We start from the raw sequence: 115,343 nt of genomic DNA, 5'->3' as shown, positions 1-115,343 counted from the left end.
GACCGCTCGCCCTTCTTTCCCTGACGCAAGTCGCGGGTGAGCAGTGCGACCAGGGTCGGCCGTTGAACATCGACGGCCGGCCCTGCCTGATGCTTTCGAGCCGCGTGTCTAGCTTTGAGCCACCCGATATCCATGGGAGTGGCCAGATGCAAGACAAGGGTTTCGTCCTGAGCCGGTGGTCCCGGAGCTGTGTGGTGGCAACGCTGTGCGCGGGCCTGTTCGCGGGCTGCGTCGGTGACGGTGGCGGTGAGTCCCCGGTGCCGGGGGACGGCGCACGGCCCGCCTCCACCTCGAAGGCCCTGACCACGCTTCCGCCGCGCGTCGGGCTGACGTTGCAGGACATCCAGGATGCGGGCTCGAACCTTCCCTACTGCCGGCTGCTCAGGACCTATCTGACGCCGCAGGTTCTCCAGGCGTACTACTCGGACCAGGGCTTCGACGGCTGCGTCGTCGCGTGGATTGGCGACACCGGAGAGAGCGTGGAGGTGAACTCGAACTACGCGGAGGATGTCTACCGCGTGTATGTGAAGCGCGCGGGGCCCGAGCTCCAGACCACGGTGTTCCACATGCTGGGAGATGGAGTGGGCCCGGTGGATGTGCGATTGGGAGGGCCTCCGTTGAGCGCCGTCAGCACGTTCACCCTCGCCCTGGATGCACGGGGCTACCCCATCGTCGCGTGGCTCAAGCGGACCACGGTGCACCTCCCCAACGTCGTGCTGCGCGCGGCCCGCTGGGATGGACAGCGGTGGTTGCCCATGGGCGACGAGCTGAACGAGGTCGACTCACCCGACTCGGTGGCGTTCAACCCCCAGCTGAGCTGGAGCGCGGAGGACCGCCCCGTGCTGACCTGGGATGAGAGCGTGAACGGCGGCACCCTGCACGTCCAGCGGACGTGGGATGGGAGCATCTGGAAGTAGTTACGCCGGCGGCCCCTGGCATACTCCGGAGCTGGCCAGTTGTCCCCCCTGGCTCGCCAGCTCGAAAGGACGCAGCCCTGCGACTCCATGCCTGCGCGGCACTTCTGCTCTTCCTCTCGGCGTGCGCTACGTCTGCACCGAGTCCCACGAAGCGCATGTCCCGGAACCCACGGCTCGCCAACCTCCAGCGAGCGGCCACTCTGCCCTGGCGAGACGGGGGACGGTGCGCCGTCCGGGAGGCTTCCCAGCCATGGCCCGTGTTGGCGGAGCGGTGCTTTCAAGCCATCAACCATGACCGGATCCGGTTCAATGACCCGACCGGAAGGTGCTCCGTCGCCTCCGCGGGCGCGGCTGTCCTGGGAGTCGGCCTCTGTATCCTGGCCGCTCCCGAATTCGCCGTGGGAGCGGTGATCATCGTTGGCGCGGTGGTGGTGGGAGTCGTCATCAAGGAAGCGCTGGCTGCATACGAGCTGAGCGGAGGCAGTCAGGAAGAGGTAGAGCCTGTGGCCCAAACGAAGGCCACTTCGAGTGGCCTCTCCGCGAATCGGAATCCCAAGCTGGAACCATCAGGGCAGGACTGGTTCCCCCCGGTGCCAACCGAGCCCATGGAGCGCGAGCGTCACCCCAGGTGCAAGGCCATTCCGGTCAAGCATCGAGGTGGAGACGACGCACATGACCAGTGCGCCGACAGGTTTCCACCCAACCGCTACCCTGGGATGGACGTGCTCGTTGACACCAAGTACTTCGACGCCCTGCAAGTCGGCGCGCGCGTGTTGTGGGAGATCAAGACCGACCGATTCGACACCTACAGTGACTTCCTCAAGGAGCAGGTGGTCGAGAATCAAGTGGCGGAACTGCGGCAAGAGCACGCGATCGCGGCGTCCTGTGAGTATGATTTCGTCGTAGGAGTGAGCACCGAAGAGCACAAGGATGCGCTGGAGCTTGAGGCGCGCGAACTCAAGATCGTCGTCACGGGGTGCAAGCGATGACTCAGCGCAACCCCCTCGCCATCATCGTCTACGCACCCGCGCTGGTGGACAACGATGCTCGCTCGCTCACCATCGTCCAGGGGATGGAACGGGCGTTTCCCGGTTTACGTCTGGAGTGGAGGCTCTCCAAGGAAGGGCAGCCTCTCCCCTTGCCTCAGCGCGATGCCTGGATCACGGAAGAGACGAGGAAGGGGAGATTCCCGCTGGTATGCAATGGCGACGAAAGCTTCCCCGTGACGATCTCGGGGTTGCAGATCCTCGCGAGCCAGGCGCCTGGGGGCCAACCACTTCTGGATGTCCATGCCAAATTGCCACTCGACAAGACCGTGATTGGGGTCTCGGTGGATGTGCTTGAGAGTGTGGCGGAGGGGGCGCAGGCGTTCTGGGGGCATGCGACGCCCTTCCGTGCGGGAGTAGAGATCTCACGGCAGACGATCGACCCCGTGCACAAGCCGGGGATTCCGCCCCGGGGCCTCCCGGCGCTCAAGTTCGCGGTGAAAATCGGCTCACCTGCGATTCCGTACTACCTGGGATGGATCAACTACTGGTCGCCAGCCTCCGCTCACGCCATCGGGTTTCCAGACCCCACTCGCGACGCAGAGCTGCTCTCACGAGCGCGGCGCACTGCGACGGGGGGCTGGCTCGTGCAGCTCACAGAGGCACCGCTCGATCTCGACAACCCCGCCCACCTCGATGCGCTCCTCCGCGCCTATGAGCGCTTCCCAGCGATAGGCGGGCGCGCGGTGCCTTGAGCATCCACGGCGTCACGCCTCGCATGCTTGCGAGGGTGGGGCCGCGCTACTTCGCCGTGGGGCGGAGCTTCACCAGTCGCGACTTGTCCAGCTTCGCGACGACACCGACGCTTCGCCCCGCGAGGTTGGCGACGACGTACTGCACGCTCGTCCCCATGACCTGCGCGCTCTCCGAGAGCGTCAGCCCATAGTCCTGCTCCAGCCACTGCGTCAGGCCACTGGTCGCCAGGCGCAGCGCATCATCCAGGGAGCCCGCCTGCCCGAGCACCATGAGGTGCGTGGGCGACTCCACCCGGGGCATCGACGGCGCCTTGCCGCGCACGACGTCCACCGTCAGCTCCACCTCCATCGAGGTCTCCAGCGCGAACTGCGACGTCTCTCCGTCGCCCTGCGCGGCATGGGCATCGCCCAGATAGAGCAGCGCCCCCGGCTGGGAGACGGGCAGGTAGACGGTGTTGCCCTCCACCACCTCGTTGAAGTCCATGTTCCCGCCGAAGCGCCCCGTGTCCCCCGTGGAGATGGCGGGCATCCCGAAGCCCGGCGCCACCGCCAGTCCTCCCAACATGGGCCGCAGCGGCACCGTGAAGTCCTTCAGGCTCTCCGTCGGCGTCTCCGGGTGCGCGACGCCCTTCTCCCAGTCCAGCGTCCAGCGCACGGGCTTGCCCAGCCCCGTCGCCTTCGCCGCCAGCACGGGCGTCATCGCCCTGCCGACGATGCTGTCGAGACTGTCCGCCGAGCGCCGGTTCAAGCGCAGACGCTTCAGGTGGATGACCAGCATGTCCCCGGGCCGCGCGTCCCCGATGAAGAACGGCCCGGTCTGCGGATTTCCGTAGAGCGCCCGGGTGACACCCTGCTCATCCACGCCCCCCGAGTCGAGCGTCGTTGTCTTGAGCGTGTCGCCGGACCAGAGCGTCAGCACCGGCTCGCGCGTCGCGGAGAACTCGTTGGACCAGGTGGTGGGCTTGAACTCGTGGCGGCGCGGAGGGCCGGAGGGTCGCTCGGCAATCCTCCGGGCGGTGAAGGCGTGCTTCACCCGCGCCTGCGCGTTGTTGGTGTCGGGCATGTCCGCGGTGCCCCGCATCGTGTCCCCGCTCACCTTGCCCGTGAAGGTGGAGAGCGCCTTGCGGGAGTCCGTGACGGTGAAGCGGACGTCCTGCCCCGTCCGCTCGCCCTCCAGCACGTCGCCGTCGAACTCTCCGCCCAGACGCTTGCTTGTCCGCTCCAGCGTCATGGCCTGGTAGAGCGGGTTGCCCCAGAGGTCCGTCGTGACGACCCACTGCTCCTTCACGGGAGCCTGAGCGAACACCAGCGAAGGGACACAGCAGAGGAGCAACGTCACGGCGAGTCGGGTCATGGCGGAGGGCACCATGCCATCCAGGTCCACCCCACGCACCCTCCAAGCGAACCAGACGTCGCTGGACATGGAGGGGCTTCACGCTAGCGTCTCCCCAGCCCCAACGAGGTGACGACGTGACGGCCCTGAGCCACACCTACCAGTACAGCGGCCCGTCGGAGCTCGTGGCCGTGGAGCGCGGACAGGCGCTGCGCCTCATGACCTCCGGAGGCGGCGCGCCCCGGCCGTATTTCTTCGAGGGGCGCCTGCTCCAACCCCGGCTGACGGCCCAGGCGCTGCGCGCCCTCTCCCGCGTGGTGGGGACGCGCTTCTACATTCCTCCCGCCATGCTGAACCGCATCCTGCTCGAAGCCGACCCGGTGGTGACGTGCGGACGGGGCATGCTCCGCTTCGAGGGCTTCTCCAGCTGCGCCAGCACATATGCGCGCGTGGACCTCACGCCAGAGGCCTACGAAGGGGACGTCGCGGCGTTCGGCACCACCAACGTGGACTTCAACGCGCCGATGCGCGCGGCGCTGGCCACCGTGCGCGCGGAGGAGCCGCTCGCGCTGTCCGTGGGCCACGCGGAGGTGGCGCTCCAGCGCGGCGAGGCCCGGGTGGTGGAGCGCAAGGTGCCGCTGCCCTTGCGCTGGCTCAAGGGCTTCGCCGAGGTGCAGGCCTACCTGTCCCGCCTCACGCCCTTCGCGGAGCTGCCCGCCACGGAGGCCCTGCGTTTCCTGCGAGGCCTTCCTCGGACGCGCACCGACAAGCGTCCCCACTACCTGGTGCCCCAGGGGCGCTCGGTGCGACTGAGCTCGACGGCGGCGACGGGCGCGATGCGCCTCACCGGCCTGGAGCGCCTGCGTGTGCTGGAGGACCTGGTCCCCTTCGCGAAGCGACTCGTCCTGCACGCGGACCCTCGGGGTCAGGCCAGCGCCTTCGTGCTCGACCTGGGGGCCCTGCGCTTCACGCTCGCGCTCTCCGGCGAGGTGTGGCGCGGCTTCTCCGGAGAGGGGCAGACGCTGTCGGCCCTGGCGCAGCGCCCCGCCGTGGAGCAGGTGCTGTCCACGCTGCGCGCGGAGCTGCGCTGGGAGGCCGTGCTGGAGCCTCGCGCGCTCGCGAGCAAGCTGTCCGCGCCCGAGGACCTCGTGTGGCACGGACTCCAGGTCCTCGGCGTCAGGGGGCTGGTGGGCTTCGACTCGCAGACGGCCGCCTTCTTCCACCGGGAGCTGCCCTTCGACCTGGAGCAGGTGGAGGCCCTCGCGCCCCGCCTCTCCGATGCCCGCGCGCTGCTGGAGTCCGGTGCGCTGGAGCCCGACGCGTCCACTCCGGGCGTCTGGTGGGTCCGCGGCGCTGACGTCACCTACCACGCCGTGCTCGACGCGGACGGCGAGCCGCTGCGCTGTGGCTGTCCCTGGTTCTCCCGCCACGCCCTGGAGCGCGGCCCCTGCAAACACCTTCTCGCGGCGCAACTGCACGTCCAGCGCGCCGAGGACCCCGACGCCTCATGACGACCTCGTCCCTCGATGCACTGCTCGCCGCGCCGAGCCTCGCCGCCTGCGCCACGCTGCTGGAAGGACTGACTCCGGCGCAGCGAAGGCAGCTCGGCCCCGAAGTACTCGAGCGGCACAAGGTGCTCTGGCATGAGCCCTGGCCGGAGGCGCGCGAAGCTCAGGAACTCCGGCGTGAGTGCTTTCGGGTGCTGGCCATCCTGGTCTTCTTCACCGTTCCACTTTCGAAGTGGAAGCCCGGCATCCTCTACCATCTCCCCGAGGAGACGGCCGCCCTGGCCGCGAAGCTGCGACCGGACTGGCTCGACGGCGCGGCCGAGCAGCTCGTCGCGGACGACCCGGCCTACTTCCGGGTGGCACACATGCTCGTGCGCGAGGGGCTGTCCCATCGCCCCACGCATGACAACTACATCACGGGCCTGCTCTTCGTGGACACGCGCTTCCAGCCACATCCCTTCGACACGGACCCACGACTGTTGGAGTACGAGGCGTGGCGCCTGTTCGAAGTCGAAGGCAGCGGAGAGCTGAGCCTCGCGGCGAAGGACAAGTACACCCACCCGGAGGACAAGACCTGGGCCTCCGCCTTCTTGCGACACATGCGTCAGGGCTCGCTGGAGCGAGGGCGCCTGCTGGACGCCACGCTGGGCGCGCTGGAGCGAGACTTCGCGGCGTTTCGCGCGGGCTGGTTCTCCCGCTTCCACGAGCGACTGGAGCCCACTCCCGAGGAACTGACGCGCCACACCGACCGCTATCTGCGCCTGCTGGGCAGCTCCATCCCCGCGACGGTCAGCCTCGCGCTCGACGTCATCACCGCGCTGGAAGCTCGCGCGCCCTTGCCCGTGGACGCCGTCCTGCCCGCCCTGGAGCCCGTGCTGCTGGCCCGGCACAAGGGGACCGCGCAGCAGGCGGTGAAGCTCCTCAAGACACTCGGTGAGCGTGAGTCCGGCGTGTCCCACGAGCGAATCACGGTGGCCCTGGCATCAGGCTTCGTCCACGAAGCCGTGGACGTGCAGAAGGCCGTGCTGAAAGCGCTGGAGTCCCTGGCGAAGACGCCTGACGCGGCCCTTCGCGCGGCAGTCGAAGAGCGGGTGGAGGGAGTGGCGGCGTCGCTGAAGAAGCAGGTCCAGGCCTGGCTCGGTGAGCGCACCGCTCCCACCGCCGCGAAGCCGCCCAAGGCCCCCGCCGGGAAGAAGCCCTCCGTGGAGCCTCGCGCCCCAGCATCTCCCACGGACGCGCGCTTCGCGGTGACGCCCATCGCGAATCTCGATGAACTGCTCTCCGTGCTCTCAGCGTGCATCGAGGACGCGGGCAACCCGATGGACGTCGAGCGCGTGCTGGATGGCGTGGCGCGACTGGGACGGCAACGCCCCGACGACTTCGCGCGGCGGACCTCCGCCCTGGCGAAGCGCGCCCGGAAGCTGAGCGCGAAGCCCTACGGAGAGTCGCTGACGGTTCGCCTCGCGGGCCTCGCGCTCGCATGGCTCGCGCCCCCAGGCGAAGCCCTCTCCACGCTGCGCGGACTTCCCGAGCCGGTCTTCACGCCCGGGCACGAGGTGCTCCTGCCGCTGCTGAGCGAGCGCATCTCCGACCTCGCCCGGGCCCTGGACGCGGGACGCGATGAGGGCCTGCTGTCCACGCCCACCCACGAGGGCGGATGGCTGGCCCCCGAGACGCTGGTGACACGGCTGCTGGCGCGCGCATCCGATGCGGACGAGCCCCCGCTCTCGGACCTGTGTCTCGCCCTGTGTCGGCTCGCCCCCGTTCGAGACGCGAAGGCCCTGGAGCCACTGAAGCAGTCGAGCCGCTCGCGAAGCAGCGCGCTCAAGCTCGTCGCCTGGGCCCTGGGGCTGAGCAAGAGCGCACCCGCCGCGGCGGACGTGAGTGTCTCGTTGGCGCGAAGGCATCGGGGTGACGCGCCCCCGGCGGAGCACACGTTCACCATCAAGGCGCGACGCTCCGGCGAGTACACGTTCCACGACCTGGCCATCTCGACGACGCCCAAGCCTGGCTCGCCCAAGAAGCTTTCGCCTCAAGACATTCCGGGCCTGATGCTCATCAAGGAGCGCGGCGGTGGAGGCAAGCCCTACCCGCGCTGGGCGGCGACGCTCTGGCCCTCGGGGCTGGAGGCCTTCTTCGCCAGCCGCGCGGAGGAGCTGGCCATGAACCTCGACTGGAGCGAGGCCAACTGGAGCAACGTCGTCGCCTACGAGCAGTTGCTTCACCCGTGGCTGCGCCTGGGCCCCATGGCCCGGTTGGTGCTCGGAATGGGTCTGGCGACGAAGGAGCCCGGTGAGCACGGCGTGAGCGTCGACGCCGCCATCTCCGCGCTCGCCACGGGGAGACTCACCGCCGAGGAGCTCGGGCAGCTGATGCGCGAGCTGCGCCCCACGGGGCTCATCAACCTCAAGCGCTGGTCCACGACGCTCGCGCGGGTGGCCAGCGCCTCGGAGGAACATGCCGCGCAGGTGGCCCTCGCCATCCAGCACGCCCTGAGGAAGACGCCGAAGGACACCGCCCCTCGCGACGAGGGCACGCTGGTGAAGCTGCTCTTGGAGCTGCTCGCCCAGACGGAAGGCCGGCTCACGGACACCGAGGCGTGGGACTACCTCCAGGGCACGCCCCACCGGAAGACCTTCGAGGCGCTGGCGCCTGCTACTTCTTCAGTTGCTCCCCCACCGCCCCCAGCAGCGCGTCGAACGACTCCTCGAAGAGCTTCACGCCGTCCACCGCCAGCCGCTCGGTGACGGACTTCATCGACACCCCATTCGCCTCCAGCTGGCGCATCGTCTCCTTGGCGCCAGCGAGGTCCTCCACCAGGCTGGTGCGCACCTTGCCGTGCTCACGGAAGGCGTCGATGGTCGCCGGGGGCATGGTGTTGACGGTGTCGGGCCCGATGAGCTCCTCCACGTAGAGCACGTCCCGCAGCTTCGGGTTCTTCGTGCTGGTGCTCGCCCACAGCACGCGCTGCACGCGAGCGCCCTTCGCGGCGAGCGCCTTCCAGCGCGCGCTGCTGAAGACCTCCTGGTAGATGCGGTAGGCGAGCTTCGCATTGGCGATGGCCACCTTGCCGCTCAGGGACTCCAGCGCCTTGCGCTGCTCGGCGGAGACGCCCGCCTTGAGCCGCTGCTCGATTTCCTTGTCCGCCGCCACGTCGATGCGGCTGACGAAGAACGAGGCCACGCTGGCCACCGTGCTCAAGTCTCCCCCCGCCTTGGCGAACTTCTCCAGCCCGCTCAGATACGCGTCGGCGATCTGCCGGTAGCGCTCCTGGCTGAAGAGCAACGTCACGTTGATGTTGATGCCCTCCGAGATGAGCTGCTGGAAGGCGGGCACCCCGGCCTCCGTGCCGGGGACCTTGATCATCACGTTCGGCCGCGCGAGCGTCTTCCACAGCCGCCGGGCCTCCTCGAGCGTGGCCTGCGTCTGGTTCGCGAGCCGGGGGGAGACCTCCAGCGACGCGAAGCCATCCTTCCCCTTCAGCGAGTCATAGACGGGCCGGAGGATGTCGGCGGCGCCCTGGACGTCGCGCACGGCGAGGTGCTCGTAGACGTCATTGGCGGCGAGCCCCTTGGCGCGCGCCTCCGCGAACAGGTCCGCGTAGTCCTCGCTGCCCGACACCGCCTTCTGGAAGATGGTCGGGTTGGAGGTGAGGCCCTTGAGCCCATCCTCGTCGATGAGTTTCTTGAGCGTGCCCTTTGTGATGTAGCTCCGCTGGAGGTTGTCCACCCAGACGGCCTGGCCGAACTCCGCGAGCTGACGCAGTGGATTGTCCATGGGACGTTCTCCCCCTGGTCTTCAATGTGCCCACGCCCTCCAGGGTGTGAGCAGGCCCACGGCCCGGGGCTTCCCCGCCGGGCTGCTCCTCGAAGAGAGGGCCTTCGCTTCACCGGGGACTCCACCATCAACACTCTACGGAAGTCCCCTACAGCCTGGAGAGAGACGATGGCAGACACACTGGCAGAGCTCGCGGCACAGCTTCGAATCGACAGCATTCGAGCGACGACAGCGGCGGGCTCGGGACACCCCAGCTCCTCCATGTCCGCGGCGGACATCGTCGCCGTCCTGTTCCAGAAGTATCTGCGCTTCGACTTCCAGCAGCCCAAGTCGCCCGACAATGACCGCTTCGTGCTCTCCAAGGGCCACGCCTGCCCGGTCCTCTATGCGGCGTTCAAGGCGGCGGGCGCCATCGCCGACGCGGAGCTGCTGTCACTGCGCAAGCTCGGCAGCCGCCTGGAAGGACACCCCAACCCGCACGTGCTACCGCTCGTGGACGTGGCCACCGGCTCGCTCGGCCAGGGACTCGCCATTGGCGTGGGCATGGCGCTGATGGCGCGGTTGGACCAGCGGCGCTTCCGCACCTACGTGATGATGGGTGACAGCGAGACGGCCGAAGGCTCGGTCTGGGAGGCGTTCGACAAGGCATCGCATTACCAGCTCGACAACCTCTGCGCCCTCATCGACATGAACCGCCTGGGCCAGAGCGGACCGACGGAGCTGGGCTGGAACGACGAGGCCTATGTCGCCCGCGCCCGCGCCTTCGGCTGGCACGCGCTGGCCGTGGACGGCCATGACCTGGGCGCCATCGACCGCGCGCTGGCGGAGGCCCTGGCGACGACGGGCAAGCCCACCTGCCTCGTCTTCAAGACGGAGAAGGGCCGCGGCTACCCGGCCATCGCGAACAAGGAAGGCTGGCACGGCAAGCCCCTGTCCCAAGAGCAGGCGCGCGAGGCCATCCAGGGGCTGGGCGGCGAGCGCCACCTGCGCATCGAGGTGAAGAAGCCGGAGGTCACCCACCCCGCCGCCCGGGAATCGGCCGCGCCCCTGAAGCTGCCCCACTACCCCACCGACGAGAAGGTGGCCACCCGCAAGGTCTACGGCGATGCCCTGAAGGCGCTGGGTGACGCGCACCCGGACCTCGTCGCGCTGGACGCGGAGGTGTCCAACTCCACGTACTCGGAGGAGCTGAAGAAGGCCCATCCCCAGCGCTACTTCGAGATGTACATCGCCGAGCAGAACATGGTGTCCAGCGGCGTGGGCATGGCGGTGCTGGGCAAGCGCGTCTTCATCAGCACCTTCGCGGCCTTCCTGTCGCGCGCGTATGACCAGATTCGCATGGCGGCCGTCTCCAACGCGACGCTGCACGTGTGCGGCAGCCACGCGGGCTGCTCCATCGGCGAGGACGGCCCCTCGCAGATGGGCCTCGAGGACCTGGCGATGATGCGCGCCGTCGCGGGCAGCACCGTGCTGTACCCCAGCGACGCCAACCAGACGGCCGCGCTGATGGCCGAGCTCGTGGACCTGCCCGGCATCAGCTACCTGCGCACCACGCGCGCCAAGACGCCCATCCTCTACTCCGCCACGGAGAAGTTCCCCGTCGGCGGGTGCAAGGTGCTCCGGCGCTCCGACCAGGACGTGGCGACGATTGTCGCCGCGGGCATCACCCTGCATGAAGCGCTGGAGGCCCATGCTCGGCTCCAGGAGGCAGGGGTCGCCGTGCGCGTCATCGACCTGTACTCCGTGAAGCCCGTGGACGCGAAAACGCTGCGGCAGGCCGCGAAGGAGACGCAGGGACGGCTCATCGTCGTCGAGGACCACTGGGCCGAAGGCGGACTCGCGGACGCGGTGCTCGAGGCCCTCTCCGACGACGCCTCGCCGCTGCCTCGCGTGAAGCGCCTGGCGGTGCGAAAGCTGCCCGGCTCCGGCAAGCCCGAGGAGCTCTTGAGCGCGGCCGGCATCGACGCCGAGCACATCGTCCAGGCCGTCCTGGACATGAAGGACGCACCGGGCCCCACCGGCGGCGAGGCCGAGGCGAAGGCGCCGCGCGCTCGCGGACGGAAGAACGCCTGAACCGGCTCCAATCGGGACGGGAGGTCGTGCGAGAGTCTCTCCCGCGATGACCTACGACCTCCAGTCCCTCACCGAGCTGTCCACCCTCGAAGACCTCGTGAGCACCCAGGGCGTGACGGCGCTACTCGCCACCCTGGACGAGGTGCTCTCACGCACCCCTCCGGACGCACTCGTCCTCAAGGAGGTCGGCCCGGCCGTGGGCCCGCGCACGCTGCGCGTCCTGCGCAAGGCCGTCGAGCTCGACGCCACCTTCCTCCAGGCGCACCCCGAGGCCCTCTTCCAGTGCCTCTACAACCGCCTGCGCTGGCACGACGCGCCCGACGCCGCCGCGCACTTCGAGACCGAGGGCCCCGGCCCCTGGAGCGCGCCGGACGCGCACCTGTTCAAGCTCGCCGAGCACTGGCGGCGCCAGCGCGACGTGGACGGCGCGGCTCCCTGGGTGGAGTCCCTGCTGCCCCTGCGCGGTGCCCTGGAGAGCGCTGACTCCTTCTACTGGCACGACGCCCAGGTGCTGTGCGCGGCCTACAACCCGGCGGGGACGCGGCTGGCCACCGGCTCCTGGTCCGACGGGAACAACGTGCGCGTCTGGGACGTGGCCACGGGCGAGTGCGTCCAGGTGATGGAGGGCCACGAAGGGGAGGTGCGCGGAATCGCCTGGAGCGCGGACGGCACCCAGCTGGCCTCGGGCTCCAGGGGCCACGACGCGCGCATCTGGGACGTGGCGACCGGGGCGCTCCTCAAGGACTTTCCGGGACAGGAGGGACAGGTGACCTCGGTCGCCTTCAGTCCGGATGGACGCCTGCTCGCCAGCGGCAACCTGGGGTGGCTGGTACACGTATTCGAGGTGGACTCGGGCCGCCTGGTGAAGACGCTGAAGGGACATGAGCAGTCGGTGCTGGCCCTGTCCTTCCACCCGTCGGGGCGCTGGCTCGCGAGCGGCGCGTCCGACTCCACGCTGCGCATCTGGGACACCGCGACGTGGACCCAGGTGACGCGCATCGACTCCGATGGGTACGTCGACACGGTGGAGTTCAGCCCGGATGGCGAATGGATTTCCTGGGCGGTGTTCGAGGGCATCGCCGTGGCGGACACCCGGACATGGACCCGGCTTCCGGGCACGCGCGGCGCGGGGCGCTATTCGCAGGTGGGCTGGCTCGGCACCCACCGGCTGGGCCTGCTGGCGTACAACAGGGTGGAGGTCCTGGAGGTGCGCGATGGCACCGTCTTGTGGAGCCGGCCCTATCCCTCCGACGGCCATCAGCGCGGCGCGGCCTTCTCACCCGACGGCAAGCGCTTCGCGCTGACAGCGGCGGATGGCGGCCTGCTGGTGAGCGACCTCTACGCCCCCGCGCCCCCGACGCTGCGAGTCGAACCCAAGCGCGTCCATGAGCTGTGGGGAGAGCCGGAGGGAGCGGCGGCCTTCGCCCAGCGCTACGACGGGGGATGCGCCATTGACGCACAGGGCGGCGTTCGTGAGTACCGCCTGGACCCGGATGCGGTGCCCATGGAGCCGTGGAGCATCAGTTCCGATGGCGCCCTGGCCGCGTATCCCATCCAGCTCTTCATGGAGACGCCTTCCACGCGAGGCGTCCGGTTGCTCGACCTGAAGAGCCTGACGCCGGTGAAGACGCTGTTCGCCAAGCCGCTGAATCCGGAGGACACGAAGAAGCGCTACACCCAGCCCCAGCCCGTGGCCCTCTCTCCGGACGGACAGCTCGTGGCGGCGGCGCTCGAGGCCGGGTGCGTGCGAGTCTGGCGCGTCGTGGACGGAGCCCTGCTGCACACGCTGAGGGGAGCCAAGGGCCTCGTCTCCCTCGTCGCCTTCACCCCCGACGGCGAACACGTCGTGTGTGGCTATACCGACGACGCCCGCCTGTGGGTGTACGAGGTGAAGGGCGGAAGGAATGTCCTGACCACCCGCGCCCTGCTGGAGCCCCAGCCTTCTTACGCGACGGCGACGCAGCCCTCCCGCCTCGCCGTGGGTCGCGCCTCCGGAGAGCTGGAGGTCTACGACCTGACGACGGGCTCCTCCCTGCGGCTCATCCAGGTCTGCAACGAAGAAGTCATCGCAGTAGCGCTCTCCGAGGATGGCTCGCTCGTGGCGGCGTGTGGCAGCGACAGGCGCGTGCGCCTCTTCGACGTCGCGACGGGCGCGCTCCGGTACGAGCTGCCCCATGCCTCCCTCGCCTTCGCGGTGTCCGTGGGCCAGCACTTCCTGGTCACCCAGGCCAATGACATGCGCACCCGACAGTTCGACCTCTCCTCGGGAACGCTTCGCACGGAGCTTCCGGGCGGCTCCGAGCCGGACGACGTCACCCGTCGACGCTTCTGGGAGGTCCTCGGAGAGGACCCGGTCTGCTTCCATCGGCAGGAGGACCCCACGCCGCTGGCGCACTTCCACGACCCGCTGGAGGCGACCCTCATCCTGCGAGACGGGCTCGTCGTCGGCCGGGGCCGCGCCATCAAGGACTTCCTGTATGTGTTGAGGATTCACGCCGACCGACGCGGCGCCTGAGTCCCGTCACGGGGAGGAGCACCCCACCCGCTGCCCACCGACGGCCAGGTCGTCCAGCCACCAGTCGGTGGGCACGGAGAGCCCCTGGTAGAGGAAGACCCCCGCCTCCACCACGGTGAAGTGCCGGGCCTTCTCCCGCTTCGGCGGTGTGTCGGTGGGCGGGTCCGAGAAGACGAACTTCCGGGGCCACGCCAGCTCCACGCCGTCGAGCCAGACCCGAGGCTCGGCGGCCTCCGGGGCCTCGCCGTTGGCCGCGTCGAAGAGCCATTCCAGACACACCCACTTGTCCAACACGAGCGGCGTGTCGGAGACCTGCACCCACTCCGGAAAGCCGGGCGGCTCCGGCGGGTGCCAGATGGCCATGTACTTCTCCTGGTACGTCGCCACCTCGTACCAGTCGAGCGACTCGAACGCGCCGTCCTCGCTCCCGGGCCTGGGATATCGCGCGTTGAAGAGCCCCGCGTGCGAGGCCGGGCGCACGGGCGTCGTGTAGACGAAGACCCGCCCCCACAGCACGGGACCGAAGTCGGCGGGCAGCGAATAGCGCACCGTCTTCTTCGGTCCCCCCTGCCCGCCCTCGCGGCCGCCCACCAGCTGGCGGGCATGCAGCGCATACCTGCCGCCATGGGCCCGGGTGTCGTCCACGACGAGCTGCCCTTCGAACTCGTCCCGGTGAGGCGTCCAGCCGGAGGGCAGCCGCCCCTCCTCGAAGTCCCAGCGCAGTGAAGCGGGCGGGCGATGGCCGCACGCGGAGGACAAGACGGCCAGGGACAGCACGGCACTCCAGGCAGAGATTCGAGCGCGCAAGTCGGAGACCTCGTCAAAGGCTCCAATCTCGCACGCCCCGCCGTGGCTGTCCCTGGCAGACCTCAGACCCAGACCTGGCTGCTTCCAATCTCCGCCTTCTTGAGCGCCTCGAAGGTGAGGTAGGCCTGCGGCGCGTCATGGTTGTAGCTGTCGTAGCTGAACCAGGTGCCGTTCTCCCGGCGGACGGTGAAGAAGTGGCCGCGGGTGGTGTCCGCAATCACGCCCACGCCCTGCGTCTCGAGCTCGGCCACGTTGCTCTGCCTCAGCCCATAGAGGCTCAGGACGGAGGGGTCATTGCCATCCATGACCATCTCCTCCGCCTCCTTGTGCTGCAGCCCGAGCGCGGTCTCGTAGTGCTCCGTCGCCTTCTGGATGAACTGGTCCCGCGTCAGCCCGCCGTCGGTGAAGTGGTACAGGGCATAGAACCCACAGAGCTTGGAGTCAGGAGGCGTCTTCGGCTGCTTCAGGAACTTGAAAGTCACGGTACACCCGGCTGGTTGGAGAACGTGCGGCGGGAAGCCCCAACCGCACACCTCCGAGACGACACGCGTCCCAGGCTTGTGACACGGCGCCACGGGCAGGGTGTAGCGGGAAACTCCACAAAAGTCGCCTCACGCGTAACCCATCCGGTCACGCGCCTTCCCGCAACCACCTGAATGACTTGCATGCCTGCAATGGCTTGCTTCCTGCTCACGTCGGCTCGCCACGTCGACGCCCCGCCAATCGCTCTCCGACATGACGTGGAAACCCCGTAGGAGATAACCACTACATGTCAAAGCCAAACACGCTCCGCCCCCGAGCCATGACCTGGCTCGGCGCGGCACTCCTCTGCCTCTTCATGTCTTCTCACGTCGCGCTGGCCGCCAAGGTCCCCGCGCCGGTGCCCGCCCCCAAGCCCCCGGAGGTGGACCCCTGCGAGTGCGGTCCCCTGGATGTCGTCTTCGCCATCGACGACACCGGCAGCATGGGAGGCTCGCTGGTGGCCTTCCAGTCGAACTTCTCCACGCTGCTGTCACAAGTCCAGACATCGTCCAATGGCGACTATCGGCTGGGCCTGGTCACCTTCAAGGATGACGTCACGGTGCAGGTGGACCTGGGCGCGGGCAATGACGCGCAGATGACGGCGGCGGTGTCCGGCCTGAGCGCCTGGGGCGGAGCGAACCTGCCGGAGGCGTCCGACGAGGCGCTCAACACCGTCATCCACAACATCGCCTTCCGTCCCAACCAGAACGGCGCCTTCACCGGCTTCTGGCGCACCGGGGCCCGCCGCGTCGTCGTCCTCATCACCGACAACCTGCCGGGCGGCTTCAATGACTTGTACACGGGCAACGCCCTGGCCAGCCTCCAGGCCCAGGAGGCCTACAACGAGGGCATCCGCATTCACGCCGTCTACGTCCCCACGGGCGGCACGCCTGACGCGACGGTGGTGGGCATCATGCAGAACTACGCCACCATCTCCCAGGGCGGCTACCGGCTGACGTTGCCCAACGGCTCGGACGCGCACCTGGCCGTGCAGGACTTCCTGAGCGACTGCCGCACCCCGTCCGACGTCTTCATCCGCGACACGCCGGCCGACAACGGCTGGGAGCCCAGCTCCGGCGCCATCTGGACCAGCCCCGACATCAAGGTGTGCAACAACGTCAACGGCTGCGCCGCCTCCACCAACCCGGTCTACGGCACGCCCAACAACTACGTCTTCGTCACGCTGCGCAACTACGGCCCGCTGCGCCCCACCGGCCCCATTGGCGGTTCGCTGCACCTGTACTACCTGGCGTCGGGCGGCAACTCCTCCTGGGGTTCGACGAGCTGGAAGCGCATCCACACCGAGCACGGCATCTTCCTGGACGCGGGCGAGACGCGTGACATCCGCATCAACTGGGCCAATGTCCCGGTGCCCGGTCATTACTGCTTGCTGGCGCGGTGGGTCTCCGAGGGTGACCCGATGACCTACCCGGAGTACATCGGCTCCGACACCGTCACCAACACCCAGCTCAACAACAACATCGCCTGGCGCAACGTGGACGTCGTCAGGATGGTGTCCGGCGGCACGGGCAGCACCACGTATGACGTGCGCCCCACCGTGGGCGCCGCGACGAAGCTCTTCATCCGTCCCGAGGCGGACCCGTTCCCGGGCACCGTGACGCTGGAGCTGACGGAGACGCTGTTCGCGCTCTGGGCGGAAGCGGGCTCGGAGGCCGAGGGACTCGAGGGCGTCGAGGGCCGGACGCTGTACTTCGGCGGCCACGGTGGCGCGCTGGCCTTCAAGGCGGACAAGCCCCTGGACGAGCGCATCCACGTGCGCTTCAAGTCCCACGGCGAAGAGGGCCTGTTCCCCATGAACATCTTCGAGATGGACGACCGGAAGGAGCCCATCGGTGGCGTGCGGTACGACATCGACGTCATCTCGCCGGACGCCGAGCCGGACCGGGTGGAGCTCGCGGTGCGCGCCCTCGACGGCAAGTACGCGGAGCTGACGTGGCCGCACAGCGTCCACCACAAGCACTACGTCGTCTACCGGAGCCTGGAGCCCAAGGCGGGCCACATGGAGGCCATCGGCGAGGTCTCCGCCAGCGAGGACCTGGACGCGACGACGGCGGTGCGCTTCCTCGACGGCAATGACGCGAGCCGGCGCTTCTTCTACGCCGTGGAGAGCCACACCAACAGCGGCAAGAAGCTCAGCGAGTGGGTGACGCTGGAAGCGCTTCCCAACCGGTAACACGCGGCGACCTCCTCCCCGGGTGAGCCTTGCCCGGGGAGGAGGGTTGCCATTCTTCAGGGCCGCGTTCCGCCATGAAGCAGGCGCGTCGCAGCCGGACGCAAACAGAAACATCCGCCTCACCCTCCCAGGGGAAGCCGACGTGGCACCTCGCTTGCTTGTGAGCGATTGAGCCATCCACCCCAGGAGTGCCCATGTCCGACGCCGCCCGCAGCGGTTCCTCCACGCCCACGCCGTGGACGGGGCCGGGAATCCCCATCCCAGACGCGGTGCGGGGCAGCCTGGAGCGCTTCTTCGGCGCGGACTTCTCCGACGTCCGCATCCACCTGGGAACGGAGGCGCTGAAGCATGGAGCGCTCGCGTTCGCCACGGGCTCGGACCTCCACTTCGTCCCCGGCTTCTACGCGCCGCGGACGCCTTGGGGTCGGCACCTGCTCGCCCATGAGCTGACGCATGTCCTCCAGCAGCGCGCCCTGAAGACAGCTCTGCTGGAAGAAGGCGTGCTCGATGACCTGGACCTGGAGGCACAAGCCGAGCGGATGGGCGCGGCCTTCGCACGCGGCGAACTCGCCCCGGAGAGACTCGCTCCGGACGAACCCGCGTCAGTCAGGGTCAGCCGCGCGGGCCCCGGGCCGCGAGTCCTTCAGTGCTACAACATCCGGAGAATCTACGCGTTGGCGGGGGGCTCACTTCCGGACGGAGATGTCTTCGATGACCTTCAGTTCATCCATGACGCGCTGAACGACCAGGCGCGGATGCATGTCTATTTCGACTTCGTCAACGAGCTGGTCATGCACCGCGTCAAGGACCTGGGCTGGACTCCCACGGAGAGCCTGGTGTTGACGTTCAAGGAGTCGGTGGAGCAGGTCAGCTCCAAGCTGCCGAAGCTGTTCGAGCCCGCGCCCTCGGAGCTCGACTTCCTCAAGAAGATGCGGACGGTCGGCAGACCCTTTCACGACGTCTCCGCGGGCCTGTTCCATGGAGAGTACGAGCATGCGCTCCAGCTCGACTTCATCCGCCGGATGTTCGAGTTCAAGCACCGCTATGACTCCACGGCGCTGAAGACGAGCTTCAGGGACGTCTGGAGGGCCCTCTTCGATGAAGCCTTCGTCCTCACCATCAAGAAGGGCGGCCGGGATGGGGAGAACCTCAATCTCTCCCTCTGGGATGTGGTCATGGACATCCAGGGCGGCTTCCTGCGCGATGGAGAGAAGGAGCCCAAGGGACTCACCGCGCTGCCGGGCGAGGAAGCTCCCCTCACCAAGAAGGGCCTGTACCAAGGCAGCTTCGGAACCTCCGCCACCTTCATGCACCATGCCTTCGGCGCCTTCGGGCGCGCCAAGCCCAACGACTATGAGCCCATCACTGGAATCATCGGGGGCACCCTCGCCAGGCGCTACCCCTACCTGGCCGCGGCCATCATCGACCGACACATGAAGCGGCAGCAGGAGGCCATCAAGGGAGGAATGGGCCTCAATGGCTATCACGTGAAGCTGCACTCCCAGAAGGCCAAGGAGGAGCGCAAGCGTGCGGTCCGCAACGTCATCATCGAGCTTGGAGGCGCCGAGGTCTTCGACTGGACGGTCAAACCCAGCAGCCGCACCCAGGACGAGACGGACAAGGGCCGCCCCAACACGGGCCTCGACTGAGCCTCATCCGACGGCGGGCTTCTCCAGCACCAGGCCGAAGTGCGTGTAGCAGGTGGGGTGCAGCTCGAGGATGTTCTCGAAGTGGATGATGCGGGACTTGAGGCCCGCCGCGTGCGCGGGCTCGAGGACGCGCTGCTTCAGCGTGTCCACGCCGTAGAAGCGCCCGTGCCGCTCTCCCCAGCCCGGGAAGAGGTGGATGACGGGCTCGGCCTCGCGGCGGATGTCATGGCCCCACGCGGGGTCGCACATCGTGAAGGCATACTCGCCCAGGTACAGCGGGACGATGCAGACCCGGCCCCCGGGCCGCAGCACCCGCGCAGCCTCCCGGATGAAGCCCGTGTCGGCGCCGCCCTCGAAGTGCTCGAAGGAGCAGTGCAGCGTCATCGCGTCCACGGAGGCATTGCCCAGCGGCAGCTCCGCGGCCGAGCCACCAATCTCGTGGCCGTTGATGCCGGGCGGAAACACCAGGTCCTGGACGAACACGTTGCGCGTCTTCGCCAGGGCGCGGATGACCTCCAGGTAGGGGCTGTTCAGCGTGGAGGCGATGTCGACGTAGACGGCGTCCTCGCGCGCCAGCAGCGGCGCCAGCTGCGTCCACGAGTAGTGGTACTGCGAGCGCTTCTCCCAGTAGGGCTGGACCGCGCAGTAGTGCCGGAGGACGGCGCTGCCCGCCTGCAGCTCGTTCCAGAAGCGCTCCAGCCCTGCCACGTCGAAGCGGAACGTCTCGTAGGGGATGCCTGCCTGCCGCAGCGGCTCCGGGCTCTTGAGCTGGGGCCCGGGCCCATAGCGGCCGAAGCCGGTGAGGCTGAGAAGCTTGGAGAGCGGCTGGGAGGCCTGGTGGGCCACCCGGTGCCGGAGGCTCTTCTTCACGCGGGTCAGCAGGCTCAAGCGGGGCTCCACGGGTCCTGGGGAGCGCGCATTCTCGGAGGCGCCCCCAGGCGAGTCAACGCGGTCCGGGTCTGCCCTCCCGCCCGCTCGACAGCTCACGGGACAGGGCTGCGGCGCGGTGCCCGATCAATAGGGCCAGAAGCGCGCCACGAACAGAACCTCATTGGACTGTCCCGGCGCGGTGTGCAGGCCCACCACCCGGAAGTAGCCCTCCGCGTCGAGCCATGCGTCCGTGGGCCGCTGCCTTCCAGGCAGGTCCACGCGGTTCCTGCGCAGCCGCTCCCCGTTCGAGGAGACGTGGATGGTGCCCACCCCCGTGTCGTTCATCATGCCCTCATACCAGGTGGCCAGTGCGATTTCGCCGCCCGGCAGCAGCCCCGAGCCCGCGATGATATCCCTATTCCTGGTGCCTGGCGTCTCGTAGTACTGGTGACCCTGGAGGCCGAAGGAAGCATCCGCCGCGCCCGTCGCGTCGACCTGGACCAGAGACACCCCATTGTCGGTGTTGTGCTCGCCGGAGTTGGAGCCCGCGACCACCAGCACTTTGCCTCCCTCCAGCGAATACAGCCTCCTGGGACCGAGCTTGGAGGCGGCCAGGGCGCGTGGGACGAAGTTGAAGGTGAGGTCCCGCTCCCCGTTCACCTGATAGCGCCGGAGCGTCAGGCCATCGGCGTGCTCCCTCGTCGTCCCTCCCAGGAGCAGCGCATCGTCCGCGAGCGCGAGAACGACGCTCCCAGAGTCTTGCTGACCGTAATCCTCGATGACCAGCCCGTCGGCGCCGAAGGAGGTGTCGAGCTGACCCGTCGGCAGCAGGCGCACCATCACCTGGTCCGAGTCCGAGCCCGTCCCTGTCACCGTTCCCGCGCCCACGACACGTCCCTGGGAATCCACGGTGAGCGAATTAAGCGTGGCGGTGCCCTTGGAGAGCTGGAAGGTCCACACCCCGGCGGTCCCGAACGTGGAGTCCAGTTCCCCCGTGGCGGTGAGCCGTACGAGCAGCAGGCTCTGCCGGTTGAGCGCCGTGCACCCATTCGTATCGGAGACAGCACTCCCGGCGAGCATGATTCGCCCATCCGAGAGCACGGTGACCGCCCGGACATCGTCCTCACCGCCACATACGTCGATGATGCGCGTTCCCTGGGTGCCGAAAGAGACGTCCGGAGTTCCATCCGGAAGCAAGCGCGCCACCAGCACGTCCCTGGAGCCCGCCGCGCCGGTGGAGCTCGCGAGAATCCACTTCCCATCAGGCTGCACCGCCATGCGCACGAAGATCCCCACGGGACGTCCCAGCGCCGGAAGCGCGAGACCGCCCGAGCCAAACGAGAGATCCAACGCGGCCTGGCCCGGCTGGACCTCCAGCGTCAGCGACAGCTCCACGCGCCCCACCCCGCCGTCCCCCACCACCCGGATGGGGAAGCGCCCATAGGCCGCCAGCTCCTCCACGTGGAGCTGGAACGTGCCCGTGCTGTCCGCTCCCGACAAGAAGACCGTCGTGGCCTCCGCCTGGACGTGGGCGGGCAACCCCTCCAGGGTGAGGGAGAGGGCTCCAGTGAACGACGACTCACGTGTCACCTCGATGATGAGGGGCGTCGCATTCTCTGGAGCGAAGCGCAGCGTCGGCTCGGACGGAGCTCGAAGCGTGAAGGAGGGGGCGGGCGGCGGCTTTTCGTCCGAGGAGCAGCCCCACATCACCACCAGGGCCACCACCGCCGGGAGCCTGAGGAGGCAAAGGCCTTGCCGACCTGGAAAGACAGGTTTGACCGAGGCAGAGGAAGCGGGGCGCGCGGGACGGTGCATCCCCGCACATTAGACATCCCGTCCCTCGAGTGAACAGACCCGGGGTGGAGGAAGCGGAGAGAGAGACTCCCTCCACCCCGGGGCCCTCACGTCGGATATGACAAGTCATTCAACCCGGGTGAGGACTGGTTGCTCTGGTAGGTATTGACCCGCACCTGCCAGGTCCCTCCCTGGTTCGTGCCGAGCCATTGGGCAATCGTCGTGATGAGCGTGGCGTCATGGACATGCTTGTCCTGCTGCCAGCTCACCCAGACCTCCTGCCCCGTGGTGGTGTTCTCGAACTTCTCCCGACAGTACTTCGGCATCACGTGCCTCCTTTGCGAATCGCCTTGTGCCTTCACCTCTCATGACGATGCGTGAGCCGGGCTCGTGACAGCCCCGCGGGGTGGGGCTGACGACCAGAAGCCGTGTCACGTCAAGCGGCCCGGGCTCGTTCTCAAGGCGCACCACCCACCGCGCTTCCGCGGTGCCTGGAGCGCCCAAGGAGGCGATGCACGCCATGAGCTCTTCCATCCCAAGCGGCACGGACCCGGCCCCCAAATCCCCCGGAGGTCCGCCCCCTGCCTCCAAGGAGGTGACGACGAAGCGCGGCTCCTCCGAGCCGCGCACGCGGATTCGCAACCGCAAGGCCGTGGTCGCGGGCATCAATGACTACCGGCCCCAAATCAATCAGCTCTCCAGCTGTATCAACGACGCCAACCTGATGGTGAGCCTCCTGGGCACCCAGTATGGGTTTTCGCCCAAGGACATCCAGGTCCGGCTGGACGCGGACGCCACGCTCGGCAACGTGAAGGAGTCGCTGGCGTGGCTGATGGACGGAGCCACGGAGGACGACGCGCTGGTCTTCTTCTTCTCCGGCCACGGCTACCGGGTGCAGATAGACGAGGTGTGGCGCGAGAGCCTGGTGCTCTACGACGACTTCTTCTTCGACCAGGACTTCTCCAAGCTGACCCAGCAGCTCCCCGAGGGGGTGATGACCACCGTCCTGGACGCGTGCCACTCCGGCGGCATGGAGAAGGACCTGTTCATCGCGTCGGACTTCGCCCGGAAGCTGCATCAGCTGGGCGCCACCCGCCGCATCGAGCTGGCCAAGGTGAAGGCCTACATCGACCCGCGCGACTTCGGCGCCACCACCGGGGAGAAGGCGTTCCAGCCCGGCGCGAAGGCGCACCAGCGCTCCTGGCTGCACCGCAGCGCCGACGAGCGCTCCGGGGAGATTCCCTTCCGGGGCTTCGGCAGGCCCGTGCAGCTCATCACCGGAGTGCCCGTCACCAAGGCGTTCGACGCGCAGGTGGCGTCCGAGCCGCCCCAGGCCAACTGCACGCTGCTGACGGCCTGCACCGCCGAGCAGACGGCCGCCGCGGGCACGCAGCTCACCAAGAACCTGTCGGTGTTCACCTTCGCCCTGGGCCAGGTGCTCGGGGCGACGCCGAACGTCTCCTATTCGGAGTGCCTCCAGCAGTCCGCCGCGCGCATCTCCGGCCTGGGCTTCCAGCAGACGCCCGAGCTGCTGGTGACGCCCGACACCTCCTGGGTTCGCACCCGCTCGGTCTTCCTCAACACCGATTTCGGCGCAGCGCCGAAAACCGTGGTCCCGGTCAGCCTGCCGTTCGGGCTGGGCTCGCCCACGGCTCCCGCAGTCCCCTTGTCGAATGAAGGAGTCAAAACAATGACGTCGTATTCACAGATGCCGAACCTGGCGGGCCTCTCCCAGCTCCTGGGCACTTCCACCGGCGCTCCGACGGCCCCCGCAGACAAGGGCTGGTCGGACGTGCTCCAGCACCTGGTCACCACCGCGCCCTCGCTCATCGGGCCCCTGGTCACCACCATCAGCGGCGCCGTCTCCGCCGCCAACAAGGGCTACCAGCCCGCCGTCATGCCCGCCGCGGACAAGGGCTGGTCGGACGTGCTCGCGTCGCTGGCCTCCTCCGCGCCCGCGCTCCTGGGGCCACTGGTGAGCACCATCGGCGGCGCCGTCTCCGCCGCCAACAAGGGCTACCAGCCCGCCGTCATGGCCGCGCCCGACAAGGGCTGGTCGGACGTGCTCCAGCACCTGGTCACCACCGCGCCCTCGCTCATCGGGCCCCTGGTCACCACCATCAGCGGCGCCGTCTCCGCCGCGCGACAGTGAGCCAGGTCTCCATCTGAAGCCGGGCCGGCCCCCATCCCCTTTCACGGAATGGGGACCGGCCCGAAGAACCTCAGTCCGCCGTCCGCTTGCGCCGCCCCGACAGCCAGCGATGGAAGCGGGCCTCATCGCGAATCACCCCCGCCCGGGCCAGCGGCTTCACGAGCCGCTTGCGGGAGCGCTCCACGATTTTGCGTACGTTCGCAGGCGTCAGGCGGAGGGCCACCGCGATGTCCGCGTAGCTTTGCTGCTCGACGAAGGCCAGCCGCGCACAGGCCCGCAGCTGTGGCGGCAGTGACTCCAGCAGCTCCAGCAGCAACGCCTGCAACCGCTGCTCCTCCTGCTCCTCACAAGGCTCCGCCGCCTCCAGGTCCGCGCCCTCTCCCAGTTGCTCGTCCAGCGACGTCCACCGCAAGGCCTGACGCCGCCGCTCCCGCTGGAGGTCGATACAGACATTGATGGCCACCCGGCGCAGCAGCGCCCAGGGCCAGTCCTCCTGGGAGGCCCTGGACCATTGAAGCCACACCCGCACCGCCGTGCGACTCAACGCATCCCTCGCCGCATCCGAATCCCCCAGCGTCCGCTCACAGACTCGCAGCAGGGCGGCCTGGTGCTGACGCCAGAGCGCCTCGAATGAGGCGGACGCGGACACCCTCGACTCCTCTCCCCCGGTATGCACTCAGACCTTCCCGAGCGTCAGGTCCACCAGGTCCGTGAAGGGCGAGGGAGACTGGCCCACCGCCTCCACGAGGGCATCCACCTTCTTCAGCTCCCGCTCGAGCGCCTTGTAGTGATTGCGATTCTTCAACAGCCGCTTGCGGCCCAGCAGCAGGAACGCCTCCTCCCGCCCCACCTGGCGCACGGCGGTGCCGAGCACGAAGCCGCGAAAGGCATCCGCCAGGTCCAAGTCCCACGGCACGGCGGCGCGCTGAGCCTCCATCACGAAGCACGCGGACGCCACGCGCAGCGCCTCGATGAGCGAGCGCGACGTGGGCGACTCCTCGTACCGCAGCGCCTGCATCACATGCGCGTCCCGCAGCAGGAGCACGTCGCCCTCCTGGGACATCACCGCCAGGGAGTACGCACGGCGGATGATGTTGTCGAGCTGCCTCAGGTTGCCCGGCCAGCTGCGGCCGAGCAGCTGCGCCTGCGCATCCGGGGACAAGAGCGCCCGGCCCTCCCGCTCCCGCTCCTGGTGTCGCCGGTCCAGCATGTATTGCGCCCAGGGGATGATTTCGTCCCGACGCGCGTCCAGCGGTGGAACCTGGATGGGGAGGACGTTGACCCGGTAGTAGAGGTCCTCGCGGAAGCGCCCCGCCGTCACCGCCTCGTGGAGGTCCACGTTCGTCCCCACGATGAAGCGCACGTCCGCGCGGTGCAGCGTCCCCTCTCCCAGCACCCGGTACGTCCGCTCCTCCAGCACATGCAGCAGCCCCGCCTGCGCGCGCAGGGAGAGCTTGTCGATTTCGTCGATGAACAACGTGCCGCCCTTGGCGAGCGCCAGGCAGCCCGGGCTGTTCTGCACCGCCCCCGTGAAGGCGCCCTTCCTCCAGCCGAAGAGCGCTCCCATCTGAAGCTCCTCCGGCACCGTCATCAAATCCAACACCTCGAAGGCCCCCTGCATCCGCCCCGAGTGCTCATGACTCCACCGCGCCAGCCTCGACTTTCCCGAGCCGGTGGGCCCGCTGATGAGGATGGTGTCCTCCTGTTGCGTGAAGACCCGCAGGACCTCAATCAGTCCGGACATGGATTCACCAATGACCGGAAGAAACGCGTCGGTTCGACTCATCGGCATTCGTCCGCTCCAAACTCAAACAAGGGTAGGGAAGCGGGGCGCACCGGCGTGCAAAACCTTCTCCAGTCAAGAAACTCAACAACTCACATCTTTCACGCACGCGTCTGGAATGAAGCCGCATGAGCCGGCGTCCCCGTTACAAGCAAATGCTTGCAGCAAGCAAGCATCGGGACGGCCTTCACGACGCCCGCCCCAGCGCATCCTCGCGTCAGGACTCACGCCCGAAAATCCACGCACCCCTGGCGCGCGTCGTGCACAACGAATCGGCGGCCCTGTCGAACGTGTCCTTCGCGTACTGGCGTCTTCATCCAGGGCCGCTCACCACTCGCAACGAGGGCAGACCATGGCGGACTTCCGCACGGCGTACTCCAAGCTCATCCAAGATGTCTGGGCGAACCCAGGCAAGAAGGACCAGATTCAGCAGGACCCCGACTTGTTGAAGGTGTACGGCTTCGACACGGTCCCCAAGTCAGTGGCCTTCACCGACGCGTACAGCGGCGCGACGGCCACGGGCTACGACGAGCAGCTGAAGAGCTGGGACCGCAACAAGGACGGAGCCATCACCCTGTTCATTCCGCCGGAGCCCACCGTGACTCCCGGCGGCACGGCGGGCGCCGCGGCCAAGGATGTCTCCGTCTGCTGCTGCTGCTGTCCGTGCTGCACCTGCACCTGAGCGCCGCGCGCATCCCGGAGCTCGGCGGCGGCGCGCGCCACCGGGCCTCCGGTTCCCCTGCCGCTCCAGCGGTGCCCACGCTTCATGTCCCGGGAGTCACGAATGCTGTCGAGACCTGTCTGGAAGAGCCATTGCCGCGTGGAGCGCGTCGACGATTCGACGGTGCTGCTGCTGCACGAGAAGGACTACCTGCTTCTGAGGGGCCGCGCCTTTCCCCTGCTGGTGCCCCTGCTGGATGGAAGACACTCGCTGCCGGAGGTCTTCGCGGCGCTCTCCTCGCGCCTGTCGTTGGTGGAGGTCTCCCACGCGCTGGAGGTGGCGGCGGAGCAGGGCTGCATCCTCGAGGGCGGCGCCGATACGCCGGCAGAGGCGCCCTTCTGGCACGAGCTCGGGGTCGACATGGCCACCGTGGCCGAGGGTCTCCAGACGCCCGTGTCCGTCCTGTGCCTGGGCGGCGCGTGGGAGGAGCGCCAGCGGGAGGCGCTGTGCGCGCAGGGACTTCGCACCGAGGGCGAGGCGGGCTTCCAGCTGGTGCTCTGTGACGACTACCTGCACCCGGCGCTCGACGCGCTCAACCGCCAGGCGCTCGCGGCGCGGCGGCCCTGGATGCTGGCGAGGCCCGTCGGCGGCACGCTCTGGCTGGGGCCCGTCTTCCGCCCCACCCTGACGGCGTGCTGGGCCTGTCTGGCGCAGCGGCTGCGCTCCAACCGGCAGCTGGAGTCCTTCCTGGAGCGGGAGCAGGGCCGGGTCCATCCCCTGGTGCTGCCCACGGCGAGCCTGGCTGCCAGCACGGGCGCGGCCTTCCAGTTGGCGGCGCTGGAGGTGGCCAAGGCGCTGGTGCTCGGCCCCGAGCATCCGCTGGGAGAGCAGCTCGTCACGCTGGACCTGACGACGCTGGAGCTGGAGCGTCACGCGCTCGTGCGCAGGCCCCAGTGTCCGGTGTGCTCCGGCGAGGAGGCGGCGTCGAGAGCGCCCCTGCCCGTCATCCCCCGCCCGTGCCCGAAGCGGTTCGACGGCGACGGAGGCCACCGCACGCAGTCTCCCGAGGAGACCCTGGCGCGCCTGGAGAAGCACGTCAGCCCCATCACCGGCGTGGTGAGAAATCTGGAAGCGCTGGGGGCGGACGGCGGCGCGGGGCTGGTGCACAGCTACGCGGCGGGCCACAACTTCGCGCTGATGCAACAGGACCTGCGCTTCGTCCTGCTGAACCTCCGCGGCCGCAGCGGGGGCAAGGGCACGACGGACACCCAGGCGAAGGTGAGCGCGCTGTGCGAGGCCATCGAGCGCTACTCCGGCGTCTACCGGGGCGAGGAGTGGAGCCGGGTGGCGAGCCTCCACGAGCTGCGGGACGAGGCCGTCCCGCCCAACGCGCTGATGAACTTCAGCCCCACGCAGTACGCGCGGCGCGCGGAGTGGAACGCCGCGCACCCCTCCGGCTTCCACCATGTCCCGGAGGACTTCGACCCGGACCGGCGCATCCACTGGACGAGCGCGTGGTCCCTCACGCACGAGCGCTTCCGCCACGTGCCGAGCGCGTACTGCTCCTTCGGCCATCCGGACCTGGGCAAGTGGTTCTTCTGCACCAGCGACTCCAATGGCTGCGCGGCGGGCAACACGCTGGAGGAGGCCATCCTCCAGGGCTTCCTGGAGCTGGTGGAGCGCGACTCGGTGGCGCTCTGGTGGTACTCGCGGACCCGGCGTCCCGCGGTGGACCTGGACAGCGTGGACCTGCCGTACGTGCACGCGCTGCGGGAGCACTACCGGCGGCTCCAGCGGGAGCTGTGGGTGCTGGACGTCACCGCGGACCTGGGCATCCCCACGCTCGCGGCGGTGTCACGGCGACATGACGCACCCGCGGAGGACATCGTCGTGGGCTTCGGCGCGCACCTGGATGCGCGCGTCGCGTTGCTGCGAGCGCTCACGGAGGTGAATCAGTTCCTCCCCGCCGTGCAGCAGCGGGACGCGCAAGGACGGACGCTCTACTGGTTTCCGGAGCGGGAGGCCGTGAACTGGTGGCGCACGGCGACGGTGGAGAACCAGCCCTACCTGCGCCCGGACCCGAACGTCGCCGCGCGGCGCCTGGGCGCGTTGCCTGACCTGTCCTCGGGGGACCTGAAGGTGGACGTGGAGCGCTGTGTCGCGCACGCGCGGCGCGCCGGCCTGGAGACGCTGGTGGTGGACCAGACGCAGCCCGACGTGGGGCTGCCCGTGGTGAAGGTGATGGTCCCCGGCCTGCGCCACTTCTGGAAGCGCTTCGGGCCGGGCCGGATCTACGACGTGCCCGCGCGCCTGGGCTGGGTCCCCCTGCCGCTTCGGGAAGAGCAGCTCAACCCCACGGGCATCTTCTTCTGAGGGACGGACGCGATGCGGCTCCATGAATCCTTCGGGCTCACGCCCGGCATCAAGGTCCACGCGCTGGAGGACGGGCGGCGCGTCGTCGCCAGTCCTCGCTTCGGCCTGGAGTTCGGAGGGCTGTCCCTCGGCGCCCTCGCCGCGCTCCAGAGCCTGGAGACAGGAGGCACGGAGCAGGCGCTGCTCGACGCCGCGGAGCCGCATGACGGGCCCGCCGCGCGCGTCCTGCTGGAGCACCTGCTCCAATCCCTCGCACGCAACGACTTCCTGTGCCGCACCCTGCTGCTGGAGGAGGCACCGCTTGCCACGCTGCAACCGAGCCTGGCCCCCGGCCACTCGCAGCCCCGGGCACCCGACACGAAGTATGTCCTCTCCCGGCTCGCGTGCGTGCGCCGCGAGGACCACCAGCTCGTGGTGGAGGCGCCCGCGTACCAGGCGCGGGTGCTGCTGCACGACACGCGCGCGGCGGCGCTGCTCCTGGAGCTGTCCTGTCCGCGCTCCCTGCCCGAGCTGACGGAGCGCGCCGCCACGCTGCCCCTGAAGGCCGTGGACCTCCTCGTGGGGATGCTCTTGGACGCGAAGGCTGTGCACGTCCCCGAGGAGGAGGACGCCAGGCTCTCGCTCTGGGAGCCGGAAGACCTGTTGTTTCATGCGCACAGCCGGCTGGGGCGGCTGCCGAGCCCCTACGGCGCCACCTATCGCTTCGAGCAGTGGATGGAGCCCCTGCCCGTGCTGAAGCCCCGGATGAGCGAGGCGGTGGTGCCGCTCCCCCGGCCCGACCTCGGGCGGCTCGCGCGGGAGGACTCGACCTTCACCGAGGTGCTGGAGCGCCGCCGCTCCCTGCGCACGTATGGCGAGCCGGCCATCAGCGTGGAGCAGATTGGCGAGCTGCTGTACCGCGCGGCGCGCACTCGGCGGGTGCTCTCCACGGACCATGGCGAGCTGGGGGAGCGAACCTACCCGGGTGGTGGTGCGCTGTATGAGCTGGAGCTGTACCTCGTCGTGGACCGGTGCACCGGGCTGAAGTCCGGCCTGTACCAGTACCGCTCCGGGCAACATGAGCTGTGCGAGCTGACGCCGCGCACGCCCCAGGTGGAGCAGTTGCTGGAGGGGGCCTGGCACACGCTCGCGAGGGAGGGCCGGCCGCAGGTGCTCTTCGTCATCACGGCCCGCTTCCCGCGCGTCTTCTGGAAGTACCAGGCCATGGGCTACGCGCTCATCCTCAAGAACGTGGGGGTGCTGTTCCAGACGCTCTATCTGGCGGCGACCGCCATGGACCTGGCGCCGTGCGCGCTGGGAGGCGGCGACTCCGAGTTGTTCGCGCGCGCCAGTGGAATCCCCTCGCTGGTCGAGGGCGCGGTGGGTGAGTTCGCGCTCGGCACCCGAGCGAAGGAGGACGTCCGATGAAGGTCCTGTTGCTCTATCCCAATGCGCGCAGGGAGCTCATCGGCTGGGGAGATTTGGGCGCCATCGCGGAGCCGCTCGCGCTCGAATACCTGGCAGCAGGGGCGCGCCTGGACGGCCACGAGGTGCGGCTGTTGGACCTGCGCCTGCATCCGCATGACCTGATGCTGACCTTGTGGAGCTTCGAGCCCGACGTGGTGGGCGTCACGGGATACTCCATGCATGTGCCCCGGATGCTGGAGCTCTGTAGACAGACCCAGGGGTTGTTGCCCCACGTCCGCACGGTGGTGGGTGGACACCATGCCACGCTGATGCCGGAGGACTTCTTCGAGCCCGAGGTCGACTGCGTCGTGAGCGGCGAGGGCGTCCGCCCCTTCCGACGCATCCTCCAGGCGCTGGAGGCGGGCGAAGGCCTCGGGGGAATCCCAGGCGCCTGGGCCCGTGACGCGGGAGGCACGTTCCGCTTCGGAGGAGAGCCGCCCAAGCTGGACATAGACGCACTGCCCTTTCCGGACCGGAGCCTGGTGCCAGCGGACCGGGGGAGCTACTTCATCGACTGGATGAAGCCCATCGCGCTCCTGCGCACCACGGTGGGCTGTCCCTTCCGGTGCAACTTCTGCTCGCTGTGGAAGATCATGGACGGCCGCTACTACAAGCGCGACGTCGAGCGCGTCGTCGCGGAGCTGGCGACCATCCCCGAGCGCTACGTCTTCCTCGTGGACGACGAGCCCTTCGTCAACCCGCGCCGCATGTGGGCCCTGGCCGAGCAGATTGAGGCCGCTCGACTGGAGAAGGAGTTCTTCGCGTACTGCCGCATCGATTCGTTCCTGCGGGACTTGGACCTGATGCGCCGGTGGCGGGACATCGGCCTGCGGCGGGTCTTCTTCGGACTGGAGGCGGTGCTCGACCACGAGCTGAAGGACTACAACAAGCGACTGGCGCGCGAGCAGATTCTCCAGGGGCTCCAGGCGGCCCGGGAGCTGGGCATCCACGTCTTCGCCAGCTTCATCGTCAAGCCGGAGTACACGCCCCGGGAGTTCGACCAGCTCGCGGCCTTCATCCGGGAGCACGGCGTCGACTACCCGTCCTTCACCCTGCTCACACCGCTGCCGGGCACGCCCGCGTGCGAGTCCTTCGAGCACCTCCTGGAGCGACAGCCGAATGGCCGGCCCCGCTGGGAGCACTTCGACCTGCAGCACGCGGTGACGCGGACGCGGATGCCTCGGGAGGAGTTCATGCGGGAGTACCGCAAGCTCCAGGGCGTGTTCTCCGCGTCCTACCGCGCGGCAAACCACCCCCTCTTCCAGGACGGGGAGCATGGGCCCCGGGTGACGCCATGAGCCTCTCGGACCTCACCCTGCCCCTGCCTCCGCTGGTGGCGGATGCTCCGGACCTGGGAGCGCTGCGCGCACAGCCCCTGCGCTTCCTCCTCGACAGCGCCCGCAAGTACGGGAGCCTCTTCCGCTACACGGCGGGGGGCTGGTCCACCGTGGTGGTGAACCATCCGCTCCACGCGCAGCACGTCCTGCAGAGCCACGCGCGCAACTACGTCAAGCAGGGCACGCCAGATTTGTTGATGCTCCTGCCCATGCTGGGCCGGGGGTTGATGACCACCGAGGGAGAACCCTGGGCCGAGCAGCGCCGCGTGGCCCGTCCCGCCTTCGAGCACAGCCGCATCGAGCCCTGGGTCCAGGTGATGGCGGAGTGCACCGAGGACATGTTGCGCCGCTGGGAGGACCCGGCGCGCACGGGAGTCCCCTTCGACGTGGAGCGCGAGCTGGGGCACCTCACGCTGCGCATCGTCACCCGCTGTCTCTTCGGCTGTGATTGGGAGGACGCGACGGCGGACTTCGCCGGGGCTGTGCAGCGCCTCAACAGCTTCATGTCCCGCTTCGACCCCGGGGACGCGGTGGGCCTGCGACAGTTCCGCGAGGCGAGCCAGCTCATCGACACGCTCGTCCAGCGCATCCTCTCGCGGCGCCGCGAGACGGGAGGTGGCTCTGACCTGCTGGCATTGCTCCTGGACGCGCATCCCCGACAGCTCGAAGGGCCCGCGGGCGAGCGAGTCCTGCGCGAGCAGATCTTCACCTTCCTGATGGCGGGCCACGAGACGACGGCCAAGGCGCTCACCTGGAGCCTGCACCTGCTCGGCCTGCATCCGGAGGCGAGGCTGCGCGTGCGCGAGGAGGCCCGGACGCTGCTGGGCGCGAGGCCCGTGCTGGCGGAGCAGGTGCGCGCGCTCGACTTCGGAGGACGGGTGCTCCAGGAGGCGATGCGCCTGTATCCCCCGGTGTGGTTGATGTCGCGCCTCTGCCGGGAGGACGACTGCGTGGGCGGGTATCACCTCCCCGCCGGCACGCTGGTCATCGTCAGCCCCTATCTGCTCCATCGCCATCCGGACTCCTGGAGCGAGCCGGAGACCTTCGACCCGGAGCGCTTCCGCGACAGCCGCGCCTCGGCTCGTCATCCGTATGCGTATCTCCCCTTCAGCGGTGGCCCGCGCGTCTGCATCGGCCGCAACTTCGCGATGATGGAGGCCCGGCTCGTCCTGGCCATGGTCGTCCAGCGCTTCCAGCTCCAGCACGTGGAGGGCCACCGCGTGGAGCCGGAGGCGCTGGTGACGCTGCGCCCCTCGGGTGGACTGCCGATGCGGGCCCGCCACTGGGACGCGGAATGAGCGGCTCCTATCGTCCGGAGGAGAACCCGGGAGGGCTCGACGAGGAGCTGGCGAGGCTGCAGTCGCAGGTGGAGCTGAGCTGGCCGGAGGAGAAGCGGCTCCTGCTCTCCCTGGGGCTGACGGAGCGCATGACGGTGGTGGAGCTGGGAGGCGGGCCCGGGTTCGTCACCGACAAGCTGCTGGAGCTGGTGCCCTCCGGCGCGGTGCATGTCGTGGAGCGGGACCCGGGAATGTGTCTGCTCGCGGAGTCGCGCCTGGGCGCACGCGCGAGGGTGCACCGGAGCTCCGTCCTGGACACGGGGCTCCCCGACGCGCGCTTCGACCTGGCGCTGGCGCGCTTCGTGTTTCAACACCTGGAGGAGCCCCTGCTCGCCGCGCGCGAGGCGCTCAGGGTGCTTCGTCCCGGAGGGCGGCTGGTGGTCAGCGAGCTGGACGCGGGGCTGTGGGGCGTGGCGGAGCCGTCACTTCCAGAGCTGGAGCCCATCCACCGCAAGGCGGAGCGGCTTCAGCTCCAGCGCGGAGGAAATCGCTTCATCGGACGCCACCTGGTGCGGCTGCTCCACTCCGCCGGGTTCACCGGGGTGCGTCTGGATGTCATCGCGTACCACAGCGACGCCCTGGGTCTGGAGGCGTTCCGACGGCAACTGGACCCGGAGCGGCTGCGCCCCGCGCTGGAAGCAGGGCTCATCTCCCCCGCGGAGCTGGAGCAGGTCCGCGCGGGATATCGCCGCTTCTACGACACCCCCTCCGCCTCCATCCTCATGCTGGGCTTCGTGGCCCACGGCCTCCGCCCGATTGATTGATTTACAAGAATAGCGGCTTTTGCTGTTTTGAAACCATGTGACTGATGCAAGATGCCCTCTTCACCATCCGAGGAGGACATCTTGCGACGGCTTCAATCCCTCATCAGTGTGCTGGTGGCGAGTGTGCTCGTGAGCTGCGGAGCACCGGAGGGCGACGAGCACGCCCTTCAGCCCGCGCGGCAGCGCGCCGGAATCGATGAGTTCATCAACGTCACGCTGAACAAGCCCGCCACGGCCAGCGCCACCCAGGGGAGCTTCCTTCCCGAGTACGCGGTGGATGGGAACATCACCGGCGATGACTCCCGTTGGTGCCCGGGCATCTACAACCAGACGCGCCTGCTCGACATCGACCTGCAGGGGACGTTCGACCTGGTCCGCATGGAGCTCTACACCGGCTTCCGCGACACCCGGCCCATCCAGAGCTACGAGCTGTTCTACGACGACGGGACGGGCTGGAAGCCGCTGCCTGGGGCCAGCCAGACGGCCAACACGAGCATCGCGGTCTCCACCACCTTTCCCCAGACGGTGACGGCGAAGAAGGTGCGCCTGTCGTGCAGGGACCCGCTGGCGGACAACTGCCGGGTGAAGGAGCTGTGGGTCTTCGGCACGCCCCACTCGACGCAGGTGAACATCCCGCCCGTCGCCGACGCGGGGCCGGACCGGGCGCTGACGCTGCCCACCACCAGCGTGACGCTGGCCGGCGGAGCCACCGACGCGGACGGCACGGTGACGTCGCTCGCCTGGACGCAGGTGAGCGGCCCCTCGGCGACGTTGAGCGGTACCACCACCGCCAACCTGAGCGTGGCCGGGCTGTCCGCCGGTGTCTTCGTCTTCCGGCTCACCGCCACCGACGACGATGGCGCCACCGCCTCCGATGACGTGAGTGTGACGGTGACGGCCGCGCCGGACGTGCTCACCAATGTCGCGCTCGGAAAGCCCGCCTCCGCGGGTTCCAGCGCCTCCGAGGCCGTCTCCCCGCCGAAAGCGGTGGACGGAAACCTCACCAACCGGTGGGAGTCCGGCTATCACTTCCAGACGCACAACTACCTCGACGTGGACCTCCAGGGCGCCTACGAGGTGCTCAGCGCGGAGCTGCACCTGGGCAACTCGGCGACCGCGACCAACGCGATGTCCGCCTTCGAGTTGCAGGCCTGGAATGGCGGCTGCTGGAAGACCATTCCCGGCACCGTGGTGGAGGGAAACCCGCTCAACAACACGCTGAAGACGCTCACCTTCACCACGCCCGTCGTCACCACCCAGGTCCGGGTGGTCTGCAAGGACCAGCCCTTCTGCCGACTGCGCGAGCTGAAGCTCATGGGCAAGCCCGCCGCGGCGCCCACCGGCCCCACCACGTGCGCCGCCGGGCAGCAGACGATGGTCCGCAACGTCCGCTACGACTACGCCCTCTTCCTGCCCGAGCAGTACAACAATGACCGCACCACCCGCTGGCCGCTCATCATCGCGCTGCACGGCGTGGGCGGCGCCACGCTCACCGTCGACCGCACCGGGGTGCTGAGCAATCCGGAGGGCCTGGCCAAACAGTTCTCCTCCGCCAGCTTCCGCGCGGCGATGAAGGCCATCGTCATCTCGCCCAATCAGCGCCTCCCGGTCAGCAACGCGGGCAACGGCTGGTTCTCCGCGACCGCGCTGCTCGCGCTGCTCGAGGACGCCAAGAAGGACTACCGCGTGGACACGGACCGCATCTACGTCACCGGCCTGAGCGGCGGCGGCAACACCAGCCTGGAGCTGGGCATGTACTTCACCAGTCAACTGGCGGCCATCGTCCCCATCGCGTTCACCTCCACGCCCCAGAACGACGCGAACGTCTGCAACCTGAAGCCGCTGCCCATCTGGGCCTTCCACGGCGGCCAGGACACGCCGGGCCGCGCGACGAACCTCAAGACGCACCTCGACACGAAGTGCGCCCCCCCGGGTGAGAGCAAGATGCGCGTCACCATCTACCCCAACGGAGGCCACAACGGGTCGACGTGGGACACCGCCTACGCCACCCTGGAGCTCTACGACTGGCTGTTGCAGCAGCGCATCAGCGACCGGCTGTAGCAACCGCCTGTCGGTCCCACCCCCGGGCGTGGTGTGCTAGGCACCAGCACGAGCACCCCGTCGCCCGGGGTGGGGAGCGCGAATGCGAGCAGTCGGTTGGATGGCGCTGGTGGCATGCATCCTGGGAGTGACGTGGGCCGAGCCTGCCCTGGCCGGCCGCCGCCCCTTCATCTGGACGTTCGACACCGACATCGTGCCCAAGGGCGACGTCGAGCTGGAGCAGTGGCTGTGGGCGCGCAGCCGAGCTCCCGCGTCCCCCAGCCGCCCTTCCGTCTATTGGATATGGTGGGCGCCCGTCATCGGCTTGAGCCAGCACCTGGAGCTGGCCATCCCCTTCCAGGTGCGCGCCACGCGGGACGTCACGGAGCTGGACTCCTTCGAGGCTGACTTCCGCTACCGCCTCTTCCCCCGAGGCGATGACCGCGCCTTCCAGCCCCTCATCCGCGCCGTCTGGCACCAGTCCATCCGCGAGGCGAGTCCCTCGCGCGTGGACGCGGACCTGGTCGGCTCCTACCAGTGGGACAGCGGGCTGCGCGTGGCGCTGGACCTGGGCGCACAGGTGGGAATCCCCGGGCTGCGTGGAGGCGACGCGCCGGTCCAAATCCTGGGGACCTACTCCGCGGGCGTCTCCTATCCCGTCATCCCGGACGAACTGCGGCTGTCGTTCGAGTCCTTCGGTGAGTTCGGACTCAAGGACGTGGACGGCGACCCGCACCTCTTCGTCGGGCCGAGCGTGGCCTGGTCGTTCGGGCGCATGTGGATTACGGCGGGCACGTTCGTCGGGCTGACGGGCATCGCCGATGAAACCCCGCGTTTCATGCCGAGGCTCATATGGGCGGTCGCGCTGTGAAGCTCCTTCTCCTGGCGTTGCTGCTGACCGCGCCCCTCGCCAGCGCCGGGCCGGGCGGCGTGCGGGGCGAAGTGCGCATCTTCGTCATCGGCTCGGACGGCAAGCCCACGCCCAAGGCGGACCGCTCCGGCGTGGTCGTCTATCTCACCGGCTACACGGAGGAGGCTCCCGCCGAGGTGGCGAAGATGAGCCAGCGGGACAAGACCTTCTTCCCCTCGGTGCTGCCCATCGTCGCGGGCCAGAAGGTCGAGTTCGCCAACCGGGACCTGGTGCTGCACAACGTCTTCTCGCGCTCGGTGGCGCGCAGGTTCGACGCGGGAAAGAGCCGGCCGGGCGAGACGTACGTGGAGACGTTCAAGAAGACGGGCATCATCGACGTGTACTGCGACATCCACGAGCAGATGGTGGCCACGGTGGTGGTGGTGCCCAACCGGGCCTTCGCGGTGACGGACAAGGACGGGCGCTTCGAGCTGCGCGGCGTGCCGCCCGGCCGCCATCCCCTCTTCGCCATGCACCGGCGGGACGAGAAGAGCGACATCGCCCGCGTGGAGGTCGTCGTGGAGTCGGGCGCCACGGCCACGGCCACGCTGGAGCTGACCGAGACGCGCACGGACGACACCCACCTGGACAAGCACGGCAAGAAGTACGGCCCCCGGCCCGATTACTCGGGCAAGGGCCCCTAGACTCGCGGGAAGCGCCCGGGCGGGGCTATCCTCGTCCGCGGTGACGCTGACCCGGAAGCTCGTCCTCGCCTTCATGGCGCTCGCAGGCGCGTCGCTCATCGCGGCGCTCGTGCTCACCACGTTCGCGGTGGAGGCCGCCGCGAAGCAGAAGATCGCCAGCGACCTGGAGCGCACGCTCGATGCCTTCCAGCGGCTCGCCCGCGCCAGCCAGGAGCGCACTCGCGACGTGGCCGAGGCGCGGACGATGGACCATTCCTTCAGGGAGATGTCCCTCTCGGTCAACTCCCAGGACGCCCAGGCCGGGCTCGGGGAGGAGACGTCGGAGGCCGACGGCATCCGCGAGGCACGCGCGGTCATCATCTCAGCGGACACGGACGCGTTCGGTGGCGAGCCGCCGTGGGCCTTCTTCAACGCGAGGGGACGGCTGGTCCACACGCGCGCGGATCCGGAGCAACTGGGGGACATGCCGCTGGAGCTGCCCCTGCTGAAGGCCGCACTGGAGAACAGGCCCACGTCGGCGCTGTGGTCTCCCGCGCAACTGCGCGCCCTGCCGTTCACGTTCATCCCTCCCAAGGAAGTGCGCGAGGGAGACCTGCTGCTCGTCCATGCCCAGCCCGCCTACGGGTCGTCGCGCAAGAAGCCGGTGGGAGTGGTGCTGTCCGGCCAATGGGTGAAGGACGTGCTCTTGCAGGACTCGATGGCGCTCGAGGCCCTGGGCCCGCAGATAGCGGACACCCAGCCCCGCTTCGCCGTGCGCGCGGAGGATGGGGCCATGGCCTCCCATCTCCTGCTGGAGACGCAACTGGACGGCCCGGACCTGGAAGCCGGACAGGCGCGCGACGTGTACCTTGGCGGCACGCACTACCTGGTTCGCGAGGAGTCGCTGAAGGGCTTGACTGATGATTCCTCGCTGGGACGGGTGTTCGTCCTGCGGAACTTCGACGCGGAAATCACGCCCATCCTCCAGCGCTTCCGGAGCTGGATGATGCTCCCAGCCGCGGGTATCACGCTGTTCGCGCTGGCGGCGGCCTTCTTCCTCGCGCGCGGGCTGGCCTCGCCGCTGGTGGAGTTGGAGGGGGCGGCGAGGCGCGTGCGACTGGGAGACCTCACCGTCGAGGTGCCCGTGCGCGGCACGGACGAGGTGGGCCGGGTGGCGCAGTCCTTCAACGAGATGGTCAGCGGCTTGAGACAGCGGGACCAGATAAAGGGCCTCTTCAAGCGCTACCTCGCGCCGCAGGTGGTGGACGAGCTGCTCAAGCATCCGGAGAAGGCGGCGCCGGGTGGCGAGCGGAAGCTGCTCACGGTCCTCTTCAGTGATTTGGTGGGCTTCACCTCGATGAGCGAGCAGCTCAGCCCGGAAGAGCTGGTCGCGCTGCTCAACACCTACTTCGAGCAGGCGACGGGCGTGCTGACGCTGCATGGGGCTACGCTCGACAAGTTCATCGGCGACGCCATCATGTGCTTCTGGAATGCGCCGCTTCCGCTGGAGGACCACGCCGCGCGTGCGTGCCTCACCGCGCTGGACCTGCTCGCGGTGGTGGACCGCCTGTCTCCGGTGTTCGAGGCGCGCGGGCTGCCGCGACTCGACTGCCGCATCGGCATCAACACGGGCCACGCGGTGGCGGGCAACCTGGGCTCCAGCGTGGCCCAGGACTACACCGTCATCGGCGACACGGTGAACCTCGCCTCACGACTGGAGGGCGCCGCCAAGGTCTACGGCACCCGGACGCTCGTCTCCGAGGACACGCTGCTCGACGCGCGCGGCGTGGTGCTGGCGCGTGAGCTGGACCTGCTGCGCGTCAAGGGCAAGCAGCAGCCCGTCCGCGTGTTCGAGCTCGTGGGCCCCGCGGATTCGGTGCCCCCGCCGCACCTCGCCCGCTTCGCCGAGGGACTCGCGCTGTACCGGTCCCAACGTTTCACCGAAGCACGCGCGGCGTTCCTCGCCTCACCCGAGGACCCTCCCTCCCAGCGCTTCGCCGCGCGGTGCGATGCCCTGCTCGTGACGCCTCCGCCCGAGAACTGGGACGGCGTCTTCACGCTCGACAGCAAGTAGCACGCTGTCAGGCGCGGCACACCGGCACCTCCCTTCCGTCTGCTTCCCGTCCGGCGCTCCGGTCCTAGATTCGACCCGGGCGGGGCGCTGGCCACGGAGTCGAGGACGCGGATGAGCCTGGGGAATTGGGTCGTGCTCATCCCGCCCCTCTGCTGGGGCCTGCAGCCGTTGCTCGTCGCGAAGGTGGGGGGGCTGCCCAAGCAGCAGGTCATGGGGAGCACCCTCGGCGCGCTGGTGCTGGCGCTGGTCGCGATGTGCTTCATCTCCCCCCACCTCTCGCGCACCGTGGTGCTGGCGGGCTTCGCGTCCGGCGCGTGCTGCGCGCTGGGACAGACGAATCAGTTTCGCTGCTTCACCCTGCTCGGCGTGTCGACAGCCATGCCGGCCATCGTCTGTCTTCAATTGATGGGGACGTCGCTGATAGGCGTCTTCGTCTTCCACGAGTGGAGGACCGCCGCGAAGATGACGCTGGGTTTCTCGGGGCTCGTCATCGTGATGCTCGGCGTGGCGATGACGTCCTTCAAGGAGCACCGGGACACCTCCCATCAGTCCACCCGGTTCGCCAGCCTGGGCCCCCTGCTGCTGTGCGGCGCGGGACTGGTGGCCTACGTCATCATTCCCAAGTGGTTCGGCATCAACGGCTGGGACGCCATCCTTCCCCAGTCCATCGGGCTGGTGACGGGCGCCTTCCTGCTGGCGCTCCGAGGCGAGGGCCGGCCCTTCGTGAAGAAGACCTGGCTGAACATCATCCCCGGCCTCATCTGGGCCACGGGCAACCTGGCGCTGCTGCTGGCGGACGAGCGCGTCGGCGTCACCACGGGGTTCACCGTCTCGCAGATGGGCGTCACCATCTCCACGCTCGGCGGCGTCTTCCTCCTGAAGGAGCACAAGACGCGCAAGGAGCTGGTGCTCGTCTTCATCTGCATCGCCCTGGTGATTTCCGGAGGCGTCATGGTGGGACAGGCACGGGCCTGACATCACACGCGACGCTCAGGCGGAGGCCTCCTCCATCGACCGCGCCAGCTCCGCCAGCGTCGCCGAGACGCCCTTGAAGCGCAGCTCCCTGCGGAAGTGGACGCAATCCCTCACGAAGCCGGGATGCTCCGCCAGCCCCCACTCCTGGAACATCGCCAGGCCCAGCGGCGCCTTCAAGTCCGTGGCGTGCGCGCGCCGCACCTCGGCCTCCGTCAGGTGGGGCTCCACGGGGAGGAACACATGGCCGCGCTCGTCGACGCCTCGCAGGTACTCGCAGAACGCGGCGAGCAGGAACGCGAGTCGCCGGGAGTCCCGGCCCTGACGCAACACCTCGCGCGCCGTGGGCTGGACGAAGCTGGGGAGCTTGGACGCGCTGTCACTGGCGATGCGCAGGAGCTGGTCGCCAATGGCCGGGTTGCTGAAGCGCTCCAGCACCGTGTCGCCGTAGTCTCGCACGGACAGGCCCGGGGGCGCGTGAAGCAGCGGCTCCGCGTCCTCGCGCAGGAAGGCTCGCAGCAGGGACACCAGCGCGGGGTCCTCCATGGCCTGGGCGACGAAGCGGTAGCCCATCAGGAGGCCGGGAAAGGCGAGCAGGCTGTGAGAAGCATTCAGCAGCCGCAGCTTGACCTGCTCATAGGGCCCGACGTCGTCGGTGAACTGGACGCCCACGCGCTCCAGCGGAGGCCGCCCCGCGCAGAACCTGTCCTCGACGACCCACTGGATGAAGGCCTCGGAGTACACCGGCAGCGCGTCATCCAAGCCGCTGGCCTCGTTGAGCCGGGCCGCCTCGTGTTCCGTCACGCCCGGGGTGATGCGGTCCACCATCCCGTTGGGAAAGGTGACGTGCTCCTCCATCCAGTTCGCGAGCGACGGCACCCGGGCCCGGGCGAATGACAGGAAGGCGTTCTGCGCCACGTCGCCATTCTGGCGGAGGTTGTCGCAGCTCAGCACCGTGAAGGGGCCCAGGCCGCGCTCGCGGCGGCGTCGCAGCGCCTCGGTGACCAATCCGAAGGCCGTCGTCGGAACCTGACTGTCCAAATCCCTGGCGACGGTGGGCGTCTCCAGCAGGAAGTGCCCGGCCTCGTCCAGGTTGTAGCCGCCCTCGGTGAGCGTCAACGTGACGATGCGGAGGTCCGGAGCCGCCAGCTGCTCCAGCACACGCTCCGCGTCCCGGGGGGCATGGAGGTAGTCCACGAGCGAGCCCACCACGCGCACCGTGGGACGTCCGCGCGCGGGGAACTCCGTCAGGCTGTAGAGGCCCTGCTGTGCATGGAGCGCGTCCGCCTTGTGGCGCTCCGTCGCGCCATCCAGCACGCCGATGCCGACGATGCCCCAGCGCTCCTGCCCCGCGAGAGCAAGGCAGCGGTCCAGGTAGAGCGCCTGATGCGCGCGATGGAACTGGCCCACACCAAGGTGGGCGATGCCTGGCGTCACCCGGGTGCGGTCATACGCGGGACGCGCCACGCCAGGAGGCAGGGACACCAGGGTACTGTTGCTCAGACGAATCACGAGCCGACCTCCAGGACGAACCGTCGCGCTTCCACGTCGGCCCAGGGCCGCGCGCCATGAACCGCCTGGCGCACCCCGCCCACGGATGGACCGTGACCTCTGGTGGACATGCGTGGCCACGCTCCGCCGGGGCCGCAACGCCAGCGCTCCGGAGCAGGGCTCGCGAACCCGGTCGCCTTGAAGCAAGGCCCGACTCAGGGACTCGCTCCGCTGACAGCCCGGTGAGGGGACCTCGGAGGGTCGACCCCGGCGTGCATCGACCTCCCAGTCCATCGACGCGACAGGCGTCCAGACACCTGGGAGCCCACCGGGCGAGCGCCCCCTGTGTCAGTCCGACTTCGCGCGACGCCCTGACTTCTCCAAGGCAACCCCTGGCGCCCGCCTTCGAGTGGCCCACACACGAGGTCCGCTCGATTCAAGGTACATTTTCCATTCAATGTCTGTTGTCTGAGAATCCCTGCTCCCCGAGAGCCCCCGTGGGGGCCCTCCATTCCGGGAGCAACCCATGCGAAAGCACACCCTGTTGGTCGCGGTGCTGGCCCTGCCGTTCCTCGCGGGCGCGGAGCAGACCCGCTCTGACGAGGCCCTGGAGCAGCTCGGCAGCGAGGAGGACACGTCGACGGAGGCCCGGCCCATCCCTCCGCTGCCGCCCTATTGCTGGGACCTGGACCTGACGGCCTGCACCAGCACGGGCGCCACGCGAATCTGCACGGACGGAATCTGGAGCGACTACGTCTGCACCTGCCGGCTCTACACGGGGCCTGGCGGCACGCAGCGCGTCTGGGACTGCCCGGAAGTGCGTTGACCCGACTCCGGGGGCGCTGCTCGACGCGCGCTCCCGGCCGTGGTTAGTGGGGCCGCATGATTGTCCGTCCGCGAATGCACTGGCTTCGCATGCTGTTCGTCTGGCGCGGCTCGGTGGCCCCGCGCATCCTTCCGAGACTGGGCTTCTTCCTGGTGCTCGCCTGCGTGGCGGTGGCCACCGGTCCCCACCCCTTCAACCTGAAGGAAGGCGCCCTGGGCCTGCTGGGCGTGGCGCTGGCCATCTTCCTCGGCTTTCGCAACAGCACCGCGTATGACCGCTTCTGGGAAGCCCGCAAGCTGTGGGGCTCGCTGCTGATTGTCTCGCGCTCCTTCATGCGACAGGCCCTCACACTCCCCTCCCCCGCGCTCTCGCTGGAGGAACGGCGCGAGGTGACGGACCTGCTCCGTGCCCTGCCCGTGACGCTGAACCACCAGCTTCGCGGCACCCCGGTGCCACTCGACACCCTGGCCGCCAGCGTGCGCGAGCGCGTGGTCGCCGCGGAGCACCGTCCCGCCCGCGTCGTCCTGGGGCTCGCCGAGTGGGTCGCCCGCCTGCGGCACCAGGGCCGCCTGGGCGAATTGCTCGTGGCCTCGTTCGACGACAACCTGGACCGGCTCTCGGAGGTCCTCGGCGGGTGCGAGCGCATCGCCGGGACGCCCATCCCCTATGTCTACAGCGTCATGCTGCACCGCACGGTGTACATCTACGCCCTGCTGCTGCCCTTCGCGCTGACGGGCACCCTGGGCTGGTCCACGCCGCTCGTGTCGGTCTTCGTCTCCTACACCTTCATCGCGCTCGACACGGTGACGGCGGAGCTGGAGGACCCCTTCGGCACCGAGCCCAATGACTTGCCGCTGGACGCCATGACGCGCGCCATCGAGCGCTCGGTCATGGACCTGGCCGGAGAGCCGCTCCCTCCTCCCCTTCTCCCGGACAAGGATTTCGTGCTCACCTGAGCCCTCGCGCGTTTTTCACTGCGAGTCCCCGCCTCACCATATTACGCTCATCATACGTCACGCGGGAGCTGAACCATGCAGTTGAAGAGCGCGGTCCCCTTGAGCACGGAAGCCAGCAGCGAGCGCGGGACGCCCCCAGCCCCCGGAGGCGCGAGCGGCATCCGGGAGGCGCTGCTGCACGCGCCCATCCTCCCGACGCTCTTGAAGCTGGCGGTGCCCACCACGGTGGTGCTGGTGGCGCAGGCGTTCGTCGGGGTGGCGGAGACCTGGTACGTGAGCTTCCTCGGCACGGACGCCCTGGCCGGGGTGTCGCTGGTGTTCCCCATCTTCATGTTGATGACGATGATGTCCAACGGCGGCATCGGCAGCGGCGTGGCGTCCGCGATTGCCCGGGCGGTGGGGGCGAACCGGCGCGAGGACGCGGACGCGCTGGTGTGGCACGCGGTGGTGATGGCGCTGGGGCTGGGGCTTGCGTCCACGCTGCTCGCATGGCTGTTCGGCCCCCTGCTCTACCGGACGCTGGGAGGCGCTGGGGGCGCGCTGGACGCGGCGGTCCGGTACTCGAACTACCTCTTCGCGGGCGCCATCCCCTTCTGGGTCGTCAACCTGCTCGCGGCCGGGCTGCGGGGAGCGGGCAACGTCAAGCTGCCGGCGACGGTGACGCTGGCCGGCGCGGGCATCCTCGTCGTCATCTCCCCCGTGCTCATCTTCGGAGCCGGGCCCTTGCCCGCGCTGGGCATCGCGGGCGCGGGGCTGGCCATGGTGTTGTTCTACGTGGGCGCCGCGCTCTTCCTGCTGCGACACCTGGCGTCGGGCCGCACCACGCTGCGACTGGCCCCGGTGCGTCTGGAGGCGCGCCTGATTCGGGACATCCTGCGCGTGGGCCTGCCCACGGCGCTGAGCGCGGTGCAGCCCAACCTGACGGTCATCATCGTCACGGGCGCGGTGGGCCTGTTCGGCGTGGAGGCGCTGGCGGGCTACGGCATGGCGTCCCGGCTCGACTACCTGCTCGTGCCGCTGCTCTTCGGCCTGGGCACGGCGGTGCTCACCATGGTCGGCACCAACGCGGGCGCGGGCAACTTCGAGCGCGTCCGGCGCACGGCGTGGGTGGGCGGCTGGCTGGGCTTCGCGGTGGCGGGCTCCATTGGACTCCTCGCCGCCGTGGCGCCGAATGTGTGGCTGCACCTCTTCAGCAAGGACGAGGCGGTGCTGGCGCCAGGCCTGCTGTACCTGCGCATCGTCGCGCCGTTCTACGGCCTGCTGGGGCTGGGCTTCGTCCTGGGCTTCGCCGCCCAGGGCGTGGCGCGCGTCTTCTGGCCCGTGCTCGCGGGCACCGCGCGCATGGTCGTCGCGGCGGGGGTGGGCTGGGTTGCCGTCGTGTACTTCGGCGCGGGGCTGCCCATGCTGTTCGCGCTCGTCTCCGCGGCGCTGGTGGCGTTCGCCGGCGTGACGGTGGCGGCCACCCTCGCGGGAGCCATCTTCCGCGAGGGGCCGAAGTAGGCCCCTCTCCCGAGGGGCCCCACCTCCGAACGACTACGCGCCCACGACCTGCTTCGCCAGCAGGCGCACCAGCGGCACGTCGGAGGTGACGAACGGCCGCGCCAGCTCTCGGCCTGGCGCCGGGTAGAGCCGCAGCGCCAGCAGCGCCCAGGCCAGGAGCGCGTACCCCTCGTAGCCCGTCCAGTACTGGGAGGCACGCTCCTCCCACCGCGTCAGCACGCCCGTCACCAGCTCGCGCAGGTTCGCCAGCGCCTCCTCGCGCCGAGCGCCCTCGGTGAGCCCGGCCAGCGCGACCTCCAGCATGACCTGGCCCGCTATCGCCACCGTCAGCCCCCCCACGTCGCGGAAGAGCCGGGCGATGGAGTTCGGGTGCTTCTGCTTGTCCAGGTCGATGAAGAAGCCCTTCGAGACGCGATTGCTCTCGAGCAGCGCGAGCGCCTTCTCGCGCGACGCGGGGTCCGCGCCTCCGGCGAGCCGACCGAGCGCGAAGCACGTCGCGGGCGAGTCGGAGAGCTTCCACTGCTTCTCCTCGTAGGAGGCCAGCAGGGGAGCCAGCGCCCGCGTCTCTCCCACGGCGCCCAGCGCGTAGCGAACGGCCTCCGAGAAGGAGATGGGTGCCTCCTTGCCCTTGTCGTCCGCCTTCCGCTCCAGGTACCGCAGAAGCGTGTCTCCCACGGCCGGGTCTCCCAGCTCGCCGAGCGCGAAGACGAGCGCGCCGAGCATCCGGTTGCGCTCCGAATCCCCATCCTTCGGTGGATGCGCGCGCATGAGCGCGAGCAGGTGTCGCGTGTTCGCCCGGTCTCCGAGGACCTGGATGAGCCGGATGAACGGGTGGCGCCTCAAGTGGAAGCGGTCCTCGGCGAACGCCGCGTCGCGGACGAGCTCGACGGCACGAGGCTCGGCCCACTCCGCGAGCACCTCCAGCGCGATGAGGTCCTCGGCCCCCTGCCCGTGCCGGACCCGTCCGATGAGCAGCGGCGTGGCGCGGCGGTCTCCTTTCGCGATGAGCTCCTGGATGACTCCTTCGTCGCGATAACCCTCCTCGTCCTTCCACGTCGACAGGAGGGTGACGGTGGGCGCCATGGACGCGTCCTCCGCATAGGCCTTCTGGACGGCGGCGCCGATGGCGGGGTCCTTCACCGCCTCCCAGGCGAGCGCGTCGAGCCTCCCCTCTCGCGCGGCGCTCGCGGCCTTCACCTCCGCCTCCGCCTCCGCCTTCACCCTCGCCCGCTCACGTGCCTCTTCGTCCCACAACGCCAGTCCCATCACCCGCTGCCGCAGGGCCTGGAGGTCGGAGATGACGCCAAGCTGCTTGCGGCCCGCGCGAAGCTCCTCCATCAGCGCGACCAGGTCCTTCACCAGGGGGGCATCACTCAGCCGACACAGCTCCAGGGCCTGCGTGAGCCGCGCCTCGTCACCGGCGAAGAAGCTCGCCATGCAGAAGTAGAAGGCCGCGGGGGGATACGCCTTGAAGCGCTCCGCGCTCTTGGCCAGCAGCTCCTCGGTGAGCGGCGGGTTCATCTCGACGTCGAAGGCCCCGCGCAGCTCCGCGTCGGACGCACCCTCCTCCGTGAGCAGCGTCACCAACCAGCCCGCCCGGAGGTCGTTCTTGTAGGCCGGCTCCTCCGTGGCCACGTAGGGTTTCACCTCCGCCAGGGCCTCCTCGAAGCCCAGGTGTCCAACGCGCTTGTCCAGCGTCTGGAGTGCCGCCTGGAACTTCTCCGCATCGACCTCACCCAGCTCCTGGGCGCGCACAAGCGCGGCGCGGAAGACGAGGGCGTCGAGGTCCACGGCCTGCGGCGTCTCGATTCCATCCGTCTCATGATTGAAGAGATAGATTTGCGCGCGAGCCTTTCCACGCTGGGGCTCGCGGGCATACAGCCAGATATCTCCCGAGGACGTGGCGCCAATCTCCACGAACCCGCCCGTGAGCTCCTTCCAGAGCGGCCGGTAGCCCTGGGCCGCGACGATGCGTTGCTCCATGAGGTTGCCGGACGTCGTCCGCGGCGCATCAGAGCCGAGCGTGAGCTCCGCGAGCCTCGGGGGCTCATGCTCCTCGAGTGGCTTCAACAGCTGGGTCAAATCCTTGGGCAAGGGCTGCCCCCAGGACGCGAGCGCATCGCTGATGGAGGCACCGCGCGACCACGGCTTCTTTCCAGCCGAGTGCTTTTCAACGAACGACGGCCACTCCGTTCCCAGGAATCTACCGACCTGGCTCCACGCGGCCGCCACAGGGGATTCACTCGATGTGGACTTCTTCTTGCTCGCCATGCGCGGCAAGTTACTAGCGCCCCGAAGCCCTCAGTCGTCCAATGTGCGGGCCCCTTCCGCGCCATGGTAGGTTGCCTCGCGGCATGGCTTCCATCCGTAACTCGGTTACCAGGAATTTCTCCGCACATCTGTTCCTCTTCGCCTGGCTCCCATGGCTCATGGGCGCGGCACCCGCGCCGGCTGACGCGGTGGCCGAGTCCCTCGTGGGCATCTGGGGGAGTGAGCAGGTCCTGGGGCCGCAGGTCCGAGGCGAGCTGACGCTGACGCGTTCGGAGAACACCTGGCGCGCGCGCATCGCGGGCTTCGACGTGCCGGTGCGCGAGGAAGGGAAGACCGTCTCCTTCGTCCTTCCCGGCGGCCAGGGCGAGCTGCGCGGGCGGCTCACGGAGGACAGGACGCGCATCGTCGGGCACTGGATTCAGCCGCGCGTGCGCACCAGCGGCATGAAGTTCGCCACGCCGGTGGAGCTGCGCGCCCTCCAGCCCCAGGTCTGGCGTGGAACGGTGGCGCCCCTGGAGGACCGCTTCTCGCTGTACCTGGTCGTCCAGAAGGAGGCCGACGGCACGCTGAGCGCCTTCATCAAGAATCCCGAGCGCAACTTCGGCAACAGGCTGCTGTTTCGCGTCAGCGTCCAGGACGGCCTCGTCAGGCTGGTCGCCACGAAGGGAACGACGCGCCTGGAGGGGCGCTTCGACGCCCAGGCCCGACAGCTGTCCTTGTTCTTCCCGCCGTTGGACGCCACGTTCGACTTCACCCCGCGCGGGCGCGACCAGGCCGTGGGCCTCTACCCGCGCACGCCGGCGTCGGGCACGTACGTATATGAGCGGCCCATCGCGGAGCGGGACGGCTGGACGACGGCTTCGCCCGGAGACGTCGGCATGGACATCGAGCCCCTGCGCGAGCTCGTGCAGGGCATCCTGGACCAGCAGCCCGGTCCAGACGCGGCGCCCGCCATCCAGGGGCTCCTCATCGCGCGTCGGGGCAAGCTGGTGCTCGAGGAGTACTTCCACGGCTTCGACAAGGAGCGGCCCCATGACCTGCGCTCCGCGGCCAAGACGTATGCGCCGCTCTTGCTGGGCATCGCCCTGGACCAGGGCGCGCCGTTCACCGTCGACACGCCCGTGGTCTCCCTGTTCCCCGAGTACAAGGGGAAGCTCGCCCACCTGGACGCGCGCAAGCGCAAGCTCACCGTCGAAAACCTGATGACCATGTCGACGGGCCTCGCGTGTGACGACGATGACGAGGCCTCTCCGGGCAACGAGGAGCGGCTCGATGACACGGTGCCCGACTGGTACAAGTACACGTTGGATTTGCCGATGGTGCGCGCGCCGGGCGAGAAGGGCGTGTACTGCTCGGCGAACATCAACCTGGTGGGCGGCGTGCTGAGCAAGGCCACGCGCACGTGGATACCGGAGTTCTTCACCCGCTACGTCGCCGAGCCACTCCAGCTGCGCGGCTACCACCTGGACCTGATGCCTTCAGGGGAGCAGTACCTGGGAGGCGGCATCTTCATGCGGCCCCGCGACGCGCTGAAGCTCGGGCAGCTCTACCTCGCAGGCGGCGTGTGGAACGAGCGGCGCATCGTCAGCCAGCGCTGGGTCGAGCGCTCCACGGCACTCCACGCGACGATGGAGCCAGGGAGGACCTATGGCTATGCGTGGTGGCGCCACGAGCTGCGCGTGGGCGACCGCGTGTATTCCGAGTACGAGGCCAGCGGCAACGGCGGACAGCTGGTGATGGTCGTCCCCGAGCTGGAGCTCGTGGTGATGTTCACCGCGGGCAACTACAACCACGTGGGCCTCTGGAGGAAGTTCCGCGAGGAGCTGCTCCCCCGGTTCATCCTCCGCGCGGTGCCCCCGCCGCCAGGCCGTAGTCCAGGCGGAACGCGTCCGTGAGCCACTCCGCGAGCTGCGCCCGGTGGGGCGCGTGGTCCAGCTGAAGCGACTTCTCGCGCACCCGCTCGCGCACGCGCGTCATCACCTCGCCGCAGTCGCGCTCCTCCACCAGCTTCCCGCCCTCGAAGAGCAGCTCCTGGATGCGCTTGCTGCTCCAGGCGGGGTGCAGTCCGTCATGGTAGGGCACCCCTCGGGTGAAGCCGTCCACCACCAGCAGCCCCCCGGTGAAGGCCACGGGGGCACGCAGGCGCGTGTAGACGACCCGCTCATGCGTCTCGCTGAGGTAGCTGGGGAGCTGACCGGACAGCAGCGTGCCACGCCCCTCCTGGACGGCCTGCTCCTCCTCCGCCGTCAGGCCGATGCGCAGCTCCTCCAGCTGGAGCCGCTTGTCCGCGACGCGGTAGAGGCAGAGGAAGCCGCGCTGGCAGGCCGTCGACATGGGCCGGGGCGTCAACCCGTGGGCGGAGGGCTCGAACAGGCCCGAGCCACGGACACCCGCGAGCTCGAAGGCGTGCTTGCGGTATTCGACGGTGTCGCGGAGCTGCGCGGTCATGGTGGCATGCCTTCGCTGAAGAGAGTCAACCTACAGTGTACCCCAGACCACCCCCGAACGCGGGCTTCATGGCTCGGATGTCGCCAAGGTCGCCTGGAAAGTCGGTGGGGAGGCAGGACGCTGTGCGAGCAGACGAGTGCGGGCCAGGGACACCAGAACATTGCGTCCATCCCTGGCGTCTTCGGTGGCGTGTGAGGAATGGGTCCAGAAGGTCCACGACGTCGCGGTAACATTTGCATCGTGGTGAGTGCACAGCGCACCGCGCGAGCAGGCGGGCGCAGGTTTCCCTCTCGACATCGGGTCGAGCCTCGCCAGGATGAGGGAACCGCCTTTCACGAGGTGGCCACACGTCTGGTTGAGAAAGGATTCGACATGAACTCCCGCTCCATTCCCGTGTTCCTGCTGGGTGCCGCGCTGCTCGGAGGCTGTGGAGGTCCCGAGACGCCCCTCTCCACCGCGGAGGAGGAAGGCGCGCTGGTGCCCGCGGTCCGCACGGAGACCGGTGCCGCCGCCGCTGGAAACGTCACGGCCAGCGCGGTGTGTGACGACGTGGCGACCTGGGACCCGGCGTGGGCGAGCTTCGAGGACCAGGTGCTCACGCTCGTCAACCAACGCCGGGCCGCGGGCGCCGTCTGTGGAACGACGTCGTACGCGCCTGCTCCCGCGCTCACGCACAACGCCAGCCTGCGGTGCGCGGCGCGCAGACATTCCAAGGACATGGGCACCAACAACTTCATGAGCCACACCGGCTCGAATGGCTCCACGCCGTGGCAGCGCATCACCGCCACCGGCTACACCTACCGGCGCGCCGCGGAGAACGTCGCGGCCGGGTATTCCACGCCGGCGGCGGTGGTCAACGGCTGGATGACCAGCAGCGGGCACTGCACCAACATCATGAACCCGCTGCTCGTGCACATCGGCATCGGCTACTTCAATGCCCCCGGCAGCACCTACCGGCACTACTGGACCCAGGACTTCGGCACGCCTTGAGGTGAGGCGCTTCGCCGTGGGCATCGACTTGCCCACGGCGGCTCGCCGTTACCGGGCATCGCGGCTTCAGCGCCCCGACGCCTGCGCGTCCACGGCGGCCAGCTCCTCCTTGCCGAGCTTCACCTCCGCGCCCGCGAGGTTCTCCTCCAGGTGCTTCACGGAGGAGGTGCCCGGAATCGGCAGCATCACCGGCGAGCGGGCCAGCAGCCACGCGAGGGCAATCTGCGCGGGCGTGGCCTGGTGCTTCTTCGCCACCGAGTCGAGCGCGCCACCGGGCTTCGCGAGCCCCCCCGTGGCCAGCGGGAACCAGGGGATGAAGCCCAGCTTCTCCTTCTCGCAGTAGTCGAGCACCTTCTCGTGCACGCGGTCCGTGAGGTTGTAGCGGTTCTGCACCGACACCACGTCCACCACCTTGCGGGCCCGCTCGATCTCCTCCACGGAGACCTCCGACAGGCCGATGTGGCGAATCTTCCCTTCCTTCTGGAGCGCCTTCAGCTCGCCCAGGGACTCCTCCACGGGGACCTTCGGGTCGATGCGGTGCAGCTGGTACAGGTCGATGCGCTCCAGCTTCAGACGGCGCAGGGACAGCTCCAGCTCCTGGCGCAGGTACTTGGGCGCGGCCACCGGGTGCCACTCATTGGGGCCGGTGCGCACGAGGCCCGCCTTGGTCGCCACGACGACGCCCTTGGCGTAGGGGTGCAGGGCCTCGGCGATGATCTCCTCGCTGACGTAGGGGCCGTAGGAGTCGGCGGTGTCGATGAAGTCCACCCCCAGCTCCACGGCGCGGCGCAGGACGCGCACGGCCTCCGCCCTGTCCTTGGGAGGGCCCCAGATGCCGGGGCCGGTGAGCTGCATGGCGCCGTAGCCCAGGCGATGGATGGGCAGGTCGCCGCCCAGCTTGAAGGTTCCGCTCTGCTCGGCGGGTCGTGACGAGGTTCCGCTCATGGACACTTCCTCCTGACCTGAAAGTAGGGCGTCTGCATAACGACCCACCAGCTCGTCCGCACGACCCGTCACCGGGCATGGGAGCGACAGCGGCGAGTCGTCCGGCACCTCACCGTGGACCGGCATGCCGGGCATGCGTTCGCTGGTCCCTCGCGATATTCTTCGGGCCGTCGAGCGTTCCAGCCCCCTTGTCGGACCTCGCGGGAAGAGAGCTCTTCGATGCGTCGAGCACTGGTCGGTCTCGCTGTGTTCCTCGTCGGTTGTGCGACAGCCGCCCGGCCCCCGGAGGACGCGGTGGCGCAAGCCCCGGCTCCACCTCCCGCGTCCCCCGCACCGGAGACTCCCCGCTACGAGCACATCTTCATGCTGCCCGTGGAGAAGGCCCTGGCCGAGGCCACCAAGCTCATGACGGAGAAGGGCTGGGTGCTCAAGCCGCTCGAGGACCCGAAATATCTGCTGACCGAGTGGAGGACGGCGCAGATTGGCAACAGCTCCTGGGGCTGGCAGAGCGACGGTGACGCCACACGCTATCTGGTGGCCGGCGAGCTGATCTCCGAGCGCGCCTCCGTCATCCGCATCTTCCGCATGAAGCGCGTGTCCTTCGCCAACGACGTCGAAATCAAGCCCGAGGCCTCGGGGGAATTGAACTCGCGCTTCATGTTGATGGAGCGCTTCGAGCAGAGCTTCGTGAGGCGAGGCGCCCCCGTGGAGCTGGCCCAGCGCGAGCGGGACAACGCGCCTTGGATGGAGATGGACGGCGCCGTCCAGGGCACTCGTGATTTGGAGCTGGAGCAGGCCCTCACCCTGCGCCTGGAGTCGCGCCCCTCGCTGGAGACGCTCACCGGCTCGCTGCGCCTCGCGCGCGACGACTCCTTCGCCAGGGACCCGGCCTTCTACCTCAAGCGCTGGAAGCAGGAGGTGCAGGAGCCCTGCGCCCAGAAGGTCCAGGGCTTCCAGGCGCTGTTGAAGCCAGGGCTGACGTTGCTCATCGGAGAGCAGCTCGGCACGCGCGAGATTCCCACCACCGTGGGAGACCTGGCGTGCGAGGCCGCCCAGACGGGGCACGGCGTCACGCTGGCGCTCGCCATTCCGGAGAAGGAGCAGGAGCGCATCAACACCTATCTCTCCAGCGCCGGGAAGCCCGCGGACCAGGATGCGCTGCTGCAGGGGAACTTCTGGCGCAAGCTGCAGCAGGACGGCCGAGGCAGCCGCGCGGTGATGGACCTCATCGACCGGGCCCGCGCGCTGCGTGCCGCTGGCCACTCCGTCTCCGTGGTGGCCATGGACACGGACATGAATCATGGGAAGGCGCGCGATGCCCACATGGCTCGCAAGGTGTTGAACCCGCGCGCCTCGCGGCCGAAGGACGTGTTCCTGGTGCTCGCCGGCAATGCGCACACGCGCCTGGGTGAAGCGGACTGGCGCGACGACTTCGTCCCCATGTCCAAGCACCTGCTCGAGAACGCCCGGGACTTGAAGGTCCTGGAGGTGGGCTACGCGCAGGGCCGGCGGTGGGGCTGCGACCTGGAGCAGGATGGGGAGATGCTCTGCGACGTCATGGGCCTCACGCCCGGCCCCCAGGTCGCGATTCCTCCCGGGACGCCGCCTGGAATCCGCATGCTTCCGTCACCGGACGACGAGGGGTTCCACGGGCTCCTGGACGTGGGCACGCTGTCCGTCTCCCTGCCCGCCATCGCCCTGCGCGGACACGAGCCGCCGGAGGCCACGGAGTCCGAGCCCGCCATCGCTCCCGCGAACCAGCTCCCCCCCACGGAGCCGTCCAGGCCCGCCCCGGTGGAGGGAGGTTGACCGGCATCGAGAACTTCCCGGCGACCCGGTACCAGGGCAGCAAGCTCAAGGTCCTGGGTTGGCTCTGGGAGCAGCTTGAGTCCCTGGAGTTCGACTCCGTGGTCGACCTCTTCGGCGGCACGGGCTCGGTCTCCTATCTCTTCAAGGTGCATGGCAAGCAGGTCCACTACAACGACTGCCTTCGCTCCAATCACCTCATCGGCAGGGCGCTCATCGAGAACCCCTCGACGCGCCTGGCGCCCGAAGACGTGGCGTCCCTGCTCGTTCGACGGAAGCAGCCCTACGAGGACTTCATCGCGAGGACCTTCGGCGGCATCTACTACCCGGACGAGGAGAACCAGCTCCTCGATGTCCTGGCGCAGAACCTGGCGGAGCTGACGGAGGACTACCGGCAAGCGCTCGCGTACCACGCGGTGTTCCAGTCCTGCATCGCGAAGCGGCCGTACAACCTCTTCCACCGGGCCAACCTCTACATGCGAGAGGCGACCGTCGAGCGCTCCTTCGGCAACAAGGCGACGTGGGACAGGCCCTTCGCGGACCACCTGGCGAAGCAAGCCGCTGTCGCGAGCGACGCCGTCTTCGACAACGGCCGGGCGAACCTCGCGACGTGCGCGGACGCGGCGCTCCTGGAAGGCAAGGCGGACCTGGCGTATCTCGACCCGCCCTATGTCTCAGCCAAGGGCGTCGGCGTGGACTATCTGGGCTTCTATCACTTCCTGGAAGGGCTGACCGAGTACAGGGATTGGCCGAAGCGGTTCGATGCCCGCTACAAACACAAACCCTACCGTCGCGTGGAGACGCCGTGGACCCAGCCTGGGCGCATCGCCTCCGCCTTCGAGGCGGTGTTCGAGCGATGGAAGGACAGCATCCTTGTCGTGTCCTATCGCTCGGATGGAGTCCCCTCCATCGAGGAGCTGAAGCGGCTGCTCCAGCGCCACAAGCGCAGAGTCACGGTGAGAGCGCGGGACTACCAGTACGCGCTCTCCACGAACCAGACGAGCCGCGAGGTGCTGCTCATCGCCGAGTAGGCGCTGCGTGCCTCACGCCACCCCGGAGGCGCGTGCGCGCTTGAGGGCCCGAGCCGCCACGTCAAGGAACTCGTTGCTTGCCTCGGCGAGGTCCACCGCGCGGGCGTCCACCCAACCCTGCAAGGAGTTGTAGCCCATCACCGCGGGGATGGCGACGAGCAGTCCGAAGGCCGTGGTGACCAGCGCCTCGGAGATGCCCGTGGAGATGGTGCCCAGACCGCTCGTCCCCGTCGCGCCCATCTGCTCGAACGAGGAGACGATGCCCATCGTCGTGCCGAGCAGTCCAATGAAGGGAGCGGTGGAGGCCACGGTGGCCAGATGGCCCAGGCCGCGCTTGAGGCTCTGGACCTCGCGCTGCGCCTGACGCTCCAGGCTGCGCGCCACCGACTCCATGACCTCGTCGCGGCTGTCGTCCGAGGAGATGCGGTAGGCCGTCAGCCCCGCGCGGATGGTCCGGCCCAGGTAGCCCACGTCCGCGCCTGGCTTTCCCTGGGAGGCGGAGTCGAAGTCACCCTTCACGAGCAGTGCTCCCATCTCCGAGGCGAACTTGCGGGAGTGCCGGCGGGACGCACGGAAGACCAGCGCGCGCTCGGCGACGATGATGAGGGACAGCATCGACATGACGCCCATCGCGATGACGATGAGCCTGGCGAAGAGGCCCATGTGGGCCCACAGACCTGGGAGGGTGAATTGCATGGCGGGTGGGAGACGCGCCTCCTCGCGCGCGGGGCCACGAAGGCCCCCAGGGGTGACAACGGGTGGGAGCACCCGACCGCCAAGGTACGCAGGCACCCGCGCGCGAAGGCGTGTCCGCCGCCATGAGAGCGTCATCGTTCAGTCATGAGCCGCACGGACTCGAGCCCCCGAAACCCTGGCGTGCGGCGAGGGCTCCGAGGGCTTCGGTTCGTGGCTCAGGAGTATTCGGGCACGCCGGCGTCACCGCCCTGGAGGACGGAGAGGAGCGCGGGCGCACTGAAGTCACCCACGTAGCTCTCCCCGTTGATGAAGAAGCCGGGGGTGCCGCTGACGCCGCTGCGCACCCCGCCCATGAAGTCCCGGCGGATGCGTTCGAGGAAGCGGTGCTCGGAGAGGTCCCTGGCGAAGCGCCCCATGTCGAGGTCCAACGTCCGCGCGTAGGCCAGCAGCGACTCGGCGTCGAGCGCCTGCTGATTCTCGTAGAGCAGCCGGTGCATCTCCCAGAACTGGCCTTGAGCGTCCGCGGCCTCGGCGGCCTCGGCGGCCTGCATCGCGAAGGGGTGTGCCTCCGTGAGGGGGAAGTGACGGAAGACGTAGCGCAGCTGGTCGCCCATCGCGGCCAGCACCTTGTTCACCTCCCAGTAGGCCTCGCCACAGTAGGGGCACTGGAAGTCGCCGTACTCCACGAGCGTCAGTCGTGCCGTCGGGGGACCGATGAGGTGGTCCTGGGAACCCACGGGAATTCGCAGCCTGCTCATGGACTCGCCTCCTGCTGGGGCTGGCCTGCGGCGGCGTCGGAGCTGAACGTGCCGGTGAGGCGCTCCAGTGCATCCAGCACTCCGTCCGCTCCGGGATTGACCTCCATGGGCGAGACGTAGCTCCAGAAAATCTTTCCTTCGGGGTCGATGACGAAGAGGGCGCGCTCGCAGACGCCGTCCTCTTCCCGGTAGGCGTGGTAGGCGCGCGACAGCGCGGCCTTGGGATGGAAGTCAGAGGCGAGCGGCATGTGGAGCCCGCGCTCACGAGCGAAGGCCTGGTGGCACCACACGCCGTCGCAGGAAACGCCGACCACCTTCGCGCCCAGGCGCTCGAACTCCGGCAGCAGTTCGTTGAAGAGCGCCAGTTCGTCGCTGCACACGGGGCTCCAGTCGGCTGGGTAGAACACCAGCACCAGCGGAGCACCGCGGAACTGCTCGAGAGAGAGCCTCTGGTCCGGAGACACCGGAACATCGATGGGTGGCGCGGGCGTGCCGGGGGGCAAGGGCGCGTCAGGCTGTTTGACGGAACGAGCCATGGGAATCCTCCTTCAACGAACCTGGGGCCCAGGCTCGCGGATGGCACCATGGGCTGGGATTCGGGCCTACGAGCGACGCACCGCCCGGCGCGATGCCAAACCCCACAGGGCTCCGTGAGCCCAGCGGCGCGCCTCCCTCCACGAGCCCGTGAGGTGTAGGGTGTGCGGGTGCTGCTCAATGATGGCTATGTGTACCGCGAGAAGCTCGGGACCCGACCTGGCAGCAGCGCGCTCGCTCACATGACGGACAAGTATCGCCACTCCTCGGAGGAGGAATGGCGGGCGCGCTTCGCGCGGGGCGAGGTGACGCTCGACGACGCTACGGCCGATGGCTCGGAACCGCTGAAGCCGGGGCAGTGGCTGTGCTGGCACCGCCCACCGTGGGAGGAGGCGGACACGCCTCAGTCCTTCGACCTCGTGTTCGAGGACGCGGAGCTGGTCGTCGTGGTGAAGCCGAGCGGACTGCCGACCCTGCCCTCGGGAGGCTTCCTCAAGAACACCCTGCTCTCCTTCGTCCAGGCCAGGTGGCCCGAGGCCGTCCCCATGCACCGGCTGGGACGCGCGACGTCGGGCCTGGTGCTCTTCACCCGCACCCGCGACGCCGCCGCGCGACTGGCGAGCGACTGGCGCGAGGGCCGTGTACACAAGCGCTACCGCGCGCTCGCCCAGGGACTCGCCGCCCAGGATGACTACGACATCCGCGCGCCCATCGGCCTGGTGCCCCATCCGCTGCTGGGTGAGGTGCATGGCGCCAGTGCGCGAGGAAAGCCCTCACACAGCACGGCCCGGGTGCTGGAGCGACGCACCGAGCACACCCTCTTCGAGGTGGACATCCACACGGGACGCTCCGAGCAGATTCGCATCCACCTCGCCTTCATCGGCCACCCGCTCGTGGGAGACCCGCTCTTCGCCGCGGGAGGACTGCCCCTGGCGGAGAACCCCGGGCTGCCCGGGGACGGCGGCTACCTGCTGCATGCGGAGTCACTCGCCTTCCAGCACCCTCGCACGGGCGAGCACCTCCAGCTTCGTGCCCCGCTCCCGCTCGCGCTCCGCCTCCAGGACTCGCGCGAGGCCTGCCCGCGTCAGGAGCCGGTGGGCTGACCCAGCTCCAAATCCGCGAGCCGCCACAGGCCCATGTGGCGCCCCTTGTGCGGGTCCTCCACCAGATGGAGGGGCTCCGGGAAGTTGAACGGCGCCAGCCGCAGATTCACGGGCCGCCACATGCCGGTGACGATGTCCTCGTTCTGGCTCAGGCCCACGTGGGTCGTCGCGAGCAGGTGCTCGGTGCCGCTGCGTCGCAGGTTGGTCAGCGCCCGGAAGATGTTCCGGTACGACAGGTGGATGAACAAATCCCGCACCATGACCACGTCCACCTTCGGCAGGTCATCCTGGATGAGGTCTCGGACCATGAACTGGCGGCGCTCGTTGCCGTGCTGTTGCTGATTGAGCGCGATGAGGTCCGGGACGATGTCCGCGCCGATGTACTGGTCCAGGTCCAGCTCCACGTGCTTCATCCAGTTGAAGTCGCCACAGGGCACGTCCAGCATCGTCCGCGCGCGCGCCTTGCGGAGCACCTCGGGCAGCTCCCGGCGGATGGACTCCGTCGCCTTCAGCGTCGAGCCCGGCCCCGAACGTGACTCCGCGTCCAACCAGAAGTTGTGGTGGTAGATGCGCGAGAACCAGAACCGCCGATACTTCTGCTCCAACGCGCCAAGCTGCGGAACGTGCTCGTTGAGCCGTGCCTTCGCTGTCGACACGGCCTCGTTCACATACGACTTCATCGCGGACCACACCACGGCGCGCTGAGGGTTCTTGGGCGAGGAAGAGGAGTCCATGGTGCGGGCGGCCTTTCGGTGACGCGGCGAGCGGCTTCGGATGTCTGGGTCGCGAGTCGGGCGACACACAGTACACCGGATTCCATACTCCGTGTCACATCGCGCCTGTTTCATGGGCCCGAAACAACCCGGGGACAGGCGGGCACAAGGCCTGCCCCCGGTGATGACGACGACTCAGTCCTGGACCCAGCGGAACGTCACGCGGTCTCCGCCAGTGAGCATCGACGAGAGGTTGGAGAGCTCGTACACGTCGGTATGGGTGCCGAAGATACCCTTCGACTTGCTGAAGACAAACTTGCTCCCCGAAGCCAGCACGATGCTCGACCACTCCGAGTTGGTGTCGCAGTTGGAGGTCGACGACGACGGCCAGTTGCACCAGCTGCTGCCAGACTCGTTCCAGACCTTCCAGGGCTGGCTGCTGCTGCTGAGCGTCACTTCCTTCCACCGGCTGATGCCCGACGCGGACTGGAGGCGGAACTCGATGACGTTCGAGGCCGCGATGCCGTGGTCGATGGTGACATCGATGAGGTCGCCATCCGGCAGCTCGATACGCTCGGTGAACGGGAAGAGCGCCTTGTCACAGGTGAAGCACGTGCCCCCTGGATTCGTGTTGCAGCCGCTGGCTGCGTACTCCGCGGAGTACAGGAACATGTCGGACGCGCAGAACGTACACGAGTGGGCATAGGCAAGAGTCGCACAGCCATAGCGATAGACGACGTGCGTCGCCGAGAAGTCCGACCAGGAGATGGCCGTCGCGGCCATGGCGGAGACATTCCCGCCGGACTCCTCCTGCGAGGGCTCCGGCCGGGTGGCCTCTGGCGCGGCTTCAGGAGCCTGTCCGTCCTCCAGGGGACCGCATCCAGCACCCCCTACGAGGCCAAGGCCCAGCACGGTCGAGACAAGCCAGTTCCGCATCTGCATGGTGAGTGTTCTCCAGGATGACGCCCAGGACGGGCGCGACGCATCGGGCTGCGCAAGCGACGAAGGTTCACGTTGAAAGACACGGCAGCCGCCAGGCTCCCGCCGACGCCGACAGCGCGTCAGTGGCGGTGAGAGCCTCGGTCCGCAAGGGATACGGACCGCCACGAAATGCTGGCTGCGGGCAGCGTCGCTTTTCCGGAATGAGCGGGGAGGTCCGCATCCCGGACATTCATCGACCTGACATGCTTTCCTGAGGGCCTCACTTCAGGAGGCAGCCATGGGCGCATTGGATGGGAAGGTCGCGATCATCACCGGAGGCAGCACTGGCATTGGACTGGCCATCGCCGAGCGTTACGCCAGCGAAGGCGCCGAGGTCGTCATCGCCGGACGCAACAAGGGCCGCATGGACGAGGCCCTCTCGCGAATCGGGCATGGCGCCCGGGGCGTGGTGACGGACGTGGGTGACGAAGCGCAGGTCCAGCGCCTGCTGGCCTCCGTGCCCCGAGTGGACCTGCTGGTGACGTGCGCCGGCGGCGCCGTGTTCGGCCCCGTGGAGACGGTGCCGATGAGCGCCTGGCAGGCCCTCTTCAATGACCGCTTCTTCGGCCAGCTCTCCGCGGTCCGCTACGCCGTCCCGAAGATGCCCGAAGGCAGCGCCATCGTGCTGTGCTCGGGAATCGCCGGCCATGCCGCGCTCGCCAACTACGCGGGCGGCGCGGGCCTGTGCGGCGCCATCAACGCCATGGGCCGCTCACTCGCCATCGAGCTGGCCCCGAAGGGCATCCGGGTGAATGTCCTGTCCCCGGGCCTCACCCGAGACACCGCCATCGACTGGGGCGTTCCCGCCACCCAGGTGGGCGCGTTCCTCGACACGCTCGCAAGCCACGTCCCCATGAAGCGCCCCGGCGTCCCCCGCGACATGGCGGACGCCGCGTACTTCCTGGCGACGTGCGCCTACGCCACCGGCATGGTGCTCGACATCGACGGCGGCTGGACGGCCGTCTGAGCGCCGCCCCCGGCTCCGGCATACCGGGGCCGGCGTCCCCCGTTCGACGAGGGCCTGCGAGGACATGACAGACAGCGGGGCACGGACGCGACGCTCACGTCCATCAGAGGGCGGGCTGCTCGCGCTGCTTCAGGACATCCACCTGCCGCTGGAGCGCCTGCAGCTCGTGGAGCTTCCCCCGCAGCTCGTCGCGCAGCTCGCGCATGTCCGTGTGGAGGACTTCGTCGTGCAGCTCCTCGATGCTCTCAGCCAGACAGGCATGGAGGAGACGAATCTGCTGCTCGGAGAGCTCCAGGACCATGGGACACCTCGCTGACAGCGGAAACAGCGGGTGCGAGCGCGCGTGCGTCTGCTGCTCCCAATGCCTGACGCACAGGCGGTCGCGGAACACCGTGAAGCCTATCACGTGCTCGCGCGCCGCTCCCGGCGCCCCATCCCACATGTCTTGGAAAGGTGTTGGCTGTCCTACATACGCACGCGGCGCCTCCGGTCAGGAGGCGCCGCGTCATCGACGCTGACTAGCGGAGCGCGATGAGGGAGGCCACGAGCAGCGAGACGACGCTCATGACCTTGATGAGGATGGCAACGCCAGGGCCCGAGGTGTCCTTGAACGGGTCGCCCACCATGTCGCCGACGACGGCGGCCTTGTGGACATGCGAGCCCTTCGCGTGGCCCGGCAACTTGCCCTTCTCGATGTACTTCTTGGCGTTGTCCCAGGCGCCGCCCGCGTTGGCCATGTAGAGGGCCATGGTGGCGCCGACGACGAGCGCACCGGCCAGGAGGCCCGCCAGGGCGCTGGGCCCCAGCACGTAGCCCACCAGCGGCGGGGCGACGACGGCGACGAGGCCCGGGAAGATCATCTCGCGCAGCGCGCTCTTGGTCGCGATGTCGACGATCTTCTTGGGGTCGGGGTCCGCCTTGAGCTCCATCAGGCCGGGAATCTCGCGGAACTGACGGCCAATCTCCTCGACGATGGCGCCCGCCGCGCGACCGACGGCGAGCATGGTGGAGGCGCCCACCATGAACGGCAGGATGGAGCCGAGCAGCATGCCCACGATGACGTTCGGGTTGGTCAGCAGCAGGCTCATCTCCGGCAGACCGGCCGCGACGCGCGTGTGGTTGACCTCCAGGTTGAACGCCGAGAAGAGCGCGATGACGGTGAGCGTCGCCGAGCCGATGGCGAAGCCCTTGCCGATGGCCGCCGTGGTGTTGCCCACCGCGTCCAGCTCGTCGGTGATGGCGCGGACCTCGGGGCCCAGGCCGGACATCTCGGAGATGCCACCCGCGTTGTCGGAGATGGGGCCGTAGGCGTCCACCGTCATCACGACGGCGGTGCCACCCAGCATGCCCACCGCGGACAGCGCGATGCCGTACAGGCCCAGCGCCTGGTCAGCGATGTAGGCCACCAGCGCGATGGTGGCCATGGAGATGCCCACGCTCTCCATGCCGACGGCGAGGCCGCGGATGAGGTTGGTGCCGGCGCCGGTGATGGACGCCTCCGCGATGCGCTGCACCGGGGTGGAGGACGTGTAGTAGTCCGTGACGAGGCCGATGATGGCGCCGCCGAAGGCGCCCGCGGCCAGGGCCACCGTGATGTTCTGGGAGAGGCCGAACACGTTCATCATCACGAACGACAGGCCCACCAGGATGACGGGAGGGAGGATGAGGGCGCTGCGCAGCACCTGCGCGGGGTTCATCTTCTTGAGGGCGCGCGCGATGAAGATGCTCAGCAGGCTGACGATGAGGCCCACCGCGGACAGCACCAGCGGGAGCACCACGCCGGCCACCTTCGCGCCGCCCGTGGCGGAGGAGTCCACCACGAGGCGGGAGAGCTCCGTGGCGTTGGCCGTCAGGGCAATCGCCATGGCGGCGACGATGGCGGCCACCATGGACTCGTAGATGTCGGCGCCCATGCCGGCCACGTCGCCCACGTTGTCGCCCACGTTGTCGGCGATGACGCCGGGGTTGCGCGGGTCATCCTCGGGGATGTTCTCGATGACCTTGCCGGCGATGTCGGAGCCGACGTCCGCGGCCTTGGTGTAGATGCCGCCGCCCACGCGCGCGAAGAGCGCGATGGAGCTGGCGCCCACGGCGAACGAGTGGAGGATGGGCGACAGCTGCGCGTGGCCCCGGAAGAAGTAGTAGACGCCGCCCATGCCAATCAGGCCCAGGCCGGCGACGGCGAGTCCCATCACCGCGCCGCCATCCAGGGCGACGAGGAGCGCGTTCGGCTTGGAGCCGGTGCGCGCGGCCTGCGCGGTGCGCACGTTCGCGAACGTCGCGGCCTTCATGCCGATGTAGCCCGCGAGCAGCGACAGGAACGCGCCCACCACGAAGCTCACGCTCGCCAGAGCGCCGAGTGCCCAGCCGATGAACACCGCGATGACCGCGCAGTACACCGCGAGCACCTTGTACTCACGCACGAGGAACGCCATCGCGCCTTCGCGGATGTAGCCCGCGATGCGGTTCATCGTCGCGTCGCCGTCGGGGAGTGCCTTGACCCGGAAGTAGAAGAACGCAGAGAAGAGCAGTCCCACGGCGCCGATGACACCCGGTGCGATTGCCCAGAAATTCGACTCGAGACTCGACAACTCCATCCAATCCTCCAGAGCAGTCCCCGGGGCTCAAATCCCCCCTCTGGGGCGCTCGCGTGCAGCGCACGTTGCGAGCAGGCCCTATACGGGATTTCCACCGAGTCTGGGAGCCTTCTGGGAGCAAGCACGAGAGAGGACGGCCCACCAAGGGAAGGGGCCGACGCGGAGGGACGGAGGGGGCCTCATGGCGCCCGCCTTCCCGCTTCCGCTCACGTTGTATTCACTCAAAGTACGACTGGCGTCGCATCCAGCGAGCCACGGGAGCTGTTGCTCACTGCTGTTTCATCCCAGGCCCCGCGTCGCCAGCCCGCACTGTGAGCAAAATCCAGGTCTATGTTTCACCGGCGGGGAGGCATGTCGACTTCGACACCCCACCGGGTCAGCGGGCTCAGGGATGGGTGGAGTGGTCGCCACCCTTCCCGCCGCGCCTCAATCCGTTTATCTCGAATTCTTATACTCCCGGGTGTATCAGTGGTCCCCCTCGGAGATTCGGGCCCACCGCCGCGAGCGGGTGGAGCCGCCCTGGGGCTCACCGGGAGGTGGCGGGCCACGCGAGCATCGCGGCGTCGATGATGGCGCTCAGCTTCTCGACGGAGGCGCCATCGCGGGCCTGGATGGAGAGGCCCTCCAGCACCGTGGTGTAGAACGCGGCGAGCTTCTCCACGGGGGCGGACCTGGGGAGCTCTCCCGTGGCGATTCCGCGCTGGAGCCGGCGCTTCAGCGCGCGCTCACCGCTCAGCCGGTTCTCCGCGAGGAACGTCCGGACCGCCGCGTTCTCCGGTGCGCCCAGGAGCGACGCCAGGACAATCATGCACCCGCGCGGCTTGTCGGCGGCGGTATAGGCCCGCGCATTGGCGCGCAGCATGTCCTCCACCGCCGCGCGCGCGGAGGTCGCCTCCTCCAGGCTGCGAGTGACGTGAAGGCCCTCGGTCCTGTCATAGAGCTCCACGGCCTCGCGGAAGAGGTCCTCCTTGCAGCCGAAGATGGAATAGAGGCTGGGCTTGTTGACGCCCATCGCCTCGACGAGGTCCTGGATGGACGTGCCCTCGTAGCCGCGGGCCCAGAAGACGCGCATGGCCTCGACGAGCGCCTCATCGCGGTCGAACCCCCGGGGCCGGCCCATCACGGAGGCGGGCTTCTTCTGCTTCGGCTTCTTCGTCGTCATCCGTCGATGGCCCTCAGGCCCGCGACGCCGATGCCAATCAACGCCAGGCAGACGATGCGCGCCACCGAGACCTGCTCACCGAGGAACACCATGCCACAGACCGCGACACCGGCCGCGCCAATGCCGACCCAGACCGCGTAGGCCGTTCCGACAGGCAGGTGTTTCAGCGCGAGCCCCAAGAGCACGAGGCTCGCCAGGGCGATGCTGATTCCCAGCACGCTCGGCCAGAACCGCGTCAGCCCCTCGGCCCGCTTGAGCGCGAGCGCCCAGACGATTTCGAGGGCCCCGGCCACCACCAACAGAAGCCACGCCATCACCACCTCCGACTGACACGTGTCACGCGGTGAAGCCCCCGTCGACCGCGATGGAAGCCCCGGTGATGAAGCGCCCGCTCGGGCCTGCCAGATGTCCCACGGTGGCGGCGATGTCCTCGGGGAGGGCGAAGTGCTTGACGGCCATGAGCGCCAGCTCGCCCGAGACGTGGGGGCCATCCGCCGGATTCATGTCCGTGTCAGTCGACCCGGGGTCGACGACATTCACCGTGATTCCGCGCCCGCCCACCTCCCGCGCCAGGCCCTTCGTCAGGCCCACGAGCGCGGACTTGCTCATCGCGTAGAGGGTGACACCGCCATAGGGCACGCGCTGCGCGAAGCAGGAGCCGATGGAGATGATGCGGCCACCGTGCGTCATGTGGGCGAGCGCGGCCTGAGCGGCGACGAACACCCCTCGGACGTGGACCGCCAGCGTCCTGTCTATCTCCTCCAGCGAGACGTCTTCGAACGGCCCGGACGGGAAGATGCCGGCGTTGTTGACCAGGATGTCCAGGCGCCCCAGCTCCGCCGCCGCGCGCTCCACGCCTCGCCGGAGGGCGTGAGCGTCACCGCTGTCCGCCTGGATGGCCACGCCCCGTCGGCCCAGCGCCGCGAGCTCCTCCACCAGCGCCGCCGCCTTCTCCCCGGAGTTGGCATAGGTGAAGGCGACGTCCGCGCCACCGCTGGCCAGATGCCGGACGATGGCCGCGCCGATTCCCCGCGTGCCGCCCGTCACCAACGCCGCCTTGCCGCTGAAGTCCGCCATGCACACCCCGACTTATGAACCGGTCGGTTAAAATATCCAGGGTCCGAGGCCGCCCCGTCAACACTTTTTAACCGACCAGTTCAAATGTCCGCGTGGGGTGTCCCCTGGGTGTGAATGACTTCCCATGGGGAGCACGCCATGAGCAGCGCCACCGCCCGGAGAGGCCTCGCGGGCGGAGCGTCTGCATGGGCTTCAGCGGTTCGAGGCCGCGGGCTTCTGGGCGGGCTCCTGGCGCAGGAGTTGGACGGCACGCTCCAGCAGTTCATCACGGCCCGCCTGGAGTCCCGCCACCGTGGGCCGCAGCTTCACGTCGGGCTCCAAGCCCTTGCGCTGCAGTTGCCGGCCGTCCCCGTGGAGCACTTGCTGACCGGTGAAGTAGAAGGTGACGTCTCCGGGCAGCACCGCCTGGGTGACGTCGCCATTGGTGCCCGCGGTGGCGCTGCCCAGGAAGACGGTGTCCGCCGCGGCCTTCAGCATCAGCCCGGTGTGCTCGGCATGGCTGATGGTTCGCGAGTCGATCAACGTCACCGTGCGGCCCCGATACTTGGGGACGTCCGACTCCCGCAGCCAGTCGACGTACTTCACCCAACCGATGTTCGACGCTGCTCCCGAGACAGGGCGCAGGTACCAGGCGAAGGGGCGTGAGCCCTTCACATCGAAGTAGGGCCCGAGCGCCCACATCGTGCCGCGTGGATAGGCGCGCAGGTCGAACACGATGCCGCGCGTGTCCTTGAGCTTCTCGAACATCGCGGGCACCTCCTGGACCTCCAGCTTCCCCAGGTCCACCAGGCCGATGTTCCCCTCCAGCAATCGGTAGGACTCCGCCTTCGAGGGGGGCAGATTCCGCCGAGGCGTGCGGATGAGCTTCGCCTCCTTGGGCCCCTGGGCACCTCGCACGCCCAGGACGGCGGTGGAGCCCGCCTCGCCGCCGAGCGCTATCAGCAGGGTCAGGTCCCTGTGGTAGCTGGCCAGGGAGGTCGCCACGTAGGGGGCGAACCGGCGCGCCCGTGCGTCGATGGGCTCCCCGTCGACCTTCTCGATGACGTCGCCCAGGGCGAGCCCCGGCGCGGAGGCCGCATCGGTGATTCCCACCACCACCGCCTTGCCGTCGAGGTCCGTCACCCAGACCGGCGGGATGGTGCCGAAGAACCGCTGGAGCTCCGGGTGGCCTCGCACCATCGCATGGGCGTCCTGGAGCCAGGTGGTCGCCTCGGCCAGCGCGAGCACATACGCCTTCGCGTCCTTCGCCGACTCCAGCTTCTCGAGCAACCCTGGCAGGCGACCCTCCCAGGGCTGGTCCATCAGCTCCTGGTAGGCGAAGAAGAAGCGCACCACCGTCCACAGCTTGGCCCCGGCCAAGAGCCGCAGCTCACGGGAGGGATAAAGCGCGTCCTGGTAGTTCGGCTCCTGGCGCCAGGGGGGCGTGGGCCGGGGGAGCGCGGCCGAGGCCTTCGGCTTGGGCGGAGGGCGGGAGGCCAGCAGGAGCGCCTGTCGCATCCCTTCATCCGGGCCCTCCAGACGGACACGCGCGGGGCGACTCACGTCTGCTTCGAGGGGCAGCACCGGTTCGTCCATGCTCATCAGGGCGCGGTATCCCTCGCCCAGCGGCACGTCGTCCTGGTTGTTCATGGCGCCGTCATCGAGCGGGCCTTCGGCGACCAGGAGCGCCTTGCCGCGAGCGCGCAGGGCCAGGACGGACAGGTCGATGGCGGAGTCCCCGTCGACCAGGAAGACGAGCAGCGCGGGCTTCTTGCCGGGAGTGCCCGTGATGACGTCGTCCGTGGGCACGCTGAACTCGCTGCGGTAGAAGCCCTGCATGCCATCCTGCTGCCGCAGGCCATTGTGGCGAAGGCTGCGCAGACCGGGAACACGCAGCTCGCCGTCGACGAGGTGGGACAACACCGGCGCCACCATCCAGGCGAGGCCGTAGCGCTTGAGACCGCGCATGCGCAGGTCCAGCACCACCGCGCGAGCCTTCGCCGCGTCCGCGTCCAGCGTCGCCTCCAACTCCTGCAGCGAGGCCTGTCCCTTCTCTCCCAGGAGGTTGCGCAGGTCGAGCACGAGGACGTCCTTCTCCCAGCTCTTGAGCGCGCGAAGCGTGGGGGCCGGGCCGGAGACGGCGGGGGGAGTCTCAGGCTCCACCCGCGTGGCCGGGTCTCCCAGGGCCGCGAGCATGCCCTGGACCGCGGCGGCATAGGACTCCGCGTCCCGCGCCGCCTCCACCTTGGGCAGCGCGGAGAGGAAGGCGGCATCCCACTCGGCGGGCATGGAGAAGGCCCGGGGATGGCGGAACCGGACGTCGCCCCACAGCTTCACCAGGCGCACCCGGCGCTCGGCGCGGAGCGCCTCCGGAGAGGAGGTCGTGGTGGAGGCGGCTTGTGCGCCGGCATCTCCGGTGAGGAGCAGCGCGCCCAGACACAGCAATGAGACCCATCGCAGCCAACGGCTCGTCATCATGTCCCCTCCAGTCACGCAAGCGCATGGGGGTATCCCAGGTCCGTGGGGTCTCCGAAAGAGCCAGGCTGGGAGAATGCGACCCGCGCTCCTCGCCCTCGTCCTGTTCGCCACGGCTTCTACATCCTGTAGCGCCACGGCCGGGCGCTCCGACCCGCCCACGCCGGAGGACTTCTTCCGCCGCCCGGACCGGGTGCAGATCTTCATCGCGGACATGGTGGGGCCGGGGAGAGGAAGTGTGGCTTCAACCCGGACATCGCCTTTCGCTTCTGGATGGGTACGACGTTCGTGGACGTGGTGACCTGCTTCGGTTGCCGGCAGCTCATGTTTCTTGACGCCAAGAACAATCTCATCGCCGACGCCGGCTTCCTGGACGGGTTCCCGGTGATGCAAGACATCGCGAAAAGCACGTTCCCCGAGGGCGGGTTCAACCAGGGCTGGTGAAGGCAGGAGCCGTGCGGGCGCCCCCGCGGGCTTCGCTTCAGCCCGCATGGGCATCCGTTCGACGATTCCTTGCGGGCGATGTATCTGTCACTTCAAAGACAGAGCCATGACCCTTGTCGACAGTATTGCCGATGAGTTGACACGTCGATGATGGCTTCGACATCCGGCCATCCAAAACCATACAGCACCCAGGGCTTCCCGGACGTCACCCGAGAGGAAGACCATGCATTCTCACCGAGACGTTTTCACCGGCACTTCTCCCGCTGTCTGGCTGCTCCTGCTGTCAATTCCACTCCTGTCGGCCTGTGGAACAGGGCCCGATGAGGCGAGCATCGAGGAGGACTCCTCGAATCAATCCCTGTCCGGTATCACCTGCGTGACGTTCCGACGCGGCGTCAACGGGACGGTGGCCGACACCACGATTGCCTCGCTGACTCCCAATGCGAACTTCGGATCCCTGCAGTTGAACGTGGACTACCTCAATCCCATCCTCCTCACCTCCCGGCAGGAAGCGCTCTTGAGGTTCGACCTCAGCTCGATTCCGGCCAACGTCACCGTCAACTCCGCCACGCTCCAGTTGTTCGCCGTGGCGCAGCTCAACGCCGTCACGGTGCATGCGGCCACCGCCGCCTGGGACGAATTCACGGTGACCTTCAACAGCTTCAATCAGCAGTTCAACCCCACGGTGCGAGCCACCATCCCTCCCGCCGCCCTGTCGGTGCGGAACGTGAATGTCACGGGATTGGTCAGCGACTGGGTCTCCGGCAGCCTCGCGAACAACGGCTTCCTGCTCGACACCGCCGCGACGGCCGTCTCCATCCCTTCCATCTTCTACAGCGGCGAGAGCACGGACGTCGGCAATCGACCCGGGCTGGAGGTCTGCTACACGCCCCCTGAGTGCGCGCAGACCAACGGACAGTGCGGCGGGACAGGCTGGTCGGGCCCCACGTGTTGCCAGGGTGGCTTCACCTGCACGTATCTCACCGACCTCTACAGCCAGTGCCTTCCCGGCTGACCGGGACTGTCGGTCCGCGCTGCCGCGGCGCCTCGGTTTGTCGAGGCGCCGCACGCAGTCCGCTGCTCGCTCAAGGCGTCAGGGCGAAGTGCCCGCGCTGCTGCTTCGCAGGAGCTCCGTCATCAACTCCGTCCAGAGCACCTGACGCGCGGCCGGGAGCTGCAGGCGCTCGAAGGGTTCGCCTTCTTGAGAGAGTGTCAGCACCCAGCCATCGCCTTCCGTGGGGTCCAGCGTCCACCGGCCAGGCCCCACGTCTTGCGCCAGGGCCGTCCGACGGGCGAACGCCTCCACCACCGCGCTGGCGAGCCGCGCCGCATCCTGGCCGGGCACGTCCACCGTGAGCGGCGCCCAGGTGTCCAGGATGCGAAAGCCCTTCACCGCGGGCACCTCGAAGAGGAAGAGGCCCTCGTGCTCGAAGCGTCTCCGCAGTGAGGGCTGCTCGGGTGCGCTCAGCACCAGCTCGCGAGCCGCCCGGGCGTAGGTGTCGCGGTGGGGCCAGTGCTCCCAGCAGCGGCGGAGCACGAAGGCACGCGACAGCTTCGCCCACTCCGGGAGCACCGTCGGCGAGACGAAGGGAAGCTGCGCGGCGTCGGCGCGCTGGGCGATGGGCTCGTCGCAGAGGGCGCAGCGGGTCCTGCCGGGGATGAAGAAGGACATGGGGGCCTGTTCAGGTGCCCGGCGTCACCCAGCCGAGGACGGGATGGAATTGGCGGACGACGTCGCCCACCGTCATGGGGACCGTCTTCATGGTGAAGCGATAGACGGTGCCGTCGATGGTCACCATGTAGCTGTATCGCTGGTTGAGAAACAACAGGGCATCGACGTCTTCCTTGCTGATGAACTTCGCCATGCCGGAGCCCCAGTCGTCCGGGTGCGAGTGCATCAGCAGCTTCTTGGTGTTGGCGGGGAGCGAGCCGCCCTTGTACGAGCCCAGGTCCACCAGGGCGCGGGTGTTGTCCTTGAGGATGACCAGGGCATGTTCGCGGCTGGTGTGCCGGGTGAGCGCGGCGAGGTCCGTCGCGGTCACCTCGCGCTTGCCTATCTTCGCGACCCCACCTCCCTCGGCGAGCCGGGTGATGAAGTTCTCCTGCCGCGCATCCAGCACCCCGCCACGCAACACGGGGCCGGGGTCCTCCGCCACGCCGGAGGCCACGCGGGGCTGCTCGGCGTGCTTCGGGGCATCCACCTTCTTCAGGCCCTGCTTCGCGGCGCGGGCCGCATCATCCGCGGGCGTCGCCGAGAGGCTGGTCGCCAGCTTCCGCCGAGACGCATCCGGCAACACCTTGCCGAGCTCCGCCGCCTTGTCGGCGAACTTCGCGACCCGGGGGAACGTGGACAGCAGCTTGGCGAACTTGCCCGCCTTGCCCGCCCACTTCAGCATCGTCGCGCCGCCGGACAGGAACGCCATGGCGATCTCCGCCAGGGCATAGCCCACCAGCCACCCACGGAAGTGCCAGCGGGTGAGGAGGCTGGGGTCGTTCCACTTCTTCACGAAGGAGTCCAACCCCGCCGCCACGAGCTGCTTGACGTCGAGCTTCTTCACCAGGTCCCAGAGCCCCTCCGCGTCGGAGAGGATGTTCCCGGTGAAGAGGCTCTTCACCACCTTCCAGATCATCTCGCCCAGGTCCACCAGGCCCGTCAGCAGGTCCCACACCGACTCGAGCGCGCCGTGCAGGAGGCCCGCGATGAAGGCGGCGCCACCGACGACGAACTCCACCGCGGCCTTCACCGCCGACTTCACGTCCTGCCACAGCTCGTAGCTGATGGAGCCCGAGCTCACCTTGCCCCGGAGGCTCTGCGCGAACTGGAGGCTGGGAATCCAGATGAGATAGCCCTCGCGCGTCTGGGTATCGGCCCAGTCGTTGCTGCCGCCCGGCTTGTAGATGCCGCGCGGCCCGTCGCCCTGGTTGGCATGGACGAGGACGTTGACGTAGAAGCGCTCGTCCTGGCCCCAGGAGATGGCGTCTCCCTTGTAGTATTGCTTCACGATGCGCAGCGCGCTCTCACCGGAGCGGATGCGGTGCAGCGTCGCGCGGGGCTCGGGCTGGTTCGTGTTGATGAAGTTCTTGAAGACGTACCCGTAGCTTCCGTCGTTGAGCGTGACGAAATACCAGTCGCCCGTCACCTCACGGCTGACGAACAGCGAGGTATTGAAGGGAAGCCGTCTCACGATGGCGCCATCGGGAGTCTGCCGCAGGTTGACGCCGTCCTCGTTGGAGACGACGCCCAGCTTCCGGATGTCTTTGCCCTCGCGAGGAGGGCCGGAGAGGCCAGGGGACTCCTGCTTGCGCAACAGGCGCGGTGTGCCGCCCTGCTGGGTGACGTGGGTCAGCTCGTGCGCCAGCAGCTGTCGTCCTGCGGGGTGATGAGGCTGGTAGCTCCCCCGCCCGAAGACGATGTGAGAGCCCAGGGTGTAGGCGCGAGCATTCCAGGCGCTGGCGGAGGAGGACGCCCGGTCGTCGGTGTGGATGCGGACGTTGGAGAAGTCGAACCCGAGGCGGGCTTCCACGGGAGCGCGAACGCCTCGGGGGACTGTCTGGCCTGGGCCCATCCCTGGCGGTGCGGAGGTGGCCGCCGCGATGGACGCGGGTCCTCTCCTCGCGGGGGCACTTGAGCCGAGCGTCGCGGCGGTCCGGTCCGCAGCGGACTCCAGGGCTTGCTCTCCCACACCTCCCGAGCGGAGGACGTGCGGGGAAGAAGGGCTGTCAGGTGAAGGGAGGCCGGAATGCACTCTCATGGCGGGAGTGGGCCGGAATACGGCGGCATCCGACATGCTGCCCGGCGCACTCGTCCGAGGACCTCGTTCGGCGCGTAGCTTCATCCGTGGCCTCCCCCTGCACGACAGGATAGCGCGGGAGCGCGTGGAGCGTCATCCCAGGCTTGGATGTCATTCTTTCGGGGTGAGCCGTAAGGACACCGTGCATAGGGCAGAGCTCCACCGCGGCCTGAGCCGGGGCCGCTTCAGGGGCAGGCGGTCCCGGTGTAACGTCGCGGTCAGCATGGACGCCCGGGTCACCTTCATCGAAGAGCACGTCGCTTGATTCGCAAGGCCTCCGCAGGTCGCTGCTTGCTCGTGGTGGGCGCCGTCCTGCTCGGTAGCCCCCGGGCCCACGCGGAGCCGCCAGCCGTGAGCGCGCCCGCGTCGCGCCCCACGTTCTCCTCGGACTCCCTCGTGGGCGTCGTGGTGGCCAGCTACGCGCTGGACCTGACCTCACAGCAAGAGGGCCGGCTGCAGGTGCTCAAGGCGCGGCTGGGTGAGCGTGTCACCGCCGGGCAGGTGGTCGCTCAACTGGAGCTGGAGCCGCTTCAACTGGAGACGGCCGCTCGACAGGCCCAGCTCCAGGCCGCCCAGGCCGAGGTGAGCCGCACCGGACTCCTCTTGCTCCAGGCACAGCAGCGGCTGAAGCGAGAGCAGAGCATCCGACAGTTCACCGCCGCCGAAGCCATGGAGACGGCGGAGACCGAGGTCGCCCTGGCGAAGGTGAACGTGGAGCTGGCCCAGGCGCGCGGCGCTGAAGCCAAGGCCCTGCTCGACGCCTCCAGCCGGAATCTGGAGACAGCCCGGATTCGCGCGCCCTTCGCGGGCCGCATCACCGAGCTGTACCAGGTGCCCGGTGGCCTCGTGGGACGCGCCACGCCCATCCTCCGGCTCGTCAGTGAAGAGCTGAAGCTGCGCTTCGCCGTCCCAGAGCACCTCGCTCCCTCGGTCCGCGCGGGCACGCTCCTCCTCGTGCGCCTGCCCGCCCTGGGGCTGACGCTGAAGGCCCAGGTGGAGAGCCTCGCGCCCGAAGTGGACCCGTCCTCGCGGCACCAGAAGGCCGAGGCCCGGCTGCTCATCGACGGAGCGGTCCGCGAGCAGCTCGCCACGGGCCTGCTGGCCGAGGTGGAGCTGACGGCCGCCCCGGTCTCCAAGCACACGCCCTGAACGCGCGCCCCTCAGCCCACGAGCTTCTGCTGCGAGGCGCGGTCCTGCTGGGCGACCATGTCGTGGTAGCGCCCGCGCAGCGCCATCAGCACGTCGTGCGTCCCCTGCTCCACCAGCCGGCCCTGCTCCATGACGAGGATGAGGTCCGCGTCGCGGATGGTGCTCAGCCGATGGGCAATCACCACCCGCGTGCAGTTCAGCTCCGCGATGGCGTCCTGGACCGCCCGCTCCGTCTTCGTGTCCAGCGCGTTGGTGGCCTCGTCCAACAGGAGAATGGCCGGGCCATGCACCAGCGAACGCGCCAGCGCGAGCCGCTGTCGCTGCCCGCCCGAGAGCGAGTGCCCCATGTCACTGAGGACCGTCTCGTACTTCATGGGCATGGCCATGACCTCGTCGTGAATCTGTGCGCGACGGGCCGCCTCGAGCACCTTCTCCAGCGGCAGCGTGGGGTCGGAGTAGGCGATGTTCTTCCGGATGTCGCCCTGGAAGAGCGCGGGGTTCTGGAGCACCGCGCCCATCTGCCGCCGCACCTCCCGCAAGTCCAGCTCCCGCAGGGAGATGCCGTCGTAGCGGATGTCCCCCTGCGTCGGCAGGTAGAGCCCGAGCAAGAGGTTCGCCAGCGTGGACTTGCCCGCGCCCGAGCGGCCCACAATCGCCACGAACTGCCCGGGCTGGATGTCCACGCTGACGTCCTGGAGCACCGGCGTGGAGCGGCTCCCATACTGGAAGGACACGTGGGATACCTGGATGCCCCCCTGGAGCTTGTGCGCGCGGCGAGGCGTGTCGTCCGACTGCTCGGGACGGGCCTGGAGGATGTCGTCCACGCGGTCCAGGTAGCTGCCCACCAACTGCAACTGGAACGCGGTGGCCACCAGGCTGGAGATGGGCGTCAGGAAGTTCCCAGCCAGGGCATTGATGGCCAGCATCTCTCCCAGCGAGAGCTGCCGCTGGTCCAGCACCAGCCACGTCCCCACGGCCAGCGTCGCCAACGGTGAGGCCATGCGCAGCATGGCGGTGAACGAGTCGGTCAGCGCCGACAGCCGGCCCCGGTCCAACGAGACGTTGAGCACGTCCACGTAGAGGTTGGACCAGTGCTGCACGGCCCGGTCCTCCAGCCCCATGGCCTTGAGCGTCTGCATCCCGTTGAACAGCTCCACCTCGTAGTTCTGCGAGCTGGCGTTCACCTCCAGGCTGCGCGACATCAGCTCGCGCTGGCGCTTGCGCGCGAAGAGGAAGACGAGCACCTGCAGCAGCGCCAGTCCCAGCACGAGCAGGGCGAGCTGCCAGCTCCCGAAGAACAACAGCACCAGGTAGACGATGACGAGCGTGCCATCCAGCACCGCGGACAGGGCCCCCGACGTGAGCAGCTCCCGCACCGTCGCGTTGCTGTTCAGCCGGCTCATCAGGTCGCCTGTCGAGCGCAGCTGCAGGAACGAGAACGGCAGTCGCACCAGGTGGTCCAGGAAGCCCACCGTCATCCGAGCATCCAGGTAGGTGCGCAGGTGCAGCAGCAGATGCGCACGCACCAGCGAGGAGACGAACTGGAAGACGACCAGCAGTCCCATGCCCCCCGCCAGGATGGCCAGGAGCGTGGTGTCTCCACTGGGGACCACCCGGTCCACCACCGCGCCGGTGAGCGAGGGCAGCGCGAGCGCGAACAACTGCAGGAGCAACGACATCACCACCACGCGCCGGAGCGTGGTGCCGCGCTCCGTGAGCAGCCGCAGGTAGCGGCGGGGGCCGGGCTCCGTGCCGCCCGTCTCGAAGGTCTCCGACGGCTCGAAGAGCAGCGCGACGCCCGTGAAGGACTTGCGGAACTGCTCCATCGGAACGACGCGGCGGCCGAAGCCGGGGTCCACCAGCTCCACGCCCTTGGAGGTCAGCCGCTCGAACACGACGAAGTGGCGGAACTCCCAGTGGAGGATGGTGGCGGGCTCCAGCAGGTGCAGCTGGTCGATGTCCACTCGCGCTGCCCGGCCCATCAACCCGAAGCGCTGACCGGCCTCCAGCAGGGCCAGCGCGCTGACGCCTCGCAGCGACAGGCCCGTGGCGACATGGACCTCGTCCAGGTCGATGCGCCGACCCCAGTAGCCCAGCACCATGGCCAGGCACGCGGCGCCGCAGTCCGTGGCCGACATCTGCGACACGACGGGGACGCGCTTGCGCCGCAGGTGCTCGCCAATGCGGCCCAGCGCGGGGAAGCGGTCGAAGAGGGAGCCTGCCTTGTCGTCGTCTTCTTCAGCCACGCGGTCTTCCGAGGAGCTCGAGCACGGGCAGCAAGGTCAGCCAGCCGTTGCGCGCACGCACGCGCACCCAGGCCACGCCGGGCATGCCCGTGTAATACGAGTAGCTGCGTCCATCGACGTCGAACGTCGCGCCCGGCAGCTGCCCCTCCACCGCCACGTGCGGGCCCTGCAGCGGCAGCGCGTCACCCAGGCCGGGGCCCAGGTAGCGCCGCACCTCGGCGGGTCCCACCAGCTCGTCGCTGACGGACGTCACCTGGAAGTACTGGTACACGTAGGGGAAGCCGGCCACCTCCATCCGAATCTGCTGACCGGGCTCCAGCATCGGCCGGTACTGCCCGGGCACGAGCGCCAACGCGAACACCTCCGAGCCGTCCTGGAGGATGGAGGCCACCGCCTGCCCCGCGCTCAGGTACTGGTTCTCCCGCACGCGGACGTCGTGGATGCGTCCGCTGACGGAGGCTCGGAGCACGCGCTCCGACAGCCGCGCCTCGCTCAGGTCCACCTGGCTGCGCAGCGAGGAGAGCGTCTGCCGCGAGCTGGCGTCGAGCGGGTTCATCAGGCCCGCGGCCAGCTGCGAGCGGAACTCCTGCGTCATGCGACTGCGCTCGGCCTCTTCCAGCGGAGAGTGCAGCTCCACCAGCGGCTGTCCCGCCTGGACGTACTGCCCGCGCTTCACGAGCACCTTGCTGACCCGCCCCGCTGTCGTGACCGTCAAGTCCTCCAGGCCCCGGACCTGGATGAGCACGGGCCCCGTCGCGTAGTCGTTGATCTCCACCACGGTGAGGACCACGCCCAGGATGAGCGCCAACACCAGGACGAGCCAGTACGTGACGCGCGCCCAGAACGGGTCGAGGAGGAGCACGGTCCCCCGAACCTCGGGGCGTGCGTAGTGGTCGAGCGCTTCCTGTCGGAAGAGGGACGACTGGTGCGGTTGCTCACTCATGGATGCGGTCTCGGTCCGACGGCTCGGGACGATAGCGAATGCGCCGCGGCCGACCAACCATGACGCCTGCTCGTCGACTCACCGTGCGGGCCGCTCGCGGAGAGAGGCGTCGGTCTCATGCGCCGCCCTCGCGGGTCCTCGCCAGCCGCGAGCGATAGAGCCGGGCCAGGAAGTCGTAGAGGATGAGTTCCTGGGCGCGCTGGTCGCTCGCCAGCAGCCGGTTGACGTGCATGTGCAGGAAGCTCTCCGCCAGCCCCGCCACGGGGAGCGTGAGCCGGCCTTCGCGCTCGGCCGCCAGGAGCTGCTCCGCGAGGGGCCGCAGCAGGGCCCCGCGCCGCGCCAGGATGTCGTGCCCCGCCTTCCAGGGCCCCGCGTCCGTGGGCGCCGCGTCGAGCATCGACTCCAGCCCCTTGCGCTCCTTGCGGAAGCGCTGGCTGAGCTGGTCCTCGAAGCGCGCGTCGACGCGGAACTCGGTGCCAAACCCCTTGCGGCAGCGACTCGCCACGGCCAGCTTCTGCTCCAGCGACAGGCCGAGCGCGTCCAGCAGCGTGTCCATGCCCAGCAGCGCCAGCCGCCACCGCAGGCTGGCCCCTTCATCTCCAGGGTGGGCCTCCAGCAGCGACAGCACGGCCTCGCTGTCCGCCGCGAAGAGCCTCTCGGACAGGGTGACTCCCACCGGGCCACCGTAGCGCTCCACCTCGCGCTCGTAGGTGTCGAGCTGGAGCTTCCAACCCTCACCCGAGGCCAGCGCGCTCGCGCACGCCGCCTGCAGCATGGGCAGCGCCTCCGCGTACAACCGCTCCGGAGCGCCATGCAGCCGCAGGCGCAGGTGCCAGTCCGGGTCGCCGTAGCGCAGGAAGAACCAGTGGGAGACAGCGCCTGTCTCGGTGAGTCGTCGGAGGACCGGCGCGAGCGTGAGGGTGAGCAGCCGGTCCACGGTGGCGGTGCCCGTGTAGAGCTTCGCGTAGAGCCACTCGGAGCCAGGCGGAAAGGTGCGCGGCACGGACGCGGTGGGGACCGAGGGAGCAGCGTGAGGCGTCCGCGCGAGCGGCTCGCGACGACGGAACGGGAGCACCACCTCGTGCATGTAGCGACCATCCGGTCCGGTGACGCAGAGCTCTTCGGGCGTGGGGTACAGCTCCTCCAGCGTCACGCCCCCGGGGCGATTGCGCGCGAGCTGGACGAATGTGTCCACGCTCAGCACGTTGTCCAGGTCGATGGGCAGCTGGTTGTCGCCCTCCTGGAGACAGACCCAGCGAGGCAGCCGGGCTTGCCTCCGGAAGTGCTGGAGCGCCACGTAGCGCGCGGAGCCCTGCGCCGCCCCCCACGTCTTGAGCGTGTCCGACTCCACGCGCCAGCGCGCCAGCGCCAGCACCACCCGGCCGTGCGTCACTCGGGGGAGGAACGGTGCCTGTGCCAGCGGCCCCCAGGAGAAGGCCAGGCTCTGGACTCCTTGCTGCTGGAGCTGCCCCAGGAAGCGATACGCCCCGAGCCCGAGGGAGAAGTAGTTGTGGGCATGGGACATCCGGGGAATGACCTCTCGCCCCAGCTTGCGGGAGCGGAGCACCAGGCGGCCCTGCTCGACGGAGAGCCACAAGTCGGACAGCTCGAGCCGATGCTCCAGGGGCACACCCGACTGTCCCAGGAAGACGATGTCGTGCTCGCGCAGCGCGGGGCGGCAGATGACGTTGCCCATGCGCCCCTGCGGCAGGTGGACCACCTCCGCGAAGACGGCCTCGGGCCTCAGGGCCTCCTCGGCGCGCAGGTAGTCACGCGTCGCCGCCTCCAGCGCAGGGTCCGCGTGGCAGAACCGCCCGACCATCACCGCGCCCGAGGGACCGGAGAGGCTCTCCAGGATGATTCGGAAGGCGCCGTTGTCCACCTGCTCGGTGCTGGCGCCCACCACCGTCGCGACGATGGAGAAGGCCTCCGGCAAGGGCGGCGCGTCCTTGGACTCCAGCGCGCGGAGGTCATCCTCCGTGAGGTTGAGCTCTCGCGACTGCTCACGCCAACAGGACTCCAGCCGGGTCAGCAGATGGCGCCAGTGCGCCCCACCAGGAAAGCGCCAGTCTCCCTCCTGGCGCGGGAAGGCGAAGCCCTGGAGGAGCGGGCCGGTGCCGCTGCTCGTGCCGCCATCCGCCGCGAAGCCGACGCCAGTCTCTTCGTCGAGCGCCTCCAAGAGCGGCACTGCGCGCGTCTCGTACCGCGCCACGAAGCGCTGCTGGAAGCGCGCGAGCGGTGACACCGCCCCGTTGTTCACGGAGATGCGGTGGAGCACGTCGACAGCGCGCTCGCACGCCTCCACCACGCAGGGGGAGAGCGAGGCCTCTTGCGCGGGGCGGAGCATGTCCACCTGGAAGAGGCGCGGCAGCTCCGCGGGCACGGGCAGTCCCTCGAGCATGCGGGCCACCTCGCGGTAGGACTCGATGGGGACGCCGGGAGGCGCGGCGTCGATGCGACTCAGCGCCTGGTGCGCGGCGGTCAGCTTCGTGCGCGTGGGCTCCAGCGCGGACAGGCCCTCGGATGACGCCAGCAGCGCGGGGATGGGCTCGGGGCCGGTGAGCGGCGGAGCCCAGGTGGGGACCAGGACCTGGGACTCGATGAGCTCCACGATGAAGGCCCGTGCGTCCTCCAGTCCGACGTCGGCGTCATCCTGGGTGAGCGCCTCCGCCAGCGACTCCAGGGACGCGCCACCCCGAGCCCGCGCCAGCGTGGCGTCCAGGTACGACGAGGGCTCCACGGCCACCAGGTGGTAGGTGCGCTCGCGTCCGGTGTGGCGCATCTCCATGTAACGCAGCCGCCCCGCGGTCAGGTACAGGCTGGAGTTGGGGACGTAGGAGAGCTGGGCGCGGACACCGGGCTCCTGCCGCACCTTCTCCACGAGCGCGCAGACGTAGTCCATGTCCAGGCGGGTGTGGCGGCGCAGCTCTTCACGCGGCGAGAGGCGCAACCGTGTCACCGCGCCTGGCCGCCCCACGGAGAGCCCCGCGAACAACCCGAAGGGCGTGCCACGCCCGGCCATCCGCGCGAAGTAGCGCACGAGGGTCCGTTCAACCTTGCGGCCCTGCTCGGAGTCGGCGTTCTCCAGCCAGTAGTGCAGGCTCTCCACCAGCGCGGGGGACGCGATGAAGAGCGCCTCCTGGATGAGCGGCATCTCCACCCACTGGCGCAGGCGAGCGCGCAGCCGCGACGTGTCTTTCTGGAGCGCCGCTTCAAGGTCGCGCGGCGCGGCCTCCGGGCCCTCCAGTCCCTCGCTCCACGACGTGAGCGCGTCGAAGGGCAGCAACGGGGTGCGGAGGACGAAGAAGTCCGCGGCGACGAAGGGAGACACGCGTCCGGGGCGCGTCCGCCCCTCTGCGTGCTCACGCATGTCAGACGAGGGGGAAGGTCGGGGAGGCATGTGACGGGCCGATGTGGTTTCGGAGAAGGAACCCTCGGTTTCCACCATACAGCAACGGCACAGTTATTCCTTGAGGCTGTTGTTTTGCGTGACTTAGGCTCGGATGTCCCGTGCGACCCGTGGGGCGTGCGGTGTGCCATCACTCATCTCGACCCGGAGCACCCAGCCATGAGCACCCGACCCTCGAAGAAGCCCGCCCTCAAGAAGGAGACCCTGCGCACGCTCGAATCCGCCGAGCTGCCCCAGTTGGATGGCGCGGTGGGCGGCGCGACGCCTGGCTTCGGTGTCATCGACATCGATATCGGCAACAGCCCTTCGAAGACGGTGCAGCCCACCGTGGGGCCGCGTACGCGGACGCTGTGATTCAAGCCACGCACGCGCGAAACCCCTTGCATCGTGTGCGGTAGAACCCTCACGGCAGGCAACCTTCACACTGCCTGCCGTGCCCGCCCATCAAGGGCTGGTCGAGTGAACAGAGAATCCCGCAGGAGAGATGCACCTTGGGAAGGCCCCAAAACACACCCCACTTCGAGAAAGGCACCAACACTCACATTGCCTTTGTCTTCGCCTGCCCCGGCTGGCTGGAGCAATTCCACAAACGGCCCGCCGCCGGAGACACGGGGCAGAACCTGCATCGATTCCTGGAGATACTACGGGAATGGGGTGTGCCCGACATCCCTGCCCGCGAGCAATTGACCATCACCAACGCCCACGACGGAGTCATGTACTCCGAGCAGGATGGCGACACCCTGCCCTCAAGACAGCAGATAAGACAGACAGCAAATCTTGACCGCTTGAGGAAGGAGCTGAGACGCATCGCGGGCTGGGTGGTCTTCTGCGGTGAGGAGGCGCACTTCGCTGCATCGCTCCTGGAAGGCCATGCACCGGCAGCACCCAGCCACGGCATCGCTCGAATCCGCCACCTCGGCATGCAGTCAATCAACCAGGAAAAAACAGACATCTTTTCCCTGCCCATCGACGAAGAGACCATCAAGCGCCCCTGGCACAGGGCTCGAGCGCGACTTGAGGTCGTAGCAAAGGACCTCCTCACCCAGATGAACCTCTCTCAATATGTGCCCAGGGCCGAAAATCTGGGACGCGATATCATGTTGGCCCAGCGTGCCTGGGACGAAACAGTCATCGTAGGGCCCCAAAACCTGTCGCAAGCACAAGCCCGTCTTGTAAAGCGCACCGTCAAGGCGATGAACCTGGAGCTTGTTCGAGAGACACCCGTTGGCGACAAGACGCTCGGAACCTATGTCGCCTCAACGTCAAACAGCGCCGCTCCGAGCCAGGTCCCGTAGAGGGGACGGCGACGCGCCCTGCCCTCTTCTTCGCCCACGAAAAAGCCCCGGGCCCCATGCGAGAGCATGGAACACCGGGGCCAGGTGCACGGAGAGCCTCAAAGGGCTCCCGGCAAGTCCTACTGACCGCGCATCAACTGGGACTGCGCGAAGGCGGCGAGCTGCTGGGCGTTGAACTTGCCCTGCGCGATGTCGCCCGCCACGGTGGCGGCATTGCGGACCGTCTCCACGGTGTCCGCCAGCTTGCCCACGTTCTGCGCCTGGCCGAGCATGCTGCTCACGCCCGCCAGCGGGCCACCTGCCACCATGGACAGTCCGTTGTCGATGAACTTGTCCGCGAAAGGCTTTGCCAGCTGGCCAATGCCGAACGGCAGGTTGTCCAGCGCCTTGCCGACGATGTCCTTCAGCGGCCCGGTGATGGCGCTGAGCCCCTTGTCCAGCAGGCCGGAGACCTTGCCGAGCGCCTCGGAGACCTTGCCGAGCGCGTCGCCAATCCCCTTGGCCAGTCCGCCCAGGCCCCCCAGCGCCTTGCCGAGCCCGCCCAGCGCGTTGCTGATGCTGCTGGCGGCCTTGCTCGCGGCGTCAGCGGCCTTGCTGGCCGCGTTGCTCGCGGAGTTGCTCGCGCTGTTCGCGCCGTTGCTACCACCCGCGCCACTGGAGCCGCCGACGGACATGGGATTTCCTCGTGAAATGTAGGTTTACCTGATTATCGAGGACCTGGCGGGAGAGTTGCGTCCGCCGGATTAGAGCTCAGGCACTGGGGGCAGGTCCTTGAGGAGGGCCTGGCCCTTGGCCTCATCGACCTCGGCCCGCGGCTGATTCCCGTCGCCCCGCAGGGAGGGCTTGTTCTGGGAGCCGGACGGGTTCGCCTCGAAGCCCGTGGAGTAGGAGGACGGCGGCCCCAGGCCCAGCTCCCCTCGGGCGGCGCTCTTGAAGAACTCCCCCACCTCCTGGATGGACGGCGGATCATACCCGGCGGCCCGCAGCGCCTCGTCCGGGACGACCTTCAGCACCGGCTCCTTCTCCGGGTGCGTCGCGTAGTCGAGCACCAGCTCCACGTAGGCCGCCAGCTCCATCCCCACCGACTTGGCGATGCGCTGGGTGTCCGGGTCCGCGAGCAGCTCGGCGCGGACATTCTCCACGGGACGCGTGAGGCGGGGCTTCTGCTCGGACATGACGGACCAGCTCCATCGGCGGTGAAGTACGACCTCCAAGGTTAGCCGGACCTGGGAGCGGGCTCCAAGCTGTCGCCCCTTCCAGGCGCTCCCCGCCGTGCGAGCCCTCCACCTGGACAACCCGTCCGGGGACTGTCCACCAGCCGACACTTCTCACGCCCTCCAGGGCACACCCCGAGTGAAGTGTAAAATATAAGGAACTCGGGGATTACTGGCGCCATCCCTGGCGTCGGTCGTCCCTCGTTCCAGACAGTCAAACACTGCCGAGGGAGCCATTACATGCACCATGTCTTGAAGTCCGCCGTCTGCCTTACCGCGCTGCTGGCGGCGCCCGCATGGGCGTTCAAGCCGGAAGCGCCATCCGCGCCGGGCTCACTGGCGAGCCAGGCCTTCTTCAAGCCCGAGCTCACCATCCCCAGCGGACAGCTGTCGCTCGAGGAGGCGCTGCCGAAGCTGAGCCGCGCGAGCGCCAGCGCGTGGGATGACTTCTTCGCGCGCAACGGCCGCGGCTTCCAGGTCTACGTCGATGCCCAGACGGGCACGGCCGCCAACGTCATGGGCTCCATTCCCCTCATCCCGGGCACCGGCGTGGGCAACAAGCTCACGCTGGAGAGCGTGCGCCAGCAGCTCGGGCGCGGCGTCGCGCGGGTGGACTCCGCCGTCGTGGGGGACCTGGTCCTGCGCTTCGTCGGCACCAACCAGGCCGCGCTCGGCGTGGACGTGCTCCAGTTGGGAGAGCCCCGCGTCGAGCAGATCTCCGAGCACCTGTGGCAGGTCTCCATCCCCCAGCAGCTCAAGGGCATCCCCGTCCGCTACGGCCGCCTGGCGGCCACCATCAGCCACGGCAACCTGGTGCTGATGGGCACCGAGTCCTGGGCCAACGTGGGCATCTCACCCCTCCCGCTGCTCGCCGCCGAGCAGGCGATGATGACGGGCTTCGAGCGCTTCGGCATCTATGAGAGCCCCCCGACGCTCTGGAAGCAGCCCACGCTCGAAATCGTCCCCGTGGCCCGCCAGGGCGCGGGCTTCGGCGAGTCCTACGGCCACCAGCTCGTGTGGAGCTACGGCTTCCAGCAGCCGGGTGAGCACCAGCGCTGGAAGGTCACCGTCGACGCCACCCGCGGCGAGGTGCTGTCGCTCGAGGACGACAACCACTACTTCGACGAGACCATCAAGGGCGGCGCCTTCCCGCTGACCAACACGGAGTCCTGCACCGCCACGGCGACGTGCGGGGTGAGCTTCGCCAACACGCCCATGCCCTGGGCCGACACCGGCTTCGCGGCGCCGGACGACTACACGGACAGCGCCGGCGTCTTCAACTACACGGCGGGCACCACCACCACCACGCTCAACGGCAAGTACATCCGCATCCAGGACAACTGCGGCCCCGTCACCGCCTCCGCCGCGGGCACCATCGACCTGGGCGGCGTGACGACGCAGCACGACTGCGCCTCGCCGGGCTTCTCGCTGGGCAACACCTCCGCGTCGCGCAGCTCCTTCTACGAGCTGAACCGGATTGCCCAGATTGCCCGAGGCTGGCTGCCCACCAACGCGTGGCTCAACGGCCAGCTCACCTCCAACATGAACATCGTCAGCACCTGCAACGCCTTCTGGACCGGGTCCACGGTCAACTTCTTCCGCAGCGGCGGCGGGTGCCGGAACACGGGCGAAATCGCCGCCGTGTTCGACCACGAGTGGGGCCATGGCATGGACGACAACGACGTCGCCGGCACGCTGTCGAACTCCAGCGAGGCCTACGCGGACATCGCGGCCATCTACCGGCTTCCCACGTCGTGCGTGGGCCACGGCTTCTTCCAGACCGTGGACCAGGGCTGCGGCATGACGCCGGACGGCACGGGCTACAACGTGAACGAGGCCCAGACGGGCGCGCCCTGGTGCGCCAGCCGCTGCTCGGGCGTGCGTGACGCGGACTGGGCGGCCCAGGTGCCCAACACGCCCGCCACGCCGCAGAACTTCGTCTGTGGCCGGTGCGGCGGCGGCGGCGGACCGTGCGGCAGGCAGGTCCACTGCGCGGCGTCTCCCGTCCGTCAGGCGGCGTGGGACCTGGTCGCTCGCGACTTGCGCGCCGCGCCCTTCAACTACGACGCCAACACGGCCAACATCATGGGCAACAAGCTGTTCTACCAGGGCAGCGGCAACATCGGCACCTGGCACGCCTGTGACTGTACGCTCGGCACGTCGAGCGGCTGTGCCGCCACCAACGGCTACATGCAGTGGCTGGCCGCGGACGACGACAACGGCAACATCGTCGACGGCACGCCGCACATGTCGGCCATCCACGCCGCCTTCGCCCGCCACAACATCGCCTGCTCCGCGCCGGCCCGCATCAATGCGGGCTGCTCGGGCGGCCCCACCGCGGCGCCCACCCTCGCGGTGACGCCGGGTGTCGGCCAGGCATCCCTGTCCTGGAGCGCGGTGGCCGGAGCCAACCAGTACTGGGTGATGAAGTCCGACGGCTTCGCCGCGTGCAACTTCGGCAAGGCGAAGGTCGCCACCGTCACCGGCACCACGTACACGGACACGGAGGTGATGGCGGGACGCCAGCACTGCTACTCCATCGTCCCCGCCAGCAGCAACGCCTGCTACGCGCCCGCCAGCACCTGCACCTGCACCACGCCGACCTGAGGTGACGGGTGAGTCCCGGCGCGGCCCCGTCAAAGGCCGCGCCGGTGTTTCCGGCTCAGCTCGCTAGTAGATGAACGTCACCGTCGAGTTGCACGGATGGGTGCCGTTCACCACGTCCGTCAGGGTGATGTCGTTCGCCGGGTTGACGGTCGACTTGGGGAAGCCCCCCTGGCCGGGGAGCCACGGCCACGGCGCGCCCGAGTTGAACCGGGTGAAGCCGCCCGTCGGGGTGTAGATGGGGTAGGTGGGATTCGACGGGTTGGGGTTGGAGAAGATGGTCAGCGTGGCGGCGCAGCTCGCGGGCGCACCGACCGGGAACTCGATGCCCACCTCCTGGTCCACGTTCGGGCGGCTGTTGTAGAGGACGACGAAGGGGATGCTCGGCGTCACCGTGTCCGTGAAGGGCACGAAGGTGTTGCTCGCGTTCTGCAGCGCGAGGTTCAGCTTGATGTCGTAACAGCTCGCGGGGAAGCCCACGAACTCGACGATGGTGCAGGCGGGGTTGGTGAACTCCAGGTCGATGTTCCAGGTGCCGAGGCCGCCGTTGGAGGGGACGACCGAGCTGGGCGTGGACGCCGGTCCGCCGATGAGCGTGAAGGTGCTGCCGGAGCTGTCCGGGCGGAAGTTGGCACGCTGCTCCACCCAGCGGTTGATGGTGGCATCGAACCGCCACGCGGCGGCACGGCAGGCCCCCGTGAACACGCAGGCCGGCATCACCCCGCCGGCCGCCTGAGGAACGCGGATGGAGACCTGGGCGGTCCGGTCCTTGGCCAGGTTCAGCGCCTGGCCATCCGCGGTGGTCGCGCCGATGAAGAAGGCGCCCACGGACTCCAGGGCGACTGTCTGGCCATTCTGGTTCACCGCCGTGTAGTCACCGGGCATGTCACGCGGACCGTAGGTGGCGGCGGAGACGAGCACCGTGCCCGTCACCGGCTGGCCGGCGGCGTTGACCAGGGAGCCCGCGGGGATGTTCACCACCAGGCCGCCCGTCTCCATGACGATGTTCTGCGTCGAGCTGAACTGCTTGATGGGCGCGCGCGGCAGGACGTGGGTGATGTTGAGCCGGCTCGCGCTCAGGTAGTCCGTATCCGGCGCGAAGCCCGACTTGCTCACGCTGATGACGTAGCCGTTCGTGTTGGTGACGGACACGAAGTACTTGCCCGCCGTGTCCGTGGTCCGGTTGATGCCGTTGATGACCACCGTGGCGCCGGCAATCGGCTGGCCGCTGGGGTCCACCACGGTGCCGGTGAAGGTCGCCAGCTCCTGCGACACCGTCCCTTCGAGCACCTCCCCGGGAGCCTTCTGCGAAGGCTCTACCGCGGGACCTTCAAGGCACCCGAACGAAAGCACCGCGGGCGCCAGGACTGCGAGACACCAATTCCTCATCGTCATGACAGGTTCTCCTCGGCTGCGTTTACGGCGGCCGGGGACCAAGGACTGGCGCCGGCCGGCACGGCGAGGACACCGTAATGAAAAAGTGAAGAAGCACACACTCCGGGTATGCCCGAAAGGACAGGTGAGTGTTGAGTGGTCGACGATTCACCCCGGGTCGCTCGTGCCCGCCCACTCGATGGCGCAGGGCGGCAAAGGGGCCCTCTTGCGGCTCGCCGGACGCTCCGAAGGCTGGGCGGTCCTCCAACGACAGCTCATCCCTGCTTGGGGGGAAGTTGTTCATCCCCTCGCCGCCCTCTGCTCCTCCCATCCGCACGACTGCCCCGCCGTGGCTGACTTCAATAATGGCGACGGGTCTGGGGATTACGCTCGGCTCGACAGCGCCAACACCCGCTTCGTGCAGGCCAACGGCACGGGGACCGGCTCGCTCAGGGTGTCTGTGTATGCTTCGACTCCCAGTTGCCATGGCAATCGACCTTGCATTCAGTGACCGGGATGCCAAGGCAGCGACGTTCATGCTGAACGTGTTCCTGCCTCCGTGAGGGCCCTCCGCATGTCACGAGCGCGGGCGACCAAACGGCTGATGTCCCTTCAGGAGAAGTACTGGAAGCTGCTGGCGAACGCGGGAGCCAGGACGGTGAATGATAGTGTCTAGGCTCCCAAGCAGCCCCGTGCCCTCATGAACTGCCACCCTTGGACCGAACAAGACGATGACGACTCCCTCGTGAGGCTCATGAAGCTTCCCAAGGAGATCGACGCCAAGAGCTACATGCTCACCAAGGGCGTTCCGGTGAGCAGTTGGTTCCCCTCCGACGTTGTCTTCGACTTCGCGCCCAATGGCGGCATGAAGCCAGGGGACTCCGTCCGCAACGTGCTGGGCCTGCACATCGTCTCGGAGAAGCTCCGGGACATCCTCGTCTCCAGCGCGGGTGCCCGCTTCGAGTTCCTGCCCGTGAAGCTGCGCAACCACAAGAAGAAGCTCGTGCCAGAGCCCTACTACGTGGCCAACCTGCTCGACGTGGTGTCGTGCGTAGACCGGGCGCGCTCGGTCTTCACCGTGAACGAACTGTTCAAGGACAGGCTCCGCGACTTCGAGAGACTGGTGCTGGACCCTGGCAGGCTGGGGCCAGACACGAAGCTCTTCCGGCTGGGGGAGAACACGGAGTTGGTCGTCGTCCGAGAGGACCTGGCTCGCGCCATCCTCCATGCCGGCTGCACGGGCATGAAGTTCATGCCCATGGAGGACTACGGCGCGGAGCTCAGACTCAAGGACAACTACGACCTCTGAGTCCAAGACCTGCCCCATGCGCACCGTCATCCTCAACCTCAGCCTCGAGTTGGAGCCATTGCGCGAGGCCCTGGGCAAGCCAGCAGCGTCGCCGGCTCAGCACGCGCGGCGGCTGCACGAGGTTTCTCGGCATGAACGCATGCTGGGAATCGCCTTGCTGCTGGCGGAGGCGGACACCGACGGATTCTTCAGCCACTTGACCCTGTCGGCTGAGGCCCATGCCCGACTGTTGCGCGAAGCGAGGGACAGCGGGCAGGCCACACGCTTCGCGGGGACTGGCAACTTCCACCCTTTCTGCGACGCGCTGGTCGCCGGACAAGTCCCTCTTGCACGGGAGATGGCGCGCCTGGCGCCGGAGCAATGGATACCCGGCGAGGAGTACGAGGAGGACTTCGTCTACGGCCGCTTCCTCCACGCCCTGCTGCTTGACGGCGACCAAGGACTGGAGCAGCAAGAGGCGCTGCTTGACCGGATGGCCAGGCTGGACCCCGAATGGGAGCCCCGCCAACGCCTGTGCCGAGCGCTCTTCGAGCGGGATGCCCACGCCTTCGAGGTCGCGCTGGTGGAAGCAGCCAGCGAACACCAGCGGCGCTGCGACGAACTCGCGGCGACACGCTTCTCCCCTACCCTGGAGAACCATACGGAGCGCTATGTCTTCATTGAGGGACTGGCCCTGCTTCGTCTGGCGAAGGCGGCGGGACTCCAGACAGAGCCAGAGCACAAGCTCATGCCGTCCCTGGCGCGATGGAGGGACTGAGGCAGGGGTCCGGAACCTGTCAACGCGGGTGTGACAACGAATTCGTGAGATGACTGCACGGGTGCCTATCCAGGCAGCCAGCTCGAAACGGTGGACGAATCTCCCCCGGCAGGTCAGTCCCATGGGAGCGACGTCCCCGCTCCTTTCCGCGCCCCTCATGGGCTGTCACACTTCCAGGCGCACCCACAGATATCAGAATGGCGTTGAGGGAGCGGTGCTTCGCCGCGCCTCGACCCTCCGGAAGGCCTTGCTTGAAAACGTTCGCGTCGAAAGCCGAGGGGGTTCCGGACACCAGGCCCGAGCACGAACACGCCGCCAGGAGCGGCGTGAGCGACAGTCCCTCGGAAGGCACCGCCGCGGGCCCCTCGCTGCCCCAGGGCCCGAGGGTCGCCTCGTTGATGCAACTCCAGTCCATGTACGACCGGAGTCCACGCGTCACCGCCCAGGCGAAGCTGGCGAGCGCGCTGTCACCCCCACCCGTGCAGCGGAAGAAGAACCGCACGGGCCTGCCCGACACCCTCAAGGCCGGCATCGAGTCGCTCTCCGGCAAGTCCATGGACGCGGTCCAGGTGCACTACAACTCCTCCCAGCCCGCGCAGCTCCAGGCCCACGCCTACGCTCAGGGGACCGACATCCATCTGGCCCCCGGTCAGGAGCGCAACCTGCCTCACGAGGCCTGGCACGTCGTGCAGCAGGCCCAAGGGCGTGTCTCGCCGACAGCGCAGACCCAGGGCGTCGCCTTGAACGACGAAGCCACCCTGGAGGCGGAGGCGGACCGCATGGGCGCGCGCGCCGCCTCCAGCAGGGTGGAGAACGACGCGCAACCCACGCAGCGAGTCGCATCCGCGGGCGGCACGGTGCAACGCTCCGTCATCCTGGGGAGGACGCCCACGTCCTGGTACCACCTGTTCTCGGGCTCGACGATGAAGCGGCTCCTGACGATGGACGACTACGACGATGTCCTGGCCAAGGTGATGGCGTACCTCCTGGAACTGCCGGACAAGGCCACCCCTGAGGACGGAGTCAGCTCCAAGAATGTCGCCGCGTGGAAGGGCCTGAAGGAACATGCCCTCAAGAATGAAGGTCAGATAGCGAGGACCCTCGCCCGCTGGATTGGCGCGCATACGACGGCGGTCGCCTCGACCACGGGCGTCGACGAGCGGGCCGAGTGGAAGGAGTTCGAGTCCATCGAGGAGCTGGCGCTCGCCCTGGCGCATGAAACGCATCCCCAATACCAGAAGAACCTGGCGTTCGAAGGCCAGCTGGCCGACCTCGTCAACAACGACGACTGGGTGAGGACGCAACTCGAATCCCTCCGGGAGAAGGTCGACGAGTTCATGGGGGCGGAGGTCTCGTACTTCCGACAGCTCGTCGAACCGCTGGAGCGTCGCCTGGTCGGCAGCTATTCCTGGCAGAAGACCGTCACCAGCCTCTTCAGCGTGTTCAAGGACACCGACAAGCGCGAGCCCACCGGGGCCATCTCGGAGAACAAGCAGGTCATCACCGCGCAAATCACCTTCCTGCATGACTTGATGGAGCGCTGGAGCTCGTCGGGCGCCGGGTCCATGGCGGCGAAGCTCCACGAGACGCTCGGCGTCGTGCCGGTGTTGCCGGATGCGCCCGACAAGGCGTTCGAAACCACCATGCTCGATGAGGACCGCTCCGAGTTCACCGGAAGCAAACCTCCGAGCGTCCGGCACTACCGAGCCACCAAGAAGGTGGACCAACAGGAACGCGACGAAGTCCTGCTCGACCTGACCATCACACGGGCAATCCGCGCGGCGGAGAAGTCGCTCGCGGCCCTCGACAGGATTGGGCGTCTGCGGCAGGCGGTGACGCAGGCCTCGACCCCCGATGAGAAGGAGGACCTGGAGCGGGAGATCGCCGAGCTGGAGAGCAGAATCGAGGCCCGCAAGGCCAGGCTCGCGTTCGAGGGCCTCGGACAGCTCAGCTTCAACGACAACCAGACGCCCCAGCAGACCGTGGAGGGCCGCGTGGAAGAGGGACAGAAGCTGCCGCCCTACGGAATGATTGCCAGCTACCTCAAGACGCAGCAGCAGGAGCGCGCCAAGGACAAGCTGAAGCGCGTCACCGTCGGGAACATCGACAAGTCGTCGAAGGCCAAGGGGCGGCGCAACGTCGGCACCCGGCTGGAGAACAACCCGGACACGCTGCTCGCGCGGCTCATGTCAGCGCCCATCACCGCCGGGCGCTCGATGACCACGGCGCGGATGCTGCAACTCGTCGAGCGGGTGGGAGGCTCCGACGAGGAGAAGACGGCGGTGGCCTACGCGCTGTTCGCCTTTTGGGCGCGCACGTACAACCAGGGCCTGACGCCGGTCCACACCTTCCACGAGACACTGGACGTGGCGCAGAACTTCGGCGTTCCCTACAAGGCGTTCCACTACCCGACCTCGGTGGACGGAACGCTCGACCTGATGACGCCGGGCGGGTTCGTCCCCATGTCCGAGGTGGCGGGAGGCTCCGTTCCTGACGGGGAGTGGGACGCCGGTGAGCATGGCAGGGAACACATGCGGCGGTGGAACGCGTTCCGAAGCCTGCTCGACACCGTGCCCCGCGCCATCCGCCTTGGCGGGCGGGATGACGAGCACGGCAGGGACGAGGTAGACCTCGACTTGATGCATGTCGGTGCCGATTCAGCGACGAAGAAGCAGGAGGGTGGCTCCGAATCCGTTCGTCGCGGCTTCCCGGCGGACGAGTTCCCTCTCAGGCGGAATGAAGGAGGCGGAGACTGCCTGTTCCACGCCCTGGAGGGACACGACCTGGACGCCACCGAGGTCCTCGCGCTGCGGCGCCAAATCGCCGACGTGAGGCGGCAGATGCCTCAGGACCGGGACAACATCAACGCCTGGAACATGATTGCCGCCCTCCATCAGACGCCGAGAACCACCACGTCCGCGCACCGGCTGATGGCCGACCGCGACGAGGTCCCCAACGACGTCTACGCCTCGATGCAGGAGGTCCCCGGCATCTACGCCGGGGACGATGAACTGGTCCAGTACTGCCAGTTGAAGGGCATCCGCGTGGCCGTGGTGTCCTGGAACGGCGAGCTGCAGATCGCCGACGGCCACGGAATCCAGCAGGTGAACTACGACGAGGGCGGGCAGGCAGAGGCGCTGCAGGGGGTGCTGGCCGCGACCGACCTCGCCCTCTACAAGTCACCGGGGCATTGGGAGCGAATCGACAGGTGACCTTCACCAAGATTCACGGCGTCTTCGCTGGCGGCCCGCTCTTGTTCGCGCTCTTTCCCAGACGCTCGCGAAGCGATGCGTTCTCGCGCTCCAGGGACTGGAGCCGCTCCATCAAGGGATTCGTCAGCTCGCGCACCTCGTCCTCCGTGAAGCGTGGGGTGATGTGCTGAGGGCAGTTCCAGTCCAGTCCCTCGACATGCAGCACGAAGATGCGTTCGGCCGGTGCGTTTCCCGCGACGCGGGAGAAGGTCTCCGGGTCGTCGGCGCGCGTCACCGTCGTGGCGCGTGCCAGGACCTTGAGTCGCGCGCGGTTTGGATAGTCGACGAAGATGAGCGCGACGCGCTCGTCGCTCGCGACATTGCCGACAGAGATGTACTGCCGGTTGCCTCGCAGGTCGGCGAAGGCGAGCGTCCGCTCGTCGAGGACGTGCACGAACCCCTTGGGCCCACCGCGATGCTGGATGTAGGGCCAGCCCGACTCTCCGATGCTGGCCATGTAGAAGCTGTCACGCTCGCCGAGGAAGCCCACCTCGTCCTCGCCGAGTGTGTCGGGGGTGCTCGGGCCCTGCTCCAGACGCGCGTAGGAGCGACGACTCCCCATCCGCTCCTGGGCGGCCTTCACCTGGGGAGTGAAGGCGATTTCCGAAAAGCCGCGCATCGTTCGTCTCCTTTCGTGCTCAGCAGGCGTGGGGGTGAACGGCAGAGAAGCCGTCCCCGCGCCCCGTGGAGGCGGTTCGTGCCACCACACCAGGAACATGGCGCCCTGCCCCGTCGATGAGAATGAGCAGTCAGTGCAATCCATTTTTGCGTATTCTGGAAGAATCATGGACCGCCTTGATTCGCTCCGCGCCTTCATCGTCGCCGTCGACCGAGGCAGCCTGTCCGCCGCCGCGCGAGCACTCTCCCGCTCTCCAGCCTCTGTCACCCGCGCCATCGCCTCGGTGGAACAGCGCCTCGGGACGACGCTCCTGCGCCGCACGACGCGCTCGCTCCGGCTGACAGAGGCGGGCGAGCGCTACCTCACCGTGGCGCGCCGCGTGCTGGCCGACCTCGACGACGCGGAGAAATCCGCGGGCGCGGCGGCGGCCGAGCCGCAGGGGCTGCTCACCGTGACGGCGCCCAGCTTGTTCGGCTCGCTCCATGTGCGCCCGCTCGTGGATGAATACCTCGCCGCGAACCCGCAGGTGCGCGCGCGGATGCTCCTGCTCGACCGTGTCGTCAGCGTGGTCGAAGAGGGCATCGACGTCGCGGTACGCATCGGCCAGCTCGCTGACTCCGCGCTCATGGCGACCACCGTGGGGAGCGTGCGCCGCGTCGTCGTCGCGAGCCCCGCGTATCTCGCGCGGCACGGGCGACCGACCTCGGCCGCGGCGCTCGCGGAGCACCGCTGCATCGTCTGCACCGGCATCACCCCGAACGACACGTGGACGTTCGGCGCGCGTCGGGAGGGGGAGCGTGGGAAGCAGGTGCGGGTGACGCCGGTGCTGAGCGTCAACCTCGCGGAGGCCGCGATAGGTGCCGCGACGAACGGCGTCGGCGTGACGTGCGTCCTCTCGTATCAGGTCACCGAGTCCGTCCGCTCCGGCGCGCTCGTGGTGCTCCTCGCCGAACTCGCGCCGCCCCCGGTGCCGGTGCACCTCGTCTATCCCGCGACGAGCGCGCGCACGGCGAAGGTCCGCGCATTCGTGGAGCTGGCGGCGCCTCGCCTTCGAGCGACGCTCGCCGAGCGGAAGGGGCGTCCCCGCGCCGTGTAGCAGCGTGGGCAGTTCGTTCCTTGAGCCCACTCAGCCGCCCCTCCCGGAGTCCCCCCCGCGCGCCCGCTCAGTCGACTCGCGCGTAGAGGGAGGCGGCGGCCTTCAACCGCTCCATGGCTCCGGCATCGAGCTTTCGCTGGCAGCTCAGGCGAAGGCCCCGGTCACTGAACCTGGCTGCCGCGCGAAGGACTGTCACGAGCGAGTCGACGTGGCGCTCACTCACCAGCGTTGCCTGCACGGGCACCTCCGCGCCAAGGTCCACCGAAAGCTTCCAGGCTCCCGCCAGGGAGGCATCGAAGCGATGCAGCCTGGGCGCCAGGGAAGAAGCGGCGCAGAGGGCCACCGCGCTCGGCTCGGCCCTGGAGAGCTCCAGCCAGGTCAGGTGCGGCAGCGCGGCCAGTGCCTGGAACAGCCTGGGCTCGCGCGCGCCCTTCACCTCCAGGCGCCGCACGGGCAGCGCATGGGCGCCCAGCTCACGCGCCAGCGCCTCCGACACGTTCCTCATCCGCACCACGCCACGCAGGTGCGGATGCGTAAGCCACCGACTCCAATGCACGGCGGGTCCAGCCCATTCGGCAACGTCGTTCCAGTCGAGTTCCTCCACCGTGCCCCAGGCCGGCCCTGGCACGGGCTCGCCCTGCGCGAAGATGGACTCCTTCATTCGGACCGCCACGGGAAAGCCTCGTGCGAAGCGTGCGCACCCCCGCTCGATGACGGACCCCAGCGGCGCCTCCCACTTCTCCCGGTTCGCCACCAGCAGTTGGAGGATGCGGTCCTCGTCGGGCACCTCGGCGTACTGGAGCACGATGAATTCACCCAGCGGGTCGCCCAGCTCTAGCAACTGGTCGGCCAGCACCCTCCGCGAGGAGTCATCCTCCGGCACGGCATGGATGCGGGCGAGCAGCGCTTCCCGCGTGGAGGAGACCCGACGCTCCGTGGCCGTCCGTGCATCGATGGCCTCCCGCAACACCTCACACCGGGCCTGCGTCTCCTCGTCGAGGATGGGAGGAACCCATGCGGCCCCCATGCGGATGACGATGTCGAGCTTCTCCGCCCAGAAGGACAGCCCGGCGGGGAGTCTGCCTCGCAGCGCATGAAGGACGTTCACGTCGTAGGGCGGCCCCACGTGCATGAGCAACCCGCACAGCGCGTCCAGGACCTCGGAGTCCTCGGCCACCGGCATGAGCGCGATGGCGAGCAGCGGAGGCACGAGCCGGGGGTCCGCCGCCCGCTCTCGAAACTTCGGGATTCGCCACGCGGTCTCTTGCCGATTCCCCTGCCTCGCATGCGCCAGGAGCGCCATCAGCTCCCTTGGCAGGTCCATGAGATGCCTCGGCTCGCGCGTCTGCCACCAGGAGGAGCTGACGTCGAGCGGAGTGAGGCCGACCGCGAGGCGGTCCGAGAGCTGCTGCGCGAGCGCGATGAGGGGCTCCGCGCGGGCTTCAGACCAGCCCTCCAACAGCCGCTGGAGTGCCTCCTCCTCTTCATGTCGCTCGAAGGACTCCGTCGCGCGCGCCAGGAGGTCGTTCAGGATGTTGCTCACCTCGCCAGCGTAGCGGACCGCCGCCCCGATGCCGACCCACGCCGCACGTGCCCGCCTCGATGACCTGTCCATAGGACAGCGTCACGTTCCGGTTGGCGGTGTTCCGCGAGCCGCTGTTCGTATGTGTGACACTGAATGCATAGCTCCCCCGAAGAGCGCCACAGGCCGGTCCACCATGTTCCGCGCCCTTGCCAGCAGGAGGGGGGCCGCACTTCTCATTCTTGAACCCGGTACGTGGGTTCATGAAAGCGCGTGGCGCGTGTCGGGCCCCCATCCTCCCGACACGGCGCCACGGGCTCACGGAAGGGCCTGTGGACGGAAGCCCGACCTCAGGGCGACAGCTTCAGGATGAGGCCCTTGCCGCCCTCGGCGGAGTACTCCGTCTGGTCGACGCGGATGACCTCGCCATCCTCGAGGTAACCGCCGAAGAGCGTCTGACCCGAGGACGTCACGCCCAGCAGCGTCAGGTTCAAACCCTCTCCCACGGCGCGGGACCAGCGGTGGGTGCCGTCGGGGCCATGACTGACCACGAAGGGGCTCTCCTCGCTGGCCTGATAGGGATTCAAGGTGCCGCCCCCCAGGTCCGTCTCGTAATCGAACACACCGCCCGTCACCAGGTTGCCCTGGGCGTCCACGAAGAGGCCGGAGACGTATTCGCGGAAGATGCCGCCGTACAGGCGCCCCCAGCGGTCCGCCGCGGAGGACTCGAGCACCCCCAGCACCATGTCGGAGTTCTCCGTGGCGTTCGTCAGTGATGTGCCCGCGAAGGTGAAGGTGCCGCGGACATCGCCGCTGAAGGCCACGGCATCTCCCGGCAGCACCGCCACCCCTGTGATGTTGCCCCGAGCCCCTTCGAGGCGACGCACCCAACCCTGCTCACCGGTGGACTGGAAGCGCGCGATGAAGGGCGTGTTCCAGGGCACCGAGCCCAGTTCGTTGGTGCCGCTCGTGGTACCACCCACCAGAATGGCGCCCTGGCTGTCGGTCGCCACGGACAGACCGAGCGTGTCTCAGTCGGCGCCCGCAGCATAGGCACGGGACCACATGTGCGTCCCATCCCAGGCGAACTTCGCGAGGAACATCCCCCGGCGGGCGGTGGGTTCCCGGCTGAAGGGCCCCGCGTCCAGAATCCCTCCGCCCAGGTCCATGCGGCCCCGGAAACCGCCGGTGATGATGATGCTGCCGTTCGCGTCGGTGGCGATGCCGCTGGCCGCGGGATGTCCCTGCTGGGGCGTTCCCTGCTCATCGATGAACGCGCGGAAGGCCTTGCCCCAGACGAACTGCCCGGAGGGACTGAACTTCGCGATGAAGAAGCCATTCATGCCGGTCCCCGTGCCAGGAAGGGGGCCGGTGCCGAAGTCCAGCGGGCCCATGAAGCTGCCGTGCAGGAGGACGTTGCCCAGGGGCGTCAGCTCGATGCCGCCGAACGTCGCCCAGCCCTGGACCGTGGGGAAGTCCCGAAGCCACGCCTGGGAGCCATTCGCCCCGTAGCGGGTCAGCCGCATCCCCATGGCGGTGTCCGTGGAGTACGTCTCCACGGTGACGAAGCCGCCATTGGCGTCCGTGGCCAGGGCCCGGGGCAGCGTATCCGGGCGGAGGACCTGGGTGACGGCACCACCGGTGCCCCGGTGTTGGCACCGGGGCTGGCCCTCACGCACCCGCAGCCGAAGCACGGGGCCCCGGTCATACCGGGGATGCCGGGTCGAGACGAAGTCCGTGCCGTCCCCCGCCTCGGGGAGGAGGGCAAAGGAATACAGGCCATTGCCTGTCACGTGGGCCGTGACGTCGTACTCCACGAAGGTGCCGGAGGCGACGGCGCCCACGTTCGCGAGCGGGGCGCCGAGCGGAGCGGGGCGGTTGTTCCACGTCAGCGCATAGGCGGACCAGTCCGGGCTGGTGGCATGGACGGCGGGGCCGTTGCTGGAGCCATCCTGGGCGTAGAGCCTCAGCGTCGCCTGGAGGATGTTGACGGTCGATGCGACATCGACCCGGAAGCGCAAGTACGCCTCCTGCCGGGGGGGGGCCGTCGGAGAGGAGCACCTCGGACGTGTCGTGCGGCGTGTCAGGCGCGTCCCGCGCGACGTACGTGTCGTCCAGGGGCCTCCACGACGGGGTGTACTCGGCCCCCAGGTCCTCACAGCCGGGAGGCAAGGCCTCCGCGGCCGCCGTCACCTCCGTGGCCTGAAACTGCGCCTCCCCGGCGGTCTCCACCACCGCGCCGCCACATCCCACCACCATCCCCATGATGGGCAACCAACCCCATCTCTTCCCGCACTGTGTCGCAATCACTTGCGCCTCCTGGACCCGATGTCCGTCGCCAGGTGATTGCACCCGCAGTACCAATCAAAGACATCCCCGGGTCCCAGGAAGCGTGAAGGAGTCATCGTGTCCGCGCGGTTGGGAATGGCGCCTCTGTTTCCCTGTCATGCCGGAACAGTGGCCCGGGAGGGCAGCGGAATGTCCACATACACTCCGACCGCGCACGGATTCCGAAGACTGCCTCATGCTCAGCACCCCTCGAAGTCGACGAAGAGGGGCCAGATGAGCAGCAAGCCCTTCGAGTCCACCACGCGCACCCAGCCTTGCCGACGCGAGGCGCCCACCCCGGGCCGGGCCTCCTCGGGCACGTAGTCCAGGACCTCCGCGTAGTCGCCCACCCGGCGCCCCAAAACCACCGTCTCGAAGAGCATGCGGTCCACCACGGCCGCTGAGTCATCAGGGGCCTGGCGCAACACCTGCTTCTGGTCGCCGTGGCGGAGGGCCTGGAACTCGACGCCCCTGTCCTTGAAGGCCGCGAGCGTTCCCAGGCTCTCGACGGTGACGAACGCCGCCGTGGGGCTGTCCAGCGAGCCTCTTCGAAGCCAGACCTGCTTCCCGTTCCGGAGGTCGATGGTGACGCGGGCATAGACCTCCCCGGGTTGCGTCGGTGAGCCCGCGAGCTCGACGCGCTCGACCGCCGGGTAGCAGTACCCCTCGAAGAAGCTTCCCTCCCGCGTGAGGCTCAAAGGGCGCGTCTCCTCCTTCCGGATGACACCGCTGAAGGAGAAGCCATCACGGCCGCGCGTGTAGACCGGCACCTCGTTCGTGGTGTCCTGGGTGAACTCGACGCAGACCACATCCGTGACGTCGCGCAGGAACGCATCGGGAATGGCCGCGCGAGGGGGGAAGGTCGTCTGCTCGTCCGCGAACGAGGGCAGCGCCCACAACGCCACGGCGAGAGCACACGAGCGGAAGGTGGAGCGAAAGGCATTCATGGCCGCACCCGATTGCAGCACGCGGGCCAGCCCACTTGCCTCGAGCAAGCCAGCGTAACGACAGCGCCCCGAGACAGTCGGAGACCCGCCGTGTGGCTGGCCAGCCGCACCGTGTGTCGGACTCCCTCAACGAGGGGTCGTCCTGGGGCGCGCGTCCCTGGACAAGCGTTGCACGACCCGCCTCGCCGCCCCAGGTTTGAGGACCCGGCACCGCGTGTCGGTGGTGGGAATCGCCGGGCGTGGACAATCTCTGAACACGAAAGCGGCCCTGCGTCCGTGCCCTTCGCGCGGGGTCATGACAGCCCTTCTCGGCTCCGGGCCATTCTGGCTGAACGTCGCATGGCCAAGGAGGCCTGTCCCATGGGCCCGGGCCAGCGCCTCCCACCAGGTTGGGCTGAACCCAGCGGTCCAGCCCAACCTCGCGCGTTGCGCCCCAAGTCACGAACACCCCAACCGACCAGGTCTTCAAGCTTTCACACTCCCTGTGAAATTCTAGACTCAGCACATCCCACAGTGTCAGATGAAACAACACCCGGCAGAGCTGTTCCGGGTGCTCATCAGAGGGGGAAGTTCCAACATGACGAAGCAAGTCGAGACGAGGCGGGCGCCCGCATTGCGGGGCGTTCCTGCTGGGATACGTGTGCGGTTGGGTTTGGGGACGCTGTGCGCGGGACTGGCGCTCCTGCCAGGGGCCGCGCTGGCGGCGGCGCCCATGGGGGCTGTGCAGAGCATTTCATCGGATGGGTACGTGAGGGGTTGGGCCTATGCCCCCAACGTCCCGTCGGGCTCGGCCGAGGTGCGCTTCTACCTGGACGGCCCCTCCGGGCCGCTCTTGGGCACCGTGCAGGCCAACGAGTTCAGTGCCGCCGCGCAGGCGGCGGGCATCTCCGGCAACCGGGGCTTCAGCTTCCAGCTCCCGCTGCAGGACCGGAACGGCCAGGCGCACACCGTCTACACCGTCGCCTCGGACCCGTCGTTCGACGATGGCGGCGCTGTGAACATGGCCACCGCGTGCACCATGAGCAACGGCGCCGGAGCGGAGGCGCGGGCCCGCGGCTCCGACGATGCGTTCTCGTGGGAGTGTTTTCGCAGGCCGGGCGACAACAACGTAGGAGGGCCGGACCTGTGGGGCTACTGCGCGACGAAGGGCAGTGGCTTCGAGCCCTATCTCAAGGGCCCGGTGGTCGCGACGAATGCGGCGTACAACTGGGTCTGCCGCAAGCCCCAGACCTACACACTGGACATGAACGTCGCGTGCACCAAGAACTTCGGCTCGGGTGTCGAGGGGCGCGCCACCAACGCCAATGACGCCTACACGTGGGGCTGCTTCCGGACGACCTCCGTGCCCGAGACGAGGGTGGTGGATCCCGACCTGAATGGCTATTGCACGCAGCGGGTGGGCTCGGGCTACTACCCCACCCTGAACGGCCCCCAGGTTGGCTCCTATGCCTCGTACAACTGGGTCTGCCGCAAGTCGGGCTACTCCGACCAGCCCCTCATCATGAACACCGCCTGCCAGATTCGGAACGGCGCCAGCTCCTTTGCTCGCGCCAGTAACATCAACGACGCGTACACCTGGGGCTGCTACAACCCCGCCGTCGCCGTGGGGACGCGCGTCGGCAGCCCGAACCTCGAGGCCGCCTGCCTCGACAGGCATTCGACCGCGACGCCCTTCCTCGATGGCCCGCAGACGGGTCCGGGAGCGGCGAGCAAGTGGATGTGCCGCGCCTCCCTCAACGAGTCGGCGCTGGTGATGCAGACCGCCTGCACGATGCGCGACGCCAACTCCCAGGCGCGGGTGGCGAACGCGAATGACGCGTACACCTGGGCGTGCTGGGTCCAGAGCACCACCACCACGGTGGTGAACGGGCCCGACCTGGGCGGCTACTGCTCGACTTATGCAGGCAGCGGCTACGAGGCGAAGGTGGCTGGCGCTCCCCAGGGCACCAACGCGTCGACCCTGTGGCGCTGCCGCAAGCCTCGCACCTCCCCCGCCTCGACCCACCTGGGCTCGCCCTCGTACAACCTGGGCCTGCCCGCCACCCAGTCCGAGACGCTCCACTACGTCTCCATGCACCTGCCCGACGTAGCTGGGGCGACGCGCGCCAGCGGGACCTTCTACCCGTGGCCCGGCCGCAAGGTCGCCATCCAGACCCCGCGGGCCAACGGGCACTACAACTCCTCGGCCGCCTCGGACAACAACCCCGCGGTGATGGCGAAGATTGTCCAGGTCCTGGATGCAGCCTACGACTGGTACGTGGACGCGACGGGCCGCACGCCCCCTACCGCCAATCACTACCAGAGCCGCCTCACCTTCACCGTCATCGAGCCCAACTGCGGCGCGGCCTGCGGGCGCCTGGGCAGCACCGGCATCGAGCTGTCCAACGCGACGTACGAGGCCCTCTACAAGGGCGTCCGCGACTCACTCGCCGACCCGACGACGTATCCCCGGCCCACCTTCGACCAGGCCGTCTTCTATGAGCTGGGCCGCAACTTCTGGCTCTTCGACCCTGAGCTCGCCTACAAGGACAAGATCATCGGCCCTGACGGCAAGGAGAAGGGCAACGGTGGCAGCGTCGTCACCGGGTACGCGGTCGCCATGCGCTTCTACTCCATGGAGGCCGCGGGCGTGGACGGTGCCAACTTCGGGAGCCTGTCCTTCCCCGCCCTCAAGCAGGATGTCTACGATCTGGTGGACACGTACCTGTCGAACACCAGCCTGACCTGGAACAACACCCTGGCCCAGGACAAGGGCATCCCGAGCGTCTACGGGGGCGCTGACCTGTTCGCGTCCTTCGTGATGCGGATTGCCAGCGCCCACCCGGACCGGCAATTCATCAAGCTGGTGTGGAAGTACGCGGACAACCAGCCCAACGCCAGCACCACGCAGCAGACGGTGGACAACTTCATCGTCGCGACCAGCCTCGCGGCGAACACGAATCTGACCGCCGTGTTCAGCGGGTGGCGCTGGCCTGCTCCAAGCGCCACCGCGCTCTCGAAGATCAGCCATCTGAATTCGCCGAACCTGTCGAAGTACGGGCTGTAGCGGCGGGCCGGTGAAGTCAGTCGCGGAGGGTGGATGCTTCCGCGATGCTTCGAACTCTCCCAGGGGGATACTGTCCTCCTGGGGGAGTTGGCGCAGGGCTGGGCTGGCATGCGGTTCACTGGCTCCCCGTACGTGCAAGCAGACCGCGGGAGGGCCCGTGCGACAGGCCCTCCCGTGAGCACGTGCTACCAGATGCAGGACAGGGAGCTGACGGACATGGTGGGGAACGCCGAGAGCGCCCCATCCGGAACCACCCCGTGCGTCGGATGGGTCGTGACGTGCTTGCGCATGCCGGAGAGGCTGCTGATGAACCCCAGCCCATACACGGTGGAGCTGGAGCGCTCACGCAGGACAGCGCCGCACCACGGCTCGCTCGAGATGCTCGCCATCGTGCCCAGCGGAACCGTCTTCACGCTGCTGTAGCCACCGAAGTAGGCGATGTCCGCGGGGTCGGTGAGAAGGTACTTGGCACCGGCAACCCACAGATAGATTTGACTCGTCGTGCGCTCCTGGACCAGGAGACTCATGGCGTAGGTGTAGTCGATGAAGGGGTCGGACCAGTTGCTGTTCGGGATGTCGTGGACGACCTTCCAGTCATCCCAGGCATCCAGCTCCGTGGGATTGGGAATCCACCAGGGCCGCTGTCCGACGACGACGTAGATGGGGCTGGTCCCAATCTGACGGAAGAGCGTGCCGTCCATGGGCACCTGGGTATACGAGTCGATGGTGGCCTGGGGCAGGGCCACCGTCGAGCGGCCCGAATAGAGGCTGTGCTGCGCGGGAGGGATGAAGAAGCGCGCCCCGCCCGCCACGTAGTAGCGGTTCGACGTTTCGATGCCGAGCAGGATGTAGCCATCCGGAGCGGAGACGTAGCCCGCGAAGGCCTTCGCGCCGAAGAGACTCAACCCCAGGATGAGCCAGCGGGTGATGCATGCGAGGGAGGATGTGACACGCACGGATTCTTCTCCTGTCATGAGGGGGAGGTTCTGCTTGCCTGTGTCGCGCCCGAGCGGGTGGACAGGTGCTCTACGAAGGCAGCCCTCATGTCTGGTCATGCTGCCTGCTTTTTGAAGGACACCTCCGCGTGCAAGGCCAGACCTTCACCAAGAGTGAGAAGGCGCGCCACGAATATGACCGTGACGACGAAATCAGAGACACCCACGGCCCCGCGGGCTTCGCGAATCAACCGGGGTGACGTGTTCTGGCTCGGGCCTGATGACTTCCTACACGCTACTCTGGCAGGTGGGTCTCTGACCGGACGCCGCTGAGCTCGTGAATCCGTGCGTGGATCCACGGGAGGTAGTGGGAGACACGTGTGTAGACCCCGGGCAGTCCCGGTCGTCCGCAGCCCAGGCCGAAGCTCGTGAGGCCGTGGAGCACATAGGCCCCGTCCGGCTCGGCGAGGACCAGGGGCCCCCCACTGTCTCCCTGACACGAGTCCTTGCCCCCTTCCGGATACCCGGCGCCGAACATCAGCGCGGGAGCAATGGGAATCCGCTCCTGGGCATAGGCGACGACCAGCGCCTCATCACTGACGAGGGGAACCCTCACCTGCATCAGGATGCTGGACGTGTCGTAGTCATCCTCTTTCGTCAGCCCCCAGCCCGCGATGGACGCAAGCTCACCGACGGGGACCTGCTGCCCGGGTGAAGGCAGACAGACAGGCTGGGCCACCGGCCAACCCCTGACGGGAGGACGTGATGACCGCGAGGAGCGGTGCGGAATGGAGGTTCGTCCACATGACGTCGAGGTCCCGCTTCCGAACTCGACGGCCGTCTCGAGCTTGAGGACGGCGATGTCGTTCTCTGAAGTCTCCGGGTCGTAACCCGGATGATAGACAATCTTCGCTACCCGGGAGGTGGCCTGCCTCGCCCCCGGTCCTCGGACGTCGTGCACCCCCGCGACGACCCGGAACTCGGGGATGCGATCATCCGCGACACAATGCGCGGCGGTGAGGACGATGTCCGTCCGGGGCTGGCTCCCCACACGCAACAGACTGCCACCGCAGAAGTGGTACCCGATGGATTGCAGGCTGACGAGCCACGGCCAGGAGTAGGGCCAGGCCTCGATGCCTCCCACGATTCCCTGCGTCCCCTGCCCCACCCCGTCGGGCGGGTCCAGGTCCAGTGCTGAACCCCCGCACCCCAACAGCCCCACCGCGACCACCACGTGGCGCATGAAACGCATTGCAGCCTCCTGTTCCTGGTGACGCGGAGGACTGTAATGCCTGAACCCGGGACGCGCGCTTCCCCGAAGGAAGGGCACGCACGCGTCCCGACATGAGTCGAGGCCGATACGTCATGTTCTCCACGACGGCCCCATCGGTCGAGGTCAGCCCAGCCCGGCCGTCACGCGCGCCACCAGCCAGAAGTTTCCCCTCACGATGGTGCCGGGCCGCAGCAGAGGAGTCTTTTCGTCCGCAGCCGCGAGGACATCGTAGGTGCCTCCGTAGGTCTTCACGAGGGCGTGCTGGAACGTGTGGCCGGTGACGCCATTGGTGCGCACGTCCGCGGCCTCCACGTGCCCGGTGAAGTGGACCCGGGGCGCGACGGGCGGAGGAGGGCCGCCCTTGGACAGGAGCGCGGCGGGGTTGGGTACGAAGACCTTCGAGACCCGCAGCGCCTTCCCCGGTTTGCGCGAGGCCTGATAGGCCGCCTCGTCCGGCCAGGCCTGCAGCGACTCGGCGAAGGCACACGGCGCCAGTTCCAGCTCCGTGCCAGTCTGGATGCGCTCGCGCACCAGCGCGATGTCATCGAGCTGCGTGGCGAAGGGGTAGAAGACGTGGCCTTCGGCGTCCACCACCTCGGCCTCCAGCGGGTCGCAGAAGCGGCAGCTCTTGTGGGAGGCGAAGCCGATGGCGCGGACCCGCAGGCGCGACTCCGCCCGGAAGCTCGGGAGGGCGCACTCCACCTTGCTCGCGGGGTTGAAGACGAAGCTGTAGCTCGCGCCCGAAGCGTCGGACCACACCTTCAGCTCGTGGTCACCCGCCGTGCCCGCGCTCGTGGTGTCCTTCAGCAGGGAATCCATGACGCGCCCGAAGGTCGCCTGGTCGTTGGCGTGGATTCCGATGCAGGCGAGGTGGTTTGCCATCCACGGACGGTAGCACGCGCCAACTGCATCGCCGCGCCGCGTTCCTCGTCCGGGATACCCAGGTCGACCCTATGAGCACGTCGACAGGGGCTTCTCGCCCACCTGCGCCGAGCTCGACACTCGCGCCGACCCGCTCGCGCACCTGCACCCCAAGCAGGAGCAGAGGAGACAACATCGTTGCCCGCTTTCAGCTCGACCCGTTTCAGCTCGCTGGACCGGGTAACCGCAACCCCTTTGGAACTGTTGAAGGCGATGGCGTCCTCTCGGGTTGAGCGCCTCAGAGAGTCAGGCCGACCAACGGGGCCGAGGCGACATCGTCGACCAGACTGATTCGCCGTCCCGGGTTCACCGTCCTTCCGGTCGGCACGCACATCCAGCCCGACGAGGTGCCCCAGACGTGGGTGATACTCCCCTGGTTGTTGGCGACCAGTTGCGGCCAGCCGTGGCCGGCGCGGCCGGCAATCGGTGTCCCGGTCGGCAGGGCCGCCGGGGTCGGTATCCGGTTCCACTTCCCGCTCGCCCCGAAGATGTGGTGAACCCGGCCGTACTCCAGCGAAAGGCCCTGCAGGCTGCCGTCCGGCTGGATGACAGCGACCAGGTCGGCGCCGGGCTGCAGGTTCACCCCGGTGTCCCCCTTGTGCCAGCCGGAACTGTCGGCCCAGACATGGAACAGCCGACCGTTGTCGTTGAACAGGCCATGAAGCGCAGTCCCTTGGGCCGTCATCGAGAAGGTGCAGTTGCCCGACACCGTCACGGACGACGGAAGCTTCTTCCAACCACCGCCGTCGAAGGTGTGCCAGAGCCGTCCGCCCTCGAGGCTGAAGATCTGGGCAGATGCATTGGCCGGGGTCCGCAACACGGCGAGCGGAGCCCCCGGGGCCATCGCCAGGCCGCTGCTCATCGTGGTCCAGCCGCTGCTGTCGGCGTAGACCAGCTTCATCACGCCATCGACATTGGCCATGGCGCGCGGCGACTGCCCGGCGCCCGGAGAGAACGCTCCGTAGGTCGTGTTGCCCGGCAGGACAAGGTTGCTGAGCATGTGGACCCAGCCACCCGCGGTGCCGAGATGACCGAGGCGCCGGTCCTCCAGTGGCAGCTCGCCGCCGCTGCTGGCGCCGATGTAGTCGAGCGGGTTCACCCGGGTGCCGCCGGAGGTCACCAGGTGCCAGTGCAGGTGAGGACCCGTCGACGACCCGGAGCCGGGCGCACCGGCGGCACCGCCGGAGTACCCGACGATTTCGCCTTGCTGGACCCGGCGCTCGCCGCCGTTGAAGCCTGACAGGTGGAGGTACTGGCTCCTCATGCCGTTGGCCATCACGATGGTCGCGGTGTATCCACCCGTGCCATTGTTCCAGTCGATAAGGAGTTGCCCCGAGGCGCAGGCCCGGAGCGGCGTGCCAACCCCCATCACATAGTCGATGCCGCCCAAGGAGCCACGGTTGATATGGTCCCACCATCCATCCGAGGTCGGGTACCCAGCGAACGGATTGATGATGACCTCGCCGGCGAGGGCGATGCTGGCCAGCGATCCAGCCCCACCGAAGGCGGCGAAGCCAGCCGCGACGCCGCCGGCATGCAGCATGGAGCGTCGGGAGAATCGGCGATGGGGGCGAGACTCGGGGGACATCAGAACCTCCAGGGGTGATGGGGAGAGGTGGTGAAGACCGCGCGCGGGGTACTCTGTACCTCACTGGCTGGTTGAGACACCAGATGGGTCGTCATCAGGGCACTTGTGTTTGCAGTCAATCTCGCAGGGGCTGGCACAGGGTATTCACCTCTCCTCGAACATTGACTGGGAGCAGGTCAATCACGAAGGATGACACGCGCGGCGCCTCGGGTATCGCAACGAAGCTGCATCAAGCTTGCTGGCCCCCATAGGAAAGTCAGGCAAGAGGTCGTGCGCCGCTGACGCGGTCAGGGTTAGGCTGGGCGGATGCGCAACGCCATCCTCGCTCTCTTCGTGTCTTCCCTGGCCGCCACCGCGTGTACCGCCGCGGGGCGCTCCACCCCTCCCACTCCGGAGGACTTCTTCCGCCGCCCGGACCGGGTGCAAATCTTCCTCGCGGACATGGACCAGGCGTGGGACATGAGGCCCGCGGGCGGTGACACCCTCCCTCGCAGCGGCTACTTCCTCCTCTCCCAGGAAGGTCCCGAGCTGAGCTCGAGGCAACGCCGGGCCCTGGCGGACATCTGGGTCTCCGCCAAGGACCCCGCGTCCTATCCTCCGAAAAAGTGTGGATTCAACCCGGACATCGCCTTCCGCTTCTGGATTGGCACGACGTGGGCGGACGCGGTGGTCTGCTTCACTTGTCGGGAGATCGCATTCCATGACGCGAGCGGCAAACCCATCCCCGGCGCCGAGGCGGGTTTCCTGGACGGCTTCCCGGTGATGCAGGAACTCGCGAAGCAGGCGTTTCCCAAGGGAGACTTCAACCCGGGGCTCTGAACGGCGGCATTGGAAGTGGAGCGGACGGACCAGAGCGCCGCGGAGTTCACCATCACCGCCAGCCGGAGCAGGCGGTCCACGTCCTCCACGAAGAGTCACTGCACGCCCGGCGGCCTTTCGCGTCCGCCGAGGTTGCGCACGACTGGGTGACGCGCTTCATGGCTTGGTACAACACCGAGCGCCGCCAATCTGGCATCCGCTTCATCACGCCTCCTCCGCCCCAGGATTTCTTGAGACACCTCTCTGGGGGAATAACCTCCCCCTTGTGAGGTGGATGTGAAGAAGCAGCAGAAGCAGGACACAGGACGGCGGAGCGCGGTCGGTTCTCGGCGAAGCGGAAGAAGGAGGCCGTACTCCGACTGCTCAAGGGCGAAGAACTCGACGCGCTGTCCCGGGAGCTGGGAGTCACCGCTGCGGTGCTGAGCAAGTGGCGCGAGAAGTTCTTGGCCGGAGCCGAGGCCAACCTCAAGAGCCGTGAGCCGGAGCCAGCGGACGACGAGGTGCTGCGGCTCAAGGCCATGGTGGGCGAGTTGATGATGAAGAACGAGGTGCTCGCCGAGAAGGCGCGGCTGCTGGAGGGCAACGCCCCCGGTTTTCCCTGGAGGAAGTCGAGAGGATGAGCGCCCAACTCTCGCCTTCCAGCGGCAAGCCGTACGGACCGGCGCTCGTGACGACTACCTGGCGCGTGCCTCGCGCCACGGTGTACCGGCATCGCGCCCGTCGGCTGACCTCGCTCCCTCCGGCGGCCCGGCGCGGCCCCAAGACGGCGCTGACGGACGAGGCGCTGCTGGAGGCCATCCGTGGCGTGCTGACCGGCTCGCCTTTCCTGGGCGAAGGGCACCGCAAGGTATGGGCTCGGCTGCGCGCGCAGGGCGTGCGCACCTCGAAGGCCCGCTGCTTGCGGCTGATGCGCCAAGCGGGCTGCTGGCGCCGAGCCGTGCCCGCCGGGTGCTGGGGCCGCGCCACCACGACGGCACAATCATTACCGACAAGCCCGACCTCATGTGGGGCACCGACGCCACCTGCACCGTCACAACGCGGGAGGGCCAGTCCACCGTCTTCATCGCCATCGACCACGGCACCGCCGAGTGCGTTGGCATCCACGCGGCCAAGGTGGGCACCCGTTTCGAGGCCCTCGAGCCCATCCGCCAGGGCGTCAAGTCTCGCTTCGGTGCGTACGGCCAGGGCGTGGCAACGGGGCTGTCCATCCGCCACGACAACGGCAGCCAGTACACCTCCAACGCCTTCCAGAACGAGCTGCGCTTCCTGGGAGCCGAGTCCAGTCCGTCTTTCGTCCGCAGCCCCGAGGGTAACGGCTGCGCCGAGCGCTTCATCCGCACCCTCAAGGAGCAACTGCTCTGGGTGCGCACCTTCTCCACCGTGGATGAACTCCGGAGGGGCCTGCTGGAGTGGGCCCACCAGTACAACGAGCACTGGCTGCTGGAGCGCCACAACTTCCTCTCGCCGAATCAGGCCCGGCGAGCGCTGCTGCAGTCGAAGCAAGCGGCCTGATTACGACCAACCTGGTGTCTCAACAATCCGGTGCGGTACACGCCCGACGACAGGCACTTCGGTCGCGAGGCCGCAATGCTGGCTCGAAGCCACCGGGTGTATCAACGCGCCCGAGCCCGTCACCCCGAACGATGGAGCCGCGTCACGCGCAACTGAACGCCCGCAGGCCCCGTCCGTCTCGGCCCATTTCCGAACCTCACCCCGGCCGTGCAGGAGAATGAAGCGCATCGACTGAACCCTCTCACGCGACATCAATCTTGACGCTCACCGCAAGAAGCAGTGCAATGTGAGAGTGAAGGAGGCGCTGTTCAACGCCCTGTCCAGCAGCATCAGGGAATTGCGTCAACAGGCGCGCAGGGAGTTCCGGCGGACTCAGCACCGCCCCGACACCCTGCGCGCCTACTTCGCTCACTCCGGTCTGTCCTCAACTCCTCAACTCCGCAACCTGAAGCTCGTCAGGCACGCACCCTGGTCGGCAACCACAAACTGAAGGTCTTGCCAACTCAACATCGCAAGATTCAACCCAGCATTATCTTGAGAGCTCACCTCGCGCCTTTTTGCAGTCGACTTCCGACACCTCTCCAAAACACCTAGTTATCTCCACCGTCCCTCGCGCCACGTAAGAGGTCGTACTCCCCACGTAGCAAGATGTACTTATGCTTCCGCGTGCAGGCCCAGAGCCTCGCTGAAACACGGACTGCAATCCCTCTCCCCACTCCGGCCGAGTCGAGGTCTTGAGCGCTCCGCCCTGTTCCGGCACGACAATGGTGTACTTGCCCTCTTCCAAGGGCAATGGCGGGGCCCCGGCGACCTGGAACTCTACCCAGGCGCACCCATTGAATCGCTCGGGGACCACCCATCGAAGGCCCGGTTGTCTCTCGGCACAAGCCACCCCAAATAGCGTCAGCCACAAACCCAGGACACGCGTCATGACGCCGGCCTCACATGCTGCATTTCATTCGGCACATCTTATTCGCGAAGCCAACATACTCCTGACAATCCCTCATCCCCAACGAATAACTCCCGATGTTCGAGTCGTCGCTCCCAAATTCATACATACACGACTCATAACACGCGTTCGTATCGGGAACGGCGTCGCATCGTTGAGGACTAAACGTATCGCTCGCTCGAACACCTGGAGCGAACGCTCCACCACCATCGGGGACTTTCCCAAAACACTCGAGATCTCCTCTAGGACTCGTCACACAATAATACGGATGGTAGAGATCGTTGAACGGGCTCGACATCCACAGGCTGATAAAAAAAATCTGGTCGAAACTCCTTCGTGAGCTCGGAGCGCTCCCTCCACCAAGTGGGCGCAACGCATCCAGGGGTTTTTTGCACATATACACATCAAGTCCCGTTGGATCTGTCAAAGAAATAGGGTTGTTCGCAGCATATGCATACATCGGGAGCGACTGCCCCAGCATGGCATAGCGCAGGTGACTCTCAGGCGAAGCCGCAATTGGCTCCGGTTGCAGGAACCTGCCGAGACTCGGCTCATAGTAGCGCGCACGGAAATAATATAGTCCGGTCCCATCATCCTCGCGACCAGTGAACGTCTGGGTATTTCCAGCGGAATTACCCGTGTACTCGGCCGCACCGAAAGGCTCATAGGTATAGTCAGCCACAGAATTTCCCGTGTCATCGAAGAGGGCGACGGTCGATCCGAGAGCGTCGGTAACGAATTGTCGTGAGCCCGCTGGCGTCGTGCGGCTGTACACCTCATCCATACCGATACCCGCAAGAAGACTGCTCGTCACCCCGCCGGTCCGTTCCTGAATGAAATTAAGCCCATTATGAAGATAGGTTGTGGTAACGCCCGCGACAGATTTCTGAAGGCGTCTTCCTGTAGGCTCATAGTCGAACTCGGCAAGGATTCCGGAACTGGCACTCATTTCGAAGAGCTGATTGCGGGAGTCCCAACTGTAGGTTTTGAGGCCATCCGACGTGATGTTTCCGTTCGAATCATGGGTCACCGCACGCCCCTGCCAGGTGAGCAACTGGCTCGCCGCATCATAGGTGGCTCCAGACATTGCGGCGGGGAGCCCCGTGCGCGCGAAAGTTCCTCCGACAACCGTACGACTGCCATTTACATCATATCCATAGGTCAGGTTTCCTATCATCACTCCGGCGTTCATGTATTCAATGCGCTCGACGTCGCCAGTCGAACCATAGAAATAGCTTTGCGACAGCCCCTCCGGAAGCGTAGTGGTCGCACGCCGGCCTGCCGCATCATATGCGAAACCCACCACGCGACTGCCTTGGGAGATACTCGTCAGCCTGTCGGACACATCATAGGCATATGCAACTGGCACCTGCCCTGTTACAGCAAGCCCCGTCAATCTTCCAGCGACGTCATACGCATACGAAATACTTCCTTCGGGCGAAGTTTCCACATGGGACCGACTGAGGTCTTGGTACACACGGGAAACGGAAGTTCCAAGACTGTCTTCGGCCCTCGTCACTCGCCCAGCAAGGTCATATTCATAGGTAATGCTGTTCGCATATACGTCGGGATTGGTCGATGTCCCGCCGAACCCCAGCATGACGACCTGCCCTGCGGCGTCGAAAGTCCTGCCACTCACCTGCCCCTTTCGGTCCTGGAAGGACTTCAAACGCCCGGCTGCATCGTATTTGAAAACCTCCCTGCGGTTCAGCGGGTCCACCCGCTCAGAGAGCAAGCCCATGTCGTTATAAGCGTAGCCTGTCTCTTCTCCCCTAGGGCCTCGGATGAGTGTGACACGACCTGTCTTGTCATACTGAAAGGAGGTCGAGTGCCCAAGCGGGTTGGTATGCTTAAGGAGGCGATCCCTCGAATCATACTCATAGCGATCAGTCTGCCCCCCAGGACCATAACGAGTGACCAATCGGCCGAGGCCGTCACGGACGAACCGCACGCTCCGGCCGCTTGCATCCGTTGTCTCGACGAGGTCGGCCCCTTCATAGCTGGATGCCTGTGACTCTTGAAGCCCCATGGTTTTCAGGACCACCCGCCCCTGCGCATCGTAAACATAATCAATCACTCGGCCACTGGCATCCTCGAACCTTGTAAGGCTTCCAGTTTCATCGTACTGAAAAACACCTCTATGCCCGAGCGAATCCTGCATGCTGGCAACTTGCCCCCGCTCCGTGTACGTGTAGTCTGACGAAGCGGCACTTGCTGTTCCAGCCAGACCTGTCACCCTGATGATCTTTCCGCGCGTGTCGTAGACGTACTCAATCCGACGACCCAAGGCATCGGTTACGCTATCGAGCCGACCAGTCGACGCGGCGAGCCCAAATGTAGTTACCCGTTCCTCTGGTTTCCCCAAGGGGTATGTGTCCGAGCTGATGTAGCCAGCCAAGAAGTCCACGCGCCGAATGTTGCCCGTCCGGTCCTTCACTTCTGCCCGACCCACCTGCTCGCCATCCATAACATTGCAGAAACCACTCGGGAAACAGGAGACAACCGTATTCAATGCGTAGGTGAACTCAAATGAACTGCCGTCCGCGAGCACCTGCCGGGAAACGCGTCCCTTCGGGCCATACTCGTTTCGGACGACGAGGCGATCTTCTTCGTCAACAATCGTCTCCACGTAGTTTGAGGCATTGTAGGAATATTTACGCGTGCCACCTGCAGCGTCCGTGACCTGCATCAGGCGTCCCGCTGCATCATAGCTATAGCTAACAGTGCGTCCACCACTGTCCCTAGCCTGAATCGGGAGATTGAGTCCCGTGCTGTCAATTGTGAACTTCACCCATCGGCCACTGGGACCATCCAGGCGAATGATGGGACCAGAAGCTCCATCTCGATGAGTGACAAGGAGTGTATTGCCGTAACGGTCCACAATCTCCGCCAACCGGTGCGCATGATTGAACGTCCACCGCGCTCCGTCGCGGAACGTCAAATCCCAGCCCACCAGTCTCTCATTGTAGGAGATGCGCGAACCAGCCCATGGCCCCGGTTGCTGCGTCTCAAAAACTGCGTCGCCAAAGCCTGTACCTGGGGACGTCCGGGTATACAAAACGCGAGTGCCATCAGGATTCACTAGATGGTACAATGTGAAGTCAAGACCCGGACGCCAGAGATACCTCTCATAGTTGGACGTCATCCCGACCCCAAACTGCCGGCGGGTAACGTCAAGTGAACGATAAGTCCGCTCCAGTCGAATGGGGATGATGTCGTTGACGACCAAGTCCACATCCGTGGTGACAAGCTGACCGGATGCAAGCATGACCGGGTCACCGCCCGTGAGGCTTCCCGGCTCTCCCGCAGAGCCACCACCGCAGCCACCGCCACCACCGCCACCACCGCCACCACCACCGCCACCACCACCACCGCCACCACCACCGCCACCACAGCATTCAGCATTACACCCCGCGCCAACGGGAGGCGGCGGTGAGTCTGGATTGCTGAAGCCTGCGCCAACAAAGCCATACAACGCCACGCCTTCCTCGGGAATTACCTGGCGACCGTCCGCGCTGACGCTGCCCAGTCCATAGGCATACCAACCACTTCCATTGGCATCATAGTTCCAGAAGTTCGCCTTCGCCCCAGGCAGTTCTCCGCGATAGTTGGCATAATACAGCTTTGCCCCGCTGAATCCGGGCGACAATCCCTCAAATCGAGCGTCACCTGGCTGGAGTGTGAAATACAGCGGCATCTCCAGGTTTGGCAGAGGAAAGGGCGGCTGATTGATGGGGAGAGGGGTAATGTTGATTTCGGTGAGGATGTTACCAGCTCTGTCCCGAACCACGGTCCCTGGAGGCAGCCGCAGTTCCAGGCCAGGAATGGCGGGCGTCGTTACCGCCACCTCCTCCGTCGTCGGGCTTGGAATGGCCACGGTTCCCTGCGGGTCGAGTCTTGGCATCCATACCGTGTGGCCAAGCTCGTTCGTCCGGCCCTCCTTCACTTCCACATGCATGAAGAAGAGGCCATAGCGAGTGGAGCCGTGGTTGGCGGTCTGGCCGTTGACTTCCAGAGTCTGGCCGCCAGGGCTCAGGCCGGTCACAAGAAAGCGTCCTTCGTGGTCCGTCTCCGAGGCCCTTCCACGCACCACCACTCGCACGCCCGCCAGTGGCTTTCCAGTGAGGCGCAGCACTCGGCCGGACAGCGCTGTAACGCCAGCGGGCGCTTCAAGGGGCGCAACGGCCCTCACCTGAGGCTCGGGAGAACGCCAACTTCCGGTGAAGTTCTCCTGGCTGGGCAGCCACGTCTCCCCATCATCAAAGAATGGACGCGCAGGGGCGCGCCAAGCATAGCGGCCATCATCCCGCCTCTCTTCGATACGACGTAGTGAAGTTACAGGCTCGGCCCGCGCCGCGGGACGTCCGAACTGGGGGCGCGGGAGCCTTGTGTCGCGGCTTCCCTGTCCCACTGTAGTGGAGGCCGTGTTGAAGCTGATGGTAGTGAGGGGAAGTACCTGGCCTCCTGCCTCCCTCAAGCCCTGCACATAGAGGGTGTATGCCGTGGCCGGCAGGAGCGCTTGGGAAGGGCGTACGAAGACAAGGCGGCCGTCCTCTGCGTAGGTGACGTTCGCCTCCACCGCTCCCACTGGACCCACGAGCGCGATGGCTTCCCCATCGCCTGATAGCACCGGATGGCTCAACTGCACGCGCAGCAGTTGAGTCAGGGGCACCTCTCGCGCGGTATCACGAGGCATGGAGTCAGCCACCTTCAGTTCTTTCCCCATCTGGAGGAGGCGATCGCGCTCGGCGACGTCGAGCCGGATGAATTGGTTGCTCTGCGGCTCAAACAATTCAGCAGTATGAGCTGCACCCGGTGCATCCCCACCGGCAAGCAACACCCGGCCGTCTGGCAGCAGGACCGCGGTGTGTCCCATGCGGGGCACCTGCATGCGTGCGGAGAGCCGCGTTACCTGCAGCGTGCGGACATCCAGAAGTTCGGCCTTGTCACTGGCGCTTCCACTCTCCGTCTCTCCACCGGTGAGGAGGACTCGTTCGTTCATCAGCAGCGTGGCGGTGTGGCGAGCACGAGGGGCAGGGCGCGCCGCGGAGGCCACCGCGAAATCATCCAGCTCGGGATCAAACCACTCGGCTTTCTCAATGAGACGTCCTGAGCCACCCCGGCCGCCGACCACGAGTACTCGGCCTCCAGGCACCACCGTTGCGGTATGGCCACTCCGTGCGTGGGCGAGATGATGAGCGAGAAGCTCGGGTGCGGCTTCGCCATTCTGAATGGCTGCGGCGGCCGAGGGCGCGCCAGAAGTACTCCCCCCGAGAAGCAACCAGCGCCCATCGGACATGCGTGTTGCGCTCTGCCCCGCAGCGGTTTCAGGGGTGTTCCTAGAGAGGGACTGCACGAGTTCGGGTGGGACTTCGGCGAACGGCGACTCCGCATTGCAACCCGAAGCGGCAAGTAGAATGAGAAGCCATGTGGCGAATGAGCAACCACTTCTACGCGGCACATTTCGACTCGTTGGGGCAATAGAGAAGATGGAGGTCATGGTGTCACCTGCAAGCTGACTTGGCCAATGCTGGAATCGTTCGGGTCAACTTCGATGCTGTAGATGCCAGTGGTGGCCGGCGCGAAGTTGAGAGTGTTCGTCTGACTGGGATAAACGTTCAAGTGTGAATACTGACTGCCATTCGGCAGATGGAGCTTCACTGCGACAAAGCTGGCGAATGTCGCCCCTGACATGAGCAGCGTCAGTGGGGTGCCAGCCTGGGCGGTGAAGGTGTAGCGACCATCCTGGCCCACTCGGCTGGTGCTAAAGGTGACGGCAGGGCCGGCCACCATGAGGGTGCCCTCCACCGTGCGAGACAGCAGTAGCCCCAGTGAGGCAGTCGTAATACCAGGTGGGTCGATGAAGATGGAGTAGGTGCCTGTTTCAGGCAACGCGGGCAGATTGCAGCTGCCTGCGGCGGTGAGGGCAGAGCAGTTGACGAGCCGGACGCCATCAGGCTTGAAGATGGTGATACTGATATTCTGGCCGCTGGGCGTGGCGGTGAGACTGGTTACGCCAAGGCCCAGCCTATCGCCCGCGGTGCCGGAGAAGGTATAGCGCCCGTTCTGGCCGGCCTGCATGCTGACAGTTGTTTCCGCACTGTCGACGACAATGCTGCCTGTCGCCTCCGCTGCCAGGCGTATGCCGAATTGACCAATGCTAGCTCCGGCTGGGTCAACATCGATGCTGTAGGTGCCAGTCGTGGCTGGAGTGAAATCGAAGGTGACGGATTCATTGGGGTAAGTGTTCGAGTTGAAATACAAACCTCCATCGGGCCCATAGAGCCTCACGGCTACAAAGCTGGCGAAAGTGCTCCCCGACGTGACCAGCGTCAGTGGGGCGCCAGCCTGGGCGGTGAAGGTGTAGCGACCATCCTGGCCCACTCGGCTGGTGCTGAAGGTGACGGCAGGGCCGGCCACCATGAGGGTGCCCTCCACCGTGCGAGACAGCAGTAGCCCCAGTGAGGCAGTCGTAATACCAGGTGGGTCGATGAAGATGGAGTAGGTGCCTGTTTCAGGCAACG

General features: G+C 67.9%; 86 protein-coding genes and 1 pseudogene (1 of these 87 running past the window's edge). 44 read left to right on the top strand and 43 right to left on the bottom strand.

From position 1 onward, the window contains the following. The 4 genes from LZ199_RS27865 to LZ199_RS27850 form a co-directional block, all read left to right on the top strand. On the top strand, positions 1 to 24 hold the 3' portion of the coding sequence (locus LZ199_RS27865; RefSeq protein WP_253996805.1) for a glycoside hydrolase family 71 protein. 1,923 nt of this gene lie to the left of the window's left edge; 24 of the gene's 1,947 nt are visible here — the last part of the coding sequence; its start codon lies off the left edge, out of view; its stop codon occupies positions 22 to 24. A 122-nt stretch (positions 25 to 146) separates the two neighbouring features. After that, entirely contained in the window at positions 147 to 917 is a 771-nt protein-coding gene (locus LZ199_RS27860) for a hypothetical protein (protein ID WP_253996804.1), read from the top strand. A gap of 155 nt (positions 918 to 1,072) precedes the next feature. Next, positions 1,073 to 1,906: a DUF6310 domain-containing protein gene (locus LZ199_RS27855; RefSeq protein ID WP_253996803.1), complete on the top strand. Its 834-nt coding sequence runs from the start codon at positions 1,073 to 1,075 to the stop codon at positions 1,904 to 1,906. Beyond that, the gene (locus LZ199_RS27850; protein WP_253996802.1) at positions 1,903 to 2,658 is read left to right on the top strand and encodes a DUF5953 family protein; all 756 of its coding nucleotides are present in this window, start codon (positions 1,903 to 1,905) and stop codon (positions 2,656 to 2,658) included. The genes LZ199_RS27855 and LZ199_RS27850 overlap by 4 nt, the downstream gene beginning before the upstream one ends. A gap of 46 nt (positions 2,659 to 2,704) precedes the next feature. Here the strand turns inward: LZ199_RS27850 and LZ199_RS27845 are convergent, their stop codons facing one another. Beyond that, positions 2,705 to 4,081, bottom strand: coding sequence for an acetamidase/formamidase family protein (locus tag LZ199_RS27845; protein WP_253996801.1), 1,377 nt, complete (start codon positions 4,079 to 4,081; stop codon positions 2,705 to 2,707). Between the two features lie 47 nt (positions 4,082 to 4,128). Here LZ199_RS27845 and LZ199_RS27840 point away from each other — a divergent pair, with 47 nt between their 5' ends. Both LZ199_RS27840 and LZ199_RS27835 read left to right on the top strand, forming a co-directional pair. Then, the gene (locus LZ199_RS27840; protein ID WP_253996800.1) at positions 4,129 to 5,502 is read left to right on the top strand and encodes an SWIM zinc finger family protein; all 1,374 of its coding nucleotides are present in this window, start codon (positions 4,129 to 4,131) and stop codon (positions 5,500 to 5,502) included. After that, complete coding sequence (locus LZ199_RS27835; protein WP_253996799.1) at positions 5,499 to 8,246, top strand: DUF6493 family protein; 2,748 nt, start codon at positions 5,499 to 5,501, stop codon at positions 8,244 to 8,246. The genes LZ199_RS27840 and LZ199_RS27835 overlap by 4 nt, the downstream gene beginning before the upstream one ends. Here the strand turns inward: LZ199_RS27835 and tal are convergent. Next, the gene (gene tal, locus LZ199_RS27830) at positions 8,155 to 9,276 is read right to left on the bottom strand and encodes a transaldolase (protein WP_253996798.1); all 1,122 of its coding nucleotides are present in this window, start codon (positions 9,274 to 9,276) and stop codon (positions 8,155 to 8,157) included. The genes LZ199_RS27835 and tal overlap by 92 nt on opposite strands. Before the next feature lie 168 nt (positions 9,277 to 9,444). On the opposite strand from tal, the gene LZ199_RS27825 reads away from it, so the two are divergent. Both LZ199_RS27825 and LZ199_RS27820 read left to right on the top strand, forming a co-directional pair. Next, positions 9,445 to 11,349, top strand: a complete 1,905-nt coding sequence (locus tag LZ199_RS27825) for a transketolase (protein WP_253996797.1) — start codon at positions 9,445 to 9,447, stop codon at positions 11,347 to 11,349. Between the two features lie 46 nt (positions 11,350 to 11,395). Then, positions 11,396 to 13,864, top strand: coding sequence for a WD40 repeat domain-containing protein (locus LZ199_RS27820; protein ID WP_253996796.1), 2,469 nt, complete (start codon positions 11,396 to 11,398; stop codon positions 13,862 to 13,864). A 6-nt stretch (positions 13,865 to 13,870) separates the two neighbouring features. Here LZ199_RS27820 and LZ199_RS27815 read toward each other — a convergent pair whose 3' ends face one another. Next, positions 13,871 to 14,671 carry a hypothetical protein gene (locus tag LZ199_RS27815; RefSeq protein ID WP_253996795.1) on the bottom strand — a complete coding sequence of 267 codons (801 nt, stop codon included), beginning with the start codon at positions 14,669 to 14,671 and terminating at the stop codon, positions 13,871 to 13,873. 62 nt (positions 14,672 to 14,733) lie between these two features. Next, entirely contained in the window at positions 14,734 to 15,153 is a 420-nt protein-coding gene (locus LZ199_RS27810) for a hypothetical protein (RefSeq protein WP_253996794.1), read from the bottom strand. Positions 15,154 to 15,440: 287 nt separating this feature from the next. Between LZ199_RS27810 and LZ199_RS27805 the strand changes: the two genes are divergently transcribed. Then, positions 15,441 to 17,387, top strand: coding sequence for a vWA domain-containing protein (locus tag LZ199_RS27805; protein WP_253996793.1), 1,947 nt, complete (start codon positions 15,441 to 15,443; stop codon positions 17,385 to 17,387). Between the two features lie 194 nt (positions 17,388 to 17,581). Then, positions 17,582 to 19,036 (top strand): eCIS core domain-containing protein, encoded by a 1,455-nt coding sequence (locus tag LZ199_RS27800; RefSeq protein ID WP_253996792.1) that lies wholly within the window; start codon positions 17,582 to 17,584, stop codon positions 19,034 to 19,036. 3 nt (positions 19,037 to 19,039) lie between these two features. On the opposite strand, the gene LZ199_RS27795 is transcribed toward LZ199_RS27800, so the two are convergent. From LZ199_RS27795 to LZ199_RS27785, 3 genes are all read right to left on the bottom strand, one after another. After that, positions 19,040 to 19,924, bottom strand: coding sequence for a class I SAM-dependent methyltransferase (locus LZ199_RS27795; RefSeq protein WP_253996791.1), 885 nt, complete (start codon positions 19,922 to 19,924; stop codon positions 19,040 to 19,042). A gap of 126 nt (positions 19,925 to 20,050) precedes the next feature. Beyond that, positions 20,051 to 21,631 carry a delta-60 repeat domain-containing protein gene (locus LZ199_RS27790; RefSeq protein WP_253996790.1) on the bottom strand — a complete coding sequence of 527 codons (1,581 nt, stop codon included), beginning with the start codon at positions 21,629 to 21,631 and terminating at the stop codon, positions 20,051 to 20,053. A gap of 176 nt (positions 21,632 to 21,807) precedes the next feature. Next, the gene (locus LZ199_RS27785) at positions 21,808 to 22,026 is read right to left on the bottom strand and encodes a hypothetical protein (protein ID WP_253996789.1); all 219 of its coding nucleotides are present in this window, start codon (positions 22,024 to 22,026) and stop codon (positions 21,808 to 21,810) included. Between the two features lie 194 nt (positions 22,027 to 22,220). On the opposite strand from LZ199_RS27785, the gene LZ199_RS27780 reads away from it, so the two are divergent. Continuing rightward, positions 22,221 to 23,852 carry a caspase family protein gene (locus LZ199_RS27780; RefSeq protein WP_253996788.1) on the top strand — a complete coding sequence of 544 codons (1,632 nt, stop codon included), beginning with the start codon at positions 22,221 to 22,223 and terminating at the stop codon, positions 23,850 to 23,852. Positions 23,853 to 23,922: 70 nt separating this feature from the next. On the opposite strand, the gene LZ199_RS27775 is transcribed toward LZ199_RS27780, so the two are convergent. Together LZ199_RS27775 and LZ199_RS27770 are read right to left on the bottom strand one after the other, a co-directional pair. After that, positions 23,923 to 24,501 (bottom strand): RNA polymerase sigma factor, encoded by a 579-nt coding sequence (locus LZ199_RS27775; RefSeq protein WP_253996787.1) that lies wholly within the window; start codon positions 24,499 to 24,501, stop codon positions 23,923 to 23,925. 27 nt (positions 24,502 to 24,528) lie between these two features. After that, a complete protein-coding gene (locus LZ199_RS27770) occupies positions 24,529 to 25,596 on the bottom strand; it encodes a sigma-54-dependent transcriptional regulator (RefSeq protein ID WP_323389888.1) in 1,068 nt (355 codons plus the stop codon). Between the two features lie 391 nt (positions 25,597 to 25,987). Between LZ199_RS27770 and LZ199_RS27765 the strand changes: the two genes are divergently transcribed. The 11 genes from LZ199_RS27765 to LZ199_RS27715 all read left to right on the top strand — a co-directional run bounded on the left by LZ199_RS27765 (position 25,988) and on the right by LZ199_RS27715 (position 40,175). Next, positions 25,988 to 26,317 carry a hypothetical protein gene (locus tag LZ199_RS27765; protein WP_253996786.1) on the top strand — a complete coding sequence of 110 codons (330 nt, stop codon included), beginning with the start codon at positions 25,988 to 25,990 and terminating at the stop codon, positions 26,315 to 26,317. 102 nt (positions 26,318 to 26,419) lie between these two features. After that, positions 26,420 to 28,669, top strand: coding sequence for a TOMM precursor leader peptide-binding protein (locus LZ199_RS27760; RefSeq protein ID WP_253996785.1), 2,250 nt, complete (start codon positions 26,420 to 26,422; stop codon positions 28,667 to 28,669). Between the two features lie 12 nt (positions 28,670 to 28,681). After that, positions 28,682 to 30,076, top strand: coding sequence for a SagB family peptide dehydrogenase (locus tag LZ199_RS27755; protein WP_253996784.1), 1,395 nt, complete (start codon positions 28,682 to 28,684; stop codon positions 30,074 to 30,076). Further along, positions 30,073 to 31,413, top strand: a complete 1,341-nt coding sequence (locus LZ199_RS27750; protein WP_253996783.1) for a B12-binding domain-containing radical SAM protein — start codon at positions 30,073 to 30,075, stop codon at positions 31,411 to 31,413. The genes LZ199_RS27755 and LZ199_RS27750 overlap by 4 nt, the downstream gene beginning before the upstream one ends. Continuing rightward, a complete protein-coding gene (locus LZ199_RS27745) occupies positions 31,410 to 32,750 on the top strand; it encodes a cytochrome P450 (protein WP_253996782.1) in 1,341 nt (446 codons plus the stop codon). Before LZ199_RS27750 ends, LZ199_RS27745 begins: the two co-directional genes overlap by 4 nt. After that, positions 32,747 to 33,553: a methyltransferase domain-containing protein gene (locus LZ199_RS27740; RefSeq protein ID WP_253996781.1), complete on the top strand. Its 807-nt coding sequence runs from the start codon at positions 32,747 to 32,749 to the stop codon at positions 33,551 to 33,553. Before LZ199_RS27745 ends, LZ199_RS27740 begins: the two co-directional genes overlap by 4 nt. A gap of 81 nt (positions 33,554 to 33,634) precedes the next feature. Continuing rightward, a complete protein-coding gene (locus tag LZ199_RS27735) occupies positions 33,635 to 35,614 on the top strand; it encodes a discoidin domain-containing protein (RefSeq protein ID WP_253996780.1) in 1,980 nt (659 codons plus the stop codon). Between the two features lie 82 nt (positions 35,615 to 35,696). Then, positions 35,697 to 36,464, top strand: coding sequence for a hypothetical protein (locus tag LZ199_RS27730; RefSeq protein ID WP_253996779.1), 768 nt, complete (start codon positions 35,697 to 35,699; stop codon positions 36,462 to 36,464). After that, positions 36,461 to 37,147 (top strand): carboxypeptidase regulatory-like domain-containing protein, encoded by a 687-nt coding sequence (locus LZ199_RS27725; protein ID WP_253996778.1) that lies wholly within the window; start codon positions 36,461 to 36,463, stop codon positions 37,145 to 37,147. Before LZ199_RS27730 ends, LZ199_RS27725 begins: the two co-directional genes overlap by 4 nt. Positions 37,148 to 37,187: 40 nt before the next feature. Beyond that, positions 37,188 to 39,200: an adenylate/guanylate cyclase domain-containing protein gene (locus tag LZ199_RS27720; protein ID WP_253996777.1), complete on the top strand. Its 2,013-nt coding sequence runs from the start codon at positions 37,188 to 37,190 to the stop codon at positions 39,198 to 39,200. Between the two features lie 111 nt (positions 39,201 to 39,311). Continuing rightward, a complete protein-coding gene (locus LZ199_RS27715; protein ID WP_253996776.1) occupies positions 39,312 to 40,175 on the top strand; it encodes a GRP family sugar transporter in 864 nt (287 codons plus the stop codon). 15 nt (positions 40,176 to 40,190) lie between these two features. Here LZ199_RS27715 and LZ199_RS27710 read toward each other — a convergent pair whose 3' ends face one another. Further along, on the bottom strand, positions 40,191 to 41,684 hold the full coding sequence (locus LZ199_RS27710; RefSeq protein WP_253996775.1) for a mannitol dehydrogenase family protein: 1,494 nt from the start codon (positions 41,682 to 41,684) through the stop codon (positions 40,191 to 40,193). Positions 41,685 to 42,189: 505 nt separating this feature from the next. On the opposite strand from LZ199_RS27710, the gene LZ199_RS27705 reads away from it, so the two are divergent. The 3 genes from LZ199_RS27705 (at position 42,190) to LZ199_RS27695 (ending at position 44,945) form a co-directional block, all read left to right on the top strand. Continuing rightward, on the top strand, positions 42,190 to 42,489 hold the full coding sequence (locus LZ199_RS27705) for a hypothetical protein (RefSeq protein WP_253996774.1): 300 nt from the start codon (positions 42,190 to 42,192) through the stop codon (positions 42,487 to 42,489). A 56-nt stretch (positions 42,490 to 42,545) separates the two neighbouring features. Then, complete coding sequence (locus LZ199_RS27700; RefSeq protein WP_256569479.1) at positions 42,546 to 43,445, top strand: bestrophin family protein; 900 nt, start codon at positions 42,546 to 42,548, stop codon at positions 43,443 to 43,445. 75 nt (positions 43,446 to 43,520) lie between these two features. Then, the gene (locus LZ199_RS27695) at positions 43,521 to 44,945 is read left to right on the top strand and encodes an MATE family efflux transporter (protein WP_253996772.1); all 1,425 of its coding nucleotides are present in this window, start codon (positions 43,521 to 43,523) and stop codon (positions 44,943 to 44,945) included. 33 nt (positions 44,946 to 44,978) lie between these two features. Here the strand turns inward: LZ199_RS27695 and LZ199_RS27690 are convergent, their stop codons facing one another. Beyond that, entirely contained in the window at positions 44,979 to 47,216 is a 2,238-nt protein-coding gene (locus LZ199_RS27690; protein WP_253996917.1) for a hypothetical protein, read from the bottom strand. 83 nt (positions 47,217 to 47,299) lie between these two features. Here LZ199_RS27690 and LZ199_RS27685 point away from each other — a divergent pair, with 83 nt between their 5' ends. Then, complete coding sequence (locus LZ199_RS27685; RefSeq protein ID WP_253996771.1) at positions 47,300 to 49,111, top strand: serine hydrolase domain-containing protein; 1,812 nt, start codon at positions 47,300 to 47,302, stop codon at positions 49,109 to 49,111. Here LZ199_RS27685 and LZ199_RS27680 read toward each other — a convergent pair. Next, positions 49,053 to 49,664: a hypothetical protein gene (locus tag LZ199_RS27680; RefSeq protein WP_253996770.1), complete on the bottom strand. Its 612-nt coding sequence runs from the start codon at positions 49,662 to 49,664 to the stop codon at positions 49,053 to 49,055. The genes LZ199_RS27685 and LZ199_RS27680 overlap by 59 nt on opposite strands. 372 nt (positions 49,665 to 50,036) lie before the next feature. Between LZ199_RS27680 and LZ199_RS27675 the strand changes: the two genes are divergently transcribed. Continuing rightward, positions 50,037 to 50,654, top strand: a complete 618-nt coding sequence (locus LZ199_RS27675; RefSeq protein ID WP_253996769.1) for a CAP domain-containing protein — start codon at positions 50,037 to 50,039, stop codon at positions 50,652 to 50,654. A 66-nt stretch (positions 50,655 to 50,720) separates the two neighbouring features. Here the strand turns inward: LZ199_RS27675 and LZ199_RS27670 are convergent, their stop codons facing one another. Next, a complete protein-coding gene (locus tag LZ199_RS27670) occupies positions 50,721 to 51,599 on the bottom strand; it encodes an aldo/keto reductase (protein WP_253996768.1) in 879 nt (292 codons plus the stop codon). A 219-nt stretch (positions 51,600 to 51,818) separates the two neighbouring features. Between LZ199_RS27670 and LZ199_RS27665 the strand changes: the two genes are divergently transcribed. Then, a complete protein-coding gene (locus tag LZ199_RS27665; protein WP_253996767.1) occupies positions 51,819 to 53,408 on the top strand; it encodes a hypothetical protein in 1,590 nt (529 codons plus the stop codon). Then, positions 53,405 to 54,436 carry a DNA adenine methylase gene (locus LZ199_RS27660; RefSeq protein ID WP_253996766.1) on the top strand — a complete coding sequence of 344 codons (1,032 nt, stop codon included), beginning with the start codon at positions 53,405 to 53,407 and terminating at the stop codon, positions 54,434 to 54,436. Before LZ199_RS27665 ends, LZ199_RS27660 begins: the two co-directional genes overlap by 4 nt. Positions 54,437 to 54,448: 12 nt before the next feature. Here the strand turns inward: LZ199_RS27660 and LZ199_RS27655 are convergent, their stop codons facing one another. The 3 genes from LZ199_RS27655 to LZ199_RS27645 form a co-directional block, all read right to left on the bottom strand. Next, positions 54,449 to 55,132: a MotA/TolQ/ExbB proton channel family protein gene (locus tag LZ199_RS27655; protein ID WP_253996765.1), complete on the bottom strand. Its 684-nt coding sequence runs from the start codon at positions 55,130 to 55,132 to the stop codon at positions 54,449 to 54,451. A 215-nt stretch (positions 55,133 to 55,347) separates the two neighbouring features. Further along, positions 55,348 to 55,890: a DsbA family protein gene (locus LZ199_RS27650; protein WP_253996764.1), complete on the bottom strand. Its 543-nt coding sequence runs from the start codon at positions 55,888 to 55,890 to the stop codon at positions 55,348 to 55,350. After that, complete coding sequence (locus tag LZ199_RS27645; RefSeq protein ID WP_253996763.1) at positions 55,887 to 56,426, bottom strand: redoxin domain-containing protein; 540 nt, start codon at positions 56,424 to 56,426, stop codon at positions 55,887 to 55,889. The genes LZ199_RS27650 and LZ199_RS27645 overlap by 4 nt, the downstream gene beginning before the upstream one ends. 162 nt (positions 56,427 to 56,588) lie before the next feature. Between LZ199_RS27645 and LZ199_RS27640 the strand changes: the two genes are divergently transcribed. After that, positions 56,589 to 57,527 carry an RluA family pseudouridine synthase gene (locus tag LZ199_RS27640; protein WP_253996762.1) on the top strand — a complete coding sequence of 313 codons (939 nt, stop codon included), beginning with the start codon at positions 56,589 to 56,591 and terminating at the stop codon, positions 57,525 to 57,527. Here LZ199_RS27640 and LZ199_RS27635 read toward each other — a convergent pair. Together LZ199_RS27635 and LZ199_RS27630 are read right to left on the bottom strand one after the other, a co-directional pair. Beyond that, positions 57,509 to 58,261 carry a class I SAM-dependent methyltransferase gene (locus tag LZ199_RS27635; RefSeq protein ID WP_253996761.1) on the bottom strand — a complete coding sequence of 251 codons (753 nt, stop codon included), beginning with the start codon at positions 58,259 to 58,261 and terminating at the stop codon, positions 57,509 to 57,511. The genes LZ199_RS27640 and LZ199_RS27635 overlap by 19 nt on opposite strands. A gap of 174 nt (positions 58,262 to 58,435) precedes the next feature. Then, positions 58,436 to 59,182, bottom strand: a complete 747-nt coding sequence (locus tag LZ199_RS27630; RefSeq protein ID WP_253996760.1) for a hypothetical protein — start codon at positions 59,180 to 59,182, stop codon at positions 58,436 to 58,438. 277 nt (positions 59,183 to 59,459) lie between these two features. Here LZ199_RS27630 and LZ199_RS27625 point away from each other — a divergent pair, with 277 nt between their 5' ends. Continuing rightward, positions 59,460 to 60,188: an SDR family NAD(P)-dependent oxidoreductase gene (locus LZ199_RS27625; protein ID WP_253996759.1), complete on the top strand. Its 729-nt coding sequence runs from the start codon at positions 59,460 to 59,462 to the stop codon at positions 60,186 to 60,188. 103 nt (positions 60,189 to 60,291) lie between these two features. Here LZ199_RS27625 and LZ199_RS27620 read toward each other — a convergent pair whose 3' ends face one another. The 6 genes from LZ199_RS27620 to LZ199_RS27595 all read right to left on the bottom strand — a co-directional run bounded on the left by LZ199_RS27620 (position 60,292) and on the right by LZ199_RS27595 (position 67,481). Then, entirely contained in the window at positions 60,292 to 60,489 is a 198-nt protein-coding gene (locus LZ199_RS27620) for a hypothetical protein (RefSeq protein WP_253996758.1), read from the bottom strand. Between the two features lie 217 nt (positions 60,490 to 60,706). Further along, positions 60,707 to 62,785: a sodium-translocating pyrophosphatase gene (locus LZ199_RS27615; RefSeq protein WP_253996757.1), complete on the bottom strand. Its 2,079-nt coding sequence runs from the start codon at positions 62,783 to 62,785 to the stop codon at positions 60,707 to 60,709. A gap of 526 nt (positions 62,786 to 63,311) precedes the next feature. After that, entirely contained in the window at positions 63,312 to 63,947 is a 636-nt protein-coding gene (locus LZ199_RS27610; protein ID WP_253996756.1) for a TetR/AcrR family transcriptional regulator, read from the bottom strand. Then, positions 63,944 to 64,261: a DMT family transporter gene (locus tag LZ199_RS27605; RefSeq protein WP_253996755.1), complete on the bottom strand. Its 318-nt coding sequence runs from the start codon at positions 64,259 to 64,261 to the stop codon at positions 63,944 to 63,946. Before LZ199_RS27605 ends, LZ199_RS27610 begins: the two co-directional genes overlap by 4 nt. 22 nt (positions 64,262 to 64,283) lie before the next feature. Then, entirely contained in the window at positions 64,284 to 65,024 is a 741-nt protein-coding gene (locus LZ199_RS27600) for an SDR family oxidoreductase (protein ID WP_256569478.1), read from the bottom strand. Positions 65,025 to 65,216: 192 nt separating this feature from the next. Beyond that, positions 65,217 to 67,481, bottom strand: coding sequence for a S41 family peptidase (locus tag LZ199_RS27595; protein ID WP_253996753.1), 2,265 nt, complete (start codon positions 67,479 to 67,481; stop codon positions 65,217 to 65,219). 285 nt (positions 67,482 to 67,766) lie between these two features. On the opposite strand from LZ199_RS27595, the gene LZ199_RS27590 reads away from it, so the two are divergent. Continuing rightward, a complete protein-coding gene (locus LZ199_RS27590) occupies positions 67,767 to 67,922 on the top strand; it encodes a hypothetical protein (protein ID WP_253996752.1) in 156 nt (51 codons plus the stop codon). 223 nt (positions 67,923 to 68,145) lie between these two features. Further along, positions 68,146 to 68,937, top strand: a complete 792-nt coding sequence (locus LZ199_RS27585; protein ID WP_253996751.1) for a DNRLRE domain-containing protein — start codon at positions 68,146 to 68,148, stop codon at positions 68,935 to 68,937. A gap of 78 nt (positions 68,938 to 69,015) precedes the next feature. On the opposite strand, the gene LZ199_RS27580 is transcribed toward LZ199_RS27585, so the two are convergent. Next, on the bottom strand, positions 69,016 to 69,594 hold the full coding sequence (locus tag LZ199_RS27580; RefSeq protein ID WP_253996750.1) for a hypothetical protein: 579 nt from the start codon (positions 69,592 to 69,594) through the stop codon (positions 69,016 to 69,018). A 10-nt stretch (positions 69,595 to 69,604) separates the two neighbouring features. Next, the gene (locus tag LZ199_RS27575; RefSeq protein WP_256569485.1) at positions 69,605 to 71,488 is read right to left on the bottom strand and encodes an eCIS core domain-containing protein; all 1,884 of its coding nucleotides are present in this window, start codon (positions 71,486 to 71,488) and stop codon (positions 69,605 to 69,607) included. Between the two features lie 486 nt (positions 71,489 to 71,974). Between LZ199_RS27575 and LZ199_RS27570 the strand changes: the two genes are divergently transcribed. Next, positions 71,975 to 72,862: an efflux RND transporter periplasmic adaptor subunit gene (locus LZ199_RS27570; RefSeq protein WP_253996748.1), complete on the top strand. Its 888-nt coding sequence runs from the start codon at positions 71,975 to 71,977 to the stop codon at positions 72,860 to 72,862. An 11-nt stretch (positions 72,863 to 72,873) separates the two neighbouring features. On the opposite strand, the gene LZ199_RS27565 is transcribed toward LZ199_RS27570, so the two are convergent. From LZ199_RS27565 to LZ199_RS27555, 3 genes are all read right to left on the bottom strand, one after another. Then, positions 72,874 to 75,108: a peptidase domain-containing ABC transporter gene (locus LZ199_RS27565; protein WP_253996747.1), complete on the bottom strand. Its 2,235-nt coding sequence runs from the start codon at positions 75,106 to 75,108 to the stop codon at positions 72,874 to 72,876. After that, positions 75,101 to 76,051, bottom strand: coding sequence for an efflux RND transporter periplasmic adaptor subunit (locus tag LZ199_RS27560; RefSeq protein ID WP_253996746.1), 951 nt, complete (start codon positions 76,049 to 76,051; stop codon positions 75,101 to 75,103). Before LZ199_RS27560 ends, LZ199_RS27565 begins: the two co-directional genes overlap by 8 nt. Before the next feature lie 115 nt (positions 76,052 to 76,166). Continuing rightward, a complete protein-coding gene (locus LZ199_RS27555; RefSeq protein ID WP_253996745.1) occupies positions 76,167 to 79,382 on the bottom strand; it encodes a lantibiotic dehydratase in 3,216 nt (1,071 codons plus the stop codon). Between the two features lie 237 nt (positions 79,383 to 79,619). Here LZ199_RS27555 and LZ199_RS27550 point away from each other — a divergent pair, with 237 nt between their 5' ends. Both LZ199_RS27550 and LZ199_RS27545 read left to right on the top strand, forming a co-directional pair. Beyond that, entirely contained in the window at positions 79,620 to 79,814 is a 195-nt protein-coding gene (locus tag LZ199_RS27550; RefSeq protein WP_253996744.1) for a hypothetical protein, read from the top strand. 137 nt (positions 79,815 to 79,951) lie between these two features. Then, positions 79,952 to 80,755 carry a hypothetical protein gene (locus tag LZ199_RS27545; RefSeq protein ID WP_253996743.1) on the top strand — a complete coding sequence of 268 codons (804 nt, stop codon included), beginning with the start codon at positions 79,952 to 79,954 and terminating at the stop codon, positions 80,753 to 80,755. Between the two features lie 119 nt (positions 80,756 to 80,874). Here LZ199_RS27545 and LZ199_RS27540 read toward each other — a convergent pair whose 3' ends face one another. Together LZ199_RS27540 and LZ199_RS27535 are read right to left on the bottom strand one after the other, a co-directional pair. Continuing rightward, positions 80,875 to 81,429: a hypothetical protein gene (locus LZ199_RS27540; RefSeq protein ID WP_253996742.1), complete on the bottom strand. Its 555-nt coding sequence runs from the start codon at positions 81,427 to 81,429 to the stop codon at positions 80,875 to 80,877. Between the two features lie 69 nt (positions 81,430 to 81,498). Beyond that, positions 81,499 to 81,930 carry a hypothetical protein gene (locus LZ199_RS27535; RefSeq protein WP_253996741.1) on the bottom strand — a complete coding sequence of 144 codons (432 nt, stop codon included), beginning with the start codon at positions 81,928 to 81,930 and terminating at the stop codon, positions 81,499 to 81,501. 279 nt (positions 81,931 to 82,209) lie between these two features. On the opposite strand from LZ199_RS27535, the gene LZ199_RS27530 reads away from it, so the two are divergent. After that, on the top strand, positions 82,210 to 84,576 hold the full coding sequence (locus LZ199_RS27530) for a hypothetical protein (protein WP_253996740.1): 2,367 nt from the start codon (positions 82,210 to 82,212) through the stop codon (positions 84,574 to 84,576). Between the two features lie 63 nt (positions 84,577 to 84,639). Here the strand turns inward: LZ199_RS27530 and LZ199_RS27525 are convergent, their stop codons facing one another. After that, on the bottom strand, positions 84,640 to 85,968 hold the full coding sequence (locus tag LZ199_RS27525; RefSeq protein ID WP_253996739.1) for a carboxypeptidase-like regulatory domain-containing protein: 1,329 nt from the start codon (positions 85,966 to 85,968) through the stop codon (positions 84,640 to 84,642). Between the two features lie 679 nt (positions 85,969 to 86,647). Between LZ199_RS27525 and LZ199_RS27520 the strand changes: the two genes are divergently transcribed. The 3 genes from LZ199_RS27520 to LZ199_RS27510 all read left to right on the top strand — a co-directional run bounded on the left by LZ199_RS27520 (position 86,648) and on the right by LZ199_RS27510 (position 91,225). Then, positions 86,648 to 87,256 carry an imm11 family protein gene (locus LZ199_RS27520; RefSeq protein WP_407667254.1) on the top strand — a complete coding sequence of 203 codons (609 nt, stop codon included), beginning with the start codon at positions 86,648 to 86,650 and terminating at the stop codon, positions 87,254 to 87,256. Between the two features lie 16 nt (positions 87,257 to 87,272). Beyond that, a complete protein-coding gene (locus LZ199_RS27515; RefSeq protein WP_253996737.1) occupies positions 87,273 to 88,013 on the top strand; it encodes an Imm49 family immunity protein in 741 nt (246 codons plus the stop codon). Positions 88,014 to 88,339: 326 nt separating this feature from the next. Next, complete coding sequence (locus tag LZ199_RS27510; protein ID WP_253996736.1) at positions 88,340 to 91,225, top strand: eCIS core domain-containing protein; 2,886 nt, start codon at positions 88,340 to 88,342, stop codon at positions 91,223 to 91,225. Positions 91,226 to 91,238: 13 nt separating this feature from the next. Here the strand turns inward: LZ199_RS27510 and LZ199_RS27505 are convergent, their stop codons facing one another. Continuing rightward, complete coding sequence (locus LZ199_RS27505; protein WP_253996735.1) at positions 91,239 to 91,883, bottom strand: pyridoxamine 5'-phosphate oxidase family protein; 645 nt, start codon at positions 91,881 to 91,883, stop codon at positions 91,239 to 91,241. A gap of 166 nt (positions 91,884 to 92,049) precedes the next feature. Here LZ199_RS27505 and LZ199_RS27500 point away from each other — a divergent pair, with 166 nt between their 5' ends. Continuing rightward, complete coding sequence (locus LZ199_RS27500) at positions 92,050 to 92,979, top strand: LysR family transcriptional regulator (protein ID WP_253996734.1); 930 nt, start codon at positions 92,050 to 92,052, stop codon at positions 92,977 to 92,979. A gap of 67 nt (positions 92,980 to 93,046) precedes the next feature. Here LZ199_RS27500 and LZ199_RS27495 read toward each other — a convergent pair whose 3' ends face one another. The 4 genes from LZ199_RS27495 to LZ199_RS27480 form a co-directional block, all read right to left on the bottom strand. After that, entirely contained in the window at positions 93,047 to 94,522 is a 1,476-nt protein-coding gene (locus LZ199_RS27495) for a hypothetical protein (RefSeq protein ID WP_253996733.1), read from the bottom strand. A 329-nt stretch (positions 94,523 to 94,851) separates the two neighbouring features. Continuing rightward, the gene (locus LZ199_RS27490) at positions 94,852 to 95,514 is read right to left on the bottom strand and encodes a hypothetical protein (protein ID WP_253996732.1); all 663 of its coding nucleotides are present in this window, start codon (positions 95,512 to 95,514) and stop codon (positions 94,852 to 94,854) included. 18 nt (positions 95,515 to 95,532) lie between these two features. Further along, the gene (locus LZ199_RS27485; RefSeq protein ID WP_253996731.1) at positions 95,533 to 96,522 is read right to left on the bottom strand and encodes a CBM96 family carbohydrate-binding protein; all 990 of its coding nucleotides are present in this window, start codon (positions 96,520 to 96,522) and stop codon (positions 95,533 to 95,535) included. Between the two features lie 507 nt (positions 96,523 to 97,029). Continuing rightward, entirely contained in the window at positions 97,030 to 97,776 is a 747-nt protein-coding gene (locus LZ199_RS27480) for a hypothetical protein (protein WP_253996730.1), read from the bottom strand. A 577-nt stretch (positions 97,777 to 98,353) separates the two neighbouring features. Here LZ199_RS27480 and LZ199_RS27475 point away from each other — a divergent pair. Next, positions 98,354 to 100,822 carry a hypothetical protein gene (locus LZ199_RS27475; RefSeq protein WP_253996729.1) on the top strand — a complete coding sequence of 823 codons (2,469 nt, stop codon included), beginning with the start codon at positions 98,354 to 98,356 and terminating at the stop codon, positions 100,820 to 100,822. A 185-nt stretch (positions 100,823 to 101,007) separates the two neighbouring features. Here LZ199_RS27475 and LZ199_RS27470 read toward each other — a convergent pair whose 3' ends face one another. The 4 genes from LZ199_RS27470 to LZ199_RS27455 form a co-directional block, all read right to left on the bottom strand. Then, a complete protein-coding gene (locus tag LZ199_RS27470; protein ID WP_253996728.1) occupies positions 101,008 to 101,778 on the bottom strand; it encodes a hypothetical protein in 771 nt (256 codons plus the stop codon). Between the two features lie 274 nt (positions 101,779 to 102,052). After that, positions 102,053 to 103,009: a serine protease gene (locus tag LZ199_RS27465; RefSeq protein WP_253996727.1), complete on the bottom strand. Its 957-nt coding sequence runs from the start codon at positions 103,007 to 103,009 to the stop codon at positions 102,053 to 102,055. Between the two features lie 144 nt (positions 103,010 to 103,153). Beyond that, positions 103,154 to 103,849 (bottom strand): hypothetical protein, encoded by a 696-nt coding sequence (locus LZ199_RS27460; protein WP_253996726.1) that lies wholly within the window; start codon positions 103,847 to 103,849, stop codon positions 103,154 to 103,156. 340 nt (positions 103,850 to 104,189) lie between these two features. Beyond that, positions 104,190 to 105,539 (bottom strand): M23 family metallopeptidase, encoded by a 1,350-nt coding sequence (locus tag LZ199_RS27455; protein WP_253996725.1) that lies wholly within the window; start codon positions 105,537 to 105,539, stop codon positions 104,190 to 104,192. Positions 105,540 to 105,845: 306 nt separating this feature from the next. On the opposite strand from LZ199_RS27455, the gene LZ199_RS27450 reads away from it, so the two are divergent. Together LZ199_RS27450 and LZ199_RS27445 are read left to right on the top strand one after the other, a co-directional pair. Beyond that, positions 105,846 to 106,358 (top strand): hypothetical protein, encoded by a 513-nt coding sequence (locus tag LZ199_RS27450; protein ID WP_253996724.1) that lies wholly within the window; start codon positions 105,846 to 105,848, stop codon positions 106,356 to 106,358. A gap of 317 nt (positions 106,359 to 106,675) precedes the next feature. Next, positions 106,676 to 107,870 (top strand): annotated as a pseudogene (locus LZ199_RS27445) (IS3 family transposase); the annotation flags it as partial. Positions 107,871 to 108,811: 941 nt separating this feature from the next. Here the strand turns inward: LZ199_RS27445 and LZ199_RS27440 are convergent. Together LZ199_RS27440 and LZ199_RS27435 are read right to left on the bottom strand one after the other, a co-directional pair. Then, complete coding sequence (locus LZ199_RS27440; RefSeq protein ID WP_323389900.1) at positions 108,812 to 114,280, bottom strand: kelch repeat-containing protein; 5,469 nt, start codon at positions 114,278 to 114,280, stop codon at positions 108,812 to 108,814. 35 nt (positions 114,281 to 114,315) lie between these two features. Next, the coding region (locus tag LZ199_RS27435; protein ID WP_323389881.1) for a pre-peptidase C-terminal domain-containing protein at positions 114,316 to 115,343 on the bottom strand (1,028 nt) is incomplete at its 5' end.

Source organism: Myxococcus qinghaiensis (assembly GCF_024198215.1).
Lineage (GTDB): Bacteria > Myxococcota > Myxococcia > Myxococcales > Myxococcaceae > Myxococcus > Myxococcus qinghaiensis.
The sequence above is the reverse complement of the archived record's forward strand: the minus strand, read 5'-3'. Positions and strand labels throughout refer to the sequence as shown.

Excerpts from the sequence above, each read along its gene's own strand:
- LZ199_RS27860 (WP_253996804.1), top strand. The coding sequence starts at position 147 with ATGCAAGACAAGGGTTTCGTCCTGAGCCGGTGGTCCCGGAGCTGTGTG.
- LZ199_RS27855 (WP_253996803.1), top strand. The coding sequence starts at position 1,073 with ATGTCCCGGAACCCACGGCTCGCCAACCTCCAGCGAGCGGCCACTCTG.
- LZ199_RS27850 (WP_253996802.1), top strand. The coding sequence starts at position 1,903 with ATGACTCAGCGCAACCCCCTCGCCATCATCGTCTACGCACCCGCGCTG.
- LZ199_RS27845 (WP_253996801.1), bottom strand. The coding sequence starts at position 4,081 with ATGTCCAGCGACGTCTGGTTCGCTTGGAGGGTGCGTGGGGTGGACCTG.
- LZ199_RS27835 (WP_253996799.1), top strand. The coding sequence starts at position 5,499 with ATGACGACCTCGTCCCTCGATGCACTGCTCGCCGCGCCGAGCCTCGCC.
- tal (WP_253996798.1), bottom strand. The coding sequence starts at position 9,276 with ATGGACAATCCACTGCGTCAGCTCGCGGAGTTCGGCCAGGCCGTCTGG.
- LZ199_RS27825 (WP_253996797.1), top strand. The coding sequence starts at position 9,445 with ATGGCAGACACACTGGCAGAGCTCGCGGCACAGCTTCGAATCGACAGC.
- LZ199_RS27820 (WP_253996796.1), top strand. The coding sequence starts at position 11,396 with ATGACCTACGACCTCCAGTCCCTCACCGAGCTGTCCACCCTCGAAGAC.
- LZ199_RS27805 (WP_253996793.1), top strand. The coding sequence starts at position 15,441 with ATGTCAAAGCCAAACACGCTCCGCCCCCGAGCCATGACCTGGCTCGGC.
- LZ199_RS27800 (WP_253996792.1), top strand. The coding sequence starts at position 17,582 with ATGTCCGACGCCGCCCGCAGCGGTTCCTCCACGCCCACGCCGTGGACG.
- LZ199_RS27785 (WP_253996789.1), bottom strand. The coding sequence starts at position 22,026 with ATGCCGAAGTACTGTCGGGAGAAGTTCGAGAACACCACCACGGGGCAG.
- LZ199_RS27780 (WP_253996788.1), top strand. The coding sequence starts at position 22,221 with ATGAGCTCTTCCATCCCAAGCGGCACGGACCCGGCCCCCAAATCCCCC.
- LZ199_RS27770 (WP_323389888.1), bottom strand. The coding sequence starts at position 25,596 with ATGTCCGGACTGATTGAGGTCCTGCGGGTCTTCACGCAACAGGAGGAC.
- LZ199_RS27765 (WP_253996786.1), top strand. The coding sequence starts at position 25,988 with ATGGCGGACTTCCGCACGGCGTACTCCAAGCTCATCCAAGATGTCTGG.
- LZ199_RS27760 (WP_253996785.1), top strand. The coding sequence starts at position 26,420 with ATGCTGTCGAGACCTGTCTGGAAGAGCCATTGCCGCGTGGAGCGCGTC.
- LZ199_RS27755 (WP_253996784.1), top strand. The coding sequence starts at position 28,682 with ATGCGGCTCCATGAATCCTTCGGGCTCACGCCCGGCATCAAGGTCCAC.
- LZ199_RS27750 (WP_253996783.1), top strand. The coding sequence starts at position 30,073 with ATGAAGGTCCTGTTGCTCTATCCCAATGCGCGCAGGGAGCTCATCGGC.
- LZ199_RS27745 (WP_253996782.1), top strand. The coding sequence starts at position 31,410 with ATGAGCCTCTCGGACCTCACCCTGCCCCTGCCTCCGCTGGTGGCGGAT.
- LZ199_RS27740 (WP_253996781.1), top strand. The coding sequence starts at position 32,747 with ATGAGCGGCTCCTATCGTCCGGAGGAGAACCCGGGAGGGCTCGACGAG.
- LZ199_RS27730 (WP_253996779.1), top strand. The coding sequence starts at position 35,697 with ATGCGAGCAGTCGGTTGGATGGCGCTGGTGGCATGCATCCTGGGAGTG.
- LZ199_RS27715 (WP_253996776.1), top strand. The coding sequence starts at position 39,312 with ATGAGCCTGGGGAATTGGGTCGTGCTCATCCCGCCCCTCTGCTGGGGC.
- LZ199_RS27705 (WP_253996774.1), top strand. The coding sequence starts at position 42,190 with ATGCGAAAGCACACCCTGTTGGTCGCGGTGCTGGCCCTGCCGTTCCTC.
- LZ199_RS27700 (WP_256569479.1), top strand. The coding sequence starts at position 42,546 with ATGATTGTCCGTCCGCGAATGCACTGGCTTCGCATGCTGTTCGTCTGG.
- LZ199_RS27695 (WP_253996772.1), top strand. The coding sequence starts at position 43,521 with ATGCAGTTGAAGAGCGCGGTCCCCTTGAGCACGGAAGCCAGCAGCGAG.
- LZ199_RS27690 (WP_253996917.1), bottom strand. The coding sequence starts at position 47,216 with ATGGCGAGCAAGAAGAAGTCCACATCGAGTGAATCCCCTGTGGCGGCC.
- LZ199_RS27685 (WP_253996771.1), top strand. The coding sequence starts at position 47,300 with ATGGCTTCCATCCGTAACTCGGTTACCAGGAATTTCTCCGCACATCTG.
- LZ199_RS27680 (WP_253996770.1), bottom strand. The coding sequence starts at position 49,664 with ATGACCGCGCAGCTCCGCGACACCGTCGAATACCGCAAGCACGCCTTC.
- LZ199_RS27675 (WP_253996769.1), top strand. The coding sequence starts at position 50,037 with ATGAACTCCCGCTCCATTCCCGTGTTCCTGCTGGGTGCCGCGCTGCTC.
- LZ199_RS27670 (WP_253996768.1), bottom strand. The coding sequence starts at position 51,599 with ATGAGCGGAACCTCGTCACGACCCGCCGAGCAGAGCGGAACCTTCAAG.
- LZ199_RS27665 (WP_253996767.1), top strand. The coding sequence starts at position 51,819 with ATGCGTCGAGCACTGGTCGGTCTCGCTGTGTTCCTCGTCGGTTGTGCG.
- LZ199_RS27655 (WP_253996765.1), bottom strand. The coding sequence starts at position 55,132 with ATGCAATTCACCCTCCCAGGTCTGTGGGCCCACATGGGCCTCTTCGCC.
- LZ199_RS27650 (WP_253996764.1), bottom strand. The coding sequence starts at position 55,890 with ATGAGCAGGCTGCGAATTCCCGTGGGTTCCCAGGACCACCTCATCGGT.
- LZ199_RS27645 (WP_253996763.1), bottom strand. The coding sequence starts at position 56,426 with ATGGCTCGTTCCGTCAAACAGCCTGACGCGCCCTTGCCCCCCGGCACG.
- LZ199_RS27635 (WP_253996761.1), bottom strand. The coding sequence starts at position 58,261 with ATGGACTCCTCTTCCTCGCCCAAGAACCCTCAGCGCGCCGTGGTGTGG.
- LZ199_RS27630 (WP_253996760.1), bottom strand. The coding sequence starts at position 59,182 with ATGCAGATGCGGAACTGGCTTGTCTCGACCGTGCTGGGCCTTGGCCTC.
- LZ199_RS27625 (WP_253996759.1), top strand. The coding sequence starts at position 59,460 with ATGGGCGCATTGGATGGGAAGGTCGCGATCATCACCGGAGGCAGCACT.
- LZ199_RS27620 (WP_253996758.1), bottom strand. The coding sequence starts at position 60,489 with ATGGTCCTGGAGCTCTCCGAGCAGCAGATTCGTCTCCTCCATGCCTGT.
- LZ199_RS27615 (WP_253996757.1), bottom strand. The coding sequence starts at position 62,785 with ATGGAGTTGTCGAGTCTCGAGTCGAATTTCTGGGCAATCGCACCGGGT.
- LZ199_RS27610 (WP_253996756.1), bottom strand. The coding sequence starts at position 63,947 with ATGACGACGAAGAAGCCGAAGCAGAAGAAGCCCGCCTCCGTGATGGGC.
- LZ199_RS27605 (WP_253996755.1), bottom strand. The coding sequence starts at position 64,261 with ATGGCGTGGCTTCTGTTGGTGGTGGCCGGGGCCCTCGAAATCGTCTGG.
- LZ199_RS27600 (WP_256569478.1), bottom strand. The coding sequence starts at position 65,024 with ATGGCGGACTTCAGCGGCAAGGCGGCGTTGGTGACGGGCGGCACGCGG.
- LZ199_RS27595 (WP_253996753.1), bottom strand. The coding sequence starts at position 67,481 with ATGATGACGAGCCGTTGGCTGCGATGGGTCTCATTGCTGTGTCTGGGC.
- LZ199_RS27585 (WP_253996751.1), top strand. The coding sequence starts at position 68,146 with ATGCATTCTCACCGAGACGTTTTCACCGGCACTTCTCCCGCTGTCTGG.
- LZ199_RS27580 (WP_253996750.1), bottom strand. The coding sequence starts at position 69,594 with ATGTCCTTCTTCATCCCCGGCAGGACCCGCTGCGCCCTCTGCGACGAG.
- LZ199_RS27575 (WP_256569485.1), bottom strand. The coding sequence starts at position 71,488 with ATGGGCCCAGGCCAGACAGTCCCCCGAGGCGTTCGCGCTCCCGTGGAA.
- LZ199_RS27560 (WP_253996746.1), bottom strand. The coding sequence starts at position 76,051 with ATGAGTGAGCAACCGCACCAGTCGTCCCTCTTCCGACAGGAAGCGCTC.
- LZ199_RS27550 (WP_253996744.1), top strand. The coding sequence starts at position 79,620 with ATGAGCACCCGACCCTCGAAGAAGCCCGCCCTCAAGAAGGAGACCCTG.
- LZ199_RS27540 (WP_253996742.1), bottom strand. The coding sequence starts at position 81,429 with ATGTCCGTCGGCGGCTCCAGTGGCGCGGGTGGTAGCAACGGCGCGAAC.
- LZ199_RS27535 (WP_253996741.1), bottom strand. The coding sequence starts at position 81,930 with ATGTCCGAGCAGAAGCCCCGCCTCACGCGTCCCGTGGAGAATGTCCGC.
- LZ199_RS27530 (WP_253996740.1), top strand. The coding sequence starts at position 82,210 with ATGCACCATGTCTTGAAGTCCGCCGTCTGCCTTACCGCGCTGCTGGCG.
- LZ199_RS27525 (WP_253996739.1), bottom strand. The coding sequence starts at position 85,968 with ATGACGATGAGGAATTGGTGTCTCGCAGTCCTGGCGCCCGCGGTGCTT.
- LZ199_RS27520 (WP_407667254.1), top strand. The coding sequence starts at position 86,648 with ATGAACTGCCACCCTTGGACCGAACAAGACGATGACGACTCCCTCGTG.
- LZ199_RS27515 (WP_253996737.1), top strand. The coding sequence starts at position 87,273 with ATGCGCACCGTCATCCTCAACCTCAGCCTCGAGTTGGAGCCATTGCGC.
- LZ199_RS27505 (WP_253996735.1), bottom strand. The coding sequence starts at position 91,883 with ATGCGCGGCTTTTCGGAAATCGCCTTCACTCCCCAGGTGAAGGCCGCC.
- LZ199_RS27500 (WP_253996734.1), top strand. The coding sequence starts at position 92,050 with ATGGACCGCCTTGATTCGCTCCGCGCCTTCATCGTCGCCGTCGACCGA.
- LZ199_RS27480 (WP_253996730.1), bottom strand. The coding sequence starts at position 97,776 with ATGAATGCCTTTCGCTCCACCTTCCGCTCGTGTGCTCTCGCCGTGGCG.
- LZ199_RS27475 (WP_253996729.1), top strand. The coding sequence starts at position 98,354 with ATGACGAAGCAAGTCGAGACGAGGCGGGCGCCCGCATTGCGGGGCGTT.
- LZ199_RS27465 (WP_253996727.1), bottom strand. The coding sequence starts at position 103,009 with ATGCGTTTCATGCGCCACGTGGTGGTCGCGGTGGGGCTGTTGGGGTGC.
- LZ199_RS27460 (WP_253996726.1), bottom strand. The coding sequence starts at position 103,849 with ATGGATTCCCTGCTGAAGGACACCACGAGCGCGGGCACGGCGGGTGAC.
- LZ199_RS27455 (WP_253996725.1), bottom strand. The coding sequence starts at position 105,539 with ATGTCCCCCGAGTCTCGCCCCCATCGCCGATTCTCCCGACGCTCCATG.
- LZ199_RS27450 (WP_253996724.1), top strand. The coding sequence starts at position 105,846 with ATGCGCAACGCCATCCTCGCTCTCTTCGTGTCTTCCCTGGCCGCCACC.